Source organism: Nonomuraea sp. CA-143628 (assembly GCF_050942315.1).
GTDB lineage: Bacteria > Actinomycetota > Actinomycetes > Streptosporangiales > Streptosporangiaceae > Nonomuraea.
On record NZ_CP192072.1, the window covers coordinates 222584 to 337659 of the forward strand.

The 115076-nt window shown below is 68.3% G+C and carries 101 protein-coding genes and 3 tRNA genes (2 of these 104 running past the window's edge); 60 read left to right on the forward strand and 44 right to left on the reverse strand.

All coding sequences use genetic code 11. The features are described 5' to 3' along the window. A protein-coding gene (sigJ, locus tag ACQP2T_RS01125) for an RNA polymerase sigma factor SigJ (protein WP_433514332.1) crosses the window boundary here: on the reverse strand, positions 1-249 show its 5' end (the start). It extends 654 nt beyond the left edge of the window; 249 of the gene's 903 nt are visible here — the first part of the coding sequence; it begins with the start codon at positions 247-249; its stop codon lies beyond the left edge, outside the window. 184 nt (positions 250-433) lie between these two features. On the opposite strand from sigJ, the gene ACQP2T_RS01130 reads away from it, so the two are divergent. Then, the gene (locus ACQP2T_RS01130; RefSeq protein WP_433514333.1) at positions 434-787 is read left to right on the forward strand and encodes a DoxX family protein; all 354 of its coding nucleotides are present in this window, start codon (positions 434-436) and stop codon (positions 785-787) included. 30 nt (positions 788-817) lie between these two features. After that, the gene (locus tag ACQP2T_RS01135) at positions 818-1312 is read left to right on the forward strand and encodes a carboxymuconolactone decarboxylase family protein (RefSeq protein WP_433514334.1); all 495 of its coding nucleotides are present in this window, start codon (positions 818-820) and stop codon (positions 1310-1312) included. Here ACQP2T_RS01135 and ACQP2T_RS01140 read toward each other — a convergent pair. Both ACQP2T_RS01140 and cseB read right to left on the reverse strand, forming a co-directional pair. Then, entirely contained in the window at positions 1300-2529 is a 1230-nt protein-coding gene (locus ACQP2T_RS01140) for an ATP-binding protein (protein WP_433514335.1), read from the reverse strand. The genes ACQP2T_RS01135 and ACQP2T_RS01140 overlap by 13 nt on opposite strands. 1 nt (position 2530) lies before the next feature. Continuing rightward, positions 2531-3229, reverse strand: coding sequence for a two-component system response regulator CseB (cseB, locus tag ACQP2T_RS01145; RefSeq protein ID WP_433514336.1), 699 nt, complete (start codon positions 3227-3229; stop codon positions 2531-2533). 156 nt (positions 3230-3385) lie between these two features. Here cseB and ACQP2T_RS01150 point away from each other — a divergent pair, with 156 nt between their 5' ends. Genes ACQP2T_RS01150 through ACQP2T_RS01170 form a run of 5 tightly spaced genes read left to right on the forward strand, consistent with a single transcriptional unit; the run spans position 3386 to position 10348 of the window. After that, a complete protein-coding gene (locus ACQP2T_RS01150; RefSeq protein WP_433514337.1) occupies positions 3386-3877 on the forward strand; it encodes a (2Fe-2S)-binding protein in 492 nt (163 codons plus the stop codon). After that, a complete protein-coding gene (locus ACQP2T_RS01155; protein WP_433514338.1) occupies positions 3874-4833 on the forward strand; it encodes an FAD binding domain-containing protein in 960 nt (319 codons plus the stop codon). Before ACQP2T_RS01150 ends, ACQP2T_RS01155 begins: the two co-directional genes overlap by 4 nt. Next, a complete protein-coding gene (locus tag ACQP2T_RS01160; protein ID WP_433514339.1) occupies positions 4830-7154 on the forward strand; it encodes a xanthine dehydrogenase family protein molybdopterin-binding subunit in 2325 nt (774 codons plus the stop codon). The genes ACQP2T_RS01155 and ACQP2T_RS01160 overlap by 4 nt, the downstream gene beginning before the upstream one ends. 40 nt (positions 7155-7194) lie before the next feature. Further along, positions 7195-8121: a hypothetical protein gene (locus ACQP2T_RS01165; RefSeq protein ID WP_433514340.1), complete on the forward strand. Its 927-nt coding sequence runs from the start codon at positions 7195-7197 to the stop codon at positions 8119-8121. Between the two features lie 16 nt (positions 8122-8137). Then, on the forward strand, positions 8138-10348 hold the full coding sequence (locus ACQP2T_RS01170; protein ID WP_433514341.1) for a heavy metal translocating P-type ATPase: 2211 nt from the start codon (positions 8138-8140) through the stop codon (positions 10346-10348). Between the two features lie 40 nt (positions 10349-10388). Here the strand turns inward: ACQP2T_RS01170 and ACQP2T_RS01175 are convergent, their stop codons facing one another. Together ACQP2T_RS01175 and ACQP2T_RS01180 are read right to left on the reverse strand one after the other, a co-directional pair. Then, complete coding sequence (locus tag ACQP2T_RS01175) at positions 10389-10871, reverse strand: DUF4396 domain-containing protein (RefSeq protein WP_433514342.1); 483 nt, start codon at positions 10869-10871, stop codon at positions 10389-10391. Positions 10872-10954: 83 nt separating this feature from the next. Continuing rightward, positions 10955-11122: a hypothetical protein gene (locus ACQP2T_RS01180; RefSeq protein WP_433514343.1), complete on the reverse strand. Its 168-nt coding sequence runs from the start codon at positions 11120-11122 to the stop codon at positions 10955-10957. Here ACQP2T_RS01180 and ACQP2T_RS01185 point away from each other — a divergent pair. Next, positions 11043-11561, forward strand: a complete 519-nt coding sequence (locus ACQP2T_RS01185; RefSeq protein WP_433519690.1) for a TetR/AcrR family transcriptional regulator — start codon at positions 11043-11045, stop codon at positions 11559-11561. The genes ACQP2T_RS01180 and ACQP2T_RS01185 overlap by 80 nt on opposite strands. 18 nt (positions 11562-11579) lie before the next feature. Here ACQP2T_RS01185 and ACQP2T_RS01190 read toward each other — a convergent pair whose 3' ends face one another. Next, positions 11580-12188: a DUF2218 domain-containing protein gene (locus ACQP2T_RS01190; protein WP_433514344.1), complete on the reverse strand. Its 609-nt coding sequence runs from the start codon at positions 12186-12188 to the stop codon at positions 11580-11582. A gap of 81 nt (positions 12189-12269) precedes the next feature. Between ACQP2T_RS01190 and ACQP2T_RS01195 the strand changes: the two genes are divergently transcribed. Then, complete coding sequence (locus ACQP2T_RS01195; protein ID WP_433514345.1) at positions 12270-12866, forward strand: TetR/AcrR family transcriptional regulator; 597 nt, start codon at positions 12270-12272, stop codon at positions 12864-12866. 85 nt (positions 12867-12951) lie between these two features. After that, positions 12952-14379, forward strand: a complete 1428-nt coding sequence (locus ACQP2T_RS01200) for an MFS transporter (RefSeq protein ID WP_433514346.1) — start codon at positions 12952-12954, stop codon at positions 14377-14379. A gap of 7 nt (positions 14380-14386) precedes the next feature. On the opposite strand, the gene ACQP2T_RS01205 is transcribed toward ACQP2T_RS01200, so the two are convergent. Together ACQP2T_RS01205 and ACQP2T_RS01210 are read right to left on the reverse strand one after the other, a co-directional pair. After that, positions 14387-15055 carry a hypothetical protein gene (locus tag ACQP2T_RS01205; protein ID WP_433514347.1) on the reverse strand — a complete coding sequence of 223 codons (669 nt, stop codon included), beginning with the start codon at positions 15053-15055 and terminating at the stop codon, positions 14387-14389. A 6-nt stretch (positions 15056-15061) separates the two neighbouring features. Beyond that, positions 15062-15250, reverse strand: coding sequence for a hypothetical protein (locus ACQP2T_RS01210; RefSeq protein ID WP_433514348.1), 189 nt, complete (start codon positions 15248-15250; stop codon positions 15062-15064). Between the two features lie 792 nt (positions 15251-16042). Between ACQP2T_RS01210 and ACQP2T_RS01215 the strand changes: the two genes are divergently transcribed. Next, positions 16043-16432 (forward strand): YbaB/EbfC family nucleoid-associated protein, encoded by a 390-nt coding sequence (locus tag ACQP2T_RS01215; protein ID WP_433514349.1) that lies wholly within the window; start codon positions 16043-16045, stop codon positions 16430-16432. A 19-nt stretch (positions 16433-16451) separates the two neighbouring features. Beyond that, entirely contained in the window at positions 16452-16820 is a 369-nt protein-coding gene (locus ACQP2T_RS01220) for a YbaB/EbfC family nucleoid-associated protein (protein ID WP_433514350.1), read from the forward strand. Between the two features lie 73 nt (positions 16821-16893). Here ACQP2T_RS01220 and ACQP2T_RS01225 read toward each other — a convergent pair whose 3' ends face one another. The 5 genes from ACQP2T_RS01225 to ACQP2T_RS01245 all read right to left on the reverse strand — a co-directional run bounded on the left by ACQP2T_RS01225 (position 16894) and on the right by ACQP2T_RS01245 (position 21383). Then, positions 16894-17898, reverse strand: a complete 1005-nt coding sequence (locus tag ACQP2T_RS01225) for a hypothetical protein (RefSeq protein ID WP_433514351.1) — start codon at positions 17896-17898, stop codon at positions 16894-16896. Between the two features lie 65 nt (positions 17899-17963). After that, positions 17964-18536: a hypothetical protein gene (locus ACQP2T_RS01230; RefSeq protein ID WP_433514352.1), complete on the reverse strand. Its 573-nt coding sequence runs from the start codon at positions 18534-18536 to the stop codon at positions 17964-17966. Positions 18537-18611: 75 nt separating this feature from the next. Further along, complete coding sequence (locus ACQP2T_RS01235) at positions 18612-19100, reverse strand: hypothetical protein (protein ID WP_433514353.1); 489 nt, start codon at positions 19098-19100, stop codon at positions 18612-18614. Positions 19101-19239: 139 nt separating this feature from the next. Continuing rightward, positions 19240-20781, reverse strand: a complete 1542-nt coding sequence (locus tag ACQP2T_RS01240) for an isopeptide-forming domain-containing fimbrial protein (RefSeq protein ID WP_433514354.1) — start codon at positions 20779-20781, stop codon at positions 19240-19242. Between the two features lie 188 nt (positions 20782-20969). Continuing rightward, positions 20970-21383: an ArsR/SmtB family transcription factor gene (locus tag ACQP2T_RS01245; RefSeq protein ID WP_433514355.1), complete on the reverse strand. Its 414-nt coding sequence runs from the start codon at positions 21381-21383 to the stop codon at positions 20970-20972. Positions 21384-21881: 498 nt separating this feature from the next. Between ACQP2T_RS01245 and ACQP2T_RS01250 the strand changes: the two genes are divergently transcribed. Continuing rightward, on the forward strand, positions 21882-22301 hold the full coding sequence (locus tag ACQP2T_RS01250; RefSeq protein WP_433514356.1) for a hypothetical protein: 420 nt from the start codon (positions 21882-21884) through the stop codon (positions 22299-22301). 70 nt (positions 22302-22371) lie between these two features. Here ACQP2T_RS01250 and ACQP2T_RS01255 read toward each other — a convergent pair whose 3' ends face one another. Beyond that, a complete protein-coding gene (locus ACQP2T_RS01255; protein WP_433514357.1) occupies positions 22372-23403 on the reverse strand; it encodes a cation diffusion facilitator family transporter in 1032 nt (343 codons plus the stop codon). A 523-nt stretch (positions 23404-23926) separates the two neighbouring features. Here ACQP2T_RS01255 and ACQP2T_RS01260 point away from each other — a divergent pair. After that, complete coding sequence (locus ACQP2T_RS01260) at positions 23927-24175, forward strand: hypothetical protein (RefSeq protein WP_433514358.1); 249 nt, start codon at positions 23927-23929, stop codon at positions 24173-24175. Positions 24176-24323: 148 nt separating this feature from the next. On the opposite strand, the gene ACQP2T_RS01265 is transcribed toward ACQP2T_RS01260, so the two are convergent. From ACQP2T_RS01265 to ACQP2T_RS01275, 3 genes are all read right to left on the reverse strand, one after another. Beyond that, positions 24324-24674, reverse strand: a complete 351-nt coding sequence (locus tag ACQP2T_RS01265; protein WP_433514359.1) for a DUF3703 domain-containing protein — start codon at positions 24672-24674, stop codon at positions 24324-24326. 64 nt (positions 24675-24738) lie between these two features. Beyond that, positions 24739-25137 (reverse strand): ArsR/SmtB family transcription factor, encoded by a 399-nt coding sequence (locus ACQP2T_RS01270; RefSeq protein ID WP_433514360.1) that lies wholly within the window; start codon positions 25135-25137, stop codon positions 24739-24741. Between the two features lie 408 nt (positions 25138-25545). After that, positions 25546-26214: a DUF4142 domain-containing protein gene (locus ACQP2T_RS01275; protein WP_433514361.1), complete on the reverse strand. Its 669-nt coding sequence runs from the start codon at positions 26212-26214 to the stop codon at positions 25546-25548. Between the two features lie 693 nt (positions 26215-26907). Between ACQP2T_RS01275 and ACQP2T_RS01280 the strand changes: the two genes are divergently transcribed. Both ACQP2T_RS01280 and ACQP2T_RS01285 read left to right on the forward strand, forming a co-directional pair. Beyond that, positions 26908-27903, forward strand: coding sequence for an AraC family transcriptional regulator (locus tag ACQP2T_RS01280; RefSeq protein WP_433514362.1), 996 nt, complete (start codon positions 26908-26910; stop codon positions 27901-27903). A 494-nt stretch (positions 27904-28397) separates the two neighbouring features. Beyond that, positions 28398-29540: an epoxide hydrolase family protein gene (locus tag ACQP2T_RS01285; protein WP_433519691.1), complete on the forward strand. Its 1143-nt coding sequence runs from the start codon at positions 28398-28400 to the stop codon at positions 29538-29540. Between the two features lie 261 nt (positions 29541-29801). Here the strand turns inward: ACQP2T_RS01285 and ACQP2T_RS01290 are convergent, their stop codons facing one another. From ACQP2T_RS01290 to ACQP2T_RS01310, 5 genes are all read right to left on the reverse strand, one after another. Next, positions 29802-30020 carry a hypothetical protein gene (locus tag ACQP2T_RS01290; protein WP_433514363.1) on the reverse strand — a complete coding sequence of 73 codons (219 nt, stop codon included), beginning with the start codon at positions 30018-30020 and terminating at the stop codon, positions 29802-29804. Positions 30021-30087: 67 nt separating this feature from the next. Then, complete coding sequence (locus ACQP2T_RS01295; protein WP_433514364.1) at positions 30088-30372, reverse strand: hypothetical protein; 285 nt, start codon at positions 30370-30372, stop codon at positions 30088-30090. Positions 30373-30393: 21 nt separating this feature from the next. After that, positions 30394-32016, reverse strand: a complete 1623-nt coding sequence (locus tag ACQP2T_RS01300; RefSeq protein ID WP_433514365.1) for an MFS transporter — start codon at positions 32014-32016, stop codon at positions 30394-30396. Between the two features lies 1 nt (position 32017). Then, a complete protein-coding gene (locus ACQP2T_RS01305; protein ID WP_433514366.1) occupies positions 32018-33517 on the reverse strand; it encodes a class I adenylate-forming enzyme family protein in 1500 nt (499 codons plus the stop codon). Then, positions 33501-35054: an NAD(P)-binding domain-containing protein gene (locus ACQP2T_RS01310; protein ID WP_433514367.1), complete on the reverse strand. Its 1554-nt coding sequence runs from the start codon at positions 35052-35054 to the stop codon at positions 33501-33503. Before ACQP2T_RS01310 ends, ACQP2T_RS01305 begins: the two co-directional genes overlap by 17 nt. Before the next feature lie 62 nt (positions 35055-35116). Between ACQP2T_RS01310 and ACQP2T_RS01315 the strand changes: the two genes are divergently transcribed. After that, entirely contained in the window at positions 35117-36607 is a 1491-nt protein-coding gene (locus tag ACQP2T_RS01315) for an aromatic amino acid ammonia-lyase (RefSeq protein ID WP_433514368.1), read from the forward strand. 10 nt (positions 36608-36617) lie between these two features. Here ACQP2T_RS01315 and ACQP2T_RS01320 read toward each other — a convergent pair whose 3' ends face one another. The 4 genes from ACQP2T_RS01320 to ACQP2T_RS01335 all read right to left on the reverse strand — a co-directional run bounded on the left by ACQP2T_RS01320 (position 36618) and on the right by ACQP2T_RS01335 (position 41146). Continuing rightward, complete coding sequence (locus ACQP2T_RS01320; RefSeq protein WP_433514369.1) at positions 36618-38207, reverse strand: ABC transporter permease; 1590 nt, start codon at positions 38205-38207, stop codon at positions 36618-36620. After that, complete coding sequence (locus tag ACQP2T_RS01325; protein ID WP_433514370.1) at positions 38204-39097, reverse strand: ATP-binding cassette domain-containing protein; 894 nt, start codon at positions 39095-39097, stop codon at positions 38204-38206. The genes ACQP2T_RS01320 and ACQP2T_RS01325 overlap by 4 nt, the downstream gene beginning before the upstream one ends. A 187-nt stretch (positions 39098-39284) precedes the next feature. Continuing rightward, the gene (locus ACQP2T_RS01330; RefSeq protein WP_433514371.1) at positions 39285-39833 is read right to left on the reverse strand and encodes a hypothetical protein; all 549 of its coding nucleotides are present in this window, start codon (positions 39831-39833) and stop codon (positions 39285-39287) included. An 8-nt stretch (positions 39834-39841) separates the two neighbouring features. Beyond that, positions 39842-41146: a molybdopterin-dependent oxidoreductase gene (locus tag ACQP2T_RS01335; protein WP_433514372.1), complete on the reverse strand. Its 1305-nt coding sequence runs from the start codon at positions 41144-41146 to the stop codon at positions 39842-39844. Positions 41147-41512: 366 nt separating this feature from the next. On the opposite strand from ACQP2T_RS01335, the gene ACQP2T_RS01340 reads away from it, so the two are divergent. Both ACQP2T_RS01340 and ACQP2T_RS01345 read left to right on the forward strand, forming a co-directional pair. Further along, a complete protein-coding gene (locus tag ACQP2T_RS01340; RefSeq protein ID WP_433514373.1) occupies positions 41513-41752 on the forward strand; it encodes a DUF2637 domain-containing protein in 240 nt (79 codons plus the stop codon). Positions 41753-41783: 31 nt separating this feature from the next. Continuing rightward, complete coding sequence (locus tag ACQP2T_RS01345) at positions 41784-42797, forward strand: DUF5954 family protein (RefSeq protein ID WP_433514374.1); 1014 nt, start codon at positions 41784-41786, stop codon at positions 42795-42797. A gap of 88 nt (positions 42798-42885) precedes the next feature. On the opposite strand, the gene ACQP2T_RS01350 is transcribed toward ACQP2T_RS01345, so the two are convergent. Beyond that, entirely contained in the window at positions 42886-43512 is a 627-nt protein-coding gene (locus tag ACQP2T_RS01350) for a hypothetical protein (RefSeq protein WP_433514375.1), read from the reverse strand. 361 nt (positions 43513-43873) lie between these two features. Between ACQP2T_RS01350 and ACQP2T_RS01355 the strand changes: the two genes are divergently transcribed. The 3 genes from ACQP2T_RS01355 (at position 43874) to ACQP2T_RS01365 (ending at position 45800) form a co-directional block, all read left to right on the forward strand. Further along, a complete protein-coding gene (locus ACQP2T_RS01355; protein ID WP_433514376.1) occupies positions 43874-44071 on the forward strand; it encodes a hypothetical protein in 198 nt (65 codons plus the stop codon). Between the two features lie 162 nt (positions 44072-44233). Further along, positions 44234-44896 (forward strand): DUF2637 domain-containing protein, encoded by a 663-nt coding sequence (locus ACQP2T_RS01360; protein ID WP_433514377.1) that lies wholly within the window; start codon positions 44234-44236, stop codon positions 44894-44896. A 346-nt stretch (positions 44897-45242) separates the two neighbouring features. Then, on the forward strand, positions 45243-45800 hold the full coding sequence (locus tag ACQP2T_RS01365) for a phosphate-starvation-inducible PsiE family protein (RefSeq protein WP_433514378.1): 558 nt from the start codon (positions 45243-45245) through the stop codon (positions 45798-45800). 150 nt (positions 45801-45950) lie between these two features. Here the strand turns inward: ACQP2T_RS01365 and ACQP2T_RS01370 are convergent, their stop codons facing one another. Next, positions 45951-47807 (reverse strand): MFS transporter, encoded by a 1857-nt coding sequence (locus ACQP2T_RS01370; RefSeq protein ID WP_433514379.1) that lies wholly within the window; start codon positions 47805-47807, stop codon positions 45951-45953. 328 nt (positions 47808-48135) lie between these two features. Then, positions 48136-48564 carry a DUF2267 domain-containing protein gene (locus tag ACQP2T_RS01375; protein WP_433514380.1) on the reverse strand — a complete coding sequence of 143 codons (429 nt, stop codon included), beginning with the start codon at positions 48562-48564 and terminating at the stop codon, positions 48136-48138. Between the two features lie 136 nt (positions 48565-48700). Here ACQP2T_RS01375 and ACQP2T_RS01380 point away from each other — a divergent pair, with 136 nt between their 5' ends. The 11 genes from ACQP2T_RS01380 (at position 48701) to ACQP2T_RS01430 (ending at position 61074) form a co-directional block, all read left to right on the forward strand. Beyond that, positions 48701-51190: a LuxR C-terminal-related transcriptional regulator gene (locus tag ACQP2T_RS01380; protein WP_433514381.1), complete on the forward strand. Its 2490-nt coding sequence runs from the start codon at positions 48701-48703 to the stop codon at positions 51188-51190. Positions 51191-51253: 63 nt separating this feature from the next. Next, positions 51254-51409 carry a hypothetical protein gene (locus ACQP2T_RS01385; RefSeq protein ID WP_433514382.1) on the forward strand — a complete coding sequence of 52 codons (156 nt, stop codon included), beginning with the start codon at positions 51254-51256 and terminating at the stop codon, positions 51407-51409. Between the two features lie 10 nt (positions 51410-51419). Further along, on the forward strand, positions 51420-53312 hold the full coding sequence (gene dnaK, locus ACQP2T_RS01390) for a molecular chaperone DnaK (RefSeq protein WP_433514383.1): 1893 nt from the start codon (positions 51420-51422) through the stop codon (positions 53310-53312). A gap of 1 nt (position 53313) precedes the next feature. Next, entirely contained in the window at positions 53314-53838 is a 525-nt protein-coding gene (locus ACQP2T_RS01395) for a nucleotide exchange factor GrpE (protein ID WP_433514384.1), read from the forward strand. Beyond that, positions 53838-54791 (forward strand): DnaJ C-terminal domain-containing protein, encoded by a 954-nt coding sequence (locus ACQP2T_RS01400; protein WP_433514385.1) that lies wholly within the window; start codon positions 53838-53840, stop codon positions 54789-54791. The genes ACQP2T_RS01395 and ACQP2T_RS01400 overlap by 1 nt, the downstream gene beginning before the upstream one ends. Then, positions 54788-55084 carry a chaperone modulator CbpM gene (locus ACQP2T_RS01405; RefSeq protein WP_433514386.1) on the forward strand — a complete coding sequence of 99 codons (297 nt, stop codon included), beginning with the start codon at positions 54788-54790 and terminating at the stop codon, positions 55082-55084. The genes ACQP2T_RS01400 and ACQP2T_RS01405 overlap by 4 nt, the downstream gene beginning before the upstream one ends. A 25-nt stretch (positions 55085-55109) precedes the next feature. After that, positions 55110-57713, forward strand: a complete 2604-nt coding sequence (gene clpB / locus ACQP2T_RS01410; RefSeq protein WP_433519692.1) for an ATP-dependent chaperone ClpB — start codon at positions 55110-55112, stop codon at positions 57711-57713. 1 nt (position 57714) lies between these two features. Continuing rightward, positions 57715-58149, forward strand: coding sequence for a thioredoxin (gene trxA, locus ACQP2T_RS01415; RefSeq protein WP_433514387.1), 435 nt, complete (start codon positions 57715-57717; stop codon positions 58147-58149). Next, positions 58146-59795, forward strand: a complete 1650-nt coding sequence (locus ACQP2T_RS01420; protein WP_433514388.1) for an FAD-dependent oxidoreductase — start codon at positions 58146-58148, stop codon at positions 59793-59795. Before trxA ends, ACQP2T_RS01420 begins: the two co-directional genes overlap by 4 nt. A 5-nt stretch (positions 59796-59800) precedes the next feature. Continuing rightward, positions 59801-60250, forward strand: a complete 450-nt coding sequence (locus ACQP2T_RS01425) for a DUF1931 family protein (RefSeq protein ID WP_433514389.1) — start codon at positions 59801-59803, stop codon at positions 60248-60250. Positions 60251-60384: 134 nt separating this feature from the next. Then, positions 60385-61074: a recombinase family protein gene (locus tag ACQP2T_RS01430; RefSeq protein ID WP_433514390.1), complete on the forward strand. Its 690-nt coding sequence runs from the start codon at positions 60385-60387 to the stop codon at positions 61072-61074. A gap of 5 nt (positions 61075-61079) precedes the next feature. On the opposite strand, the gene ACQP2T_RS01435 is transcribed toward ACQP2T_RS01430, so the two are convergent. After that, positions 61080-61165, reverse strand: a tRNA-Leu gene (locus ACQP2T_RS01435). Between the two features lie 130 nt (positions 61166-61295). Here ACQP2T_RS01435 and ACQP2T_RS01440 point away from each other — a divergent pair. From ACQP2T_RS01440 to ACQP2T_RS01450, 3 genes are all read left to right on the forward strand, one after another. Then, positions 61296-62567, forward strand: a complete 1272-nt coding sequence (locus ACQP2T_RS01440; protein WP_433514391.1) for a M20/M25/M40 family metallo-hydrolase — start codon at positions 61296-61298, stop codon at positions 62565-62567. A 123-nt stretch (positions 62568-62690) separates the two neighbouring features. Further along, the gene (locus tag ACQP2T_RS01445; protein ID WP_433519693.1) at positions 62691-63296 is read left to right on the forward strand and encodes a hypothetical protein; all 606 of its coding nucleotides are present in this window, start codon (positions 62691-62693) and stop codon (positions 63294-63296) included. 194 nt (positions 63297-63490) lie between these two features. Continuing rightward, positions 63491-65467 carry a chaplin family protein gene (locus ACQP2T_RS01450; RefSeq protein ID WP_433514392.1) on the forward strand — a complete coding sequence of 659 codons (1977 nt, stop codon included), beginning with the start codon at positions 63491-63493 and terminating at the stop codon, positions 65465-65467. Between the two features lie 98 nt (positions 65468-65565). On the opposite strand, the gene ACQP2T_RS01455 is transcribed toward ACQP2T_RS01450, so the two are convergent. Beyond that, complete coding sequence (locus ACQP2T_RS01455) at positions 65566-65751, reverse strand: DUF5703 family protein (protein WP_357938673.1); 186 nt, start codon at positions 65749-65751, stop codon at positions 65566-65568. A gap of 191 nt (positions 65752-65942) precedes the next feature. Here ACQP2T_RS01455 and topA point away from each other — a divergent pair, with 191 nt between their 5' ends. The 11 genes from topA to ACQP2T_RS01510 all read left to right on the forward strand — a co-directional run bounded on the left by topA (position 65943) and on the right by ACQP2T_RS01510 (position 79934). After that, positions 65943-68630, forward strand: a complete 2688-nt coding sequence (gene topA, locus ACQP2T_RS01460) for a type I DNA topoisomerase (RefSeq protein WP_433514393.1) — start codon at positions 65943-65945, stop codon at positions 68628-68630. Between the two features lie 13 nt (positions 68631-68643). After that, entirely contained in the window at positions 68644-69888 is a 1245-nt protein-coding gene (locus ACQP2T_RS01465) for a metallophosphoesterase (RefSeq protein ID WP_433514394.1), read from the forward strand. Positions 69889-70007: 119 nt separating this feature from the next. Then, positions 70008-70601, forward strand: coding sequence for a helix-turn-helix transcriptional regulator (locus tag ACQP2T_RS01470; RefSeq protein WP_433514395.1), 594 nt, complete (start codon positions 70008-70010; stop codon positions 70599-70601). 233 nt (positions 70602-70834) lie between these two features. Continuing rightward, the gene (tmk, locus tag ACQP2T_RS01475; protein ID WP_433514396.1) at positions 70835-72805 is read left to right on the forward strand and encodes a dTMP kinase; all 1971 of its coding nucleotides are present in this window, start codon (positions 70835-70837) and stop codon (positions 72803-72805) included. Between the two features lie 211 nt (positions 72806-73016). Further along, positions 73017-74195 carry a DNA polymerase III subunit delta' gene (locus ACQP2T_RS01480; RefSeq protein ID WP_433514397.1) on the forward strand — a complete coding sequence of 393 codons (1179 nt, stop codon included), beginning with the start codon at positions 73017-73019 and terminating at the stop codon, positions 74193-74195. Between the two features lie 192 nt (positions 74196-74387). After that, on the forward strand, positions 74388-74807 hold the full coding sequence (locus ACQP2T_RS01485; protein ID WP_433519694.1) for a sigma-70 family RNA polymerase sigma factor: 420 nt from the start codon (positions 74388-74390) through the stop codon (positions 74805-74807). Then, positions 74804-75865 (forward strand): permease-like cell division protein FtsX, encoded by a 1062-nt coding sequence (locus ACQP2T_RS01490; protein ID WP_433514398.1) that lies wholly within the window; start codon positions 74804-74806, stop codon positions 75863-75865. The genes ACQP2T_RS01485 and ACQP2T_RS01490 overlap by 4 nt, the downstream gene beginning before the upstream one ends. Positions 75866-75999: 134 nt before the next feature. Continuing rightward, positions 76000-76851, forward strand: a complete 852-nt coding sequence (locus tag ACQP2T_RS01495) for a PSP1 domain-containing protein (RefSeq protein WP_433514399.1) — start codon at positions 76000-76002, stop codon at positions 76849-76851. 288 nt (positions 76852-77139) lie between these two features. Further along, entirely contained in the window at positions 77140-78591 is a 1452-nt protein-coding gene (locus tag ACQP2T_RS01500; RefSeq protein WP_433514400.1) for an alpha/beta hydrolase, read from the forward strand. 55 nt (positions 78592-78646) lie between these two features. After that, a tRNA-Thr gene (locus ACQP2T_RS01505) sits at positions 78647-78720 on the forward strand. A gap of 587 nt (positions 78721-79307) precedes the next feature. Beyond that, positions 79308-79934, forward strand: a complete 627-nt coding sequence (locus tag ACQP2T_RS01510; protein WP_433514401.1) for a helix-turn-helix domain-containing protein — start codon at positions 79308-79310, stop codon at positions 79932-79934. Here ACQP2T_RS01510 and ACQP2T_RS01515 read toward each other — a convergent pair. Both ACQP2T_RS01515 and ACQP2T_RS01520 read right to left on the reverse strand, forming a co-directional pair. Beyond that, positions 79913-80566, reverse strand: coding sequence for a class I SAM-dependent methyltransferase (locus ACQP2T_RS01515; protein ID WP_433514402.1), 654 nt, complete (start codon positions 80564-80566; stop codon positions 79913-79915). The genes ACQP2T_RS01510 and ACQP2T_RS01515 overlap by 22 nt on opposite strands. A 96-nt stretch (positions 80567-80662) precedes the next feature. Next, positions 80663-81124, reverse strand: coding sequence for a tyrosine-type recombinase/integrase (locus ACQP2T_RS01520; RefSeq protein ID WP_433514403.1), 462 nt, complete (start codon positions 81122-81124; stop codon positions 80663-80665). Positions 81125-81435: 311 nt separating this feature from the next. Between ACQP2T_RS01520 and ACQP2T_RS01525 the strand changes: the two genes are divergently transcribed. The 4 genes from ACQP2T_RS01525 (at position 81436) to ACQP2T_RS01540 (ending at position 86164) form a co-directional block, all read left to right on the forward strand. Beyond that, positions 81436-83007 (forward strand): hypothetical protein, encoded by a 1572-nt coding sequence (locus tag ACQP2T_RS01525; protein WP_433514404.1) that lies wholly within the window; start codon positions 81436-81438, stop codon positions 83005-83007. Between the two features lie 245 nt (positions 83008-83252). Beyond that, positions 83253-83906, forward strand: coding sequence for a 4a-hydroxytetrahydrobiopterin dehydratase (locus ACQP2T_RS01530; protein ID WP_433514405.1), 654 nt, complete (start codon positions 83253-83255; stop codon positions 83904-83906). 459 nt (positions 83907-84365) lie between these two features. Continuing rightward, positions 84366-85523, forward strand: a complete 1158-nt coding sequence (locus ACQP2T_RS01535) for a hypothetical protein (protein ID WP_433514406.1) — start codon at positions 84366-84368, stop codon at positions 85521-85523. Between the two features lie 314 nt (positions 85524-85837). After that, positions 85838-86164, forward strand: a complete 327-nt coding sequence (locus tag ACQP2T_RS01540) for a hypothetical protein (RefSeq protein WP_433514407.1) — start codon at positions 85838-85840, stop codon at positions 86162-86164. Positions 86165-86239: 75 nt separating this feature from the next. Here ACQP2T_RS01540 and ACQP2T_RS01545 read toward each other — a convergent pair whose 3' ends face one another. Both ACQP2T_RS01545 and ACQP2T_RS01550 read right to left on the reverse strand, forming a co-directional pair. Continuing rightward, a complete protein-coding gene (locus ACQP2T_RS01545; RefSeq protein ID WP_433514408.1) occupies positions 86240-86704 on the reverse strand; it encodes a hypothetical protein in 465 nt (154 codons plus the stop codon). Positions 86705-86749: 45 nt separating this feature from the next. Next, on the reverse strand, positions 86750-87340 hold the full coding sequence (locus ACQP2T_RS01550; RefSeq protein ID WP_433514409.1) for a TetR/AcrR family transcriptional regulator: 591 nt from the start codon (positions 87338-87340) through the stop codon (positions 86750-86752). A gap of 51 nt (positions 87341-87391) precedes the next feature. Between ACQP2T_RS01550 and ACQP2T_RS01555 the strand changes: the two genes are divergently transcribed. The 3 genes from ACQP2T_RS01555 (at position 87392) to ACQP2T_RS01565 (ending at position 89288) form a co-directional block, all read left to right on the forward strand. Then, complete coding sequence (locus ACQP2T_RS01555) at positions 87392-88192, forward strand: SDR family oxidoreductase (RefSeq protein ID WP_433514410.1); 801 nt, start codon at positions 87392-87394, stop codon at positions 88190-88192. 108 nt (positions 88193-88300) lie between these two features. Then, positions 88301-89032, forward strand: a complete 732-nt coding sequence (locus ACQP2T_RS01560; protein WP_433514411.1) for a hypothetical protein — start codon at positions 88301-88303, stop codon at positions 89030-89032. Between the two features lie 119 nt (positions 89033-89151). Beyond that, positions 89152-89288, forward strand: a tRNA-OTHER gene (locus ACQP2T_RS01565). A gap of 92 nt (positions 89289-89380) precedes the next feature. Here the strand turns inward: ACQP2T_RS01565 and ACQP2T_RS01570 are convergent. Then, positions 89381-90013 (reverse strand): TetR family transcriptional regulator, encoded by a 633-nt coding sequence (locus ACQP2T_RS01570; RefSeq protein ID WP_433514412.1) that lies wholly within the window; start codon positions 90011-90013, stop codon positions 89381-89383. Between the two features lie 152 nt (positions 90014-90165). Between ACQP2T_RS01570 and ACQP2T_RS01575 the strand changes: the two genes are divergently transcribed. Next, positions 90166-91155 carry an NAD(P)-dependent alcohol dehydrogenase gene (locus tag ACQP2T_RS01575; protein ID WP_433514413.1) on the forward strand — a complete coding sequence of 330 codons (990 nt, stop codon included), beginning with the start codon at positions 90166-90168 and terminating at the stop codon, positions 91153-91155. Positions 91156-91174: 19 nt separating this feature from the next. On the opposite strand, the gene ACQP2T_RS01580 is transcribed toward ACQP2T_RS01575, so the two are convergent. The 4 genes from ACQP2T_RS01580 to ACQP2T_RS01595 form a co-directional block, all read right to left on the reverse strand. Further along, positions 91175-91495: a hypothetical protein gene (locus tag ACQP2T_RS01580; protein ID WP_433514414.1), complete on the reverse strand. Its 321-nt coding sequence runs from the start codon at positions 91493-91495 to the stop codon at positions 91175-91177. 349 nt (positions 91496-91844) lie between these two features. Beyond that, complete coding sequence (locus ACQP2T_RS01585) at positions 91845-92258, reverse strand: hypothetical protein (RefSeq protein WP_433514415.1); 414 nt, start codon at positions 92256-92258, stop codon at positions 91845-91847. Between the two features lie 412 nt (positions 92259-92670). Continuing rightward, positions 92671-93699 carry a class I mannose-6-phosphate isomerase gene (locus ACQP2T_RS01590; RefSeq protein ID WP_433514416.1) on the reverse strand — a complete coding sequence of 343 codons (1029 nt, stop codon included), beginning with the start codon at positions 93697-93699 and terminating at the stop codon, positions 92671-92673. A gap of 24 nt (positions 93700-93723) precedes the next feature. Next, positions 93724-94713, reverse strand: coding sequence for a tagatose 1,6-diphosphate aldolase (locus tag ACQP2T_RS01595; RefSeq protein WP_433514417.1), 990 nt, complete (start codon positions 94711-94713; stop codon positions 93724-93726). Between the two features lie 438 nt (positions 94714-95151). Here ACQP2T_RS01595 and ACQP2T_RS01600 point away from each other — a divergent pair, with 438 nt between their 5' ends. After that, positions 95152-95946 (forward strand): DeoR/GlpR family DNA-binding transcription regulator, encoded by a 795-nt coding sequence (locus tag ACQP2T_RS01600; protein WP_433514418.1) that lies wholly within the window; start codon positions 95152-95154, stop codon positions 95944-95946. Here ACQP2T_RS01600 and ACQP2T_RS01605 read toward each other — a convergent pair. The 4 genes from ACQP2T_RS01605 to ACQP2T_RS01620 form a co-directional block, all read right to left on the reverse strand. Then, entirely contained in the window at positions 95943-96743 is an 801-nt protein-coding gene (locus ACQP2T_RS01605) for an ABC transporter permease (RefSeq protein ID WP_433514419.1), read from the reverse strand. The genes ACQP2T_RS01600 and ACQP2T_RS01605 overlap by 4 nt on opposite strands. After that, the gene (locus ACQP2T_RS01610; protein WP_433514420.1) at positions 96736-97518 is read right to left on the reverse strand and encodes an ABC transporter permease; all 783 of its coding nucleotides are present in this window, start codon (positions 97516-97518) and stop codon (positions 96736-96738) included. Before ACQP2T_RS01610 ends, ACQP2T_RS01605 begins: the two co-directional genes overlap by 8 nt. Then, entirely contained in the window at positions 97515-98441 is a 927-nt protein-coding gene (locus ACQP2T_RS01615; protein ID WP_433514421.1) for an ABC transporter ATP-binding protein, read from the reverse strand. The genes ACQP2T_RS01610 and ACQP2T_RS01615 overlap by 4 nt, the downstream gene beginning before the upstream one ends. A 229-nt stretch (positions 98442-98670) precedes the next feature. Next, positions 98671-99660, reverse strand: coding sequence for an LLM class flavin-dependent oxidoreductase (locus ACQP2T_RS01620; RefSeq protein WP_433514422.1), 990 nt, complete (start codon positions 99658-99660; stop codon positions 98671-98673). Between the two features lie 132 nt (positions 99661-99792). On the opposite strand from ACQP2T_RS01620, the gene ACQP2T_RS01625 reads away from it, so the two are divergent. The 4 genes from ACQP2T_RS01625 to ACQP2T_RS01640 form a co-directional block, all read left to right on the forward strand. Further along, positions 99793-112818, forward strand: coding sequence for a hemopexin repeat-containing protein (locus ACQP2T_RS01625; RefSeq protein WP_433514423.1), 13026 nt, complete (start codon positions 99793-99795; stop codon positions 112816-112818). Between the two features lie 9 nt (positions 112819-112827). Continuing rightward, entirely contained in the window at positions 112828-113811 is a 984-nt protein-coding gene (locus ACQP2T_RS01630) for a T3SS effector HopA1 family protein (protein WP_433514424.1), read from the forward strand. A gap of 16 nt (positions 113812-113827) precedes the next feature. Further along, the gene (locus ACQP2T_RS01635) at positions 113828-114838 is read left to right on the forward strand and encodes a T3SS effector HopA1 family protein (protein ID WP_433514425.1); all 1011 of its coding nucleotides are present in this window, start codon (positions 113828-113830) and stop codon (positions 114836-114838) included. A gap of 115 nt (positions 114839-114953) precedes the next feature. Then, on the forward strand, positions 114954-115076 hold the 5' end (the start) of the coding sequence (locus tag ACQP2T_RS01640) for a FadR/GntR family transcriptional regulator (protein ID WP_433514426.1). Its footprint extends 579 nt past the window's final position; the window shows 123 of its 702 coding nt (coding positions 1-123); it begins with the start codon at positions 114954-114956; the stop codon falls past the right edge of the window.

A 115076-nucleotide genomic window follows, 5' to 3' on the forward strand; every position in this document is an offset into this window, starting at 1 on the left:
GCGTTCGCGCCGGGTCCGCGCCGAGCCGAGCAGGTCCAGGCAGATGCGGCTGGCGACGGTGGTCAGCCAGGCGCCGGGGACTTCGATGGCGTCCTGCTGCTGCCGGGTCATGGCGTACCAGCGGGTGTAGGTCTCCTGTACGACATCCTCCGCGTCGGCCAGGGAGCCCAGGAGGCGATAGGCGAGATTGATCAGCTGGCGCCGCTCGCTCATGATCGCGCTCAGGCCCGGATCGGATGGGGTGGTCATGGTGCCGATGGCTCCCTTGCTCGCAGCTGCCCTCATCCGTTCGACGAGACCGCGCACCGGACTGTGAGGTGCGTCGCCTGACATTTCCAGCGGTTGTTTCGTCGGGCTACCGAGATCCGGATCGCAGCGATCAACGACGCACGGGCCGGACGTTCTCGCAGCTGACAACCACAAAGGAGAGCTTATGTTCACCGCTTATGTCGCGGTCACCATCTTCGCCGCGCTCTTGTTCGGCAGCGCCGCCGTCGTCTACCTGATCGGCCACGAATTTCCCAAGGCCCAGGCGGACATGAAGCGCCTGCCACGGTCGTGGGTACCGGTGCTGGGCATGATGCTGGCGGCGGGCTCTTTGGGGCTGCTGGGCGGGTTCGCCGTGCCGATGCTGGGGACACTCGCCGCCTACAGCCTCGTGCTGTACTTCGTCGGCGCGCTCCTCGCGCACCTGCGAGTGGGTTCCCGCAAGCTCGTGAACTGGGGCGGATTCTTCCTCACCGCGGTGGCCGCACTGGCCGTGAACCTGGCCTACCACTGGTCCTGATCCATAGAGATCGAGAAAGGAAACCTCGCCATGTCCACACCCACCACGACCGAGCAGTCACGCCTGCCCGACCCCGCCCAGTTCTTCCCCGAACTCGGCCAGATCGCCGGAGCCATGCTCAAGGCCACCCTGAACGGTGCGATTCCGCAGACCACCGTCAACCTGCTGCAACTCCGCGCCGGGCAGATCGTCGGCAGCACCTACCACACCGTCCGGCAGACCGGCCTCCTCCGCAAGGCCGGGGAAACGGAGGAGCGCATCACGGCGGTGGCGTCATGGCAGGACGCCCCCTACTTCACCGACGCCGAACGGGTCGCGCTGGAGCTCGTGGAGGCGGTCCTCTCCCCGAACCCGTCCGGGGAGCGCGTCCCCGACGAGCTGCACGCCAAGGCGTCCGCCCACTACGACGCCAAGGCGCTCTGGACGCTCACCCTGGCGATCAGCCAGATCTTCTTCTTCATCCCCGTCGCCCTCATCGGCAAGCCGATCCCCGGTAAGCCCCCTGGGAAGAACTACACCGGGTGATGAAGGCGAAGCGTGGCCGTCGCGCCGCCGTCCGGGGCGTTGGCGAAGGCGAGATCGGCGCCGATCACCCGTGCCTGTCCGGCGGCGATGGCCAGGCCCAGGCCATGGCCGTGGCCACGCTCGGCCCCGCCCGTACGGAAACGCTGCGGCCCCTCCGCCAGCAACCCGTCCGGGAATCCGGGGCCGTGGTCGCGTACGACGATCGTCATGTCGTTCACGGCGACCTCGACCGGAGAGCGCCCGTGGCGGTGGGCGTTGACGACCAGGTTCGTGATGATCCGGTCGATGCGCCGCGGGTCGGTGTCGACGACCGGCTCACCGGTCACCGTCAGCCGGACCGCGAGCTTCGTCCGGGCCACGCACTCCTCGACGACCCGGCCCAGCGGCACGGGACGGCGATCGGCCCACTCCGCGCCCGCGTCCAGCCGGGAGATCTCCAGCAGGTCCTCCACCAGCGCCCGCAGCACCCGCACCCGGTCACGTACCAGGTCGGTGGCCTCGCTCTCCGGGAGCAGTTCGGCCGAGACGACCAGCCCCATCAGCGGGGTACGCAGCTCGTGGGCCACATCGGCGGTGAAGCGCTGCTCGCTCAGCAGCCGGTCCCGCAGGCTGTCGGCCATCGAGTCGATGGTGGCCGAGATGTCGGTGATCTCGTCGCCGCCCCGGCCGCCCATCATGCTCCTGGCCTCAAGGTCGCCGTCCGCGATCCGCCGCGCGGTGCGGGCCACCCGCCTCAGCCGCCGGTTGGAGGTCTCGGCGGCCAATACGGCCAGAGGTACGACGATCGCGAGCGCGACCAGCGACGCCTTCACGATGTTCCGGTCCAGGGCCCACAGACCGCGTATCTCCGAGCCCATGTCGATCTGCACGGCGAGCACCTGGCCGTCGATCCGCTGCGCCGCCCACATCCAGGGAATGTCCGGCCGGCGGTCGTCGTACCAGGTGCTGAAGCGGCCGGTGCTCCTGGCCTGCTGGAGCAGCGCGGGCGGGACCTGAGTGGGCTGCGGCGCGTCGCCCGTACGCCGGTAGGTGTCCACTTCGGCCAGCAGCGCGCTGAAGGCCCGGTCCCTGCCCAGGTTCATGGACCGGTCGAAGGCGCTCCGGTGGACCAGCACCCCGACCGCCAGCGCGACCGCGCAGGACGTCATGGCCACCAGTGCGGCGATCTTCCAGCGCAGCGACCGCCAGTTCAGCAGCCCGCGTGCGGCCTTTCCCACGTCAGCGCCGCAGCTTGTAACCGAAGCCGCGCACCGTCTCGATCCGGTCGGCGCCGATCTTCTTGCGCAGCCGCTGCACACACAGGTCGACGACGCGGCTGTCCCCGTCCCAGCCGTAGTCCCAGACGTTGCGCAGCAGTGTCTGACGGTCCAGCACGATCCCCGGATTCGCGGCGAACTCCAGCAGCAGCCGCAACTCGGTGGGAGCCAGCTCGACCAGCTCACCGGCGCGGCGCACTTCCAGCCCTTGCGGATCGATGGTCAGGTCCCCGAAGACCAGGCCGGTGGCCTCCTGGACGTCTTCCGGGCCCGGAGTGAAGGAGGCCCGGCGCAGCAGCGAACGGATTCTGGCCACCAGCACGGAGGTGTCGACCGGCTTGACCACGTAGTCGTCGGCCCCCGCCTCCAGCCCCGACACCACGTCCAGGGCGTCACCCCGCGCGGACATCATCAGGATCGGCACCAGGCTCCACTCCCTGACCTGCCGGCACAGCCCGATGCCGTCCAGTCCTGGCAGCATCACGTCCAGCAGCAGCACGTCATGCCGCTCGTCCCTGAACAGTTCGAGGCCGGTCAGACCGTCGCCCGCCGTGCTCACGCGATAGCCGTAGCGCTCCAGCACCATCCCGACGGTCTTGCGGATCACCTCGTCGTCCTCGACGAGCAGCACGGTCACCGGAGCCGACCCCGAAAGCGACATTTCTCCCCAAAGGCTTGACGCAACAGACGATACAAGCCGCCGACATCCGCGACGCCTCAGCCGTGTATCAGCCACGAATCAACCCTCATACGGAGGAGGGGTATAGTCCGCACTCTACAACCCGTACACAGATGTACGAGATAGCGGGGAATGCGGATGCCATCCATTCAAGTGCGGCTCTCGGTGAACGGCCGCGAGCACGAGCTGGAGCTGGACACCCGGGTCAGCCTGCTCGACTGCCTGCGCGAGCACCTCGGCCTGACCGGTACCAAGAAGGGCTGCGACCAAGGGGCCTGCGGCGCCTGCACGGTGCTGCTGGACGGTGAGCGGGTCAACTCCTGCCTCGTGCTCGCCGCGCAATGCGCGGACGCGGAGGTCACGACCATCGAGGGGCTGGCGTCGTCGGAGGTCGGCCGGGCGATGCAGGAGGCGTTCGTCCGCAACGACGGCCTGCAGTGCGGCTACTGCACTCCGGGCCAGGTCTGCTCGGCCGTGGCCATGCTCACCGAGTACGAGGCCGGGGTGGCGAGCGCCGTGGGCGAGTCCGGCCTGACGGATGCCGAGATCAGGGAACGGCTGGCGGGCAACCTGTGCCGGTGCGGCGCGTACAACGGGATCCTGGCGGCGGTGCGGGAGGTCGCCCGGTGAACCCGTTCTCCTACGTATCGGCCACCGACACCTCCTCAGCCGTTGAACTCGCCGCAAAAGGGGCGAAGTACCTGGCGGGCGGCACCAATCTCGTCGACCTGATGCGCCAGGGCATCGAGACGCCGCACGAACTCGTGGACATCACCCGGCTGCCGCTCGCCGACATCGAGGAGCACGCGGGCGGCCTGCGGATCGGTGCCTTGGTCCGCAACACGCGGGTGGCCGCCGACGAGCGGATCCGTGATCGCTACCCGGTGCTCGCCCAGGCCATCCTGAACGGCGCCTCCCCTCAGCTGCGCAACCGCGCCACCGTGGGCGGCAACCTGATGCAGCGCACCCGCTGCGGCTACTTCTACGACCGGCACTCGGCGTGCGGCAAACGTGATCCGGGCAGCGGCTGCGACGCTCTCGACGGGTTCAACCGCACGCACGCCATCCTCGGCACGAGCGAGAGCTGCGTCGCCGTACATCCGTCGGACATGTGCGTGGCCCTGGCCGCGCTGGACGCCGTGGTCAACATCGCGGGCCGCGACCCCGTACCGCTGGTGGACTTCCACCGCCTGCCCGGAGACACGCCGCACCTGGAGACGGTGCTCGCGCCGGGGGAGCTGGTGACCTCCATCGACCTGCCGCCGGCCCAGCCGGGCCGCTCGGTGTACCTCAAGGTGCGCGATCGGGCCAGTTACGCCTTCGCGCTGGTCAGCGTGGCCGCCGTCGTCCGCATGGAAGCGGGCCGCGCCACCGGTGTGCGCATCGCGCTGGGCGGAGTCGCCGCCAAACCGTGGCGCGCGTACGAAGCCGAACGGCTCCTGACCGGCACCACTCTCGACGACGAACTCATCCACCAGGCGGCCGAACAGGCGCTGACCGGCTCCCGCCCACGCGCGCACAACGCGTTCAAGGCCGAGCTGGCCCGGCGACTGATCCGGCGAGCGTTGCAAGGAGTCAGGTCATGAATCTCGCCGCCCGCGGCTTCACCCTCGCCGGCAAGGCGCTGACCAGGCTGGCCAGGCTCCTGCCCGACGGCAGGCCCGATCCCCTGGCCCACCGCCGCGCCGAGCTCGGCAGGCCCGCCGACCGGCTGGACGGCCGCGCCAAGGTCACCGGCGCCGTCCGCTACACGGCCGAGCGGCAACTCCCCGGCCTCGCCTACGCGGTCGTGGTGGGCAGCACCGTCGCCAGGGGCCGGGTCACCGCCGTCCACGTCCCGCGGGCGCCCGGTGTGCTGCTCGTGATGACCCACGACAACGCGCCCGCGATGAAGCGCACCCCCGCGTACGCCACGATGAAAGGCCCGCTCGGCGCCGCCGCGCTGAGCCTGCCGGTGCTCAACACCGACGAGATCTTCTGGTACGGCCAGCCCATCGCGGTCGTCGTGGCCGAGTCCCTGGAACAGGCCCGGTACGCGGCGTCGCTGATCCACGCCGACTACGAGCCGTGGCCCGCCAGGCTGTCGATGGCCGACGGGAAACCGTACACGCCCGCGCACGCCGTGCTGGAGGAGCCCGTGACCAGGCGCGGCGATGTCCGCACGGCGCTCAAAGCGGCGGCGGCCACGGTCGAGGCCGAGTACACCACGCCGCTCGAACATCACAACGCCATGGAACCGCACGCCACCGTGGCCCACTGGGAGGGCGAGCGCCTCACGGTCTACGACACCGCGCAGTACCCCTACGGCGTCAAGGAGATGCTGGCCAAGAAGTTCTCACTCGCCGAGGAGAACGTCCGCGTGCTGGCGCCGTTCATCGGCGGCGGCTTCGGCGGCAAGACGCCGGCCTGGCCGCATGTCTGGCTCACGGTGGCGGCGGCCAAGCTCTCCGGCCGTCCCGTCAAGCTCGTGCTCTCGCGGGCCGACGTGTTCGCCATGACCGGCGGCCGGGCCCCGACCCGCAGCCGCGTCGCGCTCGGCGCCGACGCCAAGGGACGGCTCACCGCGCTCGTGCACGACGCCCTGGCCCCGTGCACGACCGACGAGTTCGCCGAGGCCGCGGTCGTCGCCTCCCGCCACCTGTACGCCTGCCCCAATGTCCACGTCGTCCAGCAGGTGGTCCGCCTGGACCGCATCCAGAACGCCTTCTTCCGTGGCCCCGGCGTCGCGCCCGGATCCTTCGCGCTGGAATCCGCCATGGACGAGCTGGCCTGGCGGCTCGACCTCGACCCGCTTGAGCTGCGCCTGCGCAACGAACCGGAGCGGGACCCGATGAGCGGCATCGCCTTCACCAGCCGCCACCTGCGCGAGGCGTACACCCTGGGCGCCGAGGCGTTCGGCTGGTCCCGGCGCACACCCGCACCCCGCGCGACGCGGGACGGCCGCTGGCTCATCGGGCATGGGATGGCCGCGGCGATCAACCCCGACGCCGTGCTCATCGCCGGGGTCAAGCTGCGCCTGTCCGCCGACGGCACCGTCACCGTCCGCAGCAGCACCAACGAACTGGGCGCCGGCACCTCGACCGCGCAGAGCCAGGCCACGGCCGACCGTCTTGGGCTGCCTCTCGACCGGATCCGCTTCGAGCAGGGCGATTCCAACGTGGCCAGGACCCGCATCCCCGGTGCCTCGGCCGCGACCACGACGCTCGCCTCGGCCGTCTGGTCCGCCCGCGACAACCTCGTCCGCGAGCTGCTGAAGCTGGTGCGCGACACCGACTCGCCGCTGGCGGGACGGTCGTTCGAGGAGGTGAACACGCGTGATGGTGGCCTGTTCGGGCCCCGAGGGGGTGAGAGCTACGAACGCATTCTGGCCAGGGCCGGGCAGGAGACCGTGGAGGTGGCGGGGAAGTCGGCGCTGCCGTACCAGACCATCAAGCGGGGCACCTACTCCTATGGCGCGCACTTCTGCGAGGTGCGGGTCGACGAGGAGACCGGCGAGGCGCGCGTCACGCGCTGGGTCGGCGCCTTCGACGGCGGCAGGATCGTCAACCCCAAGCAGGCCACCAGCCAGATGCGCGGCGGCATCATCATGGGCATCGGCATGGCGCTGACCGAGGAGACGCTGCTCGACGAGCGCACCGGCCTCATCGTCAACCGTGGCCTGGCCGAGTACCACGTGCCCACGCACGCCGACGTGCCCGACATCGACATCCACTTCGTCGACCGGCCCGACCCGCAGACCCCACTGGGCGCCAAGGGCATCGGCGAGCTCGGCATCGTGGGCGTGGCCGCCGCCATCGCGAACGCCGTCTATCACGCGACCGGCGAACGCGTCCGCTCCCTCCCCATCACTCCGGACAAACTCATGCAGCAAGATTGGAATACGGTAGGGGGGTATAGTATGTTGTAGAAGTCGAAAGCGTTCCTGACGGCCGAGGAGGCGGTATGACATGAACACCGCGAGCAAACTAGGTGCCTACGCCGTGGGGCTGGCCGTCGTCTTCGGCGGCGCCCTGGGCGTCGGAAACGCGGTCGGGGAGGGCACTCCCGCACCGGCGCCGCCCAGCCATGGGAGCGCCCACACCACTCCCACCAAGGTCGGCGCAAAACCGCAGGACGATACCCCCGGGGGGCTGCAGGTGTCCGAGAATGGCTACACCCTCAATCCGTTGACCACCGTCAAGGCCGGCGAGCCCACCGATTTCCGGTTCACCGTGACCGGGCCCGATGGCAAGCCGGTTACCGACTATCAGGTTCAGCACGACAAGAAGCTCCATTTCATCGTGGTCTCGCGTGACCTGGCGACGTTCCAGCACCTGCACCCCGAACAGTCCGGCGACGGGGTGTGGTCGGTGAAGCTGACGCTGGGCGACCCCGGCGCCTACCGGGCCTACGCCGATTTCGCGCCCACGGGTGGGAGCGGTCTGACCCTTGGTGCGGATGTGCCGGTCGCGGGCGACTATCAGCCACGTGCCCTCCCGGCGGTCAGTCGTACGGCGGAGGTGGACGGTTACTCGGTTACCCTGACGGGCGACCTGGTTCCCGGCCAGGCGAGCAAGCTCACGCTGAGCGTGAGCAAGGACGGCAAGCCGGTGACGGATCTGCAGCCTTACCTGGGGGCGTACGGCCACCTGGTGGCGCTGCGGGCCGGGGATTTGGCCTATCTTCACGTACATCCGGAAGAAAGCGACAAGGCCGGGCCCGAGATCACCTTCTACGCCGAAGTGCCCAGCGGCGGCGACTACCGGCTGTTCCTGGACTTCCAGCACGCCGGCAAGGTACGCACCGCCGATTTCACCGCCCGAGCAGCGGCCGGACAGCCCAAGCCCGCGGCGGAGCCGAGTGTCAGCCCGTCCCACGGCGACCAGACGCACTGAGTAGAAAGGGGGAGTGATGTCTTCCCTCACTGAAGGCAGAGCTGTCGAACTCACCATCGGCGGCATGACGTGCGCATCCTGCGCCAACCGCATCGAACGCAAGCTGAACAAGCTCGAAGGCGTGACCGCGACCGTCAACTACGCGACGGAGAAGGCGAAGGTCACCTTCCCCGAGGGCATTGATCCGCAGCAGTTGATCACTGAGGTGGAGAAGGTCGGTTACACCGCCGCTCTGCCCGCCCCGCCCAAGACGGAGGCGCAGCGGCAGGAGGAGCCGGAGGACGAGCTGCGGCCGCTGCGTCAGCGCCTGCGCACCTCGTTGGTGCTGAGCGTGCCGGTGGTGGCGATGGCGATGATCCCGGCGCTGCAGTTCACCAACTGGCAGTGGCTGTCGCTGGTGCTGGCCGCGCCGGTGGTGGTGTACGCGGGCTGGCCCTTCCACAAGGCCGCCTGGACCAACCTCCGGCACGGCGCCGCGACCATGGACACGCTGATCTCGCTGGGCACGCTGGCCGCGCTCGGATGGTCGCTGTGGGCCCTGTTCTTCGGCACCGCGGGCACGCCCGGCATGACGCATCCCTTCACGTTCACCATCGAACGCTCCGACGGTTCGGGCAACATCTACCTCGAGACGGCGGCGGCGGTGACCGCGTTCATCCTGGCCGGTCGCTACTTCGAGGCCCGTGCCAAGCGCACCGCCGGCGCGGCACTGAAGGCGCTGCTGGAACTGGGCGCCAAAGAGGTCGAACTGGCCGACGGCCGCCGCGTCCCCACCGAGCAACTGCAGGTCGGTGACACCTTCGTCGTCCGACCGGGCGAGAAGATCGCCACGGACGGCGTGATCACCGAGGGCAGCTCCGCGGTGGACGCCTCGATGCTGACCGGCGAATCCGTGCCCGTCGAGGTGAAGCCCGGCGACGCGGTCACCGGCGCGACGGTGAACGCGGGCGGCCGCCTGATCGTCAAGGCCACCCGAGTGGGCGCGGACACCCAGCTGGCGCAGATGGCCAGGCTGGTCGAGGAGGCGCAGACCGGCAAGGCGCAGGTGCAGCGGCTGGCCGACCGCATCTCCGGGATCTTCGTACCGATCGTGATCGCGTTGGCGGTCGGGACGCTCGGATACTGGCTCGGCACGGGCAACGGCGTGGCGGCGGCGTTCACCGCGGCGGTCGCCGTGCTGATCATCGCCTGCCCCTGCGCGCTGGGCCTGGCCACGCCGACCGCGCTGCTGGTCGGCACCGGGCGGGGCGCCCAGCTGGGCATCCTGATCAAGGGTCCGGAAGTGCTGGAGTCGACCCGCAAGATCGACACGATCGTGCTGGACAAGACCGGCACGGTCACCGAGGGCAAGATGACCCTGGTCGCCGTCCACCTCGCCGAGGGGGAGAACCGCGAAGAGGTCCTCAGGCTGGCGGGCGCGCTGGAGCACGCCTCCGAGCACCCGATCGCCCAGGCCATCGCCCGCGAGGCCCGATCCGACGCCACGGTGGAGGATTTCGCCAACGTCGAAGGGCTCGGCGTACAGGGCATCGTCGACGGCCACGCGGTGCTGGTCGGCCGTCCCCGGCTGCTGGCGGAGTGGTCCCAGCACCTGCCCGCCGACCTGGAACGCGAGCTCGCCGACGAGCAGGCCAAGGGCCGCACCGCGGTCGCGGTCGGCTGGGACGGCCAAGCCCGCGCCGTGCTGGTGGTGGCCGACGTGGTCAAGCCGACCAGCAAGCAGGCCATCGCCGACCTGCGGGCACTCGGCCTGACGCCGGTGCTGCTGACCGGCGACAACGAGGCCGTGGCCCGTACGGTGGCGGCCGAGGTGGGCATCGACGACGTGATCGCCGAGGTGCTGCCCGCCGACAAGGTCGACGCCGTCAAGAAGCTGCAGACCGAGGGCAAGGTCGTGGCCATGGTGGGAGACGGGGTCAACGACGCCGCCGCCCTCGCCCAGGCCGACCTGGGCCTGGCGATGGGCACCGGCACCGACGCCGCCATCGAGGCCTCCGACCTGACCCTGGTCAGGGGCGATCTGCGGGTGACGGCCGACGCGCTGCGCCTGTCCCGCCGCACGCTGTCCACCATCAAGGGCAACCTGTTCTGGGCCTTCGCCTACAACGTGGCCGCCCTGCCACTGGCCGCGCTCGGCCTGCTCAACCCGATGATCGCGGGAGCCGCGATGGCGTTCTCCAGCGTGTTCGTGGTGAGCAACAGCCTGCGCCTGCGCCGCTTCAAGTAATCCATTCGCGTGGCCGAAGGCGCTCACCGCCTTCGGCCACTCAGTGGTGGTACTGGTGTACCACCGCATGGCCCTTGCCCCGGGAGATCAGCCACTTGTTCACCGGCGTCGTCACCACGAAGGCCACGACCAACGACCCGGCCAGCGACGCCCAGAACAGCCAGCTGGTCAGCCCAGCGTCCATGGCACCGGGCACGAGTACGACCACCGCGTTGTCCATGACCTCCATCACCGCGATGGAGACGGTGTCCGCGGCCAGCGCCACCTTCAACGCGTCGCGAAAGCCGACCCCGGCCCGCAGCACGCCACGCATGGTCAGCCCGTAGCCGAACACGAAGGCCAACACCACCGACAGCACCACGGTGGTGAAGTTGGACAGGCCGGCGGCGGTGCCGATGACCATGCCCAGCACCTCGCCGATGGCGCACCCGGTCAGGCAGTGCAGGGTCGCCTGCGCGGCCACCGTCCACGTGGCCGTGGGCGGGGCGTGGTGATCGGTGGCCGGTTGATCGCTGTGGTCCATGATGCTGCTCCTTTCTGGCGACAAGCCTTGAGCATACTCATAGGGGGTATCGCGCCGCATTTGTCGCGTGTGGCGGCGTGTATCTAGCTCGCCGATTCGTAAACTGGCGAGGTGCCGAAGCTGTGGAACGAGACGATCGAGACGCACCGCCGCACGGTGCATGACGCGATCCTGGACGCCACTGTCGAGCTGGTGCGCGAGCGTGGGCTCCTGGCGGTGACGATGTCGCAGATCGCCGAGAAGACCGGCATCGGCCGCGCGACGCTCTACAAGTACTTCCCTGACGTCCAGGCGATCCTGCTGGCCTGGCACGGCCGCATGGTCGCCGGGCATCTGGAGCACCTCGCCCAGGCGGTGGAGCGCGAGGACGACGCCCGGCTGCGGCTCGAAGCCATGCTGGAGACGTACGCCCTGATGCATCGGCGGATGGCGCGGCACGGCTTCAGCCCCGATCTCGTCATGCTCCTGCACCGGTCCGAGGACGCCGGCCGCGCCCAGCGGCGGCTGCATGACCTGCTGTGCGACGCGCTGACGGCTGCCGCGCGGGCCGGTGACGTACGTGACGACGTGGCGGCGGACGAGCTCGCCGCCTTCTGCGCGCACGCGCTGCAGGCGGCCGTCGACCTGCCCTCGGAGGCCGCGGTCAAGCGCCTCGTCTCCCTTACCTTGGCCGGGCTGCGACCGCGCTGAGCTTGCCTTCAGCGGGACTCAGTGAGGGCCCGCTGAGGGCCGGCGGCGGCGCCTGAGGTGGGCGGTGATCAGGACGGCTTTCGCCAGAGCCATCACCAGGATGATCCCCAGGACGGCGTCCGTACCCAGTCCTGCCCACTGCGGGATCGCCAGCACTCCGGCGGCCAACCCCGCGTGCACGGCCACGGCCAGGACGGCGACCAGCGTGAGGCCGAGCGTCAGGTAACGGCTCCGGTGCGACGGGGCCGTGGCCGGGGCCGGGGCGGGGCTCGTGGTTCCGTCGGGGCGCCGCCAGTCCACGCTCAGGTGGTCACGCCTGCCCATCCTGGTGATGTTCCTGGTGAGAAGGGCTTGGACGCGCTGTAACCGGTCCTCGTCCGCGGCTTCGACCCGCACCGTCAATCCTTCCGGCGTGGCCCGCAGGGTGCAGGTGCCCCAGTCGAGGTCGATGGTGCCGTCCGTCTCGGACCAGTCTGCTTTAACGCTCTTGGGCCTTTCGCCGCCTGCGTGCGGGCCGTGGCCGGGGCCGGTGGGCAGGCCGCGGCCCATCTGGTCGGCATGGCGGCAGAGCTGGACGAGGTAGCGGCTGGCGCGATCGGTCGTGATGTGAGCTTCGACGCGTTGCATGGCTGTCCTTCCAAGGTTTCAGTACAGCGTGCATTCGATATATACACTATGTCTCGCAAAATCGTGTCGTAGGCTGGTCGCATGGTGAAGACCGCGGCACGGCAGCCGGTACCCGCCCGGCGTGCGGACGCCGAGCGCAACATCGCCGCGATCCTTCAAGCGGGCACCCGGCTGCTCAGCGCCGACCCCACGGCCAGCGTGGCCGACATCGCCAAGGCCGCCGGGGTGGGCAGGGTGACCCTTTACGGCCACTTCCCGTCGCGGGAGGCGCTGGTGGACGCGGTGCTCGACCACGCGGTCGGCGTGGCGGAGGCGGTGCTGGCGGACGATTCGATCGACACGGCACCCGCGCCCGAGGCCATGGCCAAGCTCCTGCGGTCGTCCTGGGAGATCCTCGACCGGCACCGCCGCCTGTTCCTGGCCGCCGACCGGACGCTGGCCACGGAGCAGATCAGGAAGCACCACGACCGGCCGCTGCAACGGGTGGAGCGGCTCATCGCGCGCGGTCAGCGCGCGGGCGACTTCCGTACGGACCTGCCCCTGGCCTGGCTGGTGACGACGTTCTTCTCGATCATCCACAGCGCGGCGCAGGAGCGTGAGACCGGTCGGCTGGCGGCCGATGAGGTCGAGCCGGTGCTGATCAAGACGATGCTGGCGCTGCTCTCCAAGCCCATCTGACCGCAGGCTCCATCCAGGAACCCTACCTGTGTATGGTTCACGGGTGCTAACTTGAACATCAGTGTTCGAGTTAAGGAGACTTCGGATGAGTCTTGGCATGCCTTCCGCCCAGACACGCACGAGCGGGTGGGGCCTGCTCGTGCTGCTGTGCCTGGCCCAGTTCATGTTGATCGTCGACATCACAGTGGTGCAGGTGGCGCTGCCCACCATCGGCACGGACCTCGCGCTCGACCGCGAGTCGCTGACCTGGGTGGTGACCACGTACACGCTCTGCTTCGGCGGCCTCATGGTGCTCGGCGGGCGGCTCGCCGACGCGTGGGGCGCCCGTCGCACGCTCATGATGGGGCTGGGACTGTTCACGGCGGCCTCGCTGGTGTGCGGGCTGGCCGGGAGCGGCGCGATGCTCATCGCCGGGCGGGCGTTCCAGGGAGTCGGAGCGGCGCTGCTCTCCCCGGCGGCCCTGGCCGTCATCACCACCACCTACCAGGGCGAACGGCGCGGCCGGGCGCTCGGCGTCTGGGCGGCCATCGGCGGTACGGGGGCGGCCCTGGGCGTGCTGCTCGGCGGCGTCCTGACCGCCGGGCCGGGCTGGACCTGGGTGTTCATCGTCAACGTCCCGATTGGGCTGGTGGTGCTCGCCACCGTGCCCGCCGTCGTACCGCCCACGCCCGGGCGGAGCGAGCGGGTCGACGTACCCGGCGCCCTGGTCGTCACACTGGCGACGGCCCTGCTGATCTACGGGTTGGTGACGGCGGGCGACGCCGGCTGGGGCGCGGCGGGCACGGTGCTGCCGCTGGTGGGGGCCGTGCTGCTGTACGCGCTGTTCGTGTTCGTCGAGCGGTCGGTACGCGCACCGCTCATGCGCGCCGAGACCCTGGCCAGACGGCCGGTGATCTCGGGGACGTTCGTCATGCTGATGGCCACCGGGCTGATGCTGGGGTTGTTCTTCCTCAGCTCGCTCTACCTCCAGAACGTGCTGCGGTTCAGCGCGCTGGAGACCGGGCTGCTGTTCCTGCCCGTGGCCATCGCGATCACGATCGGCGCGCAGCTCGGCGGGCATCTCATCGGCCGGGTCGGCGGCCGGCCGGTGGCGGTGGCGTCCTTCGTGGTGACCGCGGCCGGGGCGGCGCTGATGACCCGCATCTCGCCCGACGCGAGCGCGTACACCACGCTGCTACCTGGCTTCGTGCTGGCCGCCCTGGGAATCGGTCCGGCGTTCGTGACGGCCACCACCACGACCATGGCGAACATCCCGCCCGGCGAGAACGGCGTCGCCTCCGGCGTCATCAACACCTTCCACGAACTCGGCGGCTCGATCGGCGTGGCCGTCATCTCCACGGTCGCCGCGTCCAGCCTCGGCCCCGGCTCGGCGGCGGGCATCGGTGGCTTCGTCTCTGGGCTCACGCTGTGCGCCGTCGCCGCGGGTGCCGCGGCAGCCATCGCGCTGTGGCTGGTGCCACCGGGCAAGCCCGCGGCGGCGTTCGTGGGCCATGGGCACGGGCACGGGCACTGACCGAGTGCTAATCCTCCTCGCGCAGCCGCTTCAGCCGCGTCTGGGCGAACGAGCGGATCGTCTCGTCCTCGACCATGGCCGCGTGCTCCAGGAGCCCCAGGCCCAGGCTCGCCGCGGCCGCCGCGGCGAACAGCCGGGTCACCGGGTCGCCTTCTTCCATTCGGAGGAAGATGCCGGTCCGGTCGGGCTCCTCGTCATCCTGGAGGATCAGCCACTCGACCAGCTCCTTGAGCTGACCGGGGGGCAGACAGGACGTCCCTGCCTCAAGCTGCTCGATCGAGGCCTCGGCCAGGAACTCCAGCATCTTCCAGCGGATGGCCTCATCGGGGTCGAGGCTCAGGTTCAGGACCTGCGCGATGATGGGCCCGTGCCGCCCGTCGGCGTTCGCCAGCGCCACGGTGATCGCGTAGTAGCGGACATTGCGGATCGGGCCGGCCAGGAGGGCCGGGAGCTCGTCGATCATCGGGGCGGCGAGCTCTACCAGCTCCGACAGCAGCCAGGCGCCGGTCCTGACGACCACCTCGTTGTCGCTGTGGAGGAGCCGGCCGAGGTTCTCGACGGGGTATCCCGCGTACAGCTCGCTGAGCAGGTCGTTGGCCGCGGTGCCCACGATGTCGTCGTCGGTCGGGTGCGTGCGGATACGCTCGATCAGCTCATCGCCTAGTTGCGTCCGCATCGGCTGCTACCGCCTCCTTCTGCGATCCGACCCATCGAACTCTCCGGAGCGGTCGTGGTATTCGTAGCGCCTGAGGTTCATCTGGACGTCGCCGTACTCGTCGTCGTATCGCTGCCGCCGCACGTTCTCCTCGAACTCCCGGAGCTCTTTCTCCTCCCTCTCGATCCGCTGCGCGTGCCCGACCTCGTAGCCCAATCTTCCTTCCGCAGCTCGAGGCTCTTTCTCCTTTGAGCGAGGAGTTCATTCGCCTCATCCCGCGTCATTCCGCTGGCACTGGTGGGAGCGTCGCCGTGAATTCTTCCGTCGTTCGTTACGTTGTACCCCTGTCCACCGCTGCCGCGGTTGTCACCCCTGCCCCTTCCCCAGCGCCTTCTGCTGCCGCTGGCCATCCGGGCGATGCCGCCTTCACCGCCGAGACCACGGAGGCGGCGCCGTCCAGGCTCGCGGGCGCCACGGATAAAGCCTGACCGGCCTGCGCGAGGGATCGGCCGTTGACGCCGAGCCTGTTCCACTGGGTCTGCATGGCTTCGGCGGAGCCGCCGTGATAATTCTGCTGCGCGCCGCGGACGGCCGTCTCCGCCTGTGTCACCGGCGTTCCGCGCGTTCGCGGCCTCGGCTTCGGAGTTGTTCCTGACCACGCGGTCGAGCCCGTCGCCGGTTTCGCCGAGCGCCGTGGACAGGACGGTGAGCGCGGCCATCGAGGTCTCTTGGGCATCGGCGTAAATGCCGGCGAACATGCCGTCGTCCCCCAGGCTGATCTCCAATCCCGTCATGCCGGATGACCATACCTCGACATTTTCCCAAATGCGCGCGGCGCTGAAAGTTTTCATCGGTCATCGGTACGGAAGAAGAGCGGAAGAAAAACGGAAGAGCGATCTCCTAATATTCTCCGTCGTCGGCCACGACCAGTTAGGAAAAGCGATAACCGAGTGCCCGCGCTTTGTGCCACTGCGGCGGGCCCCTTCACCGAACCCGTACGGAGTCGACATGTCTGCACCCACCCCAGAGCAGGACGCGGCGTTCCTGGCCGAGTACGTGGACCGCTCCCGAGAGATCATTCGTGGCCTGTACGCCGCGCAGACGGCCATCGGACAGCTGGAGGGTCGGTCGGAGAGCGCCGACGGTCTGGTGTGGGCGACCGCTGACGGCCAGGGCCGGGTGACGCGGCTGAGCATCAACCCGCGGGCGCTGCGAAAGAGCGAGCGGGAGCTCGGCCACGAGGTGACCGCGGTGCTCCAAGCGGCCCAGAACGACGCCGCACGGCAGGCGCAGGAGGTCGTGGACAAGGCGTCGAGCCGTGCCGACGCCCTGCCGGAGCCGCTCGACGAGACCTTCGTCCGCGCACGGGGCGAGCAGGCCATCCGCGATCTCATCTAGCTCATCCAGGAGGCGCAGCGTGTACTTTCCGGAGAACGACTTCGGCGTCCGGGACGTGGACGGGCCCGCCCGCGAGGGCGCGCGGATGATGGCCGCCCTGGAGGCGGCCCAGGAGGACCTCGACAAGATCGTCGGCACGGCCAAGAGCCGGTCGGGCCACGTCGAGGCATCCGTGAACCCCGAAGGCCGCGTACTGAACGTCTCCTTCGGCCCCCGCGCTCTGCGCATGGGCAGCCAGGACCTGGCCGAGGAGGTCATGGCGACCCTCGACCTGGCGGGCGCCGACGCCCAACGCCAGGCCGACGCCCTCCTGCGCGACACCCTTCCCGGGTACGACCTGGAGCAGGCCGCCGTCGACCTCCGGCGCGTCATCGGCGACTGGCGCTGACCTCCGGCGCCGGCGGCGTGACCTACGACACGAGCGGGGTCAGGCCACTGGCGGCCGCCCACGCCCTGGAGGTTCAGTAGGTGATGAATCCGTACAGCGCCATATGGTTCGACATCGTGCTGCTCACCGTGTGATCGATGCTCGACGGCTGCACGGCGCCCTTGACGAACAGATAGTCGATCTTTCTGGAGCCGGACGTCACCTTCGCCCCATAGCCGGTCATGCCGAAGCCGCCGAGCGTCGTGGAGGCGATGTTCGCACGATTCGCGTCGATCCCGATCACCCGGATCGTCGAGGCGTTCATCAAGCTGGTGGCGTCCGCGCCGACGTGGATACCGGAGTCGGCGATGCCCGTGTCACCCGCGCCCGCGCAGGCGTTCGCTCCGTTCTGTTCTGGAAGGTGCATGGTCGCGGCGAAAACCGTGGTGCCCGTTTCCTTGATCGTGAACTTCGCCGCGATGGCGCTCGTACGCTTCCATTTGTAGGCGTTGGTGCTGCCATCGTCGTTGCTCGGCGGCTTGTACAGCGTGCACCCGGCTCCGCCGCCGTACGATGTCCCGGGCTTTAACCAGCCCGCACTCCAATACGCGGAAATGTCGCCCGCCGCCAGGCTCAGCGTTCTGGTGTTGTAGACGATGCCGTTGGTCTGCTTCTTCTTCAGGTCGCCCAGCGCCTGCTGAGCGCACTTGTGCGTGGCGCCCCACGCCTCGGGGTCGTCCCAGGCCACGATCGCCTTGTAGGTGCCCGCCGGATATCCGAACTTGGCCGAGAGCTGGTCGGCGTAGGCCGTGGCCTGTCCGGTGCCGCGTACCTGCTGCACGATCAGGAGATCGGGAGCCTGCACGCCGGAGGTGCCCGTCTTGCCGTTGTCGTCGACCAGCATCGACGTGAGGTGGTCCGGGCCGGAGATCCGGGTGCAGGAGCCGTCGGCGTTGTTCCGCACCAGGTTCTCGATGTTGTTGTAGACGCGCAGAACTCGGTCGGCCGCTTGCGCCTGCGCGACGGGGGTCGTGGTGGTGGCCAGTGCGACGGCGGCCGCGAGCGTGATCGCGCCGGATGATCGATGAATGAACGACATGATCGCAGGGTAACGATCGACGCTGAGAGCACCCCGCGACCGTGAACTCTCGATCCTGCCCCCGGTCATTCCACGTTGGGGAGATCGAAAGGTGGGCCCAGCGGGGGGTCGTTGGCCAGGTCGAACGCGGCGGCGAGGATGCTGACGACCTGAGGCATGGCCTGAGGCGCCAGCTCGTACTCGCCGCGCCGCCGCTGCGTGATCAGCCTGGCGCTCTGCAGCGCGCGGAGGTGGTGATAGAGCTGGCCGCTGGTGGTCTGCTCGCCGTCTCCGGCAAGTGACTCTTGGAGATCGGTGCTGGTGCGCCGCCCCTGCCGTAGGAGCGCCGCGAGCAGCGCCAGCCGCGGCTGACTGCCAAGGGTCTCCAGGATGTGGGCCACCGGTGCCCAGTCGGCCGACAGCAGATCGGCGAGGGAGAGCTGCCTGTCCCAGAGAGTTTCGCCGGCGGCCAGCCGTGAGGCTCCGATGTAGCCCACTGTCCCGAGCTTGTCCTCTTTCTTCGCCTGGCGAAGCATGCCGGTGGCCGCCGCGCTGAGTGACGGCGACTCCGGCGAGCGTCGCGGTGGGCCGGCGGTGTCGAGCCGACTCTCCAGGTGGGCGATCCGGCGTTCGAGTGCGGTTAGTCTGTCCTCGCTCATCGGGCTCTCCTACGTTATTCCGTTATTACGGAGCAGCGTAGGAGATTGGTGCCGTGCATGGCAATGGGTGAAGTGTCAGCAGGCTGAGATCCATCTGACGAACACGGCCCTGGACGGGATGCCGTTCGGCACCACCACGACGTGGTCCCATTCGTAGACGACGCTCGGTCCCTCGTCGCCTTCGGCGGGCACCATGTCGGGCGAGTCCAGGGGGCTCGTGCCCGTGCTGCCCACGCTGGCCACCACGCGCTGCTGGGCGTCCATGAAGACGAGCTGGCTGTGCCAGACGTCGGCGTGCTTGGTGAAGTCGGTGTCGCTCACGGCGTGCACGTGGACGCGAGTAGTGCCGCTCTCGATATAGACGTAACTGGGAAACTCCAGATGGCAGTCCCCGACCTTCCAAGGGCTGCCGAACGCCCCTCGCGCGAAGAGCGAGCTCGACGTGAGCGACAGAATCCTGGAGTCGGTGGCGGCGTCGGCGGAGGCTGGGGTCGGGATGCCGAGCATGGCGGTGAGTGAGACGATCGCGGCGACGGTGAAGAGACGCGGTCTTGAGATGCGCATGGATCCCCCTGAAAGGCAGTCTTGCCCTTTAGGCGTTCCACGCCGTTCCTTCTGCGGCCCAGGGGCCTCGCGTCCCTGCCACGAGGCGATCGGTGGCAGGGACGCTTGCCGGTCGAATGCGTCGACCGGAGTCCTGTCGCTAGCTCTTCGCCTTCTGCCCGGTTTCCTTGATGCAGTACGGGCAGAAGGGTTCAGGGTCGACGCAGACCTTGACGCTGTCGGAGTCGTTGGCGGGATCGAGATCCAGTTCCTTGCCGTCGGCGGTGGCCGCGTTGGTCGTCTCTCCGATCGCTGTGGCCTTGGCATGGATGGTCAACGTGGCCGAGGCGCCACTGGCCAGCGTGCCGACCGTCCACATCCCGCTCGCCGGCGCGTAGGTCCCGTTGGAGGCCATGGCGGACACGAAGGTGAGGTTGGCCGGCAGCGTGTCCTTGACCGTGACCCCCGTCGCGTCGTTCGGGCCGGCATTGCGTACGGTGACGCGGTAGGTGACGGTCTGGCCCACGGTCACCTTGGTCGAATCGGCGGACTTGACCACGCTCAGGTCCACGGCCGGGTTGACCTTGGTAACGGCGTCGCCGCTGGTGGAGGTCAGCCGTTCCGGCTCCGGGCCCAGCCGGTTCTCGTAGCCGACCGTCCCCTGGTTGGTGACCTCTCCGCCCGCGGCGTCCCGGCCGACCTTGACCTTGAACTCCACGGTGGTGCCGCCGGGCAGGCCCGCGGCGTTGGGCAGTGAGCCGCCGGCTGTGGGGGTGGCGCCGTTCCCGAGGGTGAAGGAGACCTTGCCGGCCGTGGCGTTGAACTCGCCCTGGTCATCGCCCGCCTGATCGGTCTTGTCCCCGCTGCCGGGGCCGTCGACCACCCGGAGCGAGCCGGGCACGTAGGTGGTCCCCACCGGGACGGTATCGGTGAGGCGTACGTTCTCCGCCGGGGCGCCGCCCCTGTTGACCGCGGTGAGCCGGTAGGTGATCACGTCGCCGACGTCGACCGGCCCCTGCGGGCTCGCGGATTTGCTGACGACGACGCACGGCGCGGTCGCGAAGTGGATGTCGTCGAGCAGGTTGCCGAAGGTGGCGTTCCCTCCGGCCGCCGAGACGGAACGGAAGGCGAACCTGGTGGTCGTCTGGCCCGCGGGCACGATGTAGATGCCGGAGTAGGTGCCCCAGCTCCCGGTGCCGTCCGACATGACCTTCTGTTGCACCGGGGACGCCGGATCACCGATGTCCAGGGCCATCGTGTCGACCCCCAGCCGGCCGCGGTGGGACAGCCGCCAGTACAGCTTCGCCCCCGGGGTGGTCGCGTGGTCCTGGTACAGGGTCGAGACCTGGTTGGCGTTCAGCTCGGCCAGTTGCCTGCCCTCCTTGGGCGGGGTGTTGGCCGGGTTCGGCGGGCTGGCCCACAGCTCGATCATGTGGTCGGTGGCGGTGGTGAGCCAGCCGGGCACGTGGTTCGGCGCACCGGTCTGCGAGGCGTCAGGGAACGAGGCCCACGTCCCGCTGACGACCGGCTGCTCGAAACCGCCGTTGACCAGCGACACCTGGTCGGGGCATGAGGCGGGATCCGGCGCGACCCGCGAAACCGCCGGGGCGGCGTCGGCCGGGACCGCGCCGATCAGCGTCAGCGGAAGGGTCGCCGCCGCGAGGGCGGCGACCGGGTAACACATCCATCGGATGCGCCTCATCGTGATGTTCCTCTCGTCGCGGAGTACTGCCTTCATCCACCGGACCGGGGAAACCGGCACCGGCGCCGGACGGCAGCCTCACCCGACGAGGGCATGCGGCGGCACGCGACACGTACGGTCGCACCAACAGTTGGCTTGATCTTGTTCAGCGCGTACACGACCCTCGGGCCTGGCGTGTCCCGCACCTATCAGGTGTTCCCGCCGCGTTCGGGATGGATGGCGTCGGTGTGCTCGGTGTGGGCGAGCGCCAGGTCGAGCAGCATGCGTACGTGCGGGTCTTCCAGACGGTAGTAGGCCATCCGGCCGGAGCGGCGCGCGGCGACGATGCGGTGGGCGCGCAGCAGCCGCAGGGCGTGGGAGACGGCGGACTCGCTCTGGCCGGTCACGGCGGCCAGGTCGCACACGCACAGTTCGCCGTCCAGCAAGGCGACCAGGAGCCGCAGCCGGTTCGGGTCCGACAGCAGCCCGAAGATGTCGGCGGTGTCGGTGAGATCCTCGGCGGCCGGCATCCGCTCGCAGACGGCGGCTACGCGATCGGCGTCGACCACTTTGGCGGCACAACCGTCCATCGCCAACACGCCCTCATCTGAAGAAGCATTCATATGAGCAAGATAGAGCGTCGCCTGGACAGCATGTCAAGTGCAGTCTTTGTCGGCATATGTCGCATAGCGCAGCCGTGAAGAGCAGCTCGAACAAGGGCATGGTCTCCCGCAAGCGCATTGGACGAGCGGGGCCACCGCGAACAAGGGCGCCTTCATCGCCAAGGCCAGGCGCGCCGCCCTGAACGAGGCCGGCGACGCCGCGGCGAACTGACGGCACGCGTCGCCGAGGCCACGGCGCGCCGCTGGACGTCGAGCCCAGCTACGACGAGCTCAAGGCCAAGATCGACGCGGCCCTGACGTCATGACGGCGGTCCCCTGCACCTCGGCACCGGGGCGGGCGTCGTCTTCAGGTACGTGAGCCTGGCCACGGTGGGCAGGCAGTCTTCGACAGGGCGCACGCATGAACTTCTATAACTTGTAGAAAATTATGCTCAGGCGCCGAACTGGCGACCGTCCCTTGACGTATCTCCCATCGATCGCAGTTTGGGAGGCTACGCCATGTCTGCTCGGTTGAAATGCGCTATCACCACTCTGGCCGGGCTCGTTCTCGTCGCCGGGTGCGGTTCGAACGACCAGCCCAAAATTGCGGCGAACCCTCTCTACCAGAATGCGGTGCTGAGCGCCGAGGACCTCGCCGCGAAGCTCGGTTGCAAGCCCGAGATGCGGACCAAGGCCGCCGAGCTCCGCCAGGGGATCTGCAAGACGGCCGACGGAAACTACGCGGTCACCAGCTTCACGACGGAAAAGGGCCGGAAAGACTGGCTGGATTATGCGCTGATGTACAAAGGCACCCATCTCGTCGGACGCCAGTGGGTCGTCACAGCCGAGCCTCCCGTCCTGGAGACCTTGCGCAAGAAACTGGGCGGCGAGCTCCAGAGCAGTGACGGCAACGGCTCCAGTCGCACTTCGGGCACGTGATCTCCCTTTCCGGCCAGGCGGCTGTCGGGCACGGCCGGGATCGCGTCGTCGCCCGGCCGTGTCCGGTGCTTCAGTGGCCGGCGTGGCCGTCCGCGTTCGCCACCGGTCCGGGCCTCAGCCTGTGATGGGTGGGGCCGTGCGGGTCGGCGCAGTGCTGGACGAGGCGGCGCAGGGCTCCGTCGTCGTCGAAGGCGTGGGTGTCGGAGGTGGCGTGGTCGATCTGCAGGGTCGTGTGCTCGATGCCGTGCTCGTCATTGAGGTAGCCCTCGACGGCCATGCGGGCGGCGTGACAGTCGGCTCCCGGGGTCACCAGCACGTGGGCCGACAGGGAGAGGTATCCGGAGGTGACCTCCCAGATGTGCAGATCGTGCACCTCGACCACGGCGTCCAGGGCGACGATCTGGCGGCCGACCTCCGCCGGGTCGAGTTCGGGCGGTGCGGCCTCCATGAACACCCGTCCTGAGTCGCGGACCAGCCCCCAGCCGGCCTTGAGCATCAGGGCGGCGACCACCAGGGCGGCGATGGCGTCGGCGCGGGTCCAGCCGGTCAGCCAGACGATGAGCCCGGCGAGGGTGGTGGCGATGAAGGCGTACAGGTCGTTGAGGATGTGCTGGAAGGCGCCCTCGACGTTGAGGCTGGAGCGATTGGCCTTGGACAGCAGCCAGGTGGCTGCCACGTTGATGGCGATGCCGGCCAGCCCGGTGACCACCACGAACAGGCCCTCGACCTGGCCCGGCTCGATCAGGCGACGGATGCCCTCGAAGGTGAAGTAGGCCGCGAGCAGCAGCAGGGTGATGCCGTTGACCTGGGCGGAGACGATCTCGGCGCGCTTGAGGCCGTAGGTGAAGCCGCCGCGGGGCGGGCGGGCCGCGATCCGCATCGCGACCAGTGCGAACATGAGCGCCATCGCGTCGGTGAGCATGTGACCGGCATCGGAGATCAGCGCCAGGGAGCCGGCGATCAGGCCGATCACCACCTCGACGGCCATGAACCCGACGATCAGGGCGAGCGCACCGCTCAGATAGCGCCGGTCCGCTTGCGCGCTGACCGCATGCCCATGCCCATGCCCATGGGTTCGGTCGTGCTGGTGTTGATCAGACATGCGCTGAGCTCCTTGTGACATCTGCCCAAGTGTTCATATATGCACATGATTGCGATTCCAGGGATCTCTCGTCAATACGTCAGGGCGTCAAACTCTCTCGCTTCTACATATGAACATCACATCAGATATCTAAACGCTTTGTAGTATGTCCACTACTCTCCGTGGAAGCCGGCTTGGGTCAGGTGGTCAGGACCTGACCTTTTGCCCCCAAGCCCACTGGATGGGGCAGCCACGCGCACAGGGAGGGCTGGCGCATGAGACCTGTCCACAGGGCTGACCGCGGCTGGAGGTCGATCACGGCCGCCGTGACGCGGCCGCCGTTCTTTCGAAGTCTCTGCCGTTTCCAGCCCGCGCCTACCGACCGGGGCGTGCCATCACCGCAGCACGGGCACGCCCCACCCATCCGGGCGCTGGACGCCGCCCTGCTCGACCTGGGGCGCAAAAGCCCGGGACGGCCGACGGCTCTCGCGCCGCCACTTCACCGCCACCGCCTCTATCGCCGGAACCGGCGACCACCGCGCAGTTGCGCGCCGCGCTGGCGACCGGACGACTCGGCCTGGAGTCGCTGCTGTCACGCAGGGACGCGACCACCATCAGCGCCGGCCTGGAGCCGATGCTGCGCGCTCTGCCCGGGCGCCCGCCCGCCGAGATCGACCGAACACCACGACAGGCCAAGATCGACGCTGATGCCAGTATCGGCGACCTCGCGCCGCGCCGGCGCCATCTTCTTCTCACCGTCCTCGGCGAGGCCCCGGCGAACCCGAGCCGGTGACTCCCGCACGGCGCGTCGTGACATGCGGGAGCTCAGGGGGAAGTCGTGTCAGTCAGTTTCTTGAGGAGCTGTTGTACGCCCGGCAGCCGGTCCTTGATCTCGTCAGGAGGTACGCCGTCGAGGGTGAAGATCGGTGTCTTCGACCGGTTCAGGCGGTCTGGAGCAGCTCGGCCAGGTCGGCGGGCATCGGCATGGGCTGGGTCAGACTCACTGTGGCGCGCCCGGTGTTGCCCTCGGGGTAGCGGCCCAGCGCCGAGCCTGGCGCGGCCACGATGATGCGCACGACCTGCCCGAGGGCTTCGCGCCGGTCGCGCAGGCGGACGGCCAGGGCGAACATGGCGACGTGGTTGGCGGTGTGCGGCCAGGGCCAGGGCTGGGAGATGATGTGCGCCCGTTCCAGGTGCCGCCACCTGGCCTCGGGGTCGGTGGTGGTGCGGGCGGCGCGCATCTCGGCGCGGTAGGCGGCCCGCACGCGGCTGGGCATCGGACGGCCGATCATCGGGATTCCTCCTGTGTAGACGAGCAGCAGCCGAGGCGACCTCCATCGGGCAGGTTCACCGCGCTCATGACATCGGTTCCAGCTCGGTGTCCCCGTCGCCGGTCTCCACCCCATAGGTCGGGCACAGCGCCACGGCGTGGCCGGTGGCGGCGAGCAGGTGCTCGGCCGAGGCCAGCAGGTCCATCAGCTCGGGCCGGGTCAAGCTGTAGAACGACTGCCGTCCTTCGGCCCGGTAGTCGACCAGGCCGCAGTCGCGCAGGCAGGCCAGGTGCTTGGACACCGTGGACTGGGCCAGCCCGAGCCGGCTGGTCAGATCCACGACGCGGGCCTCGCCGCGCGCGAGCCGCTGCACGATGCGCAGCCGGGTCTCATCGGCCAGGGAGTGGAACAGCGCCGCCGCCGGGGAGATGCCGGCGGCGATGTCAGCGCTGACGCACCGGCCACCTTCAGAATCGATCGCCATATGGCGATGATAGCCCGATGCGGGCATGCCAGCGCAAGAGGGCTGGTTTCGGATGCCTGCCCTTTTAAGATCGGGGACGCGCTGCGGCTCACGGACGCCGAGCCCGACCACCTCCACGTCCTCGCGGGAACCACGCCGAGCCGTACCGGACCACATCGGCGCGACGTCCGCCCGAGCATCCTCGCGCTCCTTGAGCGGCTGCCGCAGACGGCCCCCATCGTGGTGCCGGCCGCGTTCGATGCGCTCGCGTGGAACGACCTCGCGCCGCGCTCATGGAGGACTCCTGGCTCTTCTGGACGTCCTTGGAACCGAGTACGTCAAGGTGAGCAGGCCACTCTGACGGAGCCGGACAGGATGGCGGCGTTGCCGCCCTGGGCCCTCTACGTCAGCCGGCCAGGGGCTTGGATCTCATGGGAGCCTGCCCTTTTGATCCACGAACGCGGTGGGAGGAATAGGCGAGGGGGTCGGAGCCTCGGGCAAATCAGTGTGCTCGACCAGGCCGGTGCTTTCCAGGTACGTCATGTGACGCATGACGAAGTTGATGCCTTCTCCTGCGAACTTCCTGATCTCGGAATTACGGGTGCCGGCCCGCACCGCGGCCAGGGTGCTGAAGACCTTGCCGTGGGCGGCACGCAGCAGGTTGGCGTAGTCCTGGTCGAAGGCGGGGCCGCTCTCCGCCGCGAGCTGCGCCATCCAGCTTTGCTGGTCGCCATTGGGTTCGTTGGGTAGGGCCACGCCCAGCTTCTGGGCGGTCTGACGGGTCATCACGTCGAGCTTTGCGTGTTCGCTCATGATCTGTTTGCCGACTTGCTTGACACGCGGGGATGCGGCACGGGTCGCGGCGTATTCGCCTGCGGGCATCTCCCACAGGCCGGCCTGCCGTACCTTGATCAGCAGATCGCGATCGGCAGCCGAGAGCGGACCCGAGGACGTCTGCTTCCATTGAGCGGCGGCGGGGTCGGCTGACGGAGGGATGACCACCACGATCGCCACCGCGGCCGCCACGACGAAGCCACCGAGCAGGAGGAATTCGGCGCGGGCAAGCCTACGCCCGGCCGAAGGCGTGCTGTTCGTCATTGGCCTACCTCCACTTGATGCGTGTGCTTCTTTTCAGAGGTACGCGAGCTTGGCTCAACGAGTTCGACGTCATGTAGAAGCCGATCGGCCAGGTGACCACGGTGTCCGGCCCCGACGACCCAGGCCGGCGATGGCGTGCACCAGCGGCTCGGGCTGTCGGACGCTCTGATCCATGGGCCCATCAAGGCCGAGCAGGCTGGCGCGCGGCCCAGAACGATATGGCCCTCGTGGCGTGTCACCCAGCCGTCAACAGACCGACCCCGCATGAACGTTTTCGACATTTTGGAAACGTCCTCTTTCTTGTTGCCCTGGGGAAGAAAGAGGCCTTACTCTTGGGCTCATCTTGTTGATTATATCAGCATTTGTTGTGATATTTAAAAACAAGGATGTCGGGCGTATTGAGGCGAGATGGCCGGTGGCGGCGGTCGATGGTGTTTGGCGCACGACAGACGCACTCCACAGCGACGCGACACAGATCAGGGCCTGGGAAATGTGCGCTCATCGACTCGGGAGACAGAGCAGGCAAGAGAATCCGCTACGGGCTCAGGGTCAGCGCCAGGAACTACCTGACCGCTACACCGGAACCATTCAAACGGATGTGACGGCGGTGCGAATGGGAGGCCAGGTCGCTTGACCGGCCTCTGTCCAGCCAATTGGACAGGTCCGGCCTACGGGAGCAGGGGGATCCAGACCATGAATGAAGCGAAATCACAGAGCTTGGGAAAACTTCCGGGGGCATCCGGGCAGCCCATAATTTTCAAAGGCGATGTAGAGGAAATGCGAGCGCAAGTATCGCAGAACTTCTCGCCGCACGGCCTCAAGGTCGCCAAGGCCCATCCAAACGGTGGCCGATACCGGCTGCTACACCGTGGGAACATCGTCTTGCACACACTGGCGTACGGGGCGGAAATCCGGGTTGAAGTACCGGAGCTGCCCGACTTCTACAACATTCACGTGCCGTTGACCGGTGGTGGACGATTAATGATCGGGGGCCAGGATGTCGCTGCACCCCTTACTATCATCGGCCCTCGGCGGCGCATCGACATGAACTGGAGTGTCGATCACGACGTCATGATCATCCAGGTTCCTGAGGTGCTCATCGATCGGGTCCTTGAGGATCAGCTCGGCGATGCCCCGGAAAGGGATATGTGCTTCGAGCCGCAAGTCATCGATGAGAGCCCCCTGGGTCGAGTCCTACGCGCACTTTCCCTCCCGGCTACGGCGGGCGGAACGTTCCCCTTTGCGGCCTCATCTCTGGCCGAGCACCATTTCGAGCAGTTCTTGCTGCACACTCTGCTCGGCTCACAGCCCCATACCTACTCTGCCGACCTCGGGGAGCCCAGTGCTCCAGTGGCCTCCGCAGCACTTCGACGCGCGCGCCGCTTCTGCGAAGAACACGCCGCCGAACCGATCGGCCTAGGAGACATCGCCACGGCGGCCAGGGTGAACGTCCGCACCCTTCAGGCGGGCTTCCGCGAACACCTGCAGACAACGCCTATGGCCTATCTGCGCAATGTACGGCTGGCCCGGGCTCACGCCGATCTTCTCCACATCGCGGCGACAGGCGGCCGGACAACTGTTACAGAGGTGGCGCTCCGCTGGGGTTTCATGCACTTGAGCCGGTTCGCCGCCTTCTACCGCCAGACCTACGGTCACGCCCCCTCGGTCACACTGCGTGGACGACAGTGAAGGCGACGTTTGAGGCTGTGAGACGCGTGCGACCGGTTGAAGGGGTGCGGAAGCGTTGCCGGGCAGCCGTCGGCTCGTGATGCTTGAGGTGAGACCTCCCGCGGCACGCTATCCACAGAGCGCGTTTGGTTCTGCGCTATATGGATAGCCAACGTCGTGGGACGCTCATAATCTCCACTCTCAAGCACGAACCGGCGAACAGCCCGAAAAGCTCTCGGCTTTCGAGCCATGAGGCGTCGCCCATACGGGAAGAGGTCTGCGACGAGGCTGATCCGGAAGTGTGTGCAGTAGTGCGGCATGAGTTTTAGCCCCATTTAATATTATCGCCAGGCTGGTGAGTCGGCGCCCCGCCGTGGCTGCCTTCGGTATCGTCATCGGCGCTCTGAGCCTGTCGATCACGCGCATGCTTGGAAGAAATTCGAATTGCCAGCAAATGGACCGGTCTTCTTCATGCTTCATGTAAATATTCCGTTTCCGAAAGGAATGGTTCGGTGATCAACGCGTTCCGCATAGACATCCCGCAGGACCAGCTGGATGATCTACGAGATCGGCTTGCCCGCACCCGCTGGAGCGGCGAGATCGGCGGCCAAGGATGGGGCCGCGGCGTCCCGACCGGCTACCTGCGACAGCTCGCCGCCTACTGGGCCGACGGCTACGACTGGCGCAAGCACGAGGCCAGGCTGAACGAGCTGCCCCAGTTCACCACCGACATCGACGGGCAGACCATCCACTTCGCGCACATTCGCTCACCCGAGGCAGAGGCGACCCCGCTGATGCTCATCCACGGGTGGCCCGGCTCGTTCGTCGAGTTCCTGGATGTCATCGGCCCCCTGACCGACCCGGGTTCCTATGGCGGCGACCCTGCCGATGCCTTCCACCTGGTGATTCCCTCTCTGCCGGGGTTCGGCTTCTCCGCTCCGCTGCGCGATACGGGTTGGACGCAGGGTCGCATCGCCGACGCTTTCGCCGAACTGATGCACCGGCTCGGCTACTCCCGCTACGGCGTGCAGGGCGGCGACGTCGGCGCTTTCGTCGCCCCGGCCATGGGGCGTCAGGATTCCGAGCACGTGTTCGGCGTGCACGTCAACGCCCTGGTCACCTTCCCGATCGGGGCCGACGGTGAGATGGACGGCCTGACCGCGGCCGAATATGAGCGGCTGGCGCGCCTGGAGCACTGGCAGCAGGAGCAGAGTGGCTACGACAAGCTCCAAGGCACCCGCCCGCAGACCCTGGGACACGGCCTGAACGACTCTCCGGCCGGCCAGCTCGCCTGGATCGTCGAGAAGTTCAAGGAATGGACCGACAGTGCCGCCGACCTGCCTGAAGACGCGGTCGACCGCGACGCCCTCCTCACCGACGTCAGCATCTACTGGTTCACGGAGACCGGCGCTTCCTCGGCCCACAACTACTACGAGTCCCACCATGACCCATCGGCCTGGGCGTCACGCGAACCCGGGACCGTGCCCACCGGCGTAGCGGTCTCCCTCACCCAGGACGTCGCCATCCGTCGCTTCGCCGAACGCGACCACACCATCGTGCACTGGACCGAATTCGAGCGCGGCGGACACTTCCTGGCCCTGGAACAGCCCGGCCCGTTCGTCGCCGACGTGCGCGAGTTCTTCCGCTCTCTGCGCTGACTATGTGAGCGCGACTGGCCGCCCTGGAAACCAGGAATGATCAAGCAGCCGCGTGCATTGGGGCGGACCGGGGCGCCCTGTCGTGATTGCTCACAGTGGGTTTCCCCGGCCCGCCCGCCGCCCGCCCTTGTTCAGAGCCGACGAGCTCGGGAAGGCCGACTTCGCCGGCGATACCTCGGCCCGGAGGACGACGCCGTCAAGCACCACCCAGAATCAGCCCGGCTACGAGGTACGGCACGGCAGAACCTCAGTTTCTACGGCTCATCCCCACCTCATGGACGCCGTGGACACGCCTCCGCCGTTCGCCCAATGGCGGGAGTCAGGGGCGGTGAGTAACGAAAAATCGCGGTTCTCCACCGAGAAGTCGCGGTTGTCGACTGAGAAGTCGCGGTTCTCGGCGCTCGCCGGAGCGGCGGCGAACGCGAGTCCGGCCCCGGTGAACGCCAAAGTCGCGGCCAGGGCGAGAACGGTCTTGCGCACTTTTCCTCCTGATGCTCGTGTCTCTCGGTCTCCTGCGGTGGATCGTACGGAGAGCTGGAATGCCGGACTATCCGGAAAGTGAGCGGTTTACAGCGCGATCCGGACACTGGACGATTGTTTCCGGAACGGGGCGCGCGTCACGGGCGTGCGATCTGTCCTTACCATCCACGGCGATCGCCCACCCGTGCTCGTCACAGGCCGCGTGCGCGCGCAGCCACCCGCCCACAGCGCTATCGAGGGCGTCGGCGTCCAGGCTGATCAGCACCCATCGCACGGTGGTGGCGCCGGGTGCGAGATAGCGGCCGATCACCGGATGGCGACGCGCGCCCAGCAGGCCGAGCAGGGCGAACAAGATCGTCCAGCCCGGTGCCGCCTACAATCCGCCGGATCGTCGGGAGGACGACATGAGCTCCTCGGCCGTGATGAGTTCGAGTTGCTTGTGCCGAGTCTCCGGGCCGAAGGCGATGAGGGCGATCATGGCCAGGGCCATCGGGACGACACCGACAGCGGCGGTCACTCGTACAGAAGGGATCGCGACGGCGGTGACCACCAGGGCCAGGATCAGCACGCCACCGGCCTTGGTCGCTCCCGCGGACAGACCGCTGGTGCGGGCGCGGATCACGGTCGGATAGATCTCCGCGGTGTAGGCGGCGAGTACGGCGTTCAGGATGCTGATTCCCCATACCGGCACGACGAGCAGGACATACAGCAGAGTGCGGTTGGCGGCCACCTGATCGCCGAGCAACGCGAAGGTGGCGAGGGAGCCGCCCATCACCGCGGTCACGAGGATGATGGTCTTCTTGCTGCTCCAGAATCCGTACAGCAGCGCGATCGGCAGGCTGAACGGGAATCCGATGATCGCGGCGTTACGGAGGATCTCGCTCGCGTTCACCTCGGAGAAGCCGAGTCGCTGGAGGTTGGACGGCATCCACTGCTGGAAGCCGTACTGGGTGGTGCCGATGCTCAGGGCCAGCAGGACGACGACGACGGTCAGGCCGAGGAACGGCTTGCTGAACGCCAGCCGAGAGCCGCTCCCCAGGTTCTGCTCGACGGCGAGCTCGGACGGCGTCTCGACGATGGTGGCGCCGTATTTGCGCATCACGGCCTGGGCCTCCTCATCGCGGCCCTGCTTGATCAGGAAGCGCGGCGACTCCGGGATCCAGCGGTTCAACAGCAGCAGGATGAGACCGGTGGGCAGGCCGATCAGCCACAGCAGGCGCCAGCCGAACTGGTCCGGCGCGGCCCAGGTGGAGGCCAGCCAGCTCACGATGATGTAGGCGCCGGCGATGTCGCTGCCGATGAGCACGATCATCCAGCCGCGATGTCTCCTCGGCACCGTCTCCGAGAGCAGCACGAAGGTGAGTGGAAGCATGCCGCCGACGCCGAGACCCATGACGAAGCATGTGACCAGGTTCATCCAGAACTCGGGCATGGTGCCGCACGTCGACGTCGCGATGAAGATGATCGCCGCCAGCAGGATGGACGCCCGTCGGCCGATGCGATCGCCCAGCCAGCCCCAGATGAACGAGCCGATCATGGTGCCGGCGATGCCGGACAGCGGGTAGAGGCCGATCGGCAGCGCGTCCGCCGTCGGGTTGAGCGGTCCGCGCAGCCCGTACTCCGCCGCGGCGCCGGGCGCGAGGAAGGCGAAGGCGGTCGGTTTCATCACGTCGATCGTGATGGCGGCCGCCATGACCAGGAGCAGCCCGATGTGGGCGGGCCTGATCGGCGCGTCGTCGAGAGGGGTGATGCTCACCTGGCTCAGCTCGGGCCGGCTGCCTCGGGACTTCGGGAACAGGCTGTAGGTGGTGATGCCGACGCCGATGAACAGCAGGACCATGCCGACGGCCATCTCGGTCGTCACGGGCATGCCGGCGAGGTGATAGCGCATGTCATGGGCCATGAAGTAGCTCGGCAGCTGTAACAGCACGCCGACCGTGGTGATCGTCACGCCGGACCAGAACGCCAGCGGATGTTCGTACGAGGCAGATCTCACGTCAGTACCCTTCTGGCGGTTTCCGGCAGGGCTCGGTCCGGGGGATCGCGGTCATTAGGAGGCGCTTGTCCGGTTTTCCGTTCGGCGCGGTCGGCGCCTCGTCGATGACGGTGATGCTCGCCGGTACGCACGCGTCACCGAGTTGCTCGCTGACCAGCGTCCGCAGCGAGGCGAGGTCGACGGCCCGGCCCGCCACTGGCACCACGAACGCGTGCACCGCCTCGCCGGTGTCCTCGTCCGGGGCGCCGATCACGTACGCCTCCGCGATGTCGGGGGAAGCGGCCAGGACCCGCTCGATCGGACCGGCGTAGTAGAGGTTCGCGTTGACGATGATGACGTCCCGCGTCCGCCCGACGAGGTACAGTCGTCCGTCCTGGTCGAAGTGGCCCAGGTCCCGGGTGCGCACCCACCCGTCGATGAACACCTCCGCGGTCCGCGTCGGTTCGGCCCAGTACCCGATGGCCTGGGTGGGCGTGCGGACGTACAGCTCGCCGTCGACACCAGGCGGGACGGGCCTGCCGTCCGCGTCCCGGACCACGACGTCGATGACGTCGGGCGGGAACCCGACCGAAGGGGCGACATCTGACGGCCTGGCCATGGAGATCGTGCCGGTCTCGCTCTGCCCGTAGCCCTGGAACACGATCGGGCCGAGCACATCGAGCGCTTCGCGGAGCCGGGACGCCTCCAGCGGGGACCCGGACACCATGAGCGCCCGCAGGCTGCTCAGGTCGGCCGGGGAGCTGCGCTGCGCGGCGACGAGTTTGTACAGGCGGGGCACGGTGATGACGCTGGCGGACGCCCGATGTCTGGTGATCGCGTCGGGAAACATGGGCGGGTCGGCGACGACCATGGTCCCGCCCGCGGCAAGGGTGAGGACACCGTACTCCATCATCACTTGGCTGCTCAGCGACCCGAACACGAGGTAGCGCCGCAGGCGGGACGCCAGTTCTCGGATCGCCGGCGGCCACGCCGCCGGGCGGGCCGTCCACGCCGCGTTCAGCGCGGCGTAGGTCTGTGCGCATGCCTTTGGTGTGCCGGTGCTGCCGCTGGTGTAGACGAGCCGGGCGACGTCGTGCGGGCGGCCGGACAGGTGCGGCGGACCGTCCTCGTCGGGCGCGGCCAGCAGCTCGGAGACGGTCAGGGTGCGCGGAGCGTGCTCCGGCCCGGTGGCCGCGTCGGTCACGACCGCGGCGACGTCCTGGTGGAGCACGTGGCGCAGTTGGCCGCCGGACAGCCCGGGCCGCACACCGACGACCCGAGCCCCCACGACGTAGCCGGCGATCATCGCGGCGAACGCTTCGGGAGTGACGCCCAGCAGCATGGCGAGGCCATCCCCTGGCCCGATGCCCGCCGCGCGCAGTCCGGCGGCCATCCGCCGGACGAGGTCGAGCATCTGCGCGCCGGTGACGGTACGGGCACCGTGCTCGAAGACGGATCGGTCCCCAGCCGCGCCAAGGAGGTCCAGAATGGACCGCGGGTAGGGTTCAGCCGACGTCGGCAAGGCATTCCTTGACGAAGACGGCCAGGGGCTGCTGGTGCACCGCCGGCAGGTTCCACTGGTTTTCCAGGTTCTCGGCGAGGTGGTGGACGCCGGTCGGCGTCCCCTCTCGGTAGTGCCGCACCACCGGGTGCAGGTAGTTCGCGTCGTGAGCGTTGGCGACGTCGTTCTCGACGACCCTCAGGATCGAGATGTCGAACGGGTCGACGGCGTCGTGATCCTTTCCGTACTCCAGGGTGACGACGAACCTGTGCCGGGCATGGCCGAGGCCGCCGTCGGCGACGTACGCCACCGGGACCTCCTCCTGGTACAGCGCGGTGTCGCCATCCACGGTGACCACGTCGCCGAGCACGCCGAACTGCTGCCACAGCGCGGAAGAGCGGTTGACCCGGGCGATGATCGCGTCGCTGACCGCGTCCGGGGTCGGCTCGACCTTCCCGGCAGGCCAGGTCCCACCGTGGTAGCGGGTGGTCAGGATCCGGTGGAGCGCGCGCACCCCATAGCGGAAGCCGTGGATGAACCCGTTCGTGGACTTCTTGAAATCGCGCTGCTGGGTGAGCGTACCGGCGAAGTACAGACCGGGCACGGTGGTCGACTCGTACGCCGGCGTCTGCTCGGGGAAACGGTCGTTGACGACCAGCGCCGGCCGGCAACTGTCGTCGAACGCCGAGGCGTCGAACCGGAAACCGGTGCACACGATCACCCGGTCGTAGAACAGCTCGCGCAGTGCTTCCACGGTACGTGCATAGCGGAACATCACCCGGTAGCGACCGTCATCACGGCGTTCGATGCTCTCCACCGTGCCGTCGAGGACCGTGTTCTGGGACTTCAGCTGGTAGCTGTCGAGGAAGTTGTTGTTGACCGCGCGTAGGTGCCCGACGTAGTGCGACTGCCAGGCCATCTTGATGGAGTGCGGCCCGGCGACGTGGATGACCGCGGCCTTGGCCATGAGTGCCTCGGCGGTCTCGAACCCCGAGTTGCCCTTGCCGATCACCAGGACCCGCTGGTCGACGAAGGACGCCGGGTCGGTCTCGAACGTGTCGTAGCGTTCTGTGGCCTCGATGCCGGGGATCGGCGGGACGTACGGCTGGGAGACGCCGGTGGCCATGATCAGCCGCCGGCCCCGCCATGAACGTCCATCGCGGTCGACGGCGGTGAACCCGTCGTCGTCCCGGCTGATCCGGGAGACGTGGGTGTCGTAGTGCACCCGGACGCCGGTCGCCGCCGCGAAGTCGGACAGGTAGCGCACGAGATCGTCGGCCTGCGGGAAGTACAGCTCGCTGTACCGGGTGAACAGCAGCTCCGGATCGTCGCTGAGCAACGAGTTCCAGTCCATCCGCAGCCGCAGCTCCGGGTCCTCGTACCCGGTGTGCACCTTGTTGATGGAGATCAGCTGGCGGTGCCGTGGGAACCGGGTGAAGAAGGTTCCCGGCCCGGCTCCGCGTTCCAGGACGACATAGTCGTGACCGCCCTGTTCCAGCAGCGCGGCGAGCTGCAGCCCGGCCGGCCCGGCCCCGATGATCAGGTAGTCATGCGCCATGATCCGGAAGCTACGGACGGATTCTCAGAGGATTCTGAGAATTCACCGCCTATGGTCCAGGCATGCCCGCCGTCGAAGGCTCCATCAACCTCAGCGCCCCGTTGCGCTCCGCCGACCTGCACCGCGCCGCGACACCGGTGTCCGTCGTGGTCGACGAGGCCGTCCGCGGCCGCGTCGAGCGCGGCCGTGACCACCTGCGCGGCGTGCTGAGGGAGGAGGAACGCCCGGTCTATGGCGCGACCACCGGCTTCGGCGCCCTGGTCGGGTTCGCCGGCCGGGACGAGGAGACGGACCAGTGTGACAACACCCTGGCCCACCTCGGTGCCGGGCAGGGGCCGGATCTGGCCCATGACGTGAGCCGCGCCGCGATTCTCGTGCGTGTGTGGTCTCTCGCCCAGGGACTGTCCGGGGTGTCGGCTCACGTGGTCGACGGGCTGGCCGCGATGTTCGCCACGACGTTCGTTCCGGTGATCCCACGCTACGGTTCGGTCGGCGCGAGCGGAGACCTGATCCCGCTCGCCTATGCCGCCCAGGCATTACGTGGCCGGGGACAGGCGTCGGTCGACGGCCGGCGGATGCCCGCGGCCGAGGCGCTGCGCCATGCTGGGCTGACCCCGTTGACGCTCGACGGCCGGGATGCCCTCGCGCTCGTCAACGGCACCTCCCTCACCACCGCCGCGACCGCTCTGGCCCTGGACAGCATCTGGTCCTCCCACCGCGCGATACAGGCGCTCACCTGCCTGCTCGTCGACCTGCTCGGCTGCGACCCGGGCTTCCTCAACCCGCGCCTGCTCGACGCCTATGGCCATCCCGGCGCGATCGACGTCGCCGACGGCATGCGCAAGACCCTTTCCGGGATCAGCCCGACCCGCACACGTGCGCTGCAGGAGCCGTACAGCATCCGCTGCTCCCCACAACTGCTGGGCGCCGCCGAGGACGCCCTGCGGTACGTCGACGGTGTCGTCGAGGCCGACCTGTCCAGCGTCAGCGACAACCCGCTGTTCTTCCCCGACGACGACCTGGTGGTGCACGGCGGTAACTTCTTCGGGCAGCCGGCCGCGTTCGCCGCCGACGTCCTGGCGATGGTCACCGCCCAGCTCGGCAACCTCGCCGAGCGGCAGCTCGACCTCCTCGTCGACCCGGCCCGCAATGGCGGGTTACCCCCGATGCTCGCCGCCGGACCCGGCCGCCAACACGGGATGCAAGGCGTACAGCTCGCCACGACCGCGTTCGTCGCCGAGATCCGCCGCGCCGCCGTTCCGGCCGGCATGCAGAGCCTGCCGACCAACCTGCACAACCAGGATGTCGTGCCGTTCGGTACCCAGGCCGCCCTTCGCGCCTATGACATGGCCGCCCTGCTGCACCTGCTCTGCGGCTCGCTGGCGGTGGGACTGCGGCAGGCGGCGTACGTCGGCGCCCGCAGCCCCACGGCCCCAGGCTGCGCGGCACTCCTCGACGCCCTGGTCGAGGCGATCCCTCCCGTCGATCCCGACCGCCCGCTGGACGCCGATGTCCGCAAGGCCAGTGCGCTGCTCACCGCGATGCTCCCCTGAACCCAACGAGTCAGTTGCCGGCCAGGTCACGCCGCTGGAAGGCGGCGACACCGGCCAGAACGAGCGCCATCGCGACGGCGGTCAACCAGAGCAGCGGCGCGGCGCTCACCTCGCCCCCGGGCACCTGGGGGAGGTGGGCGTAGGGCGACAGGTTCCTGATCCAGTCATCGAGCTGGAGCAGCTCGCCGAGCTGGCCGAGCAGGGCGAAGGCCACCAGAGCCGTCCAGGCCAGGGCCGTCAGCCGGGGCAGCAGGCCGAACAGCAGCATCGCGATCCCGGCCAGTACCCATGCCGCGGGCACCTGTACCAAGGCCGCGCCCAGCAGCCGGGGGACCTGCTCACCGACCTCGCCCGTTCGCAAGCCGTGAGCCAGCCCGGCCGCCAGGCCGCCGGCCGTGAGGATGATCGGGGTGCCGCCCAGTGCGACGACCAGGTGGCTGAGCGTCCACCGCCGGCGGGGGACGGCCGCAGCCAGCACGGGCTCGGCGCGGGCGCCGGCCTCTTCGCCCTGCAACCGCAGCGTGGCCTGTACGGCGAAACCGCCCACGGCCAGGCCGAGCAGCCCCATCACGGCGGCCAGGAAGGTGTCCACCAGCGCCCCCGCGCCGCCCAGCCGCTCCAGTATCGCGGCGAGCTGCGGGTTGTCGTTGACGATGTCGCCCACGCTCTGGGCCAGCGAGCCGAACATGGCCCCGGCGATCGCGAAGCCGATCATCCAGCCCAGCAGCCCGCCCCGCTGCAACCGCCACGCCAGCGCGAGCGCACCGGCCAGGCTCGGCGCCGCGTCCGACGGGCCCAGCCGGGGCGGCAGCAGCCCGGCGCCCACATCTCGCCGCCTGGACAGCAGCGCGGCCAGCCCGACCAGGACGAGTCCGGTCAGCGCCAGCAGACCGACCACCCACCAGCGTTCGCCGGCGAAGGCACGTACCCGCTGGGCCCAGCCCAACGGCGACAGCCATGCCAGCGCCTCGACACCGGCGGCGTCACCCGAGGCCCGCAGCAGATAGGCCAGGCCGAGTACCGAGACGGCCAGCCCGTTGGCGGTGCGGGCATGCTCGGTCACCTGCGCGGCCACCAAGACGATGCCGGTGAACACCCACCCGGTGCCGCCCACCGCGAGTCCGAACCCGAGCGCGCCGGAGCCGGGAAGTCCTTGGCCGGTCAGCGCCGCAGTGAGCAGGAGCGCGATGAGGAGGTTGGCGCCACCTGCCACGATCACCGCGGCCGCCGGGATCGCGTGGCGGCCGACCGCGCAGGCCCCGATCAGTTCGGCGCGGCCGGTTTCCTCCTCCGCGCGGGTGTGCCTGGTCACCACCATGATGCTCATCAAGCCGGCCAGGCCGGTGGCGAGGGTGGTGGCTCGCCAGGCGGTCAGTCCGCCCACCGATGTCGGGTCGAAGACCGGGCCGGTGAGCGCCTGCAGCGCGGGGGTCGAGCCGATGGTGACGCCCAAGGCGAGGCGTTGTGCCATGTCGGGGTAGAGCTCGCCGATCGCCGCGGCGGTGGCCGCGACGACACCCGCGATCATCACGATCCAGGCCGGGAGCAGGAGGCGGTCACGGCGCAACGCCAGCCGTACCAGCGTGAACGTGCCCGTCATGACGCGCTCTGGTAGTGCCGCAGGAACAGCTCTTCCAGGGTGGGCGGCTGGCAGGTCAGGCTGCGTACGCCCGCGTCGGTCAGCAGTCGCAGCGCGGCGCCGAGCCGGTCGGCCTCGACCTCGAAGCGCACGCGCGAGCCGCTGACGGCCAGCTCGTGCACGCCCGCCAGCTCGGCCAGGCCGTCGGGGATCCGGTCCAGCTCGGCGGTGACGGAGCTGCGGGTCAGGTGGCGTAACTGCGCCAGGGTGCCGCTCTCGACGGCTCGGCCGTCGCGGACGATGGTGACCCGGTCGCACAGGGCCTCGACCTCGGACAGGATGTGGCTGGACAGCAGCACCGTACGGCCGTTGCCGCGTTCCTCGGTGACGCACTCGCGGAAGACGGCCTCCATCAGCGGGTCGAGCCCGGCGGTCGGCTCGTCCAGCAGCAGCAGTTCCACATCGGAGGCCAGGGCCGCGACGAGGGCCACCTTCTGCCGGTTGCCTTTGGAGTAGGCGCGGCCCTTCTTGGTCGGGTCGAGGTCGAAGCGCTCCAGCAGCGCCTTCTTGCGCCGCTGGTCGAGCCCACCGCGTAGGCGCCCGAGCAGGTCGATGGCCTCGCCGCCGGACAGCGTCGGCCAGAGCACGACGTCGCCGGGTACGTAGGCCAGGCGCCGGTGCAGCTCGACCGCGTCGCGCCACGGGCGGCCACCCAGGAGTTCGGCGTGGCCGGAGTCGGCCCGCAGCAGGCCGAGCAGGATACGCAAGGTGGTGGTCTTGCCCGCGCCGTTCGGGCCGAGGAAGCCGTGGACCTCGCCGGTGTCCACGGTGAGATCGAGCCCGTCCAGGGCGCGCACGTGCCCGAAGGACTTGGTCAGCCCGCTGATGAGGATGGCAGGATTGCCCTGCATGGGCGCCTCCCTGAAGCCGGTCCGATATGACGTTGCCGACCAGACTTCCCGGCGCTCCAGGATTTGACGTTAACAGCAGCAACTCCTCCGCACCAGACATGCCTCAGCGAATCCTTTGCGCCATCGGGACGATCGTTTGGTACGGAGGTGACCAGGGCCGCGGATCGGCCTGGTGCTTAAGGGCGCCTCATCCACTTGGCGAGGATCGCGGGGCTTGCGGTGCGCGAAGGCGGGGTCGTCGCGGCTCAGCCGCGGCCTTGTGCCGGCGCAGCCGGATGGCGTAGGCGAGTGCGGATCCGGCGAAGAGCACGCCGGTGACCAGCAGCCAGCGGCCGAGGTACGGGCTTGTGTCCAGCGCCGTTGACCGGTGGTAGTCGCCCTCGGCCAGCCGGAGGATGAGGGGGAACCAGATGAGGAACAGCAGGCCGGACAGCGCGACCGGTATGCGCAGGTAATTGATCGATGGCGGCCAGGTGGGGGTGCCGGACGGTCGCCGGCGGCGACGCCACGGCCGCCGTTGCACGGCGACGTCGGCGAGGGCGTACAGCGGGTACAGCAGGAGGTCGTGGATGATCGCGGCGCCGACGAACCACACCAGGAAGCCGATCCAGATGCCCGCGGCGACGACGCGGCTCGCGGCGTATCCGGCCAGGGCGAAGCAGGCGAGCAGCGCCAGCAGGTGCAACGGGTCGGCCCCATAGCGGCGGGCCATCCTCCTGCGGATCCGGGAAGGCATGTCGTCACTCATTTCGCCGTCGGATGGAAGCCGAGTTCGCGGACCCATTTCGTGTTGTGGACGCCTGGGGCGTTCGGGACGATGATCCTGGCGGGATAGCCGTGGTCGAGGGACAGATCGGCGCCGTTGACCCGCAAGGCGAGCAGGGAACGGGGGTCGGCCACCTGGGCAGCGCTCAGCGACGCTCGGCTGAAGGAGCCGCCGCGTTGCAGGGATTCGACGAGCACCTCAGCCGTGCCGGGCACCATCCCTGCCAGCCGGGCCAGATCGGCCAGCCGTACGCCCGTCCATGACTGTTCCGTGGACCATCCCTCCACGCACGCGATCGGCAGCGAGTAGGTGTGCAGCGGCATCGCCAGCAGTTCGGCGCGGCTCAGGCGCGCCGGATGCGGTCCGGCCAGCTCCAGCCTCCATGCCGGGCCGGTGTCGGCCAGATGGACACCCATGGCGGTGGCGGACTTGTTCACCTGGAAGTCGTTGGGGCCGGGGCCGTAGACCCGTCCGTGTGGGGCCAGCAGCGCGGTGCGGCGCAGCGGTCCGTCTATTGTCTGGCCGACGGACAGGCCGAGGGTGAGCAGCGAGGCGCCGCCCACGAAGGCGAGCACGCCTCGACGGGACATGGTGGGCTCCGCAGGAGACGGGGCAACCAGGCCATCGGGATCGGGCGGCTCCGGCCTGGTCTCTTCCAGCCTGGTCCGCAGCTCATGGAGAAGGCTCCGCGAGCGCAGCGATCGGATCATCTTCGGCAGCTTGAAGGCGACATGGACGACGAAGGCCGCGAGGAAGATCCACGCCCCGTACAGGTGGGCCGGGTAGAAGGAGAACGGGAAGACGTAGAAGAGCTGGATGTTCAGGATGCCGGTGACGAACTCGAACACCGCGCCGCCGACCAGGAGCAGCAGGCTGGCACGCTCCACGGCTTCGGCAGGGGAGCGCGCCGGTGGCCAGGTGAACAGCTTCGGTATCACCGACCACAGCTTGGCCAGCAGCACCGAGGTCAACGTCAGCCCGAGGATGACGTGCACTCCCTGCGTGACCCGGTACAGCCAGGCCGGGTGTGTCGGCCAGTCGAACAGGTAGAAGCCCAGCCATCCCTTTCCGGGGGTCGTGTCGTTGATCGGCAGTTGCGGATCGTAGGCGGCGTAGGACACCAGTCCGGTGATCGCGATGATCGGGATCCCGAACAGCAGGACGAAGCCGAAAACCGAGGTCAGCCACGGGCCGCGCAGCGGGCTGCGCCAGAACTCCGGCCGGAAGGGGCCAGGCGGGGGATGTTCTCGCAGCCAAGCGGTGACGTTTTTCCGATCTGACACTGAATCACCCCGAAACAAGTGTTCTGCCGGAAATACCCCCATTTAGGATCGCATAACTAGGCCGACCGACGTCGGCCGCTGCGGTCACCCGAGCCGTGCGCGATCTTCGCGCAGGAACCCCGCCGCAGGGGAGCCACGAGGTCGATCGGCCGGAACACCCACCACGTTCAGTCCCGGATCGGAGAAAACCGCCACCGGCCCGTCGAACTCACCCAGCCACGCGCGGAGCCGGTCACCCACGCGCCGGTCTGCCGCTCGGCGTCGCGGACATCATCGGCCGTCTGCGCGCCGACCGCATCACCTTGGTCTACGGTCCGGAGATTCGCGCCCTGAGGGCCGACACGCGAGAGGGGGTGAAGGTCATCGGTGGAGCCGGGCATTTCACGGCGCAATATCCAGCGTACGACGATCGGCGGGGTTGTACTGCTGGCCGGGATCGCGGCCATCGTCTCGTTCCGCCACATGCATGAGCTCTGTCTCCGGCACGGTGCCTCGCCAGCCTGGACCGGGCGCCTCGGCCTGTGTCGCGGATATACGTCGAGGGTCGGCCGAGGGAGAACGGTTCCGAGAAACGTGGTCACCTATTGTGTCGGCGCGTTACTCTGAGCTCTTTCTCGGCGCTCGAAGGAGGGCCACAATGACTGCTGCCATCGGTGGTGACGGCGCGAGTTCTCCCTTTCTGAAGGGCGTCGGGATGGCCGCCTCGGTCATGGGGGAGGTGGGGCCCGAGGAGCGCGCCGCGTGGGAGGCGTATCCAGGCGTGGCGATGCTCGGACCGGTGTTCGGTTGCGCTGTGCAGGTCGAGCCCTTGGTGTGGCGACTGCTGTCAGGCATGCGCGATGACATGCCCCAGTCGGCCCGTGACACCCTCCGGGCTTGCTTGTACCTGCGCGGCACCGATGAGCAGGATGCCAACGCGAGCAAGGAGTACGCCGGGGCGGCGTTGAAGCTCGACTGGGAGCGCCACGACGAGCTGACGGTCGCCGGGCAGCGGTTCCGAATAGTGCGCGGGGATCAGTTCGTCGGCATTGGTGCGCAAGGTCCTGAGCCGCCCCGCCCCACCGACCCCGACCCCGTGGACGAGGAATGGCACCACCCCTCCACCGACGAAGGGCGTCTCATCCACGCTGTGGTTCCCACCGGTCGGCTGGCCATCCTGCTCGGCCAGGGGTGTGTCCCTTTGATACCCGCGGCTGGGGCGGTTCCCGATGATGTCTATCGCGACGCTCGCCGCGTCGCCGGTACACATGGCGGCTTCATGCTGCTGCCGGCGAGGTTTGTGGTCGCCGAGCAGGTAGGGCGGAGCTGGGAGTCGCGCAGCCGGGACTGCCGTATCCCTCAGCAGGCCCGCCACCTACTCGCCCAGCAGTTGCGCCGCTATGACGGCGAAGGCGAGCCCAAGCCTGACCCCGAGGCGTGCGTCGCGTACGAGCGGGCGGCCCAGGCGCTGGAGCGCGACCGCGGTAACGAGGTCGTGGTCCGCGACCGACGGTTCCGCATCGCCCGCGTCGAGACGGTTTTGTACTTCACAGCCGACGGTCCGGAGATGCCCCGCCCCTCTGACTACGACCCCTATCCGCCCCCGGAATTGCACACCCAGCAGCTTCGCGAGGCCGGCCAACTCGTGGACACCCCCGAAGATGAGACATGAAGACGTTCAGCTGACCGGCGATCGCGCCCGCTGCGGGCGATCATCAGCGTCGACGCGGCGGGCAACGGTGAACAGGTCGGCCGGTTGATCAGGTGATCAGGCCTTCCGTGGACAGCAGGTCCGAAATCGAGGTCCACCGTGCCCCGGGTAGGGGTTCGAACAGTCGCTGGTTCCCCGCCGACACCACGATCTTCCCGTCGTTCTCCACATCGAGCACGCAGAGCAGCCCTGAGTTGCGGATTGCCAGGGTGGCGAAGAAGTCCCGGATCGACTCCGAGTCCCGGAACAGACGGCTCATGGTGCTGGTGGCGGCCATGAAGCACAGTTCCAGGTGATCGGGGCGCAGCCATGAGGCTTCGTGCACGGTGAGGTAGATGTAGCCGATCTCATAGCGCAGTCGGCCGTCTGCGTTGGCGGACCACCGGGGGTCGGTGTCTTCGGCGGGGATCGCGCGGGCTGTGGCGTAGTCGCGGACATGCTCGTCTTCGGTGAAACCGATCGTCAGGTCCAGTGCCAGCCCGGGGCTCAGAGGCAAGGTTCGGCCGCTGGTGAATCCGCTGGTGAACGGCGTCACCAGGTGTCGTCCTTCTGGCAACTCGACCACGGTATGCCCGGTGGAGTCATGGCCGGCTGTGTTGTCGGCGGCCAGGTCGGATAACACGCCCTCTGCATCGCGGCGATGCAGGTAAAGCTCATAGCTGTAGTCAAGCCCCATCCGCCGATGGTAGGGCCCTGCCGCGAACGGGCCGGAGCATGCCGGCGCAGGCTGTGTCTATGCCTTCGGTTCCTTGCCAGGACTGGGATGATCAAGCGGTGAGGTCGTAGTCGTCGTGGTAGCGCCAGTAAGTGGGGAAGTCGCGCCATCAGCGATCAACGCGCGGAGTTTGAGGATGGCTTCGGCCCCGGCCAGACCCCAGCGGGCGCCGGTGATGTCGAGACGGTCGCCGATCAGGTGGCGGCAGGAAGGACGCAAGCCCCGCCGGACCCCACGTCCCTACATTTTCAGAGGCCTGTTCTTCTGCGGCATCCGCGATCGGTCTACGTGCGCGAGGAGCTGATCGTCGAGCCGCTCGATCGTGGTCGCCGGCTGGATCGCTGAGACAGAAGCCGTCGAGCAGATGCGCCTGGACCAGGCGATCACCAAGGTGCCAAGAAGACTCACCGAGGAAGAGATCGCTGCCATGGCTACGAAGCTCGGCGACCTTCGAAACTACTCCACAGCGCCGATACGCAGGACAAGGCTGGTGCGTGCGAGCAGCTCGGCCTACGTATGACCTACGACCCGGCCAGAAAACAGTGATCGCCAGAGCTCAGCTCAGGCGATCATGTACCAAATTGTGTCCGAGGGGGGAGCCGAACCAATCGCACACCACTTCACCCTCACCACCAAGTTCCTGTTGGGCCAGGGGTGAATGGTGGAGCCGAGCCTTCTTGCGGTGCGTCACATTCAGCGTACGACCATCGGTGGGGTTGTGCTGCTGGCCGGGATCGCGGCCGTCGTCTCGTTCCGTCACATGCATGAGCTGTGCCTGCGTCATGGTGAGGACCATTTCGCGGCGGTGCTCATTCCGCTCGCGGTGGATGGCGCCATCGTGGTCGCCTCGATGTCCATTCTCCTGGCCAACCGGTACGGTTCCCGCGGTGGCGCGCTGGCCTGGAGTCTTCTTGTGGTCGCCAGCCTGGCCAGCCTCGGCGCGAACATCGCGGTCGCCGAACCGAGCATGATCGGCCGGATCATCGCCGCATGGCCGAGTGCCGCTCTGATCGGCAGCTATGAGCTGTTGATGTCCCAGGTCCGTCGGCTTTCCGCGACCTCGAACCGTGTGCAGGACCGCAAGGAGACGCTATCGGCCAAAGGGCCAGACGTTCCTGAGGCCGGAGGCGAGACGTGTGGTGATCTGGCTCTGCCCGTTTACCGAGCCGGGCGTCCTGACGTCGAGATCGTGAATCTGCACCGCTCTGCCTGGCGTTGGGCGCAGGAGAACCGACGCCCGGATGGAGCTCTCCCGTCTGGGAAGGTCATCGCTACGCAATTCTCGCGTAGTCCTCGTTGGGGCCGCTGGATCAAGAACGCTGGTTTGGCGGGGGATCTGGGATGATGCCGTGGGCTTCGATGATCGACACCCGATAGGTCGGATGCGGACGGTGCACCCCGCGTGCTGCCACAGGATAGTCGGGTCCAGGCGTCGGCTGGCCCGCGGGGTGATCGATTTCAACGATCTGCGATCCGACGGCTCGCGCCGCCGATCCCGGCGACATCGTCCGGCTGGGCGCGCACCCCCGAGGAGACGCTGGCCGTCTACCACGCAGTGAGCGGGGTGTCCGAGCTGGGCAGATGATGGCTGGCACCGCACCGGACCGGGAGATTCGCGCGTGCCGGACCGGGGGTATGGGCACTCTGTACGACGGCCGCCGGCACACACAGCACGATCACAGGTACAGCCCATGAACAATCCACCGGACACATCAGGCGCGCCCGGACCTCCGTCTCCGGCCGACGCCGTGGTACACAAGGTCGCCCAGAGGCCGGAGAACAGGCGGCTGCTGGCAATGCTGGCGGCCGCCGAGCACGGGATCCTCTACCTGGTGTCGTTCGCGCTGCTGGCCCTGGGCGTCGGCATTCTGGCCCTGATGATCCTCACGGTCGTCCAAGGAGGAGCGTCCGGCACTGAGAAGATCATCGTCATCCTCGAGGAGCTGCTCCTTGTGCTGATCGTGCTGGAGATCTTCGTGACGGTGCAGACCCACCTCGCGGGCGGCAGCCTGCAGCTCGAACCGTTCATCATCGTGGGCATCATCGCGATCATCCGCCACATCCTGTCCGTGGTCGTCCGGCTGACGATCCCGGGGAATCTGGCGGCGAGCCGCCAGCAGCTCATGGAGCTGGTCGTCTACGCGGGGAGCGCCTTAATGCTGGTCGCGGCGCTGGCGCTGGTGCGATGGTCGCAGCGACGGCCCGCTTTGTCCGCTGACGGGCGCGGCGACTCCAGCGCTTCCGGATGAGGGCCGGCCGATCCCGCCGCCAGCCCTCCTCCCGCCGCACCTGGTTCGGCCGTTCGTCCGGGCGCAGGCCGCGCCAGCGCGGCGTATGGCCACCGCCCGAACGAGCGCATCGACGCCGACGAGAGTAACGGCGACGGGTAGGCGCGGAGTTCATCTCTGTGGCGAGCCGTACCGGCCGTCTGGCAGTGGGCGGGCACGTCCCTCTCGGATGGTCTGGCGCAGGGCGACGCGGAACCGGCCGGGACCCCATGCGCGGGCGTGGACGCGCAGCGCGAGGGTCTGCCGGTCGGCCGGGCCGTCTTCCTCCAGAGCGCGGACGAGCAGCTCGATCTCCCGATCGAGCTGCTCGTCGGAGACGGCAGTGAATCGGCTGGTCGGCCCACTGGTTCCGAGCATGCCTGGAGAGGGGAACGTGCTGCCAGGTCCCAGCCGGAAGCGGCGGGAGCCTGTGGAGTCCTGCTCGCGGCGCAGCCGGGTGCGGTCTCGGCGCTCCAGGTCCCAGAGCTTTTCCTGTCCGGTCATGCCTCGCTCGCGCTCGTCCTTGATCATGGCGGCGTGCTCAGCGGGTTGGGCCTCGACCTCCTCCGCCGTCAGCGGACGAGCGATGTTCTCCAGCGATTGCTGTTCGGCGCGGACGCCGAGTAGCAATTCGGCGATGCCGCCGATGGCCATGGCGGCCGCGCCGATGAAGAATCCGAGTGCGACCAGGCTCACGTTGCCGCTGTGGATGAATTGGCCGAACAGTGCCGGTCCGGTGATGCCGCCGATCGCGGTGCCGACCGCGAAGAACAAGGCGATGGCCAGCGCGCGCGTCTCCATCGGGAAGACCTCGCTGACGGTCAGGTAGGCGGAGGCTGCTCCCGCGGAGGCGACGAAGAAGGTCAGGGCCAGCAGAGCCATGAATGAGTTGGTGGACAATGCCTGGTTCAGCAGCAGGATCGCGGTCAGCCCAGTCAGGACGGCGGAGACCAGGTAGGTTCCGGCGATCATGGGTATCCGGCCGACGGTGTCGAACCAGCGTCCCAGGAGGAGAGGCCCGAGGAAGTTGCCGAGCGCGAAGACGGCCATGAAGTACGGGATATTGCCGGAGGCCACGCCGAAGAAGCCGTGCAGCAGCGTGCCCAGGTCGAAGGTGACGGCGTTGTAGAGGAACGCCTGGCCGATGAAGAGGGCGAGGCCGAGGATCACCCGGCGCGGGTAGCGTTTCATGGCCACCCTGGCGATCTCCCGGAACGGGATGGCGTCGCGTTGCCTGACCGTGATCTCGCCCTTGGGCGGGGGCAGGTCGCCGCCGATCTCGGCCTCGATCTGGTCCACGATGTGCTCGGCCTCCTCGGCGTGGCCGTGGATGAACAGCCAGCGGGGACTCTCGGGAAGGCTTCGACGGGTGAACATGATGGCGAATCCGAGCACGCCGCCGATGATGAACGCCAGCCGCCAGCCGATGTTCATCGGGAAGAGGGCGGTGCTGAGGAAGGCCAGCGCGGCGACGCTGCCGATGGCCGCCCCTACCCAGTAGCTGCCGTTGATGGCCAGGTCCACCCGGCCCCGGTTGCGTGCCGGGATGAGCTCGTCGATGGCCGAGTTGATCGCCGCGTACTCGCCTCCGATGCCCATCCCGGTCAGGAAGCGCATGAGGAACAGGTACCAGGGCTCGAACGCGAAGGTGGTGGCCACGGTGGCGACCATGTAGAGGCCGAGCGTGAACATGAACATCTTCTTGCGGCCAAGCCGGTCCGTGAGCTGCCCGAACAGCATGGCTCCTACGCACGCGCCGGCGACGTAGATGGCCGCCGCGGTGCCGATGTCGGCGCTGTTGACGGCGATGCCGCTGCCGCGCTCCGTCATGCGGGAGGCGACGGCGCCGACGATCGTGACCTCCAGCCCGTCGAGGATCCACACCGTTCCCAGACCCAGCACCACCCTCCAGTGGAACCGGGACCAGGGCAGCCGATCCAGCCGGGCCGGGATGTTGGTCCGGATGACGCCAAGGCCTTCTGTGGTCATGGTCAAAGCTCCTTCACGGAACGTCCTTCAGCGGTGCTCCGGAGGGATATCGGGAGTAAGATCGCTTTGATGCTGCTTTGTCGGATTTTCGGGCATCGTTTCCGCTTCGAGGACGAGGGGGAGACGATGTGCTGGCATTGTCAGCGCGGCTGCGGAGCAGGCGGCGCCAAGAGCTACGCGAGCGCCCGGGATGCCAGCCGCTACGCCCGCGCCTTCGACAAGGAGGATCGCGACGATCTTGGCAGGCGAGCTCCCCTGGTGGGGCTCCTGCCGCTGCGGCTCGTCCGCGCTCTCCGTGAAAGGAGCCGGAGGCGGAGCTGAAATGTCGCTACGGGAACATGGACGCGAGGTCCCTAGGCATGCCAGCCTTCACGTCCTCCCATTCGCCTTCGGTGATGTGACGCTTGAGCACTTCCAGGACCGTCCTGACCATCTCCTCCGTGCTCCTGCCGTGGTTGAAGGTCACCTCGGCGCGTACGCGGTCGAGGAACTCCTCACGGTTCACTTTCACCGGGACGCTGCTCGGCCGCCAGCCGTCGAAGTAGACGCCTCGCAACAGCAGCGGAAGCTGGGCGGCCAGGTGAGCACTCGCCTCCACCGTCAGCCTGTCGCGCAGCGCGTGCAGCACGGCGCGCAGCGCGCCGTAGGAATGGTTACGCCGCTCCGGGGGCCAGCCGCAGGCCTCCTCGATCTCGTGCAGGATGCGGTTGGCCTTGTCCACTGTCCGGTTGAACGGCGCGTAGCCGGTTTCTACCATTTCGCCGACTCCCTTCCGGGCATCACCTCAACACTCCTCCCGGCTGCTCCCCGGCCACATCCCCAAGACGTGCAGTGGCGTGAAAGATCTCCAGGAGCATGGGCTTCACCATTCCCCGTCGGGGAGGCGGTCTGACATGCGGGGACGCGAACCGGAATGGCATGACGTGGGCGGCCTGCTCGACGCCGTTCAGGCGGGCAAGGCCGCGACCCTGCTGGTGGACGGAGAGCCAGGGACCGGCAAGACCCGGCTGCTCGACGAGACCGCCGCCACCGCCGGCGAGCGCGGCATCGCCGTGCTCCGAGGGGCACCGGAGGAGCTGGGCGAGCTGGTGCCGTGTGGCATCCTGTTCGAGACCCTGGACCTGCGGCTCGACCCGGGCTCGCGGGCGCTGGAAGCGTTGCGAACGGGCTTCGAGGAACGGGCCACGGCTCCGGTCCTGGCAGTGCTCGACGACCTGCAGTGGGCCGACCCGGCGACGCTGGTCACCCTGCGCACCCTCCACGGCCTGCTCGAACTCCAGCCGATCGGGTGGCTGCTGAGCCGCTCAACCGCCGGCGAACAGGACCAGTCCGCCTCCCTGTTCGACCTGCTGGAGCGACACGGGGCCGGCCGGGTGCGGCTCTCGTCGCTGTCCCCGTCCGCGGCCGTCGCCCTGGCCACAGACACGCTCGGAGTCGAGCCGGATCCGGCGACACTGGCCCTGGTGGACGCCGCGGGTGGCAACCCGCTGCTGATCATCGCGCTGCTCACCGGCCTGCGCGACGAAGGCCAGGTCCTCGACGGCACCGCCCTGCGCGTCCCCGACCGGTGCATCAGAGTGGTACGGCACTGGATCGACGGCCTGAGCACAGTCGCCAGGAACCTGGTGGAGACGGCCGCCGTGCTCGGCCGGTCGTTCGACCCCGAGCAGGCCGCGGCTCTGCTCGGCACGACACCGGCCGCGCTGCTGCCCGCAGTGGAGGAGTCCATGGCAGCGGGCATCCTGGCCGCTACCGCGCACGATCTCGCCTTCCGCCACGAACTGGTCAGGCTCGTCGTCGCCGAGCGGGTCCCCCCGCCCGTACGGCAGGCGCTGCTGGGTCAGGTCGACCTGGTCGCGGTCATCGATACCGCGATAGCCGAGGGGCGGCTGCGGGAGGCCGAGCAGTTGGTCCGCGGCGGACTGGCCGAGAACTCCTTCGCGCACGCTTCGACGCACAGCGTGGCCGAGCTGCGCTGCGTCTTTTCGGACGTCATGTATCTGACCGGCAGCCTCGAGGAGGCCATGCGGGAGGCCGAGACGGTGCTGGCCGTGCCCGACCTTCCCGGCCACATACGCGACCGGGCACTGCTGGTGCGCCTCTCCACCATGACGCGCCTGCGCAGCGACGGGGCGTCCGTCCGCGCGTACGCGCAAGAGGTCGTCGAGGGAGGATGCCGGCACGGCGCGGTGCTCACAGCGGCGGCCCTGATCGCGCTGGCGGAGACGGAGCGGGACGAGGGCCGCCTGACCGACGCGCTGGCGCTGGCCGCCGACGCCAGGCAGCTGACCGGCGCGAACGTTTCGGCCGTGCATCCGTACGACGCCCGGCTGGCCTCCGCCGCGATGCTCACCGACCTCCACCGGCTGGACGAGGCGCGGCTGCTCGTCGAGGACGCGCGCGAGGACATGTCCGCCCACGGCCACCTCGCCTGGGAGGCCGACATCTCCGCTCTCGTGGCGCGCTCCGAGCTACTCGAAGGGCGGCTGGACGGCGCCGCGAGCGAGGCCGAGCGGGCGCTGAGCCTTGCCGCTGACCGGGCCACGCCCCTGCCCGCCGTAGTGGCCACCGCCGTCCTGGCCACGGTCACGCTGCGGCGCGGCGACCTGCGGGCGGCCGCCCGGCACATGGCCGGCCTGGACGGCGACTCGCCCGGCCACGCCCTGCTGACGGCCCAGATCACGGAGGCGAGCGATGGGCCGCTGGCGGCGATGCCCCTGCTGGCCGGCCTGCTCGAACGGCAACGCTCGACGCTTGCCGTCAACCCCACCGCGAGCGCCTGGCTGGTCCGCGTCGCCCTCGCCGTGGACGACCGCGAGGTGGCCAAGACGATCGTTGCCACCGCAGAGGAACTGGAGGCCGTCAACCCGGGTGTGCTCGCCCTGACCGCGTCCGCCGCGCACGCGCGCGGCCTGCTCGACGGCGACCGCGATGCGCTGGCCCAGGCCGCCGCGCGCTCCGACGACATGTGGGGGAAGGCATCGGCCACGGAGGACCTCGGCGTCCTGCTGGCCGCAGACGGGCGGCACGACGACGCGGTGGGAAGCCTCGACCGCGCGCTCGCGATCTACCACGAGATCGGATCCGTCCGGGATTCGGCCCGCGTCCGCAAGCGGCTGCGCGGCATGGGCGTGCGCCACCGCCACTGGAGCTACGCCGACCGGCCCGTCTGCGGCTGGGGCAGCCTCACCGAGACCGAGCTCAACGTCTCGCTCCTGGTCGCCGACGGATGGTCCAACCGGGAGGTGGCGGAGCAGATGTTCATCAGCGCGCACACGGTCGCCTTCCACCTGCGACATGTCTACCGCAAGCTGCAGATCAACTCCCGCGTCGAGCTCACCCGCCTCGTGACGATCCGGGGGCGCGACGAGCCCGGCGGCTGACGCGTGAGCGCCAGAACTACACGTATGGGGGATGTGACGCGGCAGCCCCCGCGAAAGCTTCAAATGGTGTGGGTCTACGGACTGATCGCGCACGCGCTGACGGGCGGTCGGCGGGACTTCGTCTCCGAGAGCGGCCTGGTGGCCGACAAGTACCAAGTCCTCGTCGAGTCGGAGAACGCGCCCCGGGCGCGTGAACTGCTCGCAAGCATCAATCGCTAGGGGAGCCGCAATGGCGAAGGCAGTAGGCATCGACCTCGGCACGACCAACTCAGTGATCGCCGCCACGGAGGACGGGCATCCGACGGTGATACCGAACGCGGAGGGCGCCCGTACGACGCCATCCGTGGTCGCGTTCACCGACCAGGGTGAGCGGCTCGTGGGCCAGCTCGCCCGTCGTCAGGCCATCCTCAACCCGAAGGGAACAATCTACTCGGCCAAGCGCTTCATCGGCCGCCGATTCGACGAGGTCAAGAGTGAGATCAACGCCGTCTCCTTCGACGTGACGGAGGGGCCCGACGGCAGCGTCCGCTTCGACGTCAAGGGCAAGCAGTACGCGCCCGAGGAGGTCTCGGCCCTGGTGCTGCGCAAGCTGGCCGCGGACGCCGCGAAGTACCTCGGCGAGAAGGTGACCGAGGCGGTCATCACCGTCCCGGCCTACTTCAACGACGCCCAGCGCCAGGCGACCAAGGACGCGGGCCGCATCGCCGGGCTGGAGGTCCTGCGGATCATCAACGAGCCGACCGCCGCCGCGCTGGCCTACGGGCTGGACAAGAAGTCCAACGAGACCGTGCTGGTCTTCGACCTGGGCGGCGGCACCTTCGACGTCAGCATCCTGGACATCGGTGAGGGGGTCGTCGAGGTACGTTCGACCTCCGGCGACGGGCACCTCGGCGGCGACGACTTCGACCGCAGGATCGTCGACCATTTGGCCGATGAGTTCCAGAAGGAGCAGGGCATCGACCTGCGCCGCGACCCGCAGGCCCTGCAGCGGCTGTTCGAGGCGGCGGAGAAGGCCAAGGTCGAGCTGTCGGAGGTGACGCAGACCACGATCAGTCTGCCGTTCATCACGGCGGACGCCGCGGGGCCGAAGCACCTCAACACCACTCTCATGCGCTCCACGTTCGAGCAGATCACCGCCGACCTGGTCGAACGCTGCGTTCACCCCGTGGAGCAGGCGATGGAGGACGCCAAGCTCAGGCCGTCGGACATCGATGAGGTGATCCTCGTCGGCGGATCGACCCGCATGCCCGCCGTGCAGAACCTCGTACGCAGGCTCACCGGCGGCAAGGACCCCAACATGACGGTGAACCCGGACGAGGTCGTGGCCATCGGCGCGGCGATCCAGGCCGGAATCCTCAAGGGCGAGGTCGAGGACGTAGTCCTGCTCGACGTCACGCCGCTGTCGCTGGGCGTCGAGACGCTCGGCGGGGTCATGACCAAGGTCATCGAACGCAACACCACGATCCCGGCCCGCCGGACCGAGACCTTCAGCACGGCCGACGACAACCAGAGCGCCGTCGACATCGTGATCCTTCAGGGGGAGCGCGAGCGGGCGGCCGACAACCGGGTGCTCGGGCGCTTCCGGCTGGAGAACATCCGCCCCGCGCCCCGGGGAGAGCCGCAGATCGAGGTCACCTTCGACATCGACGCCAACGGCATCCTCAACGTCACCGCCCGCGACAAGGACACCGGCGCCGAGCAGAAGGTCACCATCAGCGAGACCTCCACGCTGGACAAGCAGGAGATCGAGCGGATGATTCAGGACGCCGAGCAGCACCGCGACGAGGACCTTCGGCTGCGGCAGATGATCGAAGTCCGTAACGAGCTGGACTCGGCCGCCTACCAGGTGGAACGCCGCCTGCAAGAGCTCGGCGACGGTGTCCCCGTTCACGAGAAGGCGCGTGCCGAACAGCTCGTCCACGATGCCCGCGAGGCGATCAAGCAGGAGGCGCCGATCGACCGGCTGCGCGGCCTCAGCGGCGAACTCCAGCAGGTCAACCAGGCGCTGCAGACCAGCCAGTCGGCCAACGTGCCCCCGCAGGGCAGGGCGGAGAGCGCTTCGGGCGGCCCGGCCGACGACGACGTGATCGACGCCGAGTTCACCACCTCTGACACGGAGTGACATGAACGGCCACGAAGAGCGTACGGACCAGGATGGTGCGCGGGCGGTTCAGGCCGGCACCGACGAGGCCGAGCCGCTCGCGGAATCGGAGGCGAAGCTGGCGGAGCTGGAGGACCGGTGGCTGCGTGCGGTCGCCGAGCTGGACAACGTCCGCAAGCGCATCGCCCGGGACACCGAGCGGCTCCGGGTCGAGGAGCGGGACAGGGTTGTCTCCCAGTGGCTGCCCGTCCTGGACAACCTGGAGCGCGCGCTGAGCGCCGCCGATGGGGACGGCGACGCCAATCCGGTCATCCAGGGGGTGCGCGCGGTGCGCGACCAGGCGGTCGCCACGCTGAACCGCCTCGGCTACCGCCGCCAGGACCAGACCGGCGTGCCGTTCGATCCCCAGCACCACGAGGCGGTCTCGACCGTCGAACGCGACGACGTCGCACCCGGCACCGTCGTGGAGGTGCTGCAGCCCGGCTATGGCGACGACCAGCGGCAACTGCGCCCGGCGGTGGTGGTGGTAGCCAAGAAGGCGGAGTGATGGCCGACCGACGCGACTTCTACGAAGTGCTCGGAGTCGGCCGTAGTGCCGACCAGGACGAGATCCAGCGGGCCTACCGCAAACTGGTCCGCAAATACCATCCGGATGTCAACAAGGATCCGGGGGCGGAGGACACCTTCAAGGAGATCTCGGAGGCGTACTCCGTGCTCTCGGATCCCGAAATGCGCCGCAAGTATGACGCGTTCGGGCACGACTTCCGCCAGGTGCCGCCCGACGTCGACCCCGAGCAGTACGCCAGGGGCCGTTCCCGTGCTCGTGCCCGCTCCGGAGCCGGAGCACGTGGCGGCGGCGGTGCCCAGTGGCGCACGAGCGGCGACTTCGGGACTGGCCCCGGAGGTATCGACTTCGAGGACCTGCTCGGCGGCATGTTCGACGGCCGGGGCAGGCGCTCCTGGGGACCCGTGCAGGGCGCGGACCAGGAGGCCGAGCTGACACTCCCGGTCGAGGAGGCCTACCACGGTGGGCGCCGGACGATCACGCTGGGCGGAGGACGGCGGCTGGACGTCACGATCCCGCCGGGGGTGACGGACGGCCAGCGCATCAGGCTGGCCGGCCAGGGAGGCCAGGGGAGCCAAGGCGCCCAGCCGGGCGACCTCTACCTCATCGTCCGGATCGCCGACCATCCCCGCTACCGCGTCGAGGGCCGCGACCTGCACACCTACCTGCCGCTGGCCCCCTGGGAGGCCGCTCTGGGCGCCACGGTGGCCATCGACACGCCGGGCGGCGAGGCCAAGCTGAAGGTGCCGCCAGGCACCTCGACCGGGCGCCGCCTGCGGCTGCGCGGGCGCGGCATGCCCAACCCCCGCGGCAAGCCCGGCGACCTGTTCGCCGAAGTGCGGATCGTGGTGCCGCCCAGGCTCACCGAGGAGGAGCGGCGCCTGTTCGAACAGCTCGCCGCCACGTCCCGGTTCGACCCGAGGAGAGGCTCATGACGACGTACGCGATCGTCCGCCCGACACGGCTGGGTCTGGACTCCTATGCGCGGGTCACCGGGCTGCACCCGGAGACCATCCGCCGCCTGGTGGTGCTCGGCTTGCTGGAACCGGTCAGGGACGCCAGGGGAGAGCTCTGCTTCCCGCTCCCCCAGGTCGCCGCGGCCGCCCGCATCCGGCGGCTGCACGAGGGCCTGTCGATCAACTATGCCGCGATCGGGCTGGTGACCGACCTGCTCGACCGGATCGAGGCGCTGGAGAGCTCCCTGCGTACGCACGCCTCACGACACTAGGGGGACTGGAGTGGACCCGAACACTATGACGCAGAAGTCGCAGGAGGCCCTGCACGGCGCCCAGACGAAGGCGCTGCGCTACGGGCACACCGAGGTCGATGCCGAGCACCTGCTGCTGGCCCTGCTCGAGCAGCCGGACGGGCTGGCCCCCCGGCTCGTACAGCACGCCGGAGCCGACCCGGAGGCCCTGCGCAGGGACCTGGAGCACGAGCTGGAACGCCGTCCCAAGGTCAGCGGCCCGGGCGCGCAACCCGGACAGGTCTACGTCACGCAGCGGCTGTCGCGGCTGCTGGACACCGCCGACCGGGAGGCGAAACGGCTCAAGGACGACTACGTCTCGGTCGAGCACCTGCTGCTGGCCCTGATCGAGGAGGGCGCCGGCACACCCTCCGGCCGGCTGCTGCACGAGCAGGGGCTCACCAGGGACCGGTTCCTGGAGGCGCTGACCGCCATCCGGGGTAATCAGCGCGTCACCTCGGCCATGCCGGAGGTCGCCTACGAGGCGCTGGAGAAGTACGGCCGCGACCTGGTGAGCGAGGCTCGGGCGGGCAAGCTGGACCCGGTGATCGGCCGCGACACGGAGATCCGCCGGGTGATCCAGATCCTGTCCCGCAAGACCAAGAACAACCCGGTGCTGATCGGTGACCCCGGCGTCGGCAAGACCGCCATCGTGGAGGGGCTCGCCCAGCGGATCACGAACGGGGACGTCCCCGAGGGGCTGCGCGACAAGACCGTCTTCAGCCTGGACATGGGCTCGCTCGTGGCCGGCGCCAAGTATCGCGGCGAGTTCGAGGAACGCCTGAAGGCCGTGCTGAACGAGGTCACGGCGGCCCAGGGACAGATCCTGCTGTTCGTGGACGAGCTGCACACCGTGGTCGGGGCCGGCGCGACCGAGGGCGCCATGGACGCGGGCAACATGCTCAAGCCCATGCTCGCCCGCGGCGAACTGCACATGATCGGCGCGACCACGGTCCAGGAGTACCGCCAGCACATCGAGAAGGATGCGGCCCTGGAGCGCAGGTTCCAGCCTGTCCTGGTGGACGAGCCTTCCGAAGAGGACGCGATATCGATCCTGCGGGGGCTGCGCGAGCGGCTGGAGATCTTCCATGGCGTAAAAATCCAGGACAGCGCCATCGTCGCCGCGGTGACGCTGAGCCACCGCTACATCTCCGACCGGTTCCTCCCGGACAAGGCCATCGACCTGGTCGACGAGGCCTGCGCGATGATCCGTACGGAGATCGACTCCATGCCGGCCGAGCTCGACGAACTCACCCGGCGGGTGATGCGGCTGGAGATCGAGGAGGCCGCGCTCGCCAAGGAGGACGACCCCGCCAGCCAGGCCCGCCTCGCCGACCTGCGCAAGGAGCTGGCCGACCTGCGCGCCGAGGCCGACGCCATGCGGGCGCAGTGGGAGTCCGAGCGGCACGCCCTGCGCAAGGTCCAGGCCCTGCGCCAGGAGCTGGAGGCCGTGCGCCGGGAGGCCGAGCAAGCCGAACGCGACTACGACCTCAACCGCGCCGCCGAGCTGCGCCACGGCAAGCTCCCCGAGCTGGAACGCCGCCTGCAGGCGGAGGAGGAGCAGCTGGCCCTGCGCCAGAGCGGCCGCAGGCTGCTGCGCGAGGTTGTGACCGAGGAGGAGATCGCCTCCATCGTCTCGCGCTGGACCGGCATCCCGGTCACCCGGCTGAAGGAGGGCGAGCGCGAGAAGCTGCTGCGGCTGGACGAGACCCTGCACGAGCGGGTCATCGGCCAGGAGGAGGCCGTGCGGCTGGTGGCCGACGCGGTCATCCGCGCCCGCTCCGGCATCAAGGATCCGCGGCGGCCCGTCGGGTCGTTCCTGTTCCTCGGACCCACCGGCGTCGGCAAGACCGAGCTGGCCAGGACGCTCGCCGCCACGCTGTTCGACACCGAGGACAACATGGTCCGCATCGACATGAGCGAATACCAGGAGCGGCACACGGTCAGCCGCCTGGTCGGCGCCCCTCCGGGCTACATCGGGTACGAGGAGGGCGGCCAGCTCACCGAGGCGGTGCGGCGCAAGCCGTACTCGGTGGTCCTCTTCGACGAGGTGGAGAAGGCGCACGCGGACGTGTTCAACACGTTCCTGCAGGTCCTGGACGACGGGCGGCTGACGGATGCGCAGGGCCGTACGGTCGACTTCCGCAACACCGTGATCATCATGACCTCGAACATCGGCTCGCAGTACCTGCTCGACGGGGTCACCTCCGACGGCGAGATAAAGCCGGAAGCCCGTGACCGGGTCATGAACGAGCTGCGCACGCACTTCCGGCCGGAGTTCCTCAACAGGGTCGACGACATCGTGCTGTTCAAGCCGCTGACCGAGGCCCAGATCGAGCGGATCGTGGACCTGATGTTCAACGACGTCAGGCAGCGGCTGGCCGACCGGCGGCTCACGCTGCGGGTCACCGACCAGGCGCTCAAGCTCATCGCCAACCAGGGCTATGACCCCGTGTACGGGGCCCGGCCGCTGCGCCGGTTCATCGCCCGCGAGGTCGAGACCCGCATCGGGCGGGCGCTGCTGGGCGGCGACGCTCCGGACGGCTCGACCGTGACGGTGGACGTCGACCACGGCGAGCTGAGCGTCACCTTCACCGAACCGGGGAGCTGACATGATTCCGACCACCGTCGCCTGCCCGAACTGCGGCAAACGGAACAGGGTGCCGGCCGCGGCCGACGGCGTACCCCAATGCGGGAACTGCCATCAGCCGCTGGCTTGGATCGCCGAGGCGAGCGACGACACGTTCGCCGAGGTCGCCGAGCGATCGGCGCTGCCGGTCATCGTCGACTTCTGGGCGGACTGGTGCGGGCCGTGCCGGATGGTCACGCCCGCGCTCGAACAGGTCTCGCAGGACTTGGCCGGCCGCGTCAAACTTGTCAAAGTCGACGTGGACCGGTCGCCACGCTTGTCCGAGCGCTTCGCGATCAAGCACATCCCGACGCTCATGATGATGGTCCGCGGCGAGGTCGTCGCCCAGCGGGCGGGCAGCGCGCCCGCCCACGAGCTGCGCAGATGGGTCGAGGACGCGATCAAGGCGCGCACATGACACCGGTACCCGAGACGCCGGACTTGTACGGCGCCTATCCCCGGCTGAGCGAGGCGCAGCTCGCCGAGCTCTCCCCCTGCGGCGAGCGCCGGGCCGTGTCGGGAGGCGACGTCCTGTTCCGTGAGGGGGATCCCACCTCGGAGTTCATCGTCGTGCTGGCCGGCAGGGTTGCCATGGTCGAGGGGCGCAGCCCGGACGAGCGGACGATCGCCGTCCACGGCCCTGGCCGGTTCCTCGGCGAGCTCAGCCTGCTCACCGGCCAGGCGGGATTCCTGACCGCCGTCGTCCAGGAGCCAGGCGAGGTGCTGGCCGTGCCCGCCGACGAGGTGCGGGCGCTGGTGGCGCGCGACCAGACGCTCGGCGACCTCATCCTGCGGGCCTACCTGGCCCGGCGGTCCCTGTTGATCGGGCTGGGCACCGGCTTCCGCATCATCGGCTCCCGCTATTCGGCGGACTGCCGGCGGCTGCGCGAGTTCGCCGCCCGCAACAGGGTGCCGCACCGGTGGATCGACCTGGAGGAGGACGAGGAGGCGGACGCGCTGCTGCGCGAGCTGCGCATCCCGCCCGAGGACACCCCGGTCGTGATCTGGCGCGGCGACAAGGTCCTGCGCAACCCGACCATTGCCGAGCTGGCGAAGGCGATCGGCCTGCCCGCCCCGGTGCCCGGCGACGGGGTCAGCGACCTGGTCGTCGTGGGCGCGGGCCCCGCGGGCCTGGCCGCCGCCGTGTACGGGGCCTCGGAAGGGCTGACGACCGTCGTGCTCGACGCCGTGGCCGCGGGCGGCCAAGCCGGCACCTCCTCTCGCATCGAGAACTACCTTGGCTTCCCCTCCGGCATCTCGGGCGCCGAGCTGGCCGAGCGCGCCATCATCCAGGCGCGGAAGTTCGGCGCGGTGTTGTCCATCCCGGCCGAGGCGACCGGCCTTCAGCCGGACGACGGCTTCTACGGCGTCGTCGTCGAGGACGGCAACATCGTCAAGGGCCACGCCGTGATCATCGCCACCGGCGCCCGCTACCGGCGGCTGGAGGTCCCCGAGTTGGAGAAGTACGAGGGATCGGGCATTTACTACGCGGCCACCCCGTTCGAGCTGCGCATGTGCAGCCGCTCGCCGGTGGTCATCGTCGGCGGCGGCAACTCCGCCGGTCAGGCGGCCCTCTACCTGTCCAGGAACGCGTCGTCGGTGCGCATGATCGTACGCGGTGACGACGTGCGCGCCAGCATGTCCCACTACCTCGCCGACGAACTCGACCGCACGCCCGGCATCGAGATCATGCCCAACACCGAGGTGTGCGAGCTCATCGGCGACGGCACGCTGGAAGGTGTCCGCGTCCGCAACAAGCGCACGGGGAAGTCCCTGGAGATCGCCACCAGGGCGATGTTCGTCTTCATCGGCGCCGACCCGCACACCAAGTGGCTGGAGGGTGCCGTGCCGCTCGACGACCGCGGCTTCATCGTCACGGGACAATCCACCACGTGGAACGCACCGCTTCCCCTGGAGACCGACCACCTGGGCGTCTTCGCCGCGGGCGACGTCCGCAGCGGATCGGTCAAGCGGGTCGCCTCCGCGGTGGGAGAGGGCGCCATGGCCGTGCGCCTGGTGCACGAAAGGTTCACCACCACAGGAAATCGACAGAGAAGACGGTGATCGACATGCCGGTGATGGCACACTCCAGATTCGAGCGCTTCTTCCGCACCGCCGCGGGACTCAACGTGGACAAGAACGACCTCAAGCGCTTCAACGACTTCGTCAACCAGAAGCTGTACGACATGCTCGTCGTCGCCGAGGCCGCGGCCAAGGAGAACAGGCGCGACATCATCCAGCCATGGGACCTGCCCATCACCAAGGGCCTGCAGGAGACCATGCACGACTTCCGCGACTTGGACGAGGAGCTGGAGCTATCGCCGATTCTGGAGCAGCTCACCGCGCTGCCGCCGCTCGACCTGTCGCTCAGCGTAGACGCCGAGGCCCGGCTGCCGGCCGTGGCGGGCGGGCTGTCCATGGCGCTCGCCCGGGCGTTCAAGATCGTCGAACCCGACCTCAAGAACCCCTCCAGCGAGCATTGGCAGCGCATGACCCGGCTGTTCGGCCTGCTCCTGTGACCATGACGCGGAGCGGCGAGAGTGGCGCCACCCTACTCAAGCGCTGCACCTAGATCTACACCCACTGCGGCTACGTCCTGCACGTACGGGCAGATGCCGCCCACCCCCGGCCTGCCGCTGTCTTCGTACGGTGGATGTTCGCGCAGCGACTGGCGGGTGTCAGCGTGGCGGGGATCGCCCGGATGCTCAACGAACGCGGCCTACCGTGCCCCTCGAACGTAGATCGTGAGCGCAACCCGCATCGGTCGGGACAGGCTTGGACGTTACGCACTGTTGCGGCGATCCTCGGCAATCCGCGTTACACCGGCCGCCTGGTCTGGAACCGGCAAAGCGCCAGCGCCGACGATGTCGCCGTACGCGGCTGGAACGCCCCACAAGAGTGGGCGATCTCTACGAAGCGGAGCCATCCGGCGCTGGTCGGCGACGACGATTTCGTCACCGCGCAGGCGATCCGGGCTGCTCGCCCCGCCCAGGACGGCAGCCGGCGCGTTTATCTGCTCGCGGGGCTACTGATGTGCGGGATCTGCGGGCGTCGACTGGATTCCCACTGGGTGAACGGACGTCCCGGATACCGGTGCCGGCACGGCTACACCAGCGCCAGACCCCGCTGGGTGGCCGGCCCGAAGTTCTTGTATCTACGTGAGGACCGGCTGCTGGCAGAGCTCTTAGCGCATGTTGGCGGCGGAGAACGGGATGGGCCGGCGGAGATCATCTCTGCATTGCGAGGCAACGGCCTGGTCATCGTCTGCCACGCGGAGACCCGTGTCGTAACTGGGCTCAACGCCAAAGAGCCCGCCTCGCAAGGCGAGCTCTTCATGGGGTAATCCTGTGTCCGAGGGGGGACTTGAACCCCCATGCCCCGCAAAGGGCACTAGCACCTCAAGCTAGCGCGTCTGCCTATTCCGCCACCCGGACTTGGTGCCTGCACGTGGGACCGTCATCCCGCGTCGGCTCCGTAAGGTTAGCAAACTCTGAGGGGTGCGTCATACCAGGATTCCGGAGGGAGGATGAGACGGCAATACGTACCCGATCGTAAGGAGCCTTCATGGCCGAGGACGAGGTCGTCGAGCTGTGCCGTGATCTGATCCGTATCGATTCGACCAACGCCGGCGACAACGCGGGGCCCGGGGAGAGGGCGGCGGCCGAGTACGTCGCGGAGAAGCTCGCCGAGGTAGGGCTCGAAGTGACGATCCTGGAGAGCGACGATCGGCGGGCGAACGTCGTCGCGCGTATCGAGGGCACCGATCCGGGCCGTGACGCGCTGCTGTTGCACGGGCATCTCGATGTCGTGCCGTTCGACGCGGGCGACTGGCGGCATCACCCGCTCTCGGCGGAAGTGGCCGACGGGTGCGTCTGGGGGCGCGGGGCCGTGGACATGAAGGACATGGACGCGATGATCCTGGCGGTCGTGCGGCAGCGGCTCAGGGAGGGGCGCCGGCCTGGGCGTGACGTGGTGCTCATGTTCACCGCCGATGAGGAGGCGGGCGGGGAATACGGGGCGAAGTTCCTGGTCGAGGAGCACCCGGAGCTGTTCGAGGGGGTCACGGAGGCGATCGGGGAGGTCGGCGGGTTCAGCGTGTCGATCGGGGCGGATCACCGGCTCTACCTGATCGAGGCCGCGGAGAAGGGCATGGCGTGGATGCGGTTGACCGCGAACGGCCGGGCCGGGCACGGGTCGATGCTCAACCTGGACAACGCCGTGACCGACCTCGCCGACGCCGTGGCGCGTGTGGGGCGGTATGAGTGGCCGGTACGGCTGACGCCGACCATGAGCAGGTTCCTGGAGGAAATAGGCGGCGGCGATCCCGAGGCCGCGATCGCCAAGCTGGGGCCGGTGGCCAGGATGCTGGGTGCGGGGCTGCGCAACACGGTCAATCCGACCATGCTGGAGGCCGGCTACAAGGCGAACGTGGTGCCGCAGACGGCCTCGGCGACCATCGACGGGCGGTTCCTGCCGGGGTTCGAGGAGGAGTTCTTCGCCACGGTCGACGAGCTGCTCGGGCCCAACGTCACGAGGGAGTTCGTGCAGCACCAGGTGGCGCTGGAGTTCGGCTTCGAGGGGCCGCTGGTGACGGCCATGGTGGAGGCGCTGCTGGCCGAGGACCCGGCCGGGCGCGCCGTGCCGTACACGATGTCCGGAGGGACGGACCTCAAGTCGTTCAGCAGGCTCGGAATCCGGGGCTACGGGTTCGCGCCGCTCAAATTGCCCGCGGACCTGGACTTCTCTGGGATGTTCCATGGGGTCGACGAGCGGGTGCCGGTGGATTCGCTCAGGTTTGGGGTGCGGGTGCTTGACCGCTTCCTGGATCACTGCTGAAAACCCCTTGCGGCAACCTTGAGTGATGCTACGGTTACGGATCGTTGAGGGGTGAGTCCACGGACCGGCCTCACTTGGTGAGGTCGGTCCTGGTGCTTCTGAAGGAGGGTTCACGTGGCACGCATGCCGGTGCGGTGGTGGCGGGCAATGCCCGCCCTCGCTTCCCGGCGCGTGCCCGTGATCATCTTCGCGAAGGATGCGATCGCCGATCGGGCCGCCCGGATGGCGCGGTTCGCGGCCGGCGCCCGCCAGGTCATCGCACGAGTAGTCGCGGCCGGCGTCCTGCTGGCCGCGGGATGGCTGCTCGCCGTTCTCTTCGGACTGCTCTTCGCCGCTCCGGCGGCCGCGGATTCCACCGCGGCGACAGGGACGGCCACAGCGGCCGGCACCTCTCACACCGTCACCGGGTCCATCACGGACGGTTTCCCCACGGCTGACGGAAGGGTCTCGGCGTCGGACAACGCCGAGGCGATGGCGGGGCGGACGGTCGACGGGCTCAACAGCCAGTCCGATCCCGGCCTGCCGCCTGCTTCCCCTGCGACCGACATCCTGGACACCAATGGTCTGGTGCCCAACGGCGGTGGCAGCGGCCCGTTCGGGCCAAGCATGGGAGATATCGCGCGGTCCTTCTTCGACCCGCGTATCGAGGCTCGGCGCGCCCCCTTGGCGTCCGTGCTTCCTCCGGTCGTCCGCACAGCGGCGGATGACCCTTCTTTCTCACCTGACTGACCCCCGCCACAGGTTCCGATGAGTACGGCGGCGGAGCGCGGCTAGATCCCCTCCGCCAGCGGGTGACATGTCAGTCATCTTGGTTCGCGATTCCCCGAGGTCTCCGCTGTGCGCGGCGCACTGCGACCTCGCATGCCCTCGGCTGCCCGCGAACCGTCAGGTATCCCCCTATGAACCAAGTAGGAGCATTCATCATGCGTACGTGGGCGAAGGCTTCGGCCCCCGCGGCTCTTCTAGCTGTAGCCGTCATGTCCTTCGGCAGCGGCACCGCGCTGGCCGACACCTCCGGCGACTCCTCCGTCGGCGGTGGCAACCAGGTCAACCTGCCTGTCTCGCTGCCGATCGACATCAGCGGCAACTCCGCCGCCGTGCTGGGCAAGTCCGAGGCGAGTTCCCAGGGTGGCGCCACGGTCGTCAACACCGGCAAGGGCGGCACCTCCGACAGGACCTCCGGCGACGGGAGCGTTCTCGGTGGCAACCAGGTCAACGCGCCGATCAACGCGCCGATCAACGCCTGTGGCAACGCCTTGGCCGTGCTCGGCAAGTCGGAGGCGGGCTGCAAGGGCGGCGCCACGGTCAAGAACACCGGTAAGTCCGGCAGCTCCAACAAGACCTCCGGCAAGGGAAGCGTCCTCGGCGGCAACCAGGTCAACGCGCCGATCAACGTCCCGATCAACGCCTGCGGCAACGCGCTGTCCCTGATCGGCAAGTCCGACGCGGGCTGCAAGGGCGGCGCCACGGTCAAGAACACCGGCAAGGGCGGGGCTGGCGGCAACCACACCTCCGGCCAGGGCTCCGTGCTCGGCGGCAACCAGGTCATCGCGCCGGTCAGCGCGCCGGTCAACGTCTGCGGCAACGCGGTGGCCGTGATCGGCAGGGCGTTCGCCGGCTGCAAGGGCGGCGCCACGGTCAAGAACGGCGGGCACACCCACTACCGGGGCGGTCACGGCTCGACGGGCAACGACACCGACGGGCGCTTCGGGGTCGGCAGCGGCAACCAGGTCATCGCACCGATCAGCCTGCCCATCGTGGCCTGCGGCAACGCCGTCGGCAACGCGCACGCCGGCTGCAAGGGCGGCGCCTCGGTCAAGAACACCGGCAAGGGTGGCCCTGGCGGCAACACCACGTCCGGCAAGGGTTCCGTGCTCGGCGGCAACCAGGTGATCGCGCCGATCACCGCGCCGGTCAACGTCTGCGGCAACGCGGTGGCCGTGATCGGCAAGGCGTTCGCCGGCTGCAAGGGCGGCGCCACGGTCAAGAACGGTGGCAGGGGCGGCGCCGGCGGTAACCACACCTCGGGCAAGGGCTCTGTGCTCGGCGGCAACCAGGTGGTCGCGCCGATCACCGCGCCGGTCAACGTCTGCGGCAACGCCGTGGCCGTGCTCGGGCTGTCCGGGGCCCGCTGCAAGGGCGGCGCCTCGGTGGTCAAGAACGGTGGTTCGGGCGCGGGTGGCAACACCACGTCCGGCAAGGGCTCCGTGCTCGGCGGCAACCAGGTGATCGCGCCGATCACCGCGCCGGTCAACGTCTGCGGCAACGCCGTGGCGGTGCTCGGCGACGCCGCGGCCGGGTGCCTCGGTGGCTCGAGCGTCGGCAAGCCGGGACACGATGGCTACCACCCCTACGGCCACTACAGCTCCCACCAGGCCGCCGACTCCAAGTCCGGCGGTGTGCTTCCCGCGCTTCCCCCGGTCCCGGTCCTGGGCAGCCTGCGGGGCGTGGGCAACATCACTCCGATGCGTGGCGGCGGCTCGCCCGAGCTGCCGGTCGTCGGCGACATGCCCCTGGTCGGTGACCTGCACGAGCTGTTCGGCCTGCCCGAGCTGCCCGGTCTGCCCGGCCGGCCCGCCACCCCGGTCAGGCACGTCACCCCGGCCAAGCACGTCAAGAACGGCAAGGCTCCGGTCACTCACGCCGCCCGCGCCGAGGACACGCAGTCGCCGCTGGGATCGGCGACCTCGCTGATCGCCGGCACCCCTGTCGGTGGTGCGGTGAAGCTCGCGACCAGCAGCCTGCCCACCGGCGACCTGGGTCTGATGAGCGCGGCTCAGCCCGCGGGCGTCACCGGGATGACCACCGGCTCGCTGTTCGCGCTGGTCCTGGGCGGGATGTTCGCCGCCTCGGCCACGCTGTTCGCGGCCACCCGCCGCTTCCGGCTCGGCCGGAAGTAAGGACAAGAACGTCTACCGCTCACAGCCGGTGAGCGAGTAGCGAAAGACGCTTTGCCCGTTCCGGGGGCGCGGCCCGGGGCGGGCAAAGCCATGTCTGATCACAGGGTGCTACGGACGCGCATGACCTTGCGGCGCAACCGTACATGACGGCTTCCGTCAGGATGCAGGCGCACCCGCGAGAGCTCCCACTTACCGTACTCCGCGTGTTCGGTGAGCAGCTGACGTGCTGCTTCGCGGGAGAGGTCGCGCGGAATGAAGATATCCATGTAGGAGTAGTCGAGCACAACGATTAGTCTCCAGGGTGAGTCAGGGGGCGATGCCGCTCGATGGGGCTTATTCTGCGTGCTTGTGGGTGCGTCCGGAAGCTAGTGGGTAGTCCCGGGGGAAGGAAAATTCCGCGAGTCGGGTTACCTTTCAGATCAGTGCCGGCTCCCGGCAGGGGGAATTGCAAGCGAACAGTGAGGTAGGAAGCAGCGTGCCAGCCAACAACGGCAGCACCGGTGGAACCCGCCGTCTGGTGATCGTCGAGTCGCCCGCCAAGGCGAAGACGATCAGGGACTACCTCGGTGCCGGCTACATGGTCGAGTCCAGCATTGGCCACATCCGCGATCTGCCGGAGCGGGCCGATGACATTCCCGAGAAGTACAAGGGGGAGCCATGGGCGCGCCTCGGGGTCAATGTCGATCATGAGTTCGAGCCGCTGTACGTCGTCAACGCCGACAAGAGGTCGCAGGTCAGCAAGCTGAAGCAGCTGCTGAAGGATGCCGACGAACTCTACCTGGCCACTGACGAGGACCGCGAGGGCGAGGCCATCGCATGGCACCTGCGCGAGGTGCTCAAGCCCAAGGTGCCGGTGCACCGCATGGTCTTCCACGAGATCACCCCACAGGCCATCCGGGACGCGGTGGCCAATCCGCGCGACCTCAACCTGCGCCTCGTCGACGCCCAGGAGACCAGGCGCATCCTCGACCGGCTCTATGGCTACGAGGTCAGCCCGGTCCTGTGGAAGAAGGTCAAGCCGCGGCTGTCGGCCGGCCGGGTGCAGTCGGTGGCGACCAGGCTCGTGGTGGAGCGGGAGCGGGAGCGCATGGCGTTCACGTCCGCCCATTACTGGGACCTGCAGGCGCTGTTCGACACGGGCAAGGCAGAGGAGCGTCCGCGTGACTTCACCGCGACGCTGACCTCGGTCGACGGCAAGCGGGTCGCCCAGGGGCGCGACTTCGCCACCACCGGCCTGCTGAAGACGAACGACGTGCTCCACCTGTCGGAGGCCGCCGCCGGTGAGCTGGCGGGCCGGCTCCAGGGTTCGTCGTTCGCGGTCAAGTCCGTCGAGCGCAAGCCGTACACCCGTAAGCCGTACGCTCCCTTCCGGACGACCACTTTGCAGCAGGAGGCGAGCCGTAAACTGGGCTTCTCCGCCAAGTACACGATGCAGGTGGCGCAGCGGCTCTACGAAAACGGCTTCATCACCTACATGCGTACTGACAGCATCACGCTGTCGGAGACGGCGGTGGCGGCCGCGCGCTCCCAGGCGATCAAGCTGTACGGCTCTGCGTACGTTCCCGACAAGCCGCGTGTTTACACCAGCAAGGTCAAGAGCGCGCAGGAGGCGCACGAGGCGATCCGGCCTTCCGGGGAGGAGTTCCGCACTCCCGGTGAGACCGGGCTCAACGGTGACCAGTTCCGCCTGTACGAGCTGATCTGGCAGCGGACCGTCTCGTCCCAGATGAAGGACGCGGTCGGCGAGTCCGTCACGGTCAAGGTGCGCGGCGCGTCGGCCACCGGCGAGGACGTCGAGTTCAGCGCCTCGGGCCGGACGATCACGTTCTACGGCTTCCTCAAGGCGTACGTCGAGGGCGCCGACGATCCGTCGACAGACCGCGACGACTCCGAGAAGCGGCTGCCGAACCTGACCGAGGGCGACGCGCTGAGCGTCTCGCGGCTCGACGTGGCCGGCCACTCGACCAAGCCGCCCGCCCGCTACACCGAGGCCTCGCTGGTCAAGGAGATGGAGGATCGGGAGATCGGGCGTCCTTCGACGTACGCCTCGATCATCGGCACGATCCTCGACCGTGGCTACGTGTTCAAGAAGGGCACCGCGCTGGTGCCGTCCTTCCTGGCGTTCGCCGTGGTCAACCTGCTGGAGCAGCATTTCGGCAACCTGGTCGACTACGACTTCACCGCCGAGATGGAGAAGGTGCTCGACGACATCGCCAACGACCGGGCGGAGCGGGTGCCGGAGCTGCAGCGCTTCTACTACGGCGAGGACGGCGACGAGGGTCTCAAGGAGATGGTCACCGACCTCGGCGACATCGACGCCAAGGAGATCAGCTCCTTCCCGATCAAGGACACCGACATCGTCATCAGGGTCGGGCGATACGGCCCATACCTTGACAGGGGCGGCGCTCGGGTGAACGTGCCCGAGGACATGACGCCCGACGAACTGACCGCCGAGAAGGCGGAGGAGCTCTTCTCACGGCCCACCGGCGACCGCGAGATGGGGACCGACCCGGTCACCGGGCACATGATCGTCGCCAAGGACGGGCGATTCGGCCCGTACGTCACCGAGATCCTGCCCACGCAGGAGGAGGAGACCCCGAAGCGGCGCACCAAGAAGGCCGACGCGGCGAAGCCGCGGACGAGCTCGCTGTTCAAGTCGATGTCGCTCGACACCGTGACACTCGAGGACGCGCTCAAGCTGCTGTCGATCCCCCGGGTCGTCGGTGAGCTGGAGGGCGAGGAGGTCGTCGCGTACAACGGGAAGTTCGGCCCCTACCTGAAGAAGGCCACCGAAACGCGGTCGCTGGCCGCGGAGGAAGAGTTGTTCACGGTCACGATCGAGCAGGCCAAGGAGCTGTTCTCGCAGCCCAAGCCGCGGGGCAGGGGCCGGGCGGCGGCCGCGCCGCCGCTGCGGGAGCTGGGTGAGGACCCCAACTCCAAGAAGCCCGTCGTGGTCAAGGAGGGGCGATTCGGTCCCTACGTGACCGATGGCGAGACGAACGCGTCGCTGCGCAAGGGCGACACGGTCGAGGAGATCACGATCGAGCGGGCGGCGGAACTGCTGGCCGAGCGGCGTGAGCGGGCCCCGGCGCCGAAGAAGACGACGACCCGGAAGGCGCCGGCCAAGAAGGCACCCGCGAAGAAGCCGGCGGCCAAGTCGTAAGTAGCATTGCCGCGTGGTGGTCTTGATCTTCGTGGGCCTGGTGTTCGTGGCGCATCTCTATCTGTGGCATCGGATGGTGCGCTCGACCACTCGGCGGGGGCGGCTGCGCACTGGCCTGACCTGGGGGTTGGTGGGGCTCCTTGCGCTGGTCGTCGTGACGTTCGCGGGGATGCGGCTGGAGATGTTCCAGTGGCTGGCGTGGCCGGGCTATCTGTGGATCGCGATCATGTTCTATCTGGTGATCGCTCTGGTCCTGCTGGAGATTCCTCGGTTGGTGGCGTGGTTAGCGCTGGTCCGGGGGCGGGCGGCTGTGCCGTCGCCGGTGGAGGTGGTGCGGCCGGTGACTGTGCCCGCCCCGGATATTTCGGATATTTCGGGGTTTGGGAAGGTTTCGGAAGTGGAACCGTCGCCGGGCGGCGACGCGATGAGCAGGCGGCTCTTCCTCGGACGGACCACCGCCGCCGTCGCGGGCGTGGGCGCGCTCGGCACGGTCGGGTACGGCATCGGCGCCGCGCTGGGTGATCCGGTGATCGAACCGGTCAAGGTCGCGCTGCTCGGGCTCGACTCCAGGCTGAGCGGCCTGCGGTTCGCCGTGGTCAGCGACATCCACCTGGGGCCGCTCACGGGCAAGGCGCACACCGAGCGCATCGTACGGATGATCAACGGTCTGCGGGCCGACGTGGTGGCGATCGTCGGCGACCTGGTCGACGGCTCGGTGGCCGAGCTGGGTCCGTTGGCCAGGCCGCTGCGGAGCCTCGAATCCCGCTATGGCGCCTATTTCGTGACAGGTAATCACGAGTACTACACCAGAAACGGCCCCGGTGAGTGGATCGAGGAGCTGGACCGGCTCGGCGTTCGCTCGCTGCGGAACGAACGGGTGGAGATCCGGCACCAGGGCGGCGTGCTGGACCTGGCCGGGGTGAACGACCTCAACGGCGCCACCGCGAACGACGGGCCCGACTTCGACAAGGCGCTCGGCGGCCGCGATACGAGCCGCTCCACGGTCCTGCTGGCCCACCAGCCGGTTCAGGTCTCGCAGGCCGCGCGTTATGGCGTGGACCTGCAGCTGTCGGGGCACACGCATGGCGGGCAGCTGACGCCGTTCAACCTTGTGGTGCCGCTGCAACAGCCGGTCGTGTCGGGGCTGGCGACGGTTGACGGGGTGCGGGTGTACGTCACGCGCGGCGCCGGGTTCTGGGGGCCGCCGGTCCGGGTGGGTGCGCCGCCCGAGATCACGCTGCTTGAGCTGCGCGCCTGACCTTGTGGGCGCGCTTGCCCAAGGCTGCGCTGCTTGAACCGCGCTGCTGACTTTCCGCGATCCGCTGGTCGCTCAAGCCTGCGAAGGGGTAGTATCCAAGCGGATACGTTGGAGGTGGGATGATCTCTTCCCCGGTGGAGGGGGCGTTCGGCGACCTGCTGCCCGAGCAGGGTGCGGTGCCCGAGGGGCCGACGCCCGACGTCACGTTCTGGGCGGAGCGCGGCGGCCTGCTGCTCAAACAGGCCAGACACGCGGCCAACATGAACCAGAAGGCGCTGGCCGGCATGAGCGGCACGTCGCGGACGACGCTGTCGGCCTACGAGCACGGCCGGAAGTCGCCCACGCTCGAAACGGCCGGGCGCATCCTCGACGCCGCCGGGTTCCGGCTGGTGCTGGAGGCCAAGGTCGAGTTCACCACCCGCCAGGGGGCCGACGGCCGCCCATTTCACGTGCCCAACCGGCTGCCGCGCCTGCCGGCGTTGCGGGCCCTGGCCACCATCCGCCTCGGCGACAGGGCCTATGATCTGGCCGATCGCGGGGATCGCCGGGATGCCTACGTCATGCTGTTGCGGGAAGGGACTCAGCGGGAGCTGCTCGAGCATCTCGACGGGCTGCTGCTGGTGGAGCTCTGGGATGAGCTGGTGCTGCCTGAGTCCGTACGGGCCGGGTGGCAGCCGTTGGTGGAGCTCGCCCGGCCGTACAAAAGGGACTAGCGAGACAAGAAGGATCTGTCTGGTGTTTTCGGGGGCCTATTCGAGCTGTGTATCATGCGCGACGGCCCGTATACGTAATACTCTCAGCGACGAGCAGCCGGGTATATCCGGCTCGTCTCCTGTCTTCCCATTTCCGGCGAGCACCTGGATACGCTGACATTATGACCGCCCGTGGCCGACGCCAACCGACACATGTGCTGGCTAACGCATCTTTCCGCCGGCTCTGGACGGCGATGTCGGTGTGCAGCCTCGGCGACTGGCTGAACATCCTGGCACTGACCGCCCTGGCAGGAAACCTGACCCAGGGCGACTACCGCACGCAGTCGCTGGCCGTCGGCGGCGTCTTCATCGCCAAGATGCTGCCCGCCGTCCTGCTCGGACCCCTCGCGGGAGCGTTCGCCGACCGCTTCGACCGGCGGGTGACGATGTTCACCTCCGACCTGGCCCGGTTCGCCGTGGTCCTGTCGATTCCGCTGGTCGGCAGCTATCAATGGATCATCGTCGCGACGATCCTGGTCGAGTGCGTCAACCTGTTCTGGGTCCCGGCCAAGGATGCCACGGTCCCCAACCTGGTGCCGAAGGAGCAGCTCGAATCGGCCAACCAGCTCAACCTGCTGGTCACCTACGGCAGCGCGCCGGTCGCCGCGATCCTGTTCACGGCGCTGTCCGTGGTGGGCGACGTACTGAAGAACGCCGTGCCGTTCCTGTCCGGCATGGACCCGACCGGGCCGGCGCTGATCGTCAACGCCTGCGCGTACCTGGTGTCCGCGTTCCTGATCTTCACGCTGCGCGGCATTCCCAAGCGTGACGGCGCCATCTCCACCCCGTCGGTGCTCAAGCAGATCGTCGAGGGCTGGCGGTTCGTGGGCGGCAACCGGCTGGTGCGCGGGCTGATCATCGGCATGCTGGGGGCGTTCGCGGCGGGCGGCGCGGTCGTGGGCGTCGCGAAGATCTACGTGGGCGCGCTCGGCGGCGGCGACGCGGCATACGGCGTGGTGTTCGCCGCGGTCTTCGTCGGCATGGCGCTGGGCATGTTCTTCGGCCTGCGGCTGCTGCGCGAGCTGTCGCGGCGCCGGTTGTTCGGTCTGGCGATCACCGTGGCGGGCGTGGTGCTGGTCGCGATCGCGATCATCCACAACCTGGTGATCGTGGTCATGCTGACCGTGCTGCTCGGGGCGTGCGCGGGCATCGCGTGGATCATCGGCTACACGCTCATCGGCCTCGAGGTCGAGGACTCGATGCGGGGGCGGACGTTCTCGTTCCTGCAGTCGACCGCGCGGGTCACGCTGCTGTTCGTGGTGGCGGTGGCCAACCCGCTGGCCGCGCTCGTCGGCGCGCACCCGCTGAGGCTGGGCGAGGTGGTCTATCAGTTCGACGGCACCAACCTGGTGCTGGTGGTCGGTGGCGTGCTCGCGACGGTCGTCGGCCTGCTGGCGCTGCGCCACATGGACGACAGGAAGGGCGTCTCGCTCTCCGAGGACCTGATCGCGGCGGTGCGCGGCGAGCGGCCGAAGTCGGAGACGGCGGAGCAGGTGCCGGGGCTGTTCGTGGCGTTCGAGGGCGGTGAGGGGTCGGGCAAGACGACCCAGTCGCGACTGCTCGCCATCTGGCTGCGCGATCAGGGCTTCGACGTCGTACAGACCCGTGAGCCCGGCTCGACCAAGGTCGGCATGCGGCTGCGCGCGATCCTCCTCGACGCCGCCGAACGCGGGCTGTCGGCGCGCGCCGAGGCGCTGCTGTACGCCGCCGACCGGGCCGAACACGTCGAGAAGGTCATCAGACCGGCCCTCTACCGCGGCTCACTGGTCATCTCCGACCGCTACGTGGACTCGTCGCTGGCCTACCAGGGAGCGGGACGGGCGCTCGACCCCGAGGACGTCTCCAAGGTCAACGCCTGGGCCACGGGTGGGCTGGTCCCGCATCTCACGGTGCTGATCGACACGCCGCCCCAGGTGGGGCTGACCAGGCTGGGCGGCGCGGCGGACCGGATCGAGGCCGAGCCGCTGGAGTTCCACGAGCGGGTGCGCAAGGAGTTCCGGGCGCTGGCCGCCGCCGATCCCGACCGCTACCTGGTGGTCGACGGGATGCTGCCGCCCGAGCAGATCACCCGGCTGATCCAGGACCGGGTGCACGAGCTCCTGCCCGATCCGGTGCCCCAGGAGTCCGAGGACATCACGGGCACGATGCCCGCCATCCGCGACTAGGGCGGTGTCCGCGAACCTTCGCGGACATCCGTTCTTTGTCTCCCCGGTCTCCCCGTGGGGGCCTGTGCCACGACGGACCGTCACCGTCCGCCCCCCGAAGGGGGTATCCCTCCCCGAGGACCCCTGCCACGACGGACCGTCACAGAGATTGAGACGGGCGTGTAACGGAACACCCGGGGAACCATCCCGGTCACCGCACTAGCCTTGTCGGGTGAGCGTCTTCGATGACCTCGTCGGTCAGGACCAGGCGGTGGCCGTGCTGTCCCGCGCGGCCGTGGCGGCAGGCGACGCCGTGCGGGGTGGTCGCGGCGCGGGCATGACGCATGCCTGGCTGTTCACCGGCCCGCCCGGGTCGGGCCGGGAGGAGGCCGCGCGGGCGTTCGCGGCATCGCTGCTCTGCCTGGACGGCGGCTGCGGTCACTGCGACCAGTGCCACCAGGTGCTGATCGGCTCACACCCCGACCTCGAGACGGTACGCCCCCAGGGCCTGTCCTACAGCGTCAAGCAGACGCGTGAGCTCATCCTGAGGGCAGCGGGCGCGCCCACGCAGGGCCGCTGGCGGGTCATCCTGTTCGAGGACGCCGACCGGGCCACGGAGTCGGCGGCGAACGCCCTGCTCAAGGCCATCGAGGAGCCGCCTCCACGTACGGTCTGGCTGCTGTGCGCGCCCGCCGCCGACGACATGATGATCACCATCCGATCGCGCTGCCGAGTGATCACCCTGGCCACCCCCGCCACGGAGGCGGTCGCCCACGTGCTGGCCACCCGCGACAGCGTGCCCTGGGAGACCGCCCGCTTCGCCGCCCGCGCCTCTCAGGGGCACATCAGCCGGGCCCGGGCGCTGGCCCTGGACGAGAACGTACGGCGGCGCCGGGAGGCCGTCCTGGCCATCCCTCGCTCGCTGTCCGGGGTCGGCGATTGCGTCTCGGCCGCCGAACGCTTGGTCAAAACGGCCGAAGAAGAGGCCGCGGCGGCGACGGCCGCGCTCAACGAGACCGAGACCACCGAGCTGCGCAAGATCTACGGCGAGGGGTCCACGGGCAAGGGCCTCAACCGTGGGTTGGTGCGAGGCGGCGCGGGGGCGTTGAAGGAGCTGGAGGACCGGCAGAAGTCGCGGGCCACGCGCATCAAACGCGACTCGCTCGACGCGGCGCTGCTGGAGCTGGTGTCGTTCTATCGGGACGTCCTCGCCATGCAGTTCGCGGCCGGGGTGGAGCTGGCCAACGACGACATCCGCTTCGAGCTCGACCAGCTGGCCAAGCTGTCGACGCCGGAGGAGACGTTGCGGCGGATCGACGCGATCATGCGGTGCCGCGAACGCCTCGACGCCAACGTCAACCCGCAGATCGCGGTCGAGGCGATGATGCTCTCCCTCCGGTCCGCCGTGTAGCGGGTTCTTTCCCGCCGGGTGGCCCTCGCGGAAGTTGGTCATGTGGCAGGAGCAGCAGATGAGGCCCTTGAGCGTCTCTGTAATGTGAAAGTCGAGCAGCTTTCCCCCCCAGAGCCCCTGATACGAGAACGCGTCGATGTAGCGGCGATCTTCGCTGAGCATCACGTGGGTCTCGTGCGGCTGGCGCTCGTCATGGTCGGTGACCAGGCGACCGCCGAAGACGTCGTCCAGGAGGCGTTCACGCGCACCCACGCCAGCCGCTGGCGGCTACGAGATCCGGACAAGGCGCTGGCCTATGTGCGTTCTGCGGTGTTCAACGGCTGCCGGTCCGTGATGCGGAGGCGGGCGATCGCGTTTCGCCGTGCCATGCCGTACGAACCGCCTGTCTGGTCCGCGGAGAGCGCCGTCCTGGTGAGCGAGGAGCGCCGCGAGGTGCTGCTGGCCCTGCGCGAGCTGCCGAGCAGGCAGCGCGAGGCGCTGACGTTGCGTTACTACCTCGATCTGTCCGACCAGGAGATCGCCGAGACCATGGGCATCAGTGGGGGCACCGCCAGATCAACGATCGCACGAGGGCTCGCCGCTCTCGGCCGAGCACTTGAGGAGGGTTCATGAACAGCCCTGTGGAAGAACGTCTACGTGCGGCTCTCACTGAGGCGGGTGCCACGGTCGATCCCAGCACGCTGCGGCCGCTCCAATCGCTCGACCGGCGCCGTCGCGTCGATTTCCGCTTGCTTGCTGTGGCTGGGGTTACGGTGGTGCTCGCGGGGGCGGCGACCGTGGCCGCACTCACGTCTGTCGGCGACGAGCAGCGCGCGGTCGCGGCCAACTCGCCGATCAGCGAGAAGGGGCCGCAGGAGATCCGTCTTTTCCTGTGCTCCACCACGTCGAAGAGCCCCGATTGCGCCGGGGGCGCCACTGCCGAGCAGGTGGCGGCGCTACGGGCGACTCTGGGAGAGCGGCCGGACGTAGAGTGGTTGGAATTCGAAGATCAAGCGACGGCCTACGAGAGTTTTCGTCAACACTACGCCGATAACAAGGCGGTGATTGACGGGGTTGAGATGAGCGACATGTTCGCGTCGTTCCGGCTCAAGCTCAAGCCCGGAGCCGACGTGGATGCGCTGCTCGGAAAGGCGAAGGCGATAGGTGGGGTAGTCGCTTCCTCCCGTACATCGCTGAACGCCCAGACGGGAGCCGCCGAGCCGCCGAAGATGGAGGTTTCGGTCTTCCTATGTGGGGACGATTCGTCCCTCCCAGGGTGCGGCGCCGTCATCACCCCGGGACGGTCAAAGAAGGATCAGCATATCGTCAGAGCGGGAAAAGGAATCACGCTGGCCCAGCAGAGAGCTATCGCGACGGCGATCGAAAAGATGCCAGACGTCGCATCAGTACATTTCGAAGATCAGCAAGAGGCGTACGAGAACTTCCGCCGTTCCTATGCTGACAACAAGTCTCTCGTGCTGGCAACAAAGCAATCTGATATGCCCACCTCGTTCCGTCTGACGATGAAGCGGACTTCCGGTGGGGACACGATGATCGACAAACTGCTCAGCATGCCCGGCGTCGCGCAAGTCGTCGATCAGAGGTGCATGGCCGAACCGTTGAAGATCTTCACGCGTTATGGCATCTCGCAGCCCGGAGGCAGCAAGCTGTGCGCTCCAAAGACGCAGTAGTGCCGTACCGGGGCGCCTGAGGGTGCCGCAGGGATCTGGCGGTGGGGTTCTCACGCCGCACGCGTAGACACACGTAATGTGGCAACCGAAGGCCGTAAGAACCCCCGAGGCCGTCAGGAGGCGAGCACGAGCCCATGGGAATGATCATGGCCGTGAGCTTCACCCGCTACGGGCGGCTCTACTACCTCGATCCCGGTGGCCACACCCCCAAGGTGGGCGACAAGGTGCTGGTCCCGACCGACTCGGGTCCTGAGGTGGCGGAGTGCGTGTGGGCGCCGCAATATTCGAGTGAAGACATCGACGGAATGCCGGTGTGCGCAGGCATAGCGGGAGAGGAACACCTCTCCCGCGACGAGACCAACAAGCGCCGCAGGGCCGAGGCCCGCAGCGTGTCCAAGCGGTTGATCAAACGGCACGAGTTGCCGATGAAGGTGGTGGGCGTCGACTACCTCGACCAGGACAACGTCTACACGGTCTACTTCTCCGCTCCGCATCGGGTCGACTTCCGCGCGCTGGTCCGAGACCTGGCCCGCAACCTGCGGGCTCGGGTGGAGCTGCGGCAGATCGGCCCGCGCGACGAGGCGCGGTTGCAGGGCGGCATCGGCCCATGCGGTCGCGACCTGTGCTGCGCCACGTTCCTCAAGGACTTCGAACCGGTCTCCGTACGCATGGCCAAGGACCAGGATCTCCCGGTCAACCCCCTGCGCATCGCCGGAGCGTGCGGGCGGCTGATGTGCTGTCTCAAGTACGAGCATCCGCTCTATGTCGAGACCCGCAACCGGATGCCGCGTACGGGCAGCCGGGTGAGCACGCCGCAGGGGGAGGGAAGCGTCCTGGGGCATAACGTTCCGGCGGACACGGTGACGGTGCGTCTGGACGATGGTGGACGGCGCTGTGCGTGCCCTTCCGCTTCGGTGTGCTCGCCCCGGCAGCAGCACGACAAGATGTACGGCGAAGAGGGCGGCACGTCGTCTCCTGGCGGATAGCGGCGGATAGCGGCGGATAGCGGCGGATACCGGCGGATACCGGCGGATAGCGACAGGCAGGCAGCGACAGGTGGCGGCCGGGTAGTCGGCGGGCACGACGCGGGCAGTTCACGGGCGATGCTTGTGAACTTCGCGCCCGTCTGTCGCGCCTTTGTGCTCCTCAGCTGCGCTTCTTGGCTGGGGCGCCTTTTCGGGCACGGGTCGGCGAGACACACTTGACCCGTATGCGGCACGGGCTGATGCCATCCGCAGGTGGGAGGGAGACGGGACGCGCGTAAGATTCGGAGCGTGTGGTTTCGGACACTGACCGTCGTCGCCGCGACTGTGTTGTTCGCCTCCGCCTGTGCCGGGACAGAGGCGCCGGCGGACGGGCTGAGCTGGGCCGACTGTGGCGACGGGTTCGACTGCGCGAAGCTGTCGGTGCCGCTCGACTACGGCCGGCCGAACGGCGAGCACATCAAGATCAGTGTGGTCCGGCTGCCGGCCACCGGCGACCGAATCGGGTCTCTCGTGGTCAACCCAGGCGGTCCAGGAAGTTCCGGGGTCACGTATGCGCGAGCCGCCCGATCGATCGTGAGCGAGGAGGTGCGCGAACGGTTCGACATCGTAGGGTTCGATCCACGCGGTGTGGGTGAGTCGTCGCCCGTCGAGTGCCTGAGTGATTCGCGGCTCGACGCGTTCATCGCCCTGGACACCACCCCCGACACGCCGCAGGAACGGGCCGCGCTCGAGCAGGGTTCGCGCGAGTTCGCGAAGGGGTGCCAAGCCGGGTCAGGCCGTTTGCTGCCACATGTGGGCACCGTTGACGCCGCGCGGGACATGGATGGGCTGCGCCAGGCACTTGGTGACCAGAAACTGACCTATCTCGGCAAGTCCTACGGCACCTTCCTGGGCGCTGTTTATGCGGATATGTTCCCCAGCAAGGTCCGAGCCCTCGTACTTGACGGCGCTCTCGATCCGGCCATCTCCCGGCTGAAGCTCAACGCCGACCAGGCCCTGGGCTTCGAACGCGCCCTCCGCGCCTACCTGGAGTCCTGTCTGGCCGAGGGCGACTGCCCGTTCCGCAGCCGTACCGTCGACGGCGCTCTGGCCGAGGTGACCGAGCTCCTGCACCGTACAGACGCCCGTCCATTGCCGGCTGACGGGCGGCAGGCCGGCGAGTCGCTCGCCACCCTCGGCGCCCTGACGCCGCTCTACGACCGCGGCTCCTGGCCTGAACTAACCGAAACGTTCCGCCAGGCCCTGAACGGCGACGGCAGACTGCTCCTCCGCAACGCCGACCAACTGATCGACAGACACGCCAACGGCGCCTACTCCAACCAGACCGAGTCCAACATGGCCATCAACTGCGTAGACGGCGCCTATCCCAAGGACGTCTCCGCCTACGCGGCCGCGGCGACGGACGCGGAACGCCAGGCACCCAGGTTCGGCTCCTATCTCATGTGGAGCTCGCTTCCCTGCGCCTTCTGGCCCGCCAAGCCGACACTCACAAACCGCCCACCCACCGCCAAAGGCGCCGCCCCGATCCTGGTCGTCGGCACCGAACGCGACCCGGCCACCCCGTACGCGTGGGCGCAGGCCCTGGCGAGCGAACTGAACTCGGGCGTGCTCCTCGGCTATGACGGTGACGGTCACACGGCGTACTTCAACGGCTCGACATGCGTGGACGACGCGGTGGACCGCTACCTGCTGACGGGCACGCCACCACAAGACGGAACTGTCTGTCCGGGCATCGGCTGATCGGGGGAGCAAGAACTCCTTAGGCTCCTGTAGACTCAATCACGCTGTACGGCACGCCGCCTTAGCTCAGTCGGCCAGAGCACTTCACTCGTAATGAAGGGGTCTCGGGTTCGAATCCCGAAGGCGGCTCCCAGCTCAAAGGCCCCTCGCGATGATCGCGGGGGGCCTTTTGCTAACACTCCTGCTAACAGGGGCCAGGTGCAGACGTCGGCATTACTACAGCGTCTTCGGTTCCCTGTGTTTACCTAGGTAAAACGGACATCGGCGTAGTCTCGTCGCAGCCGACCGAGGTCGGGTAGTGATCCGGTGGAAGCCGAAGCCGCGTCCGTCCGGCAAGTCGGGCGGACCGTGGGTTGAGAACCGCGTTGTCGGGGCCTGACTGCGCACTGCTGGAGGAAGTGCGCCTCTTGGGCCACCGCCCCGCCGGACGCTGTCCTGTTGGTGCGGACACCAATGGGGGCGGGGACCGGGCGCTCAGTCAGGCACCCGGCTGTGACAGAAAATTACCGCACGATTACCACCCGTCGCAACCGATCGCGTCAGAGAAATCCAACAACAGTTCTAACGGTAACCACCGGCTCGCATAGCGAATGCCAGCGACAGTTCATACCCTGCCCGATCCTGGCGCTCCTGGCAGGATGGAGTGCGTGCAAGGTGGGGACCAGCTGCCGGCGGGCTTCGCGATAGGCGACGGCTATGCGCGTTATCGTGGACCGTTGACCGACAGTGCGGCGCACCGGCACGCCGCCTTCCAGATCGTTGTCGCGGTTCGTGGCGAGGTCGCCATGCTGGATGCTTGCGAAACGTGTCATCGGGGCACGGTGCTGGTCGTACCACCGATGACGCGGCACCAGCTGCTCGCGGCGGCTGACGTGCTCACGTACTTCGTCGAGCCTCATTCCGCATTCGCCGACCAGCTGCGCGAATACGACGGCATCACCTCAGCGAGCCAGCTGCACGGCCTGGGGGAGGAAGGGATCCGCTCGTCCGCCGTTCATGCGTCCAGCGCGCTGGACCCGCGGCTGGTGGCGGCGATGGACACGACGATGGCGGACTGGGAACTGTCGATGCCGGAGCTGGCGGCGCGGGTTGGCCTTTCGCCCCAGCGGTTGCGCGCGCTGGCCCGGCGCGAGCTGGGGATGCCGCTGACGCGCTGGCGGGCTTGGGCGCGGTTGCGTCGAGCGGCGGAGGCGTTGACTGACGGCCAGTCGCTGGCGGAGGCGGCAGCCACCGCGAGCTTCGCCGATCAGGCGCATCTCACGCGCTGGATGCGGGAGATGATGGGCTTGACCCCCTCCGCGGTGCTGCCGGTGCTGCGCGCTCAATCGCGTCGCGCGGTGTAGATCGAGATGGACCCACTGATCGTCGGCACGACCTCGGCTTCCCGTACGTCGTGGAAGCCGGCTTCGGAGATCAGTTGGGGCAGGATGCCGTCGGCGTTGGGTTGGGTGTCCTGCTTGCCGTCGGCCAGTTGTACGACGCGGAAAGCCGTGCGCATCAACCGGGTACGTTGCCGTCCGTAGTCGGCGATCACCAGTCGCCCGCCGGACCGCAACGCCGCAAACATGGACGCCAGGACCGCACGCTTGATCTCCATGGGGCACTGGTGCAGGACAAGGCTGGACACCACAGCATCCGCCGAGCTTTCGCCGACGACCTCCGCCAGTGCGTCGCCGAGGCCTGCCCGCCACTCCAGTTCGGCGCCCGCGTCGTCAGCCTTGCGTCGCGCCCTGGTCAGCACCTCGGGATCGGGATCGACACCGATGATTCGTGCTCCCGGTTGTGCGTGATGCAGCAGCAACGCCAATGAGCCGGTGCCGCATCCCACGTCGATGACCACCTCACCGGACCGCGGCGCCACGTGCATGGCGACCAGCCCGCGCCACAACCGCTCCCGCATCAATGCGGCGACTGAATCGTAGAATCGAGTGGGCAGGAAACGGCCCATCGCAGGGGTGAAGGCTTGCTTGCTCATGCCGACAGCATTGACCGCGCGCGGTTGCCGCGTCTTGAACAAAGCGCTCGTCACGCCGAACTGCCGAATCCCTCTGATCTCAACTCCGTGCAGGGCCTAGCAGGTGTCCTTCACGGTTCGGGCAAAGATGTCGGCGGCGGCTGTCTCCGCTGAGTGGATGACGTGGGCGTAGACGCGCAGGGTGATCGCGGGGTCGGCGTGGCCGAGGCGGGCCGCTACGACGTGAACGGGGACGCCGGCCAGAAGCAGCAAGGTCGCGTGGATGTGGCGCAGGTCGTGCAGGCGGATCACCGGTAGTGGGTCGGAGGCGGTCTCGTTGTGGGCCTGATGAGCTTGCGCGGCAGGCCGATGACGGTCGTGGGATAGATCGGGCCGCCAAGCCGTCGTGAACACGGTGTCGTCAGAGCCCTTCCAGGAGTCGCCGATGCGGACCTTCTCGGCTTCATGGGCCTTCTGGTGGTCGCGGAGTACGGTCGCCGTGGTGTCGTCGATGCTGACCACGCGAGTCCGGCCGCTCTTGGTTGTGCCCTCGACGCGCTGGCCCTCGACCACTCCCACGGAGCCCTTGATGGTGACGCGCTTGCCGTCGAGGTCGATGTCTCGCCAGCGGAGGTTGCGCGCCAGCGGCGCATGGAGCGAATGCTTGTCAAGACGCTGAAGGTATTGCTGAATCGCCCTGCTATGGCCGCCTCACGTTCTATTGTCGCGCTCCAATGCGCACGTTTGGATCTAAAGGGCGATCTTCTGGGGCGTATCTCCAAACGGGGGGTTTCGAATGTGTCCCAGTGTCGCCCCCTGTCCTGCCCCCGGTGCTTTCGGGGCGGGCGGCTCATCGGCCTGTGCCGTCCTCCAAAAAAGGAGTCGTGATCATGACCGCATTGACCTACACCGTCTTCACCGACCCGGCGTCCGTGGAGGCGTCAGCGGCCGGACGGAGGTCCAAATCCACAGGGACGGTGTACCTGGTCATCACCAACACCGCAAGGAGGACGGATTGGTCCAGGATCGAGGTGAAGGTGCCCGTCGGCGACGGCGTTGGCGACCTCACCCCGAAGCTCCCGGAGATGAAGGGCAAGTACACCGACAACCGGTGGGGGACCCAGGCGAGTACCCAGGAGGTGAAGGTCGACCCGCAGCGGGACACCAACGTCTTTGAAGTCACCCCCAAGAGCGGGGGCGCAGCTTCTTTCAAACCCGGCGACTACCTGGTGCTGACGATGGAGAACGTCACCATCGCCGCCACCGCCGGGCCGGCCGTGCTGACGGTGAGAGAGAAGACCGAAGACGATGACGGGGAGCACACCCGCTACACGTCGGTGGCGCTGGTCAAGACCGCCCCGAGGGAGATTCCGGCGCCGCGTGACTTCCACCCGGACAAGGGCATGGTGGGCGCCGGCGAAAACCTCGCGCTGAGCTGGGAGGGGTCCCCCGAATTCGACTACAAGATCCTTTTCCCCGGCGGGCAGAAGGACATTTCCTCGGACGGGCGTACCTGGACCCCGCCCGACGCGCCGAAGCGGGCCACCACCTACACGCTCGTCGCCACCGACCCCGTCACCCAGAAGCAGCACTTCCTCACCACCACCGTCCAAGTGCGCTTCCCCGTCCTGGAAACGCTCACCGCCACCACCGCGATTGACACGCCCTGGGTCCAGGGGGCGGCGGACGGAAAGAGGGGGCGAGTAACCTTCACCAGCACAGGGGTGGAGATCTTCGGCAACTCCGGCGGGCAGGGGACCGTTACGGCCGACAGAGCCGACCTCAACGGTGTGAACACCGGCTGGGTGCAGGGGAGAAGCGCCGACGACGGGAAGATCATGTTCCCCAAGGACGGGCTCGACGTCCGCCAGGGAAGCGGAGCATGGGGAACCGTCCACGCCGACAGGGCAGACCTCAACGGCATCAACACCGAATGGGTGCAGGGGAGAAGATCCGATGACGGATGGATCGGCTTCTCCAAGGAGGGGCTGGACGTGCGTAAGGGGGCCGGGAAGTCCTGGGGATCCGTGTTCGCCGACAGGGCAGACCTCAACGGTGTGAACACCGAGTGGGTGCAGGGGAGAAGCGCCGACGACGGGAAGATCATGTTCCCCAAGGACGGGCTCGATGTCCGCAACGGAAGCGGAGCATGGGGAACCATGCACGCCGACAAGGCCGACCTCAACGGCATCAATACCGAATGGGTGCAGGGCAGAAGCGCCGATGACGGATGGATCACCTTCCCCGTGGAAGGGCTCAAAGTCCACCGGAAGGACGACAGCCACCTGACACATCTGGATGTCGGTTACGCGACCCACGACATCGTGAAAACCAGAATCGTGCGGGGACTGAATGACGATGACGGATGGATCAGCTTCCGCAGGGAAGGGCTGAACATCCGCCGGGAGGGCGGCATGGAACGGGGCACTCTGTTCGCTGCCAAGACTGAACTAAAGGGATGAGCCCCAACAGGGTCCACTCATAGGCATCAAGGGGTGGCGGCGCTGTGGGGCCGCCACCCGGCTATGGGCCTGCCGCCCACCAGGCATGCGGCTTGGGAAGGGTCGGGTCGGCAAAGCCGCGCTGAGCCGCATCTTTGTCCCCTGGCACCCGAAGGTCTTGCCAACCCGATTGGGTGACGAAGTGGGTGACAACGAGGAATTTCGATCATGGACCGTCGTCAGGTTTTGACATGCAAGGATGGCTTATGAGCAAGCTGACCGGACGGCAGATCGCAGACGAAGGGCTGGACGGGTGGGCATACCTGCTCGGCGCCCTGCAGACCCGCATCCTCACCAAGAACTTCGCGGCCGGGCTCTCAATCGTCAACGCCATCGGCGCGGCAGCCGAGCAAATGAGCCATCATCCCGACCTCGACCTGCGCTACACCCACGTAGACGTCCGATTGACCAGCCATGACGAGCGCGCGGTCACAAACCGCGATATCCGGCTGGCTCGCGCCATCTCCTCCATCGCCGCCGACGCCGGGGCGCGGCTGGAATCCTCGAACGTCTCCCGGCTCGAACTCGCCCTCGACACCCCGGCCGGAGAGCCGATTCCGCCGTTCTGGGCCGCGGTGCTGGCGATGGAGCATCTGTCCGGCCCTGACTTCGGCGACGAACTCCGCGACCCAGCCGACGTTCTGCCGGCCGTGTGGTTCCAGACGTCCGGCACCGAGGAACCCCGCCAGCGCTGGCATCTCGACATATGGGTGGATCCCGCGCAGGTCCAGCCACGCATAGACGCGGCACTCGCCGTCGGCGGCACGCTGGTCAGCGACGCGGAGGCGCCGAGCTTCTGGGTGCTCGCCGACCCGGAAGGTAACCGGGCGTGCCTGTGTACCTGGCAGTCCCGTGGTTGATAGCTGTCTGCGGCCTCGCAGCAGGACAAGGGCGTCATTTGGTCGGTCATATCCGGCTCTGCACTGAAGCTCTCCGCCTGTCGCGACTCGTCACGCTCGTGTCTCGCGGCAACAGATGCGCAACGCTCATAAGAAGCTCGGTGTACGGCTTGCGCGGATTCCGAATACTCATCCGGACCACGTACTGCCATCATTTTCGGGCGCACCGATCCTGGATTACTTGCGGATAATGCGAGGGCGAGTCCGTTTCGAAGTCGGCGCCCAGCGGAGGGCGACTGTCCGGATGCGTACGCCACTGCATTGACGGCGTTCAACCTGGCGAGCGTCCCCGCCGCAGCGTCCCCTGCTCCGTCCGAAACTGTGATGTCGGTCGCAGCGCAACATCCGAGGTTCCACCGTCCAACGCTGGAACGATTAAAGCGGGAAGCAACACGTAAGGGGGTCTCTCTGGAGCAGACGGTGGACGCCTACATAGACAAGCAGGCGAAGACCGACCCGGCGGCCACCGCGAACCGGCCGGACGGCCCGGTGGATATCCCCGACGTCGCCATCGATGATCTGTCCGCCGCCAATATCGAGATCCTGAAGGGCATGGCGCGAGCCCAGGGCGTCAGCTTCAGCGAGGCGATCGAGCGCCATGGGGCGTGGCCTGCGACCAAGCAGAAGCTGGTGCGACTTCAGCGTGCGCTCAGCGACGAGTTCGCCGGCGGCGAGCGCGCGGATGACGGTTCGAAGGTTTGGCTTGGCTTCAAGGGACAGATTCCAGCGCAGGCCGTCGAAACGGCCAAATCCCTTCCGCTTCAGGTGGAACTGCAAGGCAACCTTGGTTACACCGAGGCCGAACTGAACGAAGCGAAGAAGCGTGTACACCGCGCCCTGCTGAAGGACCCACGGTTCTCCAGCGTGGCCAGCTATTACGACGCCAAGTCGGGTACCGTGCAAAGCCTCGTGGTCCCCGCGCCCGCGGCCAAAGCGTCCGTCAACGATGAGAGCGCCCGGTCGACGGTTTCTCCACTGGTGACCAACCCCGCCATTACGATGGACGTGAAAGTCACGGAAGGGCCGGTCGCATCCACCTTCGCCGACCCGTACATCCGGGGTGGTGGCGATCTGCAGAACTGCACGTCCAACTTCAACGTGGTGGCAACGTGGGACTACGAGACGCGACGCCATGCCACGGCCGGGCATTGCGCCAACGGCGCGTCGACGCGGACGTACTGTAACTATCCAGTCGACGGAGGCAACTGCACCTCGATCACCTTGACGAATCAGTGCTGGATCGGTTGTGAGTACGGTGACGCCGCACTGTACACCCGGGGGAGTCTGACGCTCACCCGTACCTTCTACTACAACGCCCAGAACAAGGCGTATGTGGATGGCGAGGACCCCGTCCAGTGGGTCGGTGATTCCATATGTAAGTGGGGGCGATATTCCGGAAGCTCCTGCGGCACTGTGCAGAGGACCAACTGGTCCAACGACAACTCTGACAATCTCTTCGTGACCAGCATTCCCGTCGGAAACACCACATGCAGGGTTCGGAGATGCCCTCGATACGCGAGGCGCCTAAGAGGTGCGCCGTTCATGATGGGTTCTTCGTGGTCGAGCCTTGGGGTATGAAACGCTTGTAGAGCTGTTATCTGTCCGGATACAGCTCCGGGATACCAACGGCCGCTGGGTAACCATGGACGAGCGGGGGGATCGCACGGTTCCGCCGACGACGCCGACGACGCTGACTGTGACCGCGCCCTGCTTTCCAGGTCTATGGCGTGCAAGAGGCGCCGCCGTCGGCGCGACAAGGGGTACCGACGGCAGAGTGAAGGAGTTCGAACCCGCGCAGAAAGACAGACCCGAACGATTGGTGAGCGCCAATGACTGCGAACGCCACTGAACCGCGCGGATCTCGAACGGCAGCATTGCGGCATGCAGTTGACGTGCTGCGACTATGCCTGCCCGCCCCCGACCGCAAGGGCGTCCTCGGCTACGCGTCCAGCGGAACAGAGCGACGTGGCCCGGCCCTGTACGCGTCCAGGTGGAAGTCGCTGCTGAGGGCCGTCGCCGAAATATGGCGTCCTCGTATCGACCCGGCGCCGGGGGTGGCCGAATGGGTGCTGACCAGGGAAGCCGATGGTTGGGCGCTCCGGCTGGAAGGGGAGATCGGCCCTGCTGCGTACTTCACCACTGATGAGGAGAACGCGGCATTCGACTGGGCCCGCCGAGTTCAAAAGGCGATCCACTACGTGGGGCCGCCGCCGCTTTGAAGGCCCGGCTCTCGAACGAAGCGCTCGTGTGGGAGCCGGGGCCATCGGGTGCGGGGGCACAGCCCGGGGAGCGCGTCAATCGAAGAGGTCCTGACCATCGCGACCCGACGGGTCCATGCTGAGCAGGCTTTCGTGGAGCGACTGAACAGCGCGGCCGGTGAGTTCGCCCGTTGCTGTCGTCTCCATCAGCCGCCAGCCGGGGGAGTCGTCCGGTGCTTCGTCGTCCCGGCCGTGGGTGGTGAGGCGGTACAGCAGGCCGAAGATCGCGTCATAGGCCGTACTGCGTACGAGCTGTGTAAGGTCGTCGCGGTTTGCGCCGTTGGAGAGCAGGCGGCTCGCCGCCGGGATCGTCTCCAGCGAGCCGGGAGCGGCCCAGACGTCGATCAGTTCTGGCCAGACGCTTCTCAACGCCAGGAAGCGAGCGAGTTGAGGGATGTTCTCGGTGATCTCCGAGACCGCCCAGCCTTCAGGGTCATCGGCTCCGAGAGCTTCGAAACAGGCTCGCAGTGCGACTACCGCGTCGCGATCCACTTCGTCCATCCCGACATCTCACTACAGCCTCTGGTGGCGGACGAATCCGCGCCTTCAGAATGCGGTGTCGAAGGCTGAGGTCAGGGCCTGGCGCATGAGGGTGGGGAGGTCCTGTCGGCCGTCTCCTTCGGCCCAGCGGATAAGCGCGACATGGATGACCGCCAAACATGCGGCAGTCGTGCTGCGGATGCGGAATTCCTGGTCAGGGTCGGTGGTGCCGGCGCAGAGGGTGTCGACGACGGCGATCTCGGTGGCGTACTGGCTGTCCAGATGGCGGGCCTGCAGGGCGGGAGTGGAGATCATCAGGTTGAGGCGAGCGAGCAGGAGGTCCCGGTCGGAGCTGACGGCCATGGCGGCGGTCTGCACCAAGGCCCGGCCGATCCGCTGACGTAGTGGCTCCTCCTGTTGCTGTGCCGCCAGCGCCGCTGCGGTCTCCTGGTCGAACTCGTCGTAGAGCACCAGGTCTTCTTTGGTGGCGAAGTGCCGGTACAGGGTCATCGCGGATACCCCGGCCGCCTGCGCGACGTCGTTGATCGTGGTCGCGTCGTAGCCCCGTGCCATGAACAGGCGTACTGCGTGCGCCTGGAGCGTGCGCCGGGTCTCTGCCCGGCGCCGCTCACGCAGGCTTGCCGTCTCTCCTGTCACCTGATAGAACCTACCATGCTGATAGTTACTAACAAGTTTGCGGGGTGCGCAATGGGACAACCGGCAGAGAAGACGGCACTGGTGACCGGGGCCTCACGCGGGATCGGGCGGGCGGTCGCCGAACGTCTCGCCGCCGACGGGGCCCTCGTCGTCGTTCACTACGGGAAGGACGCGGCAGCGGCACAGGAGACGGTCGAGCGCATCGAAGGGGCCGGCGGGCGCGCGTACCCGATCGGCGCGGACCTGGAGGACGCGGGAGCGGTCGACGCGTTGTTCGCCGAGCTGGCGGCCGGTCTGGCAGGACGGCGCCTGGACATCCTGGTCAACAACGCCGCGGCCGCCCCGGCCGGTCCGATCGAGACCGACACGGCCGAGCAGTTCGACCGGCTCTTCGCGGTGAATGTCAGGGCGCCGTACTTCATCATCAAGCGCGCGCTTCCCCTGCTGGCCGATGGCGGACGCATCATCAGCGTCTCGTCGGCCGTCACCCGGATCGCCAATCCCGCACAGACCTCCTTCGCTATGACCAAGGGCGCGATAGAGACCATGAGCCGCACCCTCGCCCTGGCGCTGGGCGAGCGTGGCATCACGGTGAACGTCGTCGCGCCGGGTGCGACCATGACCGAGGCGAACACGTCGCTGTTCCCCCCTGAGGCGGCGGCGTTCCTGGCGGGGCAGGCTGCGCTGGGGCGGGTCGGCCGGGCCGAGGACGTGGCCGACGTGGTGGCCCTCCTCGCCTCCGACGATGCCCGCTGGGTGACCGGGCAGGTGGTGGACGCCAGCGGTGGGCTCCACCTCGGGGCTCGGGTAGCGCTCGCCACCTCAGATGTACGGGACGAGGCGCTGTCGTAGGGCGGCACCGCGCGATTCGTGCAGCGAGCTATATGAGTTGTGTACGCATAGCGCCATCGCTGTACGCTCTGCCCTATCCCGCCGACCCCCAACGAACGGAAACCCTCCGTGGCGAAGCTGAACCAGATCCTCGCCGTTGAGAAGGGCGTGAAGGCCAGTACGCAGCGCGCGGTGTCCGACGCCTATCACGCCATTCAGAAGGCGCCGCTCCTGTCCGGCCTGTCCCGTACCTATCAGCCGATCGACGACGAGGGCGAGCAGTTGCCGCCCGAGTCGACGCGCGTCCAGGTGAAGACCGAGGCGATCATCGCCGACGTCGCGAAGGCGCTGACGCGGCTGTTCGACGTGACAGCGACCAAGGACTGGACCAACGCCACCGCCAAGGCGGACGTCGTGGTCGACGGCGAGACTCTCATCTCCGGCGCCCCGGTCACGTACCTGCTGTTCCTGGAGAAGCAGCTCGTCGACCTGCACACGTTCGTGTCGAAGCTGCCGACGCTCGACCCGGCCGAGACGTGGTCGTTCGACGACAACGCCGAGACATGGCGCACCGAACCGGTCAAGACGACCCGCACCAAGAAGGTTCCGCGTAACCACGTGCTCGCTGAGGCGACGGACAAGCACCCCGCCCAGGTGCAGGTGTTCACCGAGGACATCGTGGTCGGCTACTGGACGAAGACCGCCTTCTCCGGGGCGCTGCCGGCCAAGCGCGTGAACGAGCTGCTGTCCCGCGTGCAGAAGTTGCAGGACGCCGTCAAGTACGCCCGCGAAGAGGCCAACGCGACCGCCGTCGATGAGCAGCAGGTCGGCGACGCCGTGTTCGGGTATCTGTTCGCCTGACGTTCGCCTGACCCAATGACTCCCCGTTGAGCGCGGGGTGCGCGTAAGCGCAAAGCTGAAGCTCAAGCTGAAGCTGACGAACGGCTCAAGTGGAGGTTCGAGTCCTCCCCGAGGTACGCGCCTCGGTAGCCCAAATGGTAGAGGCGGCCGATCAGACTCAGATTCTCGCTCTAGCCTCAGCATCGCCGTCGAGCGCCAGATCAACCGAGGATGGACTGTGATTGTTGAGATGCCGGTTCGAATCCGGCTCGGGGCTCTTCGTGCCCCGGTGGCTCAATGGCAGAGCGCACGTCGTCAGGACTGATCCGTTCTCTTAAACGCCGCTGGCGCCACACATGGCGGTACACATCAGGCCCCCCGGCTTGGGTAGTCCGGGGGGCCGCCGCCGTTCAAGGGCACGGTCGTCACGGCGCGCCGGACGGTTTCGCGGAGCAGGGTACGGCGCTGCTCATGCAGCTCCGGCGGCTCCTCGGCCGTCGCGGCGTAGACGTTGCTGACGGGCGACCACGCCATGGACATCGCGATGACCAGGGCCATCACGTCGAACGGGTCGCCTGGTCTCACGATGCCCGCGGCCTGCGCCTCGGCGATGGCGCGCAGTTTGTGGTCGTCGAGACGGTCGGCCTCCTCGACGAGGTGGCCGGCGGGACGTCGTTCCAGCCGGGCCCAGGTGGCCAGCCGGATGAGGTCGGGGCGGCGGAGATATTCGTCGTAGAGGCGTACGGCCCAGTCGGCCAGGTCGGTGGCGTCGATCGGGACGACGTTCATGATCCGCTCCAGCGAATCGGCGAAGATGGCGTCGAACAGCCCTTCCTTGCTGCCGAAGTAGGCATAGAGCTGCGCCTTGTTGGTGCGGGCTGCGGCCACGATCCGCTCGATGCGCGCCCCGGCGATCCCGTATTCGGCGAACTCCTGAGTCGCCACGTCGAGCATGCGACTGCGAGTCGCCGCGCCACGGGAGGTCATGGGCTGATCGGCCATGACGTCCACCATATCAAACAGAACAGTCGGTTTGTTTTGCGAGCGGCGGAGAGTTACCCTGCGATAGACCGAACAGTCTGTTTGCAACAGGGGTGACATACATGAGGAGCACGTGGGGATGGCAAGCGGACGGTTCCGCGACACTGCGGCAGGTGTCACTCGAACGGCGTGACCTGCGGCCTGACGACATCGCGGTACGCGTGGACTACTGCGGTGTCTGCCACTCCGATCTGCATGCCGTCAGTGCTCATCCCGGCGACACGAGCGTGCCCCTTGTGCCAGGCCACGAGTTCACGGGGGTGGTGACCGAGGTCGGGCCCGAAGTCACGCGGTTCGGCGTCGGCGACCCGGTCGCGGTCGGAAACATCGTCGACTCGTGTGGTGTGTGCGCCATGTGCCGGGCCGGTCAGGAGAACTTCTGCCACGATTTCCCGACCCTGACCTACGATGGCACCGACCGCCGCGACGGGTCGACCACGTTGGGCGGCTACTCCCGCGAATACGTCGTCCGCGATGATTTCGCCTACCCCCTCCCCGCCGGCCTCGACCCCGCCGCCGCGGCCCCTCTGCTCTGCGCCGGGGTCACCGTCTGGGAGCCGCTGCGCACACTCGGCGTAGGACCGGGTGCCCGCGTCGCCGTGGCGGGGCTTGGCGGCCTGGGCCATCTCGCGGTCAAACTCGCCGTGGCGCTCGGTGCCGACGCCACGGTCATCAGCCGGTCGGCGGACAAGATCGACGACGCCCGTCGCCTGGGCGCCCACGACCTCATCGAATCCACGGATCCGGGACGGATGGCGGCCGCCCGGGATCAGTTCGACGTCGTCATCGACACTATCTCCGCCCCCCACGACCTCGGCCCGTACCTGCGGCTGGTCGCCATGGACGGCACACTCAGCCAGCTCGGGCACCTCGGACCGGTCACCGTACAGACCACTGATCTGCTCGTCGGACGTAAGAAACTCAGCTCCGCGGGCAGCGGTGGGCGGCCCGCGACCGCTGCCCTGCTGGCGTTCTGCGCCGAGCGCGGTATCACCGCCGACATCGAGCTGCTTCCCTCGGCGCTCGTGAACGAAGCCCTCAGCCGTCTCCAGCGCAACGACGTCCGCTATCGGTTCGTGCTCGACATGTCTGACCTGCCCTGAACGACCGAGCAGGATGTGCTCACGCTTGCTGCGCGGTCTCGACAGTGAGTGTGTAATCGACGCCCGTGTGGAAATCGCCGGAGGACCCGCGAATGCTCAGTGTGTGACGGCCGGAGCGCAGCGGCTGGATGCGCGCCCAGATGCCACAAGCGTAGAACGTGGTCGTACCCCCCATGCCAGTCACAGGATTGTCCGCCACGCCGGCCACGTGAACGATGGCGTCCTCCATCCGTTCCGGGGTGACCGGCTTGCCGTCAAGGGTGGCCTTGCCTTTGGCGGCGGCCATGAACTTCTTGCATCCCGCCCTGGTGGAAGCCAGATTCACCAGCGGGGCCAGCATGGGCCGCCCCGCAGGGACCTGGCAGGTCCGCTGTGCGGTGCCGCCGAAGGTTCCGGCGAGGAACCAGATGTCCTTTGGCTGATTCCGGTCGCAGAACTTCCCGGTCGGGTCCGATACGGGGTTCGTGCTCTCCTTTTCGGAGGACGCCCATGTCCACCAGCGTCCTTGGACCGGCTCTGCCTGTTTCGCGGATGCACCGCCCTCTCGGGCCGGCCCACAGGCGGAGAGGAGGCCGAGGAGTAATAGAAGTGGTAAAGCCGATCCAGGGGGCATCCGAGAATCATAGGCCTCGATGGGCATCCGCTTCTTCAGTCGGTTCTCGTGATCAATGGTGACGGCGGGTAGCGGCTCAGGTGTTCTGGCAGACACCGGGATTGCCGATGGCCTTGGTGCCCTTCTCCCCGTCTTCCCCGTACACCTCGATCTTCTTCGCGCCCATGTCGTAAAACTGTGCCGACATACACGCGCCCACGCCGGTCGACATGAGGACACCGGGCAGCGTCCGGCGTAGGTCATCGCCGGAAACCTTCGTGTATACCTTGTACGCGCGTCCCTTCTTGTCGTATTCGACCTTCGTGATCTGCTTGACGATGGGCTCCCACTGCGGATTCCCCTTGATGGTGGGGTTGGCCAGGGTGGTCTTCTTGAATTTCGCGGTGATGTCCTGCGGCTGCTTGGCCTTGGGTTTGACCGCGGCGGCTGTGGCTGTTGTGGGTGCCGTGGTCGCCGCGCCCGATCCGATGGTGCCGCAGGCCGACACCATGAGACAGGCGCCTGTGACGGCGACGGCCGATTTGAGCTGGAAACGCGCTCCAAGCATGCGATGAGCCCCGTTCGTTGGCGCGATTTCGCGGCCGTGCTCCGCTCGGAAGGCGCCAGGGAATCGCCGGTCACCCCGATCAGGGCGATCACCATGGCCATCGCCTTCGCGGGGAATCGAAGACCAGCGATGTGCTAGTCGATCATAGGGGCAGGGCGGAGTAATTCAATAGTAAATTTTCTGAAACAATGGACTGCGGTGAGTCCGGCAGGCGGCTGTCTGCGTCGTTTGCCCGAATACGGTCTATTGTCGAGCGGTTCTGCGACCATCGCGTCGGTTGCTCACACTGGCTCGCACTGAAATGGGATTTCGAATCCTCAAGGGGGCGTCTGGCTCTGGGGCATCCGTTAAATACCTAGGTGGACTTCTGGGCTGGTTTGCAGCGCACCGCCGCGGTATCCCCGCGCAGAGTGCACCGCCCGGCCGCGTACGGAAGGAGCAGCGTGTCTCCGGCCTTGACCGGGACCGGCGGGGCATGTTCGCTCGTGAGGATCCCGGCGCCATCGGTGACCGCGACGATCGAGTACGTCGGCTCCAGCACGCTGACGGGATCGGGACGCAGCCTCTCGGCGGCGAAGAACTCGTCGGCGAACTCGGCGAAGAGGCGGCGAACCCCGGGCCGGGCGTCATCCGCCGGTTGGCGGGCGCGGCGTAGCTCGTTCAGCCGGTCCGCGCCCCAGCCGCTCCGGTCGACGCAGCCGAGCGCTTGGTCGTAGCCGAGCCCCAGGTGTCCGACGGCGGGGCCGTCTACGGCGAAGCCCTCCCATTCGAGCAGTACGGAGAAGTCGGTCGGCTCCTGCACCTCGACCATGAGGATTCCGGCCCCGATGGCGTGCGGCAGACCCGCGGGGCACACGATGGCGTCGCCGGGCCGCACCGGCACGTGGTTCGTGGCGTCGAGCATCTGATCGATTCGCTGGTCCGCGACCCAGCGGGCCAGTTCGTCCGGCTCGACGTCCCTGGTGAAGCCGAGATGCACCACCGCCTCCGGCTCGGCCGAGACGATCACCCATGCCTCGGTCTTCCCGTACGGCGAGGCCAGGTGGTCGGCGGCGAATCGCCGATCGGGGTGCACGTGCAGCGGTAGCCGTTCCCCCGCGTCCAGCAGTTTGACCAGGATCGCGGGGTCGGCGCCGTGTTCCGCGACGTGTTGTTCGCCCAGCCACCACACGGGGTCGGCGGCGATCGCCTCGGCGAGTGATCGGCCGTCGGGCAGCGTGGTCAGCCCTGCGGGTGCCGCCCCGTGCCGGCTGGTGGTCGAGGCGACCCAATCCTCCGGGTAGTAGGGATCATCGGCGGACGGAATCCCGCGGAACCGGCCGATGCGCCCGGCACCCCGGTAGAACGAGCGCGGGGTGTTCGCGGGCAGAAAGTAGCTGGGCATGCAGGTGCTCCAGGGGCAGGCGTTTCATGATCGGTACCATTCAGCGGGTAGTTCCTTGACCACTACGTCGAGTGGCCGGGCCGGTGTGAAGGGGCGTCCATACCGCCGCGTCACCTCGTTGAGCTCCTCGAGTCGCGCCCTGGCCGCCGCGGTGGCTTCCTCGCGGGCGGCGGGGTCGTGGGTGGACACGGCGTCGCGCCAGATCGACCGGCCGGCGAGGTAGCCGGCGGCGCCCGCCTGGCAGGCGATCTCGACCTGCGTCTTGAAGTCGGCGAATTCCACCCCGGCGGACAGGATGACCCACGGCACGCTCACCATGGAGTCCAGCTCCGCGCAGGCGGCGGCCGCCTGCTCGCGTCCTTCTTCCGTGTCGACGTAGCCGGGGAACTCCACCTTGAGCATGTCGACGCCGAGCTTGTTGGCGGTCGCGGCGGAGGCGATGATGCCGCGCACCCGGGCGGCCTTCCACTCGGCGGTGGTCGGGTCCTCGCCCGGCAGCGGGTACCAAATCGGCTCGACCACCAGGGGCAGGCTGAGCTCGGCGCATTCGGCGACGAGGCCGGCCACGAGCTGCCGCTGCTGCTCGGCGACGACGCGACCGCCGTCGGGGCGGTAGAACCACAGCAACTTGCACATGTCGGCGCCGGTCATCTTGATCCGGGTGGCGCTCCAGTTCGCGCGCAGCCGGGTACGGCGCGGTCCGTCCGCGTGCCGGTAGTCCTCGTCCTCGATGCTCGACATCAGCCCGACGGTGCCGGGCACCGCGCCGGAGGCCACGAGGTGGCCGAGGGCGTACAACGGGTCGAGCAGCACCGCCGAGATCGACGGGGCCACGGCCCGGACCACCGCGTCCTTCGCGGCGACGACATCGGCGAAGGTGACGCTCGCCGGATCGAGCGCGAGCAGCTCGGCGAAGTCGGACAGGTGGTCGAGGGCGCAGATGAGGAAGTAGCCATCGGCGCTGGTGACGCGCTGCAGGCCACGGATCTTGCCGGGATCGATGATCGAGTTCACGGGGTGTCTCCAGGTGCTACTTGAACGTAGGGCTCAAGTGGTGGCCTGCTCCGGCTCGCCCGCTCATCGTGCGGGCAGTCGGAGAGCAGCACGCCGGCGACAAACGTGTCGTCGAGCCCGATCGTGGGGCCCTGATGGGCCAGGTACGGCGTCGGCACGCACCACAGGCCCGGAGTGGCGCCGTGGCCGCTGCGGTACCGAGTCGCAGTGCGGCGCGCCGCCCGAAGGGCCGAAGACTGCTGGTTGTCATCGCTTCTCCTAAGACGCAGGAGTCTGAACACAGTGGTCCGGGGGATGACGAGATTGCGGGTTCCTGCCGTATTCGCTAGGCAGACCTGCCTATATCTGCGATAATATGCTTGTTTTCGAGAATTGGTCAACGGTTAGGTCGCAGAAACCTGAAATTAACCGCAGCAAGCCGCATCTCAGGAGTCGATCATGCAGGACACGGCACTGCCCGCCAAGCGTCGCGCCGAACTCGTGAGGTACATCCACGATCGCGGTCACGCCACGGTCGCCGAACTGGCAGAACGTTTCGCCGTGTCAATGGACACCGTCCGTCGTGACCTCGACCACCTCGCGGAGCGGCAACTGATCGCCCGCACCCACGGTGGCGCGATGCGCACGGACGAGCTGGCCACGGCAGACTCCCCGTTCGACAGCCGCGCGGCCGTGCACCACCGCGCCAAGCAGGCCATCGGCATCGCCGCGGCGCAGCTCATCTCCAACGGCGAGACTCTGATCGTCAACGGCGGCACGACCACGCTCGAAGTGGTCCGGGCACTGGCCGGCAAGCGTGACCTCACGGTGGTGACGAACAATCTGCGCCTGCCCCCCGAGATCCCGCAGGACGCCGTGCGCGACCTCTATGTCATCGGCGGCAGCTGCCGTATCTCATCAAATGTCACCATTGGGCCGGTGACTTTCGCCGACACCCAGGGCATCAGCGCCGATACCGCGGTGATCGGCGTCGGCGGCATCTCGGCCGGTGGCGGGCTGTCCACCAGCAACCTGCAAGAGGCCCAGATGATGCGCCAGATGATCGACGCGGGCACGCGGGTCGTCGTCGTGGCCGACGCGTCGAAGTTCGGCAGGAGCGCATTCGTGCACATCTGCGGCCTCGACCGGGTCTCGGTCCTGGTCACCGACGCGCCGCCGCCCGAGGACATCGCTGTGGCGTTGAAGGACGCCGAGGTGGAGCTGGTCACCGTGGGAGGCACCCGGACGCTCTAGCTCCCCACGCTCTGGTAGTGCCGGAGTTGGTGGCACCAGAAGCGGTAGGCGAGGGTGAACAGGGCGATGCCCAGGAGCGGGCTGCCGTACGCCACGAAGGCGGGTACGTTCAGGGACGCTGCCTTGCCCAGCAGGACGCTCGCCGGTACGTACGCCACAAAAGCGACCGGCAGCACGAACGTCAGCAACCACTGCGTAACCCCGCCGAACACACTCATCGGGTACGAGCCGAACTTGCTGAACACGTCATCCAGGAACCCGCGCAGAGCGGCGGTGTCCAGCATGCGCATCGACAGGGACGCCAGCGACAGATGGACCGAACCCTCCACCAGCGCACCGCCCATGACGGCCAGCAGGCAGAGGGCGGCCATGGACGGACTCCAGGCGGGGGCCGCCACCAGCAGCAGGACCAGGCCGGTCAGCAGGTCGCCTACCTGGCCGACGCCCATGCGTTTGGCCATGAGCTGGAGGAGCGGGTTGAGCGGGCGGAGCAGGACGCGGTCCAGCTCGCCCTCCCTGACCAGCCATTCCATGAAGATGAGGCTGCTCAGCGGCAGCATGCAGAGCGCGTGGGCGGTCAGGCGCAGGCCGTACAGGAAGGCGATCTCCCGCAGGGTCCAGCCGGCCATGGAGGGGAAGGTGTGCATGACGACCCATACGAAGGCGAAGCCGCTGCCCTGGTAGACCGCTCCGGTCGCGATGCCGATCAGCGCGTTGAGCCGATACTGCAGGGCGCCGCGCATGGTGGCGCGCTGGAGTCGCCAGTACAGGCGCAGGGTGCGGGCGAGCTCAGCCACCGTTGATCACCACCCTGCGGTGGGCCCGCTGCCATACCGCCCACAGCAGGACCGTGAGCCCGGCGACCCAGGCGACCTCGGCGGCCAGCGCTTGCCCGACCGAGGCGCCCGACAGGTGGCCCACGTAGACGGCCGCGGGCACGTAGCCCAGATACTTGAACGGCAGCGCGTCGGCCAGGGTGCCCAGCGCGCCGGGGAAGAACGACAGCGGGACCAGCGTTCCGGCGAAGAACTGGCTGGTCAGCCGGTACAGCAGACCGATCGCGCTCGTCTCCAGCGTCCAGAAGCCGATCAGGCAGATGAGCAGCGACAGCTGCACCGAGATGGCGTAGCCGAGCAGCAGAGTCCCGGCGTAGGCGAGTGGTTGGCCGGTGGGGGTGATCGAGCCGACCAGCAGAACCACGGGTATGGCGGGCGCCAGCAGGAGGAGGCCGCCAGCGGTGTGTCCGGCCTGGAAGGCGGCCAGCTGCGGCAGGTAGCCGGTCGGCCGGGACAGATCGAAGAACACCATGCCGGTGCGGATCCTGAGCAGGGCGATGTAGGGGATGACCGGCGTGGTGGCGAACGCCTGGAGGTTGGCCAGGCTCAGGTAGGCCAGGAGTTGCGGGAGCGTCATGCCCTGGGCCTGCTGCTGGGCGCCGTACACCGAGGTCCAGATCATGCGCAGCAGGAAGACCTGCGCGATCAGCGTCAGCACGGTCATGATCACGTCGCTGCGGTACGCGAGCTGGAAGCGCAGCCCGATGCGGGCCGTCCCGATCAGCGGGCGGATCATCGCGCGCCCTCGACGTACAGCTGCTTGATCACGCCCTCCAGATCGGGTTCCTGGATGGACAGGTCGCGGATGGTCTGTTCGGCGGCGACCTGGCCGATCAGCTCGGGGACGGAGGCGCCGCCGGCGATGTCGAAGGTGCGGGTCTGGCCGTCGGCCAGGTGGATCGCCAGCCGCCGGGGCGGGGCGTAGGCGGTGACGAGCGCGTCGATGCCGCCGTCATAGAGGACCCGGCCCTTGTCGATCACGATGATGCGCTTGCACAGCGCCTCGACGTCGGCCAGGTCGTGGGTGGTCAGGACGACCGTGGTGCGACCGGCCTGGTTCGTGTCGGAGATGAACTCGCGTACCGCCTGCTTGGCCAGGACGTCCAGGCCGACGGTCGGTTCGTCCAGGTACAGGATGGGCGGTTCGTACAGCATCGCGGCCGCCAGGTCGCCGCGCATCCGCTGGCCGAGACTGAGCTGACGGACCGGGGTGTCCAGGAAGTCGTCGAGGCCGAGCAGGTCGCGCATGCGGCGCAGTGAGGTGGTGAAACGGTCGGCGGGTACGTCGTACAGGTCGCCGACCAGGCGTAACGACTCGATCAGCGGCAGGTCCCACCAGAGCTGGCTGCGCTGGCCGAAGACCACGCCGATGGACCTGGCGTTGGCCTTCCGGTCCCGCCACGGCACCCGTCCGGCCACCTCGATCAGGCCGCTGGTGGGGGTGAGGATGCCGGTCAGCATTTTCACGGTGGTGGATTTGCCCGCGCCGTTGGGGCCGAGGTAGCCGACGACCTCGCCTTCGGGGATCTCGAAGCTGACGTCGTCGACGGCGATGCGCTCGTCGTACTGGCGGGTGAGGAGGGTACGCAGGGCGCCCATGGGACCGGAGAAGGTTCGAGGCCGGCGGAAGGCCTTCGTCAGTGACTCGACCTTGATCATGAAAACATCCTTCAGTGAAGGATGCGGTGTGGCAACTAATTTCCGGCCGGGAAAAAGCCGAGGCCCCGCCAATTTGCTGGCGGGGCCTCGGCCTTACGAGTGCGTACCGGTGTGCGTGTCGCCTCTCGGCGAAAGGCACAACGCGGCTCCAGCCGAACGGTATTCCGCGAAGGCAATAGGTGAGGCCCGGGGACACTGGGCACACCGGCCACGAGTTATGTAACCGAAGTCAGTCGCCAGACATTCCCGTGATGGGGGAAAGCAATTCGAGGGAGCGGAGCCAGGCTTTCCGGTCGGGGGCCATGGAGACGACGATCAGCTCGTCGGCCTGGGCCTGCTTGGCGAAGCGGTCGAGGTAGTCCCGCACCTCGGCGGCGGTTCCGACGCCGGAGTACTTGGCCATCTGCAGGAGCTGCTGTCCCGCCGGCGAGGCGAGGATGACGTCCGCCTCCTCCGGGGTGAACGTCTGGCCACGGCCGAGGAACCGGGTCACCCGGCTGCGCTTGGCCTCCAGGAACTGCGCCTCCGCCTCTTCCGTGGTGTCCGCCGCGATGACGTTGACGCCGGCGATGACGTACGGCTCCGCCAGTTGCCTGGACGGCTGGAACTCGCGCCGGTAGAGCGTGACGGCGTCCTCCAGCGCGGTCGGGGCGAAGTGGGAGGCGAAGGCGTACGGGAGGCCGAGCATGGCGGCGAGCTTGGCGCCGAACAGGGACGAACCGAGGATGTAGAGCGGCACGTCAGTGCCCTTGCCCGGGGTCGCGTCGATGCCCGGGATGCGGGATTCGCCCGTCAGGTAGCCCTGGAGCTCCAGTACGTCCTGTGGGAAGTCGTCGGCGGAGGCCGGGTTGCGGCGCAGGGCGCGCATGGTCTGCTGGTCGCTGCCCGGCGCCCGGCCGAGGCCGAGGTCCATGCGCCCGGGGTGCAGCGTTTCGAGCGTGCCGAACTGTTCGGCGATGGTCAGCGGGGCGTGGTTGGGCAGCATGATGCCGCCGGCCCCGAGGCGAATCGTTTGGGTCTGTGAGGCTACGTGGGCTATGAGGACGCTGGTCGCGGATGAGGCGATGGAGGGCATGTTGTGGTGCTCCGCGTACCAGATCCGCTGGTAGCCCCACTCCTCCGCGCGCTGGGCCATGGTCACGCTGGCGCGGAAGCTGTCGCCAGCCGTCTCTCCGTCGCCGATATGTGCAAGGTCAAGGATGGAGAGCGGGAAAGCCATGAACGGTGCAACCGCGGACGAGCCGTGGTTATTTCGGCGACCGAACAGTTACCTCGGCGGTCAGTATTCCTCTCTCCGTGGCTAGGCGAACATGAGGCGGCGAACACGGGGATCCAATTAGGGGGGATCACATTGCGCAGGGACGACGCGTTACCCAGCTATGAGCAGCTCTTCGGCGAACTCGACTTCTACGAGGGCGACGAGGCCCGGTCGGTCTACTCGCCGGCCGCCTATCTCGTAGACCTCCTCCGGCTCCTGGAAGGCGTCTTCCGGGACCCCGACCTGCTGGCCCGGCGGCCCGATCTGGCCAGGATCCCGCTGGACGCCGAGCACACGTTCACCGAGTCGCCCTACCTCGACATCGTCAACGAGGTGCTGGAGACGGTGGTCGGGAGCGACCCATACGAGACGCTGCGCGCGGCCCGGCACCCATTCGGGATGCCGTTCTCCCTGCTGGCCGAGCAGTTCAAGATGTACCTGCGCCAGCTCAAGGTCGCGCCCGAGGAGTTCTACCGGCTCTTCGCCCCCGACGTGGATCCCGACGTGGTCGCGCGGCTGTCTCTCGCGCTCTCGGCCGAGGACGTCCAGGTCGTGACCGTCCCGGTCACCTCGGAAGACCAGCTCAGAGCCGACTACGGGCTCGGCGCGGACGAGTCGCTCAGCGCGCTGGAGGACGTCGAGCGGTTCAGGCGGGCGACCGGGCTGACCACGGTCGAGGTACGCGAGCTGGTCTACCAGAGCGAGGATCCGCAACGGCCGCCGTCCACGTTCTTCGTCAACGGGGGAAATGAGACGGCTATCGCGATAGACGGCCGGCGACTGGTCGGTGCCGGGTTCGCGTGGTTCGAGCGGGTCAACAGGTTCGTCCGGCTGGCCCGTAAGACCGGTATGAGCATGACCGACCTCGACCGGGTGCTCACCACCTGCTGCGGCAACCAACTGGACGCGGCCGCGCTGCGTACCATCGCCGTGGTCGTGTTCCTTCAAAAGGGTTACGAGCTGACCGTCGACGGGGTGTGCGGCCTGGCCGTGCCGATCGAACCGGCCGAGCTCGAGGATCTGCCCGACGTGTCCGGGGACATCCTGGCAACTCACAACAAAGAGTACCGGCGCCGTTTGGCACGTTCCATCGAGACGGCCGAGAACGACATCGTCGACATCGTCCTGCGCTACCGCGACAGGTACGCCGCGCTGGAGCCGAGCCCGTTCGACCGGGGGGAGATCGGGCTGTCCGCGATAGCGCTGCTGCAACGGGCCGGGCGGTTCGTCGCGGCGCTCGGGGTGTCCGTCGGCGAGCTGTTCGACCTGCTGGAGGTGCTGGAGAGCGATCCGTCGCTGCAGCGGTACACGACCTTCCCGATCCTCGGCGGTACGGAGCCGCGGACCCGCGACTGCTACCGGATCCTCGAAGGCTCGGATGTGGCGTCGAGCCTGTGGCTGGCGCAGACGCTGCTCGCCGTCGGTCGCTGGATGCAGGACGGCGGGTTCAGCGCGCAGGAGCTGGCCGACATCCTCGGCGGGGGGACGCCGGCCGACGACGACCAGGTGGCCGTGCTCGACGGGATCAACCGGCGGTTCGAGTCGGTCGCGATGGGTCCCGAGCTGTTCGTGTCGCGCCGGTTCGGCGAGCGGGCGGCCCAGGTGGTCCACGACGTCCTGACCGCGTACGACGACGGCGTGGTCTCCGCCCGGGACGAGCGCCTGCTCCGCCTCGACCTGACCAAGGCGCGGCACGCCGCCTACGACGCCGTCACCGACCTCGGCCTGATCGTCAAGGAGGACTTCGTCGACCTGGGGCTGGATGAGCGGTTGACGGCGAAGATCTTCGCCGATCTGGTCTTCGCCGGCCGCCTCCAGAGTGACGGCGCGCTCGTCGCCGACGGGCTGCCGAAGACGGTGGCGGAGCTGCGGCTGGCGAGGGACTACAGCTCGTTCGCCGAGCCGCTGTTCAAACTGATCAACAGTCTCGGCAACGGCACCGCGTCCTTCTTCCCCTCCGACCTGGCCTCCCTCGGCAACCTGAGGGAGCAGCAGCAGGCCGAGCTGTACGACAACCTCGTCTTCAACGGCTACCTCGACAGCGAGGGCGACGTCACCGACCCCGGCTTCTTCGCCGACGAGGCGAACGCCGGGCGGTTCATGGTCAACGCCGATCTCGACGACGTCGCGCCGGGCGTACTGGCCGAGCTGCTGGACCGGGTCGACCGGTTCCGGCGGGAGCCACTCGCGCTCGACCCCGAGATCTTCGCCGAGCTGCGGGTGGACGAGGCGGCGCTGCTGGACAGCCTGCGCTTCAACGGCTACCTCGACGAGGACGGCGGCTACCTCGACAAGGTCGCGCTGGCCGGGCTGCGGCTGGACGACTTCGGGCTGGCGCTGGAGTTCTATCCGCGCCGACGGGCCATCCTCGACGCGATGAAGGAGCAGATCGCGGCCTTCCAGAAGGAGACGTACGCCTTCACACCCGACGACTTCGCGGACGTCGCCGACGACGCGATGGCCCAGCGGGTGATCGACGCCCTCGAAGGCCCCTACCTCCAAGAGGGCCGGGTGCTCGACGAGAGCGTCGAGGTGGACCTGGGGGACGGGTTCCTGCCCGCCGAGCAGGTGATCGTCGCCGGTCGGATCGCGGAGGTGCTGAAGGACGAGCAGCCGTACCGGCTCAACCTCCAGGCGGTCACCGAGCTGGGCTTCGAGGACGGGGAGCGGGCCGACCTGGTGAGCGTGCTCGTCGCGGCCGGGCACCTCGACGAGGCGCTGGCCGTGCCCGAGGACCGGCTCGACTACTTCCGCGCCGCGACCAACGCGCTCGACTTCACGGTGCCCGGCGTGGAGGACTACGCCAAGGAGCTGTTCTTCCTGCTGCACCCCGTGGCCAAGGAGCTCGGCGCGGCGGTCGAGGAGATCACGGACACGCTGGAGCGGCGGGCCGAGCAGCAGCAGGCGGCGTTATGGTCGGTGCTCGCCGACGCGTTCGGCGTGCCCGCGGCGACCGTCGAGGCGATCTGCGTCGCGGTGACCGGCGGCGTCCAGGAGGCGCTCGACGTGCTGGCCGCGCCCGCCCTCATAGCGGCCGAGGAGAGCGGCGAGGTCACGGCCGTGCCGCCGGATCCGCACTTCCGGCAGGCCTACCGGCGGATCCGGCGCTTCGCGCTGCTCGCGGCCAAGCTCGGCCTGGACCCCACCGAGGTCGCGGTGTCCTTCCAGGACCAGGACCTGGTCGGCAAGTACCCCGAGCCGCTGGCGCTGCCGCCGGGGCTCGACCGGTTCGACGCCGTGCTGGACAGCTTCGACGGCAACATCTACCTGTTCGGGGAGGGCGGCTACTGGACTTACGCGAAGGCCACGTACGCGCTGGCCGACCCGCGGCCGAAACAGCTCATCGAGCTGTCGACCCGGTTCACCGGAATGACCGGTGTGGACGCCGCGTTCGCGCACCCCGACGGCAGCGAGTGGATCATCTGCCACGGCGGCGACGGCGCCTCCCGCGCTTTCGTCAGGGAGCGCGGCGGCACCCGCTGGGCGGCGAAGGAGCAGGTCTGGGGCAAGGTCAGGAACAACTTCGACGACCCCCAGCGAATCGACAGCGCGTTCGTGGACGAGGACGGCAAGACCTACCTCTTCTCCGGCGACCAGTACATCCGCTACACCACCCCCGATTACACGGTGGTCGACGAGGGCTACCCGCGCGGCATCGACGAGTGGTGGCAGGGGGAGGGCCACGACACGCCGCTGCCCAAGGCGTTCAAGAAATCGGTCGACGCCTCCTTCCAGGACCGCGACGGCGGGATCCACCTCTTCACGGGACAGCGTTACCTCGCGGTAGGGGGTACGGAGGAGGCCATCGCCGACCGGTGGGGCCGGGTCCGCAACGTCTTCGACGGCGCCGAACGCGTGGACGCGGCCTACGCCGACGCGAGCGGCGTCCACCTCTTCGCCGGCAACCAGGTGATCCGCTACTCCGGCAGCATCGAGAACGACGGCGTCCGTGTGGACGACGGCTACCCGCGGCGCATCGAGTCGGACTATCCCGGCATCCCCGGGCAGTTCGAGTCGGGCGTCGAGGCGGCCTTCGCCGACTGGGACGGGGCCGTCCACCTGTTCAAGGACGGCCGGACGGCCAAGGGCGACGGCGCCGCCGTGCCGACGGCCGAGCGCTGGGGCGTGCAGGCCCCCGTGCTGCCCAGCGGTACGGTCGACGCCGCGTTCACCGGGCTGGACGGGAAGACCTACCTGTTCAGCGGCGGGAGATACCTCAGATACTCCGGCGCCGACTATTCCGTCGTGGACCTCGGTTACCCGCGCGCGATCTCCGCAGACTGGGGCGGGCTGCGCACGGTGGGCGCCTCGTTCGTGATGGACGGCAAGACGTACCTGTTCGGCGAGGGCGGCGAGCTCTTCGACGTGCCGCTGGAGCAGGAGAACGAGCTGAAGGCCGGCCGCCTGTCGCCCGCGCTGCGGCGGCGGTTCATGGAGCACGGGCTGACCTTCGCCGACAACGTGATCATCGGCGGAAGCGGCAGCGATACGGCCACGGACTGGCACGTCTCCACCGAGCAGCGGATCGACGTCACGCTCGTCCGCGAGGCCAAGCGGATCCGGGTGCAGGCCGACGCGGGCCACTTCTACGTCCGCTATTCGACCAGGGACTACGCCACGCCGGACGTCGGCTACCCCAAGCCGGTCGCCGACAACTGGTGGAACCTGCCCGCCGCGCTGGCGGACGACCCGGCCTTCACCACGATCGACGCGGTCTTCAGCGCCGGGGACGGCCAGACGTACCTCTTCTCCGGCGAGCGTTTCGTGGTGTTCGACCACCGGCACCGCTGGTGGTCCGAGCCCCGCACACTGCGCGAGCACTGGGACAGCATCCCCTTCACCAGGGTCGACGCCGCCTTCATCGGCAAGGACGGCCGGACGTACGTGTTCTCGGGCGACCAGTACGCCCGCTACTCCACCCGCGACTACACCAGGGTCGACGACCGCTATCCCGCGAGTGTCCCGGCGTTCTGGGGCAACGTGATCAGCAACCTGGCCAGGACCGGGCGGGTCGACGCCACGCTGGTCATGGACGCGACGGAGCTGGTCGAGGGCGTCGAGGTGACCCGTACGTACACGTACCTGTTCTCCGGGAACCAGTACGTGCGCTACGAGGGCTACGACTACACCACCGTGCAGGAGGGTTACCCGCGCGCCCTCGCGGACCTGCACCGGGAGCCGCGGCTGGGCAACCTGAGCGTCACGCTCGACGGCGTGGACGCGGCCTTCGCCGATCGGCGCAACGTCTACTTGTTCAGGGGGGCGCGGTGCCATGTCGTCTCCAGCGAGCTGTACCGGAGCTACGACGATCTCGCGCCGGTGAGCTGCGCGTTCGTCGGGGACGGCGCGGTGCTGGTCGAGGGGCCGGACGGGTGGCGACGGCTGTCCGCGATCGAGGGGACGATCGTCACGGCCACGCCGGTCCGGCCGCGGGTGCTGCGCCCGGTGCCGGAGGAGTTCAGGACCGGCCTGGACGCCGTCCTGGAGGGTGCCGACGGCACCACGTACCTGTTCAAGGGGCCGAACTGCTTCAACACCCGGCTGAACCGGGCGTACCCGCTCACGGAGGAGTGGGGTCGACCCCGTAACACGATTTATCAGGACAACGCGGTGGATGCGGCGTTCACCGGGCTGGACGGGAAGACCTACCTGTTCAGCGGGGACCAGTTCGTCACCTACACCGGCACCAGCGACACGATCGACGGAGATCCGCTGCCCATCGCCGACCACTGGGCCGGGCTGACCGGCGTGGCGCTCGCCTATGTGCGCGACGGCAAGACCTACGTCTTCGAGCACCCGGACGACGACGGCATGCTGCGCTATCTCGTCTATTCGGGAGAGGACTACCGGCAGCCCGACGACGGCTACCCCATGGTCACGGACGCCGGCTTCTGGGAGGTCCCCGGCGACGAGAGCGCCGCGGTGCCCGACGCGGTGCTGTTCGAGGGCGCCACCATGCTCCTGCTGTACGGCGAGCGGTGCGTCCAGTTCGACGAGGCGACCGGGCGGTGGTCCTACCCTCGGCCGACCGAGCGGATCTGGCGGGACTTCGGCCGCGGCCTGGAGCCGGACGACGCCCTCAGGACCGCGTTCACCGCGGCCGACGGCGCGACGTACTTCTTCTTCAGGGAGAGCTACGCCCGCTACGCCGACCGCGCCTTCTCGCCGCTCGCCCCGATCCGCGAGCGATGGGGCCGCGCGCTCCACCCCTTCACCACGGTCGACGCCGCCTGCGTGTACGGGGGCCAGACCACGTTCCTGTTCTCCGGCGACCAGTACGTCCGCTACACCGGAGCCGAGTACCGCTACGTGGACCCCGGCTACCCGAAGAAGATCATCGGGAACCTGCGCCAGGAGGAGGCGTTCGCCCGCCTGCCCGAGGCGTTCGAGGACGCGGTGACGGACCGGCCGCTGGACGCGGTGCTCGCCAACCGGCGCAACCTGTACCTGTTCGTGGGCGGCGCCTGCCACGTCGTGTCCGTGACGGCCGAGGCCGACTACGACCTCGGGCTGCTCGGCGGCGTGCGCAACACGCTCGTGGAGCGGCAGAAGGTCGACGCGGCGCTGGTCAGGGGCTCGCATACGTTCCTGTTCTCCGGTGACCAGTACGTCCGCTACACCAACACGGATTATCGCTACGTCGACGACGGCTACCCGCGCACGATCGACGGCTCGCTCAGCCAGGACCTGGACCTGCCGAACCTGCCCGACGCGTTCGCCGACGGGCTCGACGCGGCCTTCCGGGGGCTCGACGGCGGGACGTACCTGTTCAAGGGCACCCGATACCTGCGTGCCGACCGGGCCGAGCCGGACCAGCCGGTCAACAGCCTGTGGGGCAAGGTGCGCAACGCCTTCGCCGACGGGCCGGGCATCGAGGCCGCCTTCGCCGCGCCGACCGGCGAGCTGTACGCCTTCAAGCAGGGGCAGTACATCCGATACCAGCCCAACGACCTCGAATACGTCGCCACCGGTTATCCCCGGACCGTCAAGGACGACTGGGGCGACCTGCCCGCCGGCTTCGAGGAGGCGGGGCCCGACGGCGCCTTCGTCTTCGAGGGCCGGACGTACCTGCTCAGGGACGACAAGTACGTCCGTTATTCGGGCGCCTACGACACCGTGGACCGTACCTTCCCGCAGCCGATCAAGCACCGCTGGTCGGACAGCGCCGACTACCGGCTGAGTGACCTGCACACCATCGTCAGGTTCGTCGAGCTTGCCCGGTCGCGTCCCGACGGCCTGGCCGCGTTCCTGCTGAACGGCCCGGCGGCCGTCGAGGATCCGTACCGATATCTGGCGGACCTTTTCGGCTGGGACGCCGACGAGCTGCGGTGGGCCAAGCGCAACGCCACCTTGCTGATGACCGCTCCGCCGGAGGAGGACCGCTTCGAGATCGAGTTCGTGTTGAAACTGGTCGACATGTTCGCGGTCGCCGGCAGGTTCGACGCGGGGCCGTCGACGATCTACACCGACGTCTGGTCACGCGTCTTCGGCGCGACCCCGGCTCCCGAGGCCGCCAACACCGCCCTTTCCGGCCTGCTCGAACGGACGTGCAGCCCTGCGGACTGGGTCACCCTGTCGGCCCAGCTCCACGACGAGCTGAACCTGCTCAAGCGCGACGCCCTCGCCCCGTCGGCGATCATCCGGCTGGACGGCTTCAGATCGACGCGCGATCTGTACGAGAAGTTCCTGATCGACGCGGACATGGGTGGCGCCGGCCGGACCTCGCGCGTCCGGGAGGCCATCGCGGCCACCCAGCTCTTCGTGCACCGCTACCTCCTCGACCTGGAAGAAGTCGCGCTCCCGCCGGACCGCGACGAGAACGAGGTCAGGCGGCGGCTGAAGACCTGGTGGGGGTGGCTGAAGAACTACCGGCTCTGGGAGGCCAACAGGAAGGTCTTCCTCTATCCCGAGAACTACCTGCGCCCCGAGCTGCGCTCCGACAAGACGCCCGCGTTCAAGGCGCTGGAGAGCGACCTGCTGCAGGGCGAGATCACGCCGGAGACCGTACAACGGGTCTACAAGAGGTATCTGGACGAGTACACGGAGGTCTCCCGGCTGGCCATCGCCGGCGGGTACGTCTACCCAGAGGACGGGGCCGACGAGGGCACCCGGCGCCTGGTCCTGTTCGGCCGGACAAGGACCGAACCGCGCCGCTACTACTACCGGGGCGCGGAGTTCAGGGATGGCACGCACCTGTCCGCCACCTGGGAACCGTGGCTCAAGGTGGACGTCCAGATCGACGCCGACCGGGTCTATCCCGTGCACGCCTTCGGCCGCGTGTTCGTGTTCTGGACGGTCGTGGAGACGGTTCCGGTCGTGGTCACGTCCGACACGACCATCGACGCCACGAAGACCGGCGACACCCAGAACGTCAAGACCCCGCCGCCGATGTACCGCGTCAAGATCTTCTACTCCTTCCTCAACCTGAACGGGGAATGGGGCGCCGCGCAGTTGCTGGCCGCCGACGGCGCCCAGGCGAAGCAGATCACCGGCGTCCGGCTCTATGTGCAGGCGTCGAGGACCGTCCCCGGCGGGCCGGACGGCCCGCACGACTCGATCATCGTCACCTGCTCCGACGACGCCGTCGGGGTCAGGTCGGCGTTCGCGCTCACGCCCGAGCTGTACGCGGTCAACGCGGTGGGCGTGGCGGAGCCCCCGCGCGCCGTACGGCTGGACAAGATCTTCGCCGAGCCCGACACCAGTCCGGTGGACCAGGCCGGGGCCGTCCGGTTCAACATGCCGGCCGGGACCCTGGACCGGCCGTGGCTGAGCGTCGACCACAAGGGCGGCAGCTTCCTGTGCCGGCCGGTGACCGCGCCGAGCGGGGCGGAGCCGCTGCTCTCGCTGGACGGCAATCAGGACGGGCTGCCGAAGTGGAAGCGGATCGACGCCGCGTTCGAGCTGCCCGACGGCAGGCGATGCTTCTTCGACAACGCGGGCAAGCGCTTCAAGCTCGGCACCGAGAGGCTGGCCTCCATCAAGGACCGGTGGGGGATCGTCGGCACCGGCCTGTTCAGGTCCGGCGTCGTCGACGCCGTCCTCGTGCGAGGCGGACACATCTACGTCTTCTCCGGCGCCGAGTACTACCGCTATTCGGGCCCGCCGTTCGGAGCGCCCGACACCGGATACCCGAAGCAGCTCGACACCAACCCCGACAATCTGCCGCACTGGACCAAGGTGGACGCCGCGTTCACGCTCGACGGCACGGAGTACTTCCTGTCCTTCGCGCGGAACCGCTACGTCGACTCCACGAACCCGACCGAACTGAAGCCGATCAGCTCTCGCTGGGAGCTGCCCAAGGACTTCGTGGCGGACTCGGCCTTCGTCCACCACGACCGCCTCTACGTCTTCGCGGGTGACAAGTACCTCCGCTTCAGCGGCAAGACGCCCGACGGCGACCCGCAGCCGCTGAGCGAGAACACCGAGGGCCTGCCCCAGAGCGGTCCTGTGGACGCGGCGTTCTCCTACGACGACGGCCCCTACTTCTTCGACAACACAGCGGGCACCTACCTCGCCCCGGGCGGCCGGACCGCACCGACCAAGGAGCTGGGCCGCATACCCACGGCCATCGGGACGACCGAGGCCGTCGACGCCGCGTACGTGGACGGCGGCAAGCTCTACCTGACCAGCGGCCTGGAGCTGGTCCGCTACACCCTTGCCAAGGACGGAACCATCCCCGACTACGTCGACGACGGCTACCCCAAGCAGCTGAAGAGCCAGGTCAAGGCCGTGATCCAGCGCAACCGGCAGCGCTATGTGCTCGGCACGAGCCAGTACGCGCTGCTGGAGGCGGGGCAGGAGCCGACGGGACAGCTGGCGTACCGGCCGGTCGCCGGTAACTGGGGTGGCCTGCCCGAAGGCTTCCAGACCGAGTTCACCGGCGTGCTCGACGGCGCCAAGCTCTACCTGTTCCTCGGCGCCTACTACGTCGTCTACTCGTCGGAGCCGACGGCGCAGCGGCCGTACGAGTTCGCCGGGCTGCCGCACGAGATCGTCCGGCTGACGTCGAGCACGGCCTACCGGCTGAACAAGGAGCTGCTGACCGGCGGCGTCGCGGCGCTACTGGCTCCCGAGACGCAGGAGACGGACGAGCTGCCCGCCTTCAGCTTCGACGACTCCGACGCGACCACGATCAAGGTGCGGCCGCAGGTGGCCGGGACGCCGTCCAGCTCGCACCTCGACTTCCAGAGCGCCAACGGCATCTACTACTGGGAGATCTTCTTCCACGCCCCGCTGCTCATCGCGCAGGCGCTGAACAACGCCCAGCGCTTCGAGGACGCGCGGATCTGGTACGAGTACGTCTTCGACCCGACGGAGCGGGTGAGGTACTGGCGGTTCCTGCCGTTCCTGGCGGTCGACCTGCGGGCGCTGGTCGACAGCTGCCGCGCCGACCTGGCAGACCTGGGCCTCGACGACACGCCCGTCGCGACGGCCCTCGAACAGATCCTCGCCCGCCTGGAGGGACTGGCTCCGGCGTTCGAGCAGGCCGGCGAGCTCTCGCAGGAGGACAAGGACTTCCTGGCCGGCCTCGCGGGCACCGAGCTTAAGGACACTGGGCTTAAGGACATCGAGACCACGCTGAAGGCCCTGCCGGGCACGGCCGGTCTGCTGGAACGGACCGCCCTGATCGGCTGGCTCCGGCGGCAGTACGACCTCATGGGCGACCGTGGGAAGTTGATCTCGGCGTACATGGACGATCCGTTCGACCCGCACGCCATCGCGGAGCTGCGCCCGTCCGCCTACCGCCGGGCCGTGGTGATGGCCTACATCGACAACCTGCTCGACTGGGGTGACCTGCTCTTCCGCCAGTACACGGCCGAGAGCGTCGACGAGGCCAGGATGCTCTACATCTTCGCCTACGACCTGCTGGGGGAGCGGCCGGACGTCCTCGGACCGCGCCCGCTGTCGGCCGCGCTGACCTACGAGGACCTGCGTCACCTCCCACTGGCGGAGCTGGACGAGCTGGACGACGAGCTGAAGGCGCTGACCGCCGGGGGAGCGCTGCTGGAGGGACCCGGGGAGGTGCACCAGAGCGTCGCGAGCCCGTACTTCTACGTGCCCGAGAACAGCGTCTTCTTCGAGTACTGGACCCGTGTCGAGGACCGGCTGCGGAAGATCCGGCAGTCGCTCGACATCATGGGCGTCAGCCGGCCGCTGCCGCTGTTCGAGCCGCCCGCCGATGTCATGGCACTGGTCAAGGGCGCCGCGTCCGGTGCCTCGCTCGACCAGCTCACGGCGGGGATGGCGGCTCCGGTGCCGTACTACCGGTTCGCCTTCGTGTTCAGGAAGGCCCAGGACCTCGCCGACAAGGTACGGCAGTTCGGCAATGACCTGCTCAACGTGCTGGAGCGGCGCGACGTGGAGGAGCTCGCCCTGCTGCAGAACCGGCAGGAGGGCATGATCCTCGCCCTGACGCGCGGCATCAAGGAGGCGCAGATCAAGGTCGCCGAGGAGAACCTGGCCGAGCTGGAGGCCGGCAAGGACGGGGCGACGGCACGGGTCCAGCACTACGAGAAGCTGATCGCCGACGGCCTCTCCGCGCTCCAGGTCGAGCAGCTGGCCCGGATGAAGAGCGGCTCCGACGCGCACTTCGTCGCGGGCGGCCTGAAGATCGCCGCCTCGATCGCCCTGGGCGTGCCGCAGGCACTGCTCGGCCCGTTCATCTTCGGTACGGGCTTCGGCGGCGAGCAGATCGGCAACGCCCTCGACAAGGTGGCCGACGTCTCCTCCACGCTGGCCGAGGGATACAGCACGCTCGGCGAGCTGATCGGCGTGCGGTCGGAGCAGGAGCGCGCGGCGCAGGACTGGGATCTCCAGCTCAGCATGGCCAAGAGCGACGTGACCCAGCTCGGTCACCAGCTGACCAGCGCCCAGCACCAGCTGACGATCGCCCAGCGCGAGCTCGCCGTCGTCACGCAGGACATCGCCAACCAGGAGGCGGTGGCCGCGTTCATGAAGGACAAGTTCGCCGGCGCCGAGCTCTACCACTGGATGGCCGGGCGGATGTCCGGGCTGTACTTCCAGACCTACAACCTGGCGTACGAGATGGCGCGGTCCGCCGAGCGGGCCTACCAGTACGAGCGCGGCGAGGCCAACGGCGATGGCGGCTACATCCAGCCGATGTACTGGGAGAGCCGGCGCAACGGCCTGCTCGCCGGCGACAGCCTCGGCTTCGACCTGGAACGGCTGGGCAAGGCGTACGTCGACACCGACAGTCGCGGGATGGAGATCACCAAGAAGGTCTCGCTGCTGGGCCTGGACCCGCTCGCCCTGCTGGCCCTGCGCGGCGAGGGACGCTGCGAGTTCGCGCTGACCGAGGCGCTGTTCGACCGGGACTTCCCCGGGCACTTCCGGCGCCGGATCCGGACGCTGTCGGTCTCCTTCCTGGGCGCCGACGGGCCGCTCGGCGTCTACGCGACGCTGACGCAGCTCGACAGCAAGACCGTCCTGGCGGCCGACCCGAAGGCGGTCAAGTTCCTGCTCGACCCGAAGGGCGCGCCGCCCGCCACACTGCGCCCGGACTGGCGCTCCGGCCAGCAGATCGCCCTGTCGGACATCGAGGAGTACAAGGAGAACAACGGGCTGTTCGAGCTGCGCTTCGACGACGACCGTTACCTGCCGTTCGAGGGCACCGGGGCGGTCTCGCGGTGGCGGCTGCAGCTGTCGGGCCCGGCTCCGGCCGGTCTGAGCGACGTGGTCGTGACCGTCAAGTACAGCGCGGACCAGGGCGGGGAGGTCTTCGCCAACGCGGTCAAGGGGATGCTCAAGCCGTACGCGTCGGCCCGCTACTTCGATGTGGCGACCGAGTTCCCCGACGAGTGGGCCCAGTTCCAGGAGGGCGAGGACGACCAGCTCGTCCTGCCGTTCACGCCGGAGCTGTTCCCCGCCATGAGCGGACGCCAGATCACCGGGGTCTACCCCAGGTACGAGCTGGCCGGGCGCGGTTCGGTGCGCTTCCTGCTCAACGGCGACAAGCGGCTCGCGCTCGCCGACGGCAAGCTCCTGCGCACCCCCGGTCTCAGCGTCGGCGGGAACCCGTGGGTGCTGGTCCTGGAGGGTGACAAGGCGGCTCTCACCAACCTCGGCCTGGTGCTCACGTACCGGGCGAGCGTTCAGTAGGGGGCGGACATGTCGCTGTTGAGCAAGCTCAAGAAGGCCACGTCCAGGAAGAAGACGCGTCAGTCCCCGGAGCCCACCACCGCGAAAGAGCTGGCCGGTACGGTCGTGCTGACCAAGCCCAAGCGGTCGGACTCGCTGGTCGACCTGGCGCCCCCCGCCCCACAGCCCAAGCCGCCGGTGCTCCCGCAGTCGGACCGGGCCTTCCTGGAGAACGCCTACCAGAGGTACTACGTCAACGGGGTCCATACGAAGACGGCCAAGCTGCGCAAACGCCTGTATTCCTTCATGGGCAAAGGCGAGACCGGCTACCTGGAGCACGCGGTCACGGACGCCGAGTTCCGCGACTTCATCGCCGACAATCCCGACTACAGGGTGTCCAGCCAGAGCGCGAAGTCCCTGGATGAGGCGCTGGCAGCAGGCGACTATTTCCACGTCAGCAACAAGGCCTACAAGGAGAGACAGCTGGATCAGCGGGCGCGGCGCATCATCGTCAACGTGAAGACGCAGGAAGCCGGGCTCAAGCTGGCCAAGACCCTGACGTCGCTCTTCAAGGACAAGGACGTCTCGCAGTACTTCAGGAAGTTCAAGATCTACCTGTCGGGGACGGCGGCCGCGAAGAAGAAGGTGAAGTACGACAAGCTCGTCATCTACTACATGACCTCCGACGCGGACGCGAACGGGTCGGACCTGGTCGGGGACCGCATCGCCGAAACCATCACCGACACGGTGCCGGCGAAAGACCTGGACGACGCGGTCGCGCCCTTCTACAAGACGCGCACTCCGGGGGTCGCCTTCGCGGAGGAGCCGAAGTACTTCCTGGACAGCCAGGCAGGCAGCTTCACCCACAGCCGCCGCGACATCATCGCGGACGTCATAGAACGCAACGACAAGGTGGACAGCGCCGAGGCGTTCATCGACCTGGTGAACGCGGCCTTCACGGCCAAGGGCGTGAACCCGGCCGCGCCGCACACCCACCTCGCCGAGACGCCCTGATCCCCGGAGACGGTCGATGCCGAAGAACACGCTCAAGAAAAAGAAGAAGAAGAACAAGCGTCCCACCACTCCGGGCGTTCCCGGTGCCTCACCAGGTGTCGTCAAGTCGGTGAACCAGACCAAGCGCGCGGCGTTGGTCTCGAATGCCGGCTCCCAGCTCGCGCACGCCGCCCCGGCCCGCCGCCCGAGCGACGCCGTCATCAACCGGAACTTCCTCGCCAAGGCCTACCGGGAGTACTACAACAGCGTCGGCCGCAGACGCCCCACGAGGCGGACCAAGCGCTTGTACTCCTTCATGGGTGAGGGCCCGCCCGGTTACCTGAACACGCCGATCCGCAACGCGGAGTTCCAGAGTCTGCTCGACGGTGAGAAGTCGGGCGGCTACGAGGTGAAGGCCCAGAACGCTCGGAACTCGTCGGGCAACTGGAAGGAACTGCAGAGGGGCGACTACTTCCACCTGACCAACGAGACCCACCCGTTGAGCGGCACGCAGAGGACGCAAACCCTGACGAACCGCGCTCGGCGCCTTGTCGTCAACGTGAAGAACCAGGCGGCCGCGCTGAAGGCGGTGCGCGGTCTCATCCCGTTGTTCAAGAACGTCGACGTCGGCCCGTTCTTCAGGTCGTTCAAGGTGTTCCTGTCGAGCACGCCGGACACCAAGAAGGCCGTCAAACACGACAAGCTTGTCGTCTATTACGCCCTCAAGGACCCGAATGCCGCCGACGACGTCGGTAACCAGCTCGCCTCGGCCATCGAGACGGCAGTCCCCGAAGCGGACCGGGACTCGCAGTTCGCCCCCTTCTACGCCTATGTCCGCCCCGGAGTCGCCTGGTCTGAGGAGCCGAAGTACTACGTTCAGAAATTGGACAACAGCTTCACCGAGACCCGGGCGAACGTCATCGATGACGTCATAAAGAACAACGACGCGGTGCCCAATGAGGCCGCGTTCGTCACACTGGTGGACAACGCGTTCCGGGGTGCGCAGATAGATTCCGCGAAGCCGCACCGGCACACCAAGACGCCCTGAGACCGCTGGTCGCCGCCTACGGGAGCACCCCGTCAGGCGGCGACCTGGCAGGTTCTCTATCGAAAGCTAATCTCCTCATAGACGACCATGAGGAAAAGTGATTAGATGACTTGATATGTCCGAGGTAACGCGGCCCAGCCTTTCCGACGCTCTGACCGAGCGCATGCTGGAGCTCATCCGTACAGGTGGGCACCGGCCGGGCGACAGGCTGCCCTCGACGCGGGAGCTCTCCCAGCGC

Excerpts from the sequence above, each read along its gene's own strand:
- ACQP2T_RS01130 (WP_433514333.1), top strand. The coding sequence starts at position 434 with ATGTTCACCGCTTATGTCGCGGTCACCATCTTCGCCGCGCTCTTGTTC.
- ACQP2T_RS01135 (WP_433514334.1), top strand. The coding sequence starts at position 818 with ATGTCCACACCCACCACGACCGAGCAGTCACGCCTGCCCGACCCCGCC.
- cseB (WP_433514336.1), bottom strand. The coding sequence starts at position 3,229 with ATGTCGCTTTCGGGGTCGGCTCCGGTGACCGTGCTGCTCGTCGAGGAC.
- ACQP2T_RS01150 (WP_433514337.1), top strand. The coding sequence starts at position 3,386 with ATGCCATCCATTCAAGTGCGGCTCTCGGTGAACGGCCGCGAGCACGAG.
- ACQP2T_RS01160 (WP_433514339.1), top strand. The coding sequence starts at position 4,830 with ATGAATCTCGCCGCCCGCGGCTTCACCCTCGCCGGCAAGGCGCTGACC.
- ACQP2T_RS01165 (WP_433514340.1), top strand. The coding sequence starts at position 7,195 with ATGAACACCGCGAGCAAACTAGGTGCCTACGCCGTGGGGCTGGCCGTC.
- ACQP2T_RS01170 (WP_433514341.1), top strand. The coding sequence starts at position 8,138 with ATGTCTTCCCTCACTGAAGGCAGAGCTGTCGAACTCACCATCGGCGGC.
- ACQP2T_RS01175 (WP_433514342.1), bottom strand. The coding sequence starts at position 10,871 with ATGGACCACAGCGATCAACCGGCCACCGATCACCACGCCCCGCCCACG.
- ACQP2T_RS01180 (WP_433514343.1), bottom strand. The coding sequence starts at position 11,122 with ATGCCGGTCTTCTCGGCGATCTGCGACATCGTCACCGCCAGGAGCCCA.
- ACQP2T_RS01190 (WP_433514344.1), bottom strand. The coding sequence starts at position 12,188 with ATGCAACGCGTCGAAGCTCACATCACGACCGATCGCGCCAGCCGCTAC.
- ACQP2T_RS01195 (WP_433514345.1), top strand. The coding sequence starts at position 12,270 with ATGGTGAAGACCGCGGCACGGCAGCCGGTACCCGCCCGGCGTGCGGAC.
- ACQP2T_RS01200 (WP_433514346.1), top strand. The coding sequence starts at position 12,952 with ATGAGTCTTGGCATGCCTTCCGCCCAGACACGCACGAGCGGGTGGGGC.
- ACQP2T_RS01205 (WP_433514347.1), bottom strand. The coding sequence starts at position 15,055 with ATGCGGACGCAACTAGGCGATGAGCTGATCGAGCGTATCCGCACGCAC.
- ACQP2T_RS01215 (WP_433514349.1), top strand. The coding sequence starts at position 16,043 with ATGTCTGCACCCACCCCAGAGCAGGACGCGGCGTTCCTGGCCGAGTAC.
- ACQP2T_RS01225 (WP_433514351.1), bottom strand. The coding sequence starts at position 17,898 with ATGTCGTTCATTCATCGATCATCCGGCGCGATCACGCTCGCGGCCGCC.
- ACQP2T_RS01230 (WP_433514352.1), bottom strand. The coding sequence starts at position 18,536 with ATGAGCGAGGACAGACTAACCGCACTCGAACGCCGGATCGCCCACCTG.
- ACQP2T_RS01235 (WP_433514353.1), bottom strand. The coding sequence starts at position 19,100 with ATGCGCATCTCAAGACCGCGTCTCTTCACCGTCGCCGCGATCGTCTCA.
- ACQP2T_RS01240 (WP_433514354.1), bottom strand. The coding sequence starts at position 20,781 with ATGAGGCGCATCCGATGGATGTGTTACCCGGTCGCCGCCCTCGCGGCG.
- ACQP2T_RS01245 (WP_433514355.1), bottom strand. The coding sequence starts at position 21,383 with ATGAATGCTTCTTCAGATGAGGGCGTGTTGGCGATGGACGGTTGTGCC.
- ACQP2T_RS01250 (WP_433514356.1), top strand. The coding sequence starts at position 21,882 with ATGTCTGCTCGGTTGAAATGCGCTATCACCACTCTGGCCGGGCTCGTT.
- ACQP2T_RS01255 (WP_433514357.1), bottom strand. The coding sequence starts at position 23,403 with ATGTCTGATCAACACCAGCACGACCGAACCCATGGGCATGGGCATGGG.
- ACQP2T_RS01265 (WP_433514359.1), bottom strand. The coding sequence starts at position 24,674 with ATGATCGGCCGTCCGATGCCCAGCCGCGTGCGGGCCGCCTACCGCGCC.
- ACQP2T_RS01270 (WP_433514360.1), bottom strand. The coding sequence starts at position 25,137 with ATGGCGATCGATTCTGAAGGTGGCCGGTGCGTCAGCGCTGACATCGCC.
- ACQP2T_RS01275 (WP_433514361.1), bottom strand. The coding sequence starts at position 26,214 with ATGACGAACAGCACGCCTTCGGCCGGGCGTAGGCTTGCCCGCGCCGAA.
- ACQP2T_RS01280 (WP_433514362.1), top strand. The coding sequence starts at position 26,908 with ATGAATGAAGCGAAATCACAGAGCTTGGGAAAACTTCCGGGGGCATCC.
- ACQP2T_RS01310 (WP_433514367.1), bottom strand. The coding sequence starts at position 35,054 with ATGGCGCATGACTACCTGATCATCGGGGCCGGGCCGGCCGGGCTGCAG.
- ACQP2T_RS01315 (WP_433514368.1), top strand. The coding sequence starts at position 35,117 with ATGCCCGCCGTCGAAGGCTCCATCAACCTCAGCGCCCCGTTGCGCTCC.
- ACQP2T_RS01320 (WP_433514369.1), bottom strand. The coding sequence starts at position 38,207 with ATGACGGGCACGTTCACGCTGGTACGGCTGGCGTTGCGCCGTGACCGC.
- ACQP2T_RS01325 (WP_433514370.1), bottom strand. The coding sequence starts at position 39,097 with ATGCAGGGCAATCCTGCCATCCTCATCAGCGGGCTGACCAAGTCCTTC.
- ACQP2T_RS01330 (WP_433514371.1), bottom strand. The coding sequence starts at position 39,833 with ATGCCTTCCCGGATCCGCAGGAGGATGGCCCGCCGCTATGGGGCCGAC.
- ACQP2T_RS01345 (WP_433514374.1), top strand. The coding sequence starts at position 41,784 with ATGACTGCTGCCATCGGTGGTGACGGCGCGAGTTCTCCCTTTCTGAAG.
- ACQP2T_RS01350 (WP_433514375.1), bottom strand. The coding sequence starts at position 43,512 with ATGGGGCTTGACTACAGCTATGAGCTTTACCTGCATCGCCGCGATGCA.
- ACQP2T_RS01365 (WP_433514378.1), top strand. The coding sequence starts at position 45,243 with ATGAACAATCCACCGGACACATCAGGCGCGCCCGGACCTCCGTCTCCG.
- ACQP2T_RS01370 (WP_433514379.1), bottom strand. The coding sequence starts at position 47,807 with ATGACCACAGAAGGCCTTGGCGTCATCCGGACCAACATCCCGGCCCGG.
- ACQP2T_RS01375 (WP_433514380.1), bottom strand. The coding sequence starts at position 48,564 with ATGGTAGAAACCGGCTACGCGCCGTTCAACCGGACAGTGGACAAGGCC.
- ACQP2T_RS01380 (WP_433514381.1), top strand. The coding sequence starts at position 48,701 with ATGCGGGGACGCGAACCGGAATGGCATGACGTGGGCGGCCTGCTCGAC.
- ACQP2T_RS01385 (WP_433514382.1), top strand. The coding sequence starts at position 51,254 with ATGGTGTGGGTCTACGGACTGATCGCGCACGCGCTGACGGGCGGTCGG.
- dnaK (WP_433514383.1), top strand. The coding sequence starts at position 51,420 with ATGGCGAAGGCAGTAGGCATCGACCTCGGCACGACCAACTCAGTGATC.
- ACQP2T_RS01395 (WP_433514384.1), top strand. The coding sequence starts at position 53,314 with ATGAACGGCCACGAAGAGCGTACGGACCAGGATGGTGCGCGGGCGGTT.
- ACQP2T_RS01400 (WP_433514385.1), top strand. The coding sequence starts at position 53,838 with ATGGCCGACCGACGCGACTTCTACGAAGTGCTCGGAGTCGGCCGTAGT.
- ACQP2T_RS01405 (WP_433514386.1), top strand. The coding sequence starts at position 54,788 with ATGACGACGTACGCGATCGTCCGCCCGACACGGCTGGGTCTGGACTCC.
- clpB (WP_433519692.1), top strand. The coding sequence starts at position 55,110 with ATGACGCAGAAGTCGCAGGAGGCCCTGCACGGCGCCCAGACGAAGGCG.
- trxA (WP_433514387.1), top strand. The coding sequence starts at position 57,715 with ATGATTCCGACCACCGTCGCCTGCCCGAACTGCGGCAAACGGAACAGG.
- ACQP2T_RS01420 (WP_433514388.1), top strand. The coding sequence starts at position 58,146 with ATGACACCGGTACCCGAGACGCCGGACTTGTACGGCGCCTATCCCCGG.
- ACQP2T_RS01425 (WP_433514389.1), top strand. The coding sequence starts at position 59,801 with ATGCCGGTGATGGCACACTCCAGATTCGAGCGCTTCTTCCGCACCGCC.
- ACQP2T_RS01430 (WP_433514390.1), top strand. The coding sequence starts at position 60,385 with ATGTTCGCGCAGCGACTGGCGGGTGTCAGCGTGGCGGGGATCGCCCGG.
- ACQP2T_RS01440 (WP_433514391.1), top strand. The coding sequence starts at position 61,296 with ATGGCCGAGGACGAGGTCGTCGAGCTGTGCCGTGATCTGATCCGTATC.
- ACQP2T_RS01445 (WP_433519693.1), top strand. The coding sequence starts at position 62,691 with ATGCCGGTGCGGTGGTGGCGGGCAATGCCCGCCCTCGCTTCCCGGCGC.
- ACQP2T_RS01450 (WP_433514392.1), top strand. The coding sequence starts at position 63,491 with ATGCGTACGTGGGCGAAGGCTTCGGCCCCCGCGGCTCTTCTAGCTGTA.
- ACQP2T_RS01470 (WP_433514395.1), top strand. The coding sequence starts at position 70,008 with ATGATCTCTTCCCCGGTGGAGGGGGCGTTCGGCGACCTGCTGCCCGAG.
- tmk (WP_433514396.1), top strand. The coding sequence starts at position 70,835 with ATGTCGGTGTGCAGCCTCGGCGACTGGCTGAACATCCTGGCACTGACC.
- ACQP2T_RS01485 (WP_433519694.1), top strand. The coding sequence starts at position 74,388 with ATGGTCGGTGACCAGGCGACCGCCGAAGACGTCGTCCAGGAGGCGTTC.
- ACQP2T_RS01490 (WP_433514398.1), top strand. The coding sequence starts at position 74,804 with ATGAACAGCCCTGTGGAAGAACGTCTACGTGCGGCTCTCACTGAGGCG.
- ACQP2T_RS01495 (WP_433514399.1), top strand. The coding sequence starts at position 76,000 with ATGGGAATGATCATGGCCGTGAGCTTCACCCGCTACGGGCGGCTCTAC.
- ACQP2T_RS01515 (WP_433514402.1), bottom strand. The coding sequence starts at position 80,566 with ATGAGCAAGCAAGCCTTCACCCCTGCGATGGGCCGTTTCCTGCCCACT.
- ACQP2T_RS01525 (WP_433514404.1), top strand. The coding sequence starts at position 81,436 with ATGACCGCATTGACCTACACCGTCTTCACCGACCCGGCGTCCGTGGAG.
- ACQP2T_RS01530 (WP_433514405.1), top strand. The coding sequence starts at position 83,253 with ATGAGCAAGCTGACCGGACGGCAGATCGCAGACGAAGGGCTGGACGGG.
- ACQP2T_RS01545 (WP_433514408.1), bottom strand. The coding sequence starts at position 86,704 with ATGGACGAAGTGGATCGCGACGCGGTAGTCGCACTGCGAGCCTGTTTC.
- ACQP2T_RS01555 (WP_433514410.1), top strand. The coding sequence starts at position 87,392 with ATGGGACAACCGGCAGAGAAGACGGCACTGGTGACCGGGGCCTCACGC.
- ACQP2T_RS01570 (WP_433514412.1), bottom strand. The coding sequence starts at position 90,013 with ATGGCCGATCAGCCCATGACCTCCCGTGGCGCGGCGACTCGCAGTCGC.
- ACQP2T_RS01580 (WP_433514414.1), bottom strand. The coding sequence starts at position 91,495 with ATGCTGGCCCCGCTGGTGAATCTGGCTTCCACCAGGGCGGGATGCAAG.
- ACQP2T_RS01585 (WP_433514415.1), bottom strand. The coding sequence starts at position 92,258 with ATGGTGTCGGCCTGCGGCACCATCGGATCGGGCGCGGCGACCACGGCA.
- ACQP2T_RS01590 (WP_433514416.1), bottom strand. The coding sequence starts at position 93,699 with ATGCCCAGCTACTTTCTGCCCGCGAACACCCCGCGCTCGTTCTACCGG.
- ACQP2T_RS01600 (WP_433514418.1), top strand. The coding sequence starts at position 95,152 with ATGCAGGACACGGCACTGCCCGCCAAGCGTCGCGCCGAACTCGTGAGG.
- ACQP2T_RS01610 (WP_433514420.1), bottom strand. The coding sequence starts at position 97,518 with ATGATCCGCCCGCTGATCGGGACGGCCCGCATCGGGCTGCGCTTCCAG.
- ACQP2T_RS01615 (WP_433514421.1), bottom strand. The coding sequence starts at position 98,441 with ATGATCAAGGTCGAGTCACTGACGAAGGCCTTCCGCCGGCCTCGAACC.
- ACQP2T_RS01620 (WP_433514422.1), bottom strand. The coding sequence starts at position 99,660 with ATGGCTTTCCCGCTCTCCATCCTTGACCTTGCACATATCGGCGACGGA.
- ACQP2T_RS01630 (WP_433514424.1), top strand. The coding sequence starts at position 112,828 with ATGTCGCTGTTGAGCAAGCTCAAGAAGGCCACGTCCAGGAAGAAGACG.
- ACQP2T_RS01635 (WP_433514425.1), top strand. The coding sequence starts at position 113,828 with ATGCCGAAGAACACGCTCAAGAAAAAGAAGAAGAAGAACAAGCGTCCC.